This window comes from Mycoplasma sp. ATU-Cv-703 (genome assembly GCA_004011965.1).
In the GTDB taxonomy this organism is placed as follows: domain Bacteria; phylum Bacillota_I; class Bacilli_A; order Mycoplasmatales; family Metamycoplasmataceae; genus RYZV01.
On sequence record RYZV01000001.1, the window covers coordinates 432,740 to 548,082 of the forward strand.

Here is a 115,343-nt window from a genome sequence, read left to right on the forward strand (position 1 = left end):
AACTTTTTGTTAACAACAAGCAGTTGGCCCATTTTTCCTACCTACGTTTCATTGAAAACCAGATTCGCCAAGTTTATCCTTTTTGAGGGGTGCCGATTCGATTTTTATTGGAAAATAAACGTCAATCAAAGGCATAATAAAAGTTATGGCTAGCGCAAAAATTTTAGTAGTCGGTAGCGGAGCGATGGGTTGTGCTATTGCCCAAGCGCTAGTTGATAAAAGCGGCGATCCGGTTTGGATTTATGGCGTGGACAAGCAGGAGTTAACTGATTTAAAAAAAGGCTATAACCGCCGCTATTTCCCAAACCACCAGTTTCATAATTTCGTAATCACGAGCGATTTAAAAGAGGCAACTCAAAACGCTAAGTACATTTTTTTAGCCGTACCTTCGCAAGTTTTGGGAGATATTTACCAAAAACTTGCCGCTTTAATCACGGTCAAAAACAAAGTTTGTCTAATTAACTTGGCCAAAGGTTTTTACCCGGGCAGCACGGAAACTGCTCACGCTTTTTTAACTAAAAAAACTCAGCAAGACCAAATTTTCCGCGGGATTGTTTCGCTTTATGGTCCTTCTTTTGCTTTGGAAATAGTTGAGCGGAAGTTAACTTTTTTAGCGGCAATTTCAGCCAGTCCAAAACTCAGCCAAGAAGTTCAGACGCTGCTCACTAACAAGTATTTAAAAGTCTTTTTAGCCAAAGACGCGCTCGGAGTGCAGACGGGCGCAATTTACAAAAATGTGGTGGCGATTGCCAGCGGGCTAGTAACTGGTCTTGGCTACGGTCTTAATGCTCAAGCGGTTGTTTTGACCCAGGGGTACCAGGAGTTAAACGTTTTAGTAAAAGCCTTGGGAGGACAAAGTAAAACCGCTGCTGGGATTAGCGGATTAGGCGACTTAATTTTAACTGCCAGTTCGGCTCAGTCGCGCAACTTCACTTACGGCCTTAAGTTAGCCAAAGACGCCTCGGCAGTCATTGACCAAACCGTTGAAGGTCTATTAGCTTTAAAAGTCTTTTTCAAAATCGCTCGGCAGAAGAAGTTAAAACTGCCGATCACCGAGGCTCTCTGAGGAATAATTCACGAGAAGCGCGATCCGCAAACGATTTTGGAATGTTTAGAATCCAAAGCAATGATTTCCTAATAAAAGCGTAAAGACTTATAATTTGAAGGGTATTTTCACTTTGGAAAGGGTATGATGAATAAAACAGAGTTAGTTGAAAAAATCTCTGAACAACTAGATTTTCACAAATCAGATGTTGAGCAAGTAGTAAACAAATTAGTCGAAGTTATCGTTGGTAGCGTGAAGAAGGGTCGCAAAGTCCACGTCAGTGGTCTTGGTTCGTTTGAAAAAATAAGACGTTCGGCACGGACAGGTATCAATCCAGCCACCGGTAAAAAAATGCAAATTCCCGCTAAAAACGCCCCTAAGTTTAAAAGCGCTAAGAATTTCAAACAGTTAGTTGCCTAATTTTTTTGGTAAGTTAAACCCGCTAGTCTGATGAGTGTCAGGTTAGTTTTTTGACACAACTTAGCAAATCTAAGTAGCCTGGGTAACGCAAGCTTGTTTCGCAGGCTACTTTTTCTATTTGGACAAGGCTATAAACACTTTGCCTGTTTTGTCTTAAAAAAGTCATTGGGACAACAAAGAAACGTGTCTGTGTTAAAAAGGCAACCAAACAAAAACTGATTCCGCCTAATTGCTCTACTTCCAGTAGATATTTTAACTGGTGGGGTTTAATTTGGTTAACCGCCCAACTGTTTTTGATCGTACTTTTAGCTTCAAAAGCGATAAATCGACCTTGAAATAAACCGTAATAGTCAGCGCGGGAACGAGCAAAAATTAGCGCGTTTGTCACTCTTTTAAAAGGCTTGGCGCGCTCAGTTTTAAAAATTTTAGTTTCTAGCGCCAACTTGTGAATCAAGGCTACTTTCTGATCTTGGTAAAGACGGATCGTTTGATTAATGATCAGTTCCCATCAAAGACCCGAATTAAGACGTTTTTTTCATACTCACACACCCTTAATTGGGAAAGATTGCCGCTTTGGGTGATTTTTAGCGACTATGCTATACTTTTTTAAACTAATAGACTAAAGCATTTACGATGCTCGCTCGGTCGTGCCCGGTCGTCCGCCAGGTTCCGAGTTTGGAGTCGTAAAGAAGACAAAACGAGGAACTACATGCATTCAGATCAACAAGATATTCAACCTACTTCCGAAAATACTTCGCCAACTGAGCAAAGTCAAAGCGGAGAAAGTTCGGAAATTGTTTCCAACAACAAACTGCTTGAAGCAGGCACTTACTTTGGACATAAAAAAGACAAGTGAAACCCTAAAATGAAGCCTTACATTTCGGCTACCAAAAAGGGTATGCACATTATTGATACTAAGAAAACCAAAAAAGCGCTTGAGTTTGCTTACGCCTTAATTGAAAGACTGAGCAGCAAAGGCGCGAGTTTTATTTTCGTTGGAACTCGAAAACAAGCCCGCGAGACAATTAAAAATAACGCTTTACGAACTAACTCCCACTACGTAGCTGACCGCTGACTAGGCGGAACGCTAACTAACGCCAAAACAATTTTTTCACGCGTTAAGTACATGGAAGATTTAGAGCAAAAAGCGAGCCAAGATTTTTCGGGTTACACCAAAAAAGAGGGACTTAAGTACGCCAAAGAATTAGAGAAGTTAAAGCGAAACCTGATCGGAATTAGGCGGATGAAAAGTAGTCCCAACATTATGATTGTGGCCGATCCAGTGCACGATAAAATCGCGGTTCGCGAAGCTCGCAAGCTAGGCGTTAAAGTGATTGGGATAGTTGACACTAATGCCGACCCTACCTTTGTGGACGTAGCTATTCCGGCTAACGATGATTCGATCAAATCAATCACGCTCATAATTACAATTTTGGCCGATGCGATTGCTAAAGCCAAAGGAGGCCAACAACTTTACGCTTACCAAGGCGACGACGCGGTTAATCTGCCCGAAGACCGTCGTGAACGTTTGGAAGATCGTCCTGGCAAAGGGCGTTTTGGTCAGCAGCGCCGTCGCAGCGCTAATTTAAAAAATTCTTCCCGGACTAGTTTTTCAAAACCAAAAGAACAAACTGCTACCTCAAGCGAATCTCCTGCCAGTTCGCGAGCTACAAGCGAGAAAGAGAGTGATCAAGATGGAACAAATCGAGAAAATTAAACAACTAAGAGAGATGACCCACGCCGGATTCTTAGATTGCAAAAAAGCACTCGAATCCACTAAGTGAGATCTTGATAAAGCGGTTGAGTTTCTTCGCAAAGCCGGGATTAGCAAAGCCGCTAAAAAAGAGTCGGCTATCGCGGCCGAAGGAGTGATCGCCATCATTTCCGACGACGACAAAATTCTCATGTTTGAAGTAAACAGTCAAACCGATTTTGTGGCTCAAAACCCGCAATTTCTAGAAGTGGTCGATGAGATCGGGATTGCGCTGATCAAAGACGCCAATCCGACCGTGGAAACGGCGCTTAAAATTAAAAATGCCGATGGTCAAAGCGTTGAGGAAATGATCACTAGTTTGAGAGCGACTTTGGGAGAAAAAATCGCTCTTCGTCGTTTAGTCCAAATTCAAAAAGAAAGCGGCAAAAGTTACGGAGTTTATTTGCACACTAACCGTAAAATCGGAGCAATCGTCGTTACCCAAGGCGGAAATGACCAGATTGCTCGCAACGTAGCCATGCACGTCGCATCAATGAACCCCGCTTATTTAGATGCTCACAGCGTCCCAAGCAAGGACCTTGCTAATCTCCGTCATGAAATTAGTGATTCGCCTGTTTTAAAAAGTAAGCCGGATAACATCAAAGAGCAAATCGCCGAAGGAATGCTCAAGAAAAAGTTAGCCGAACTGACATTAGTAGACCAGGAATTTGTGATGGAAAAAATGCCGGTGCAAACGTACCTGAAAAATCACCAAGCTAAAGCGGAGGCTATGTACCGGATGGAAGTGGGTCAAGGCATGGCTCACAAATCTTGTGATTTTGTCTCGGAAGTTCAGCAACAAATCAAAGAACACGATAAAGTTGATTCTTCTAACAAACGTTAAGTTAAAAATCTTATGAACGCAGTCGATCTAATTGAAAAAAAACGCACTGGCCAGAAATTGACAAGTTTTGAAATTGAAAAACTCGTCAATGCTTACGTCCAGGGCGTTTTACCCGACTACCAAATGGCGGCTTTTTTGATGGCCGTTATGTTTCAAGGGTTAGATGTTCAAGAGACTAGCGCTTTGACCATGGCGATGGCTCGTTCAGGCGACATTTTAGATTTATCGTCGGTTAGTCGCCCGGTCGTTGATAAACATTCAACCGGCGGAGTAGGTGATAAAGTCAGTTTAATTATCGGTCCGGTGATGGCTAGTTTAGGAGTTAGTTTTGCTAAGATGTCGGGCCGCGGTTTAGGTTACACCGGCGGCACGGCTGACAAACTAATGTCAATTCCTGGCTACAAAATTAATTTACCAAGTTCGGAATTTATTAAGCAAGTCAAAGACATCAAAATCGCTTTGATCGGTCAAAGCGGCAACATTGTCCCGGCCGATAAAAAGATTTATGCTTTGCGAGATGTTACCGCGACAGTCGAGTCAATTGCTCTCATGACCGCTTCGGTGATGTCTAAGAAAATTGCTACGGGCGCCGACGCTATTTTGCTAGACGTTAAATGCGGTGATGGCAGTTTTATGAAAGACATCCCAGCGGCTAAAAAGTTGGCTCAATTAATGATTAAAATCGGCCAAGAACTAGGCAAAAATGTGCGCGCTGAAATTTCCAACATGAGCCGACCACTTGGTAAAGCGATCGGCAACCGGATTGAAGTTTTAGAAGCGCTTAACTATCTTAGCGGTCAAGTTATTCCTGATTTAGATGAGTTAATTAAGTCTTCGTGCCAGACGCTTTTACTCCAAGCTAGGCCTTCTCTTACCTCTGAGCAAGCCGCTCAGCAAGTAAATCAGGCCATCACTCAAGGCAAAGCACTAGAGAAATTCAAAGAGTGAATGATTCGTCAAGGAGTCGATTTTGAGCACTTACGCTCGGATAATTTTTGGAAACCCAAGTACAGCCACGAAATTTTTGCCACCAGCGAAGGAGTGCTTGACATTGTAAGCGCAGTTAAGTTTGGCACTGCCGCCATGAAATTAGGGGCCGGTCGCGAAACAAAAGATCAGGAAATTGATTACGATGCCGGCATTTATTTGCACCATAAATCAGGTGAACGCGTTAAGAAGGGCGACTTACTCTTTACGCTCTATTCGTCTAATCCGATCGAAAGTTGACAAGTTGATCTCCTGGCTGACGCTTATAAGGTTGGTCAAAGTTACCAAGCCCAGCCGATGGTTTGAGCGCGAATTTAGTTTTATCTGCTTGTTATTTATTATCTGTAAGCAAAAAGTAATTTGTTAAGATTAGGTCAGAATTAGTCGTGGTAAAAATACTCAATCATCCCCTAATCAAAATTAAACTGACTAAGATGCGTGATGCAAGCACGTCGCACTTACCCTTTCGCAAAAATTTAAGCCAACTAGCATCTCTGATGGTTTACGAAGTTTTACGCAAGTACCGAGGCAAAACCAAGTGAGTTAATACGCCAACTGGTACGCGCGCCAAAGGTTTAGATTTTGACAAAGAAATCGTGATCGTACCAATTCTCCGAGCTGGACTAGGAATGGTTAACGCGATCGAGCATTTAATTCCCCAAGCGCGAATTGGTCACATCGGTATTTACCGCGACAGTAAAAACTTTCACGCGGTAGAATATTTTTACAAAATGCCACCCGTTGCATTAGATTCGGAAGTTATTATCGTTGACCCGATGCTTGCAACGGGCAATTCCGCCGTTGACGCAATCGCCAGTCTTCGTAAAAATGGATTTCAAAAAATTTCCTTGCTTTCAATTGTCGGATGCCAAGAGGGGATTGACAATGTTTTGAAACACCATCCGAAAGTTAACATTTTTTTAGCTGCTAAGGATAGCCACTTAGACGAAAATAAATACATTATTCCTGGTTTAGGCGACGCCGGTGACCGTTTGTTTGGCACGAAATAAAAATTGAATTTTCCCGACGCTTTACCAATATAAAACGGGGATATAAAATGGAAATATACCGGATTGGTAAAGTGGTAGCTGTCGGCAATTTACACATTGTTTTAGAATCGCGTTACAGCGGAGAAATAATCTACGTTGCCGATGGCAGCAAATTTACTCGCCACAAAATTCAAAAAGTTTACATTTATCGCTGCCGTAACGATTATCAGGATACGCTTTACGGTTTTAGCGATTTTCGGGAACGAAGTTTGTTTGAAGATTTAATCGCTATTTCTGGCATTGGACCCAAAAGCGCCCTGAACCTTCTTCGCTCAGGTGTTGAGTGACTAGTTAAATGCATCGTTGAGGATAGGTTGAGCCTTTTGGTCGAGAAACCGGGCATCGGTATTAAAACCGCCCGGCAAATTATTTTGGGTCTTAGAGATAAGTACGCTAACTTTGGTCAAAAAAAGTCGGTGTTCACCGAGGTCAGCAAACTCAAAGCCGCTCTTTTGTCGCTTGGCTTTAACCAAAGTCAAATTGATAAAGCGAGCGAAAAAGTTGAGAAAAGTGATTCACTGGATAAAATGGTAGAAAGCGCGATCAAAATAATTGCCCGTGAAAAATTTGCATAGACCAACGCGTTTTGACGGTTTTGTCGGCCAGGCGGAAATTAAAACCACTCTCAAAACAATGGTTAGCGCGGCCAAGCTCCGCCAACAGGCGCTAGATCACATTCTTTTTAACGCTCACCAAGGGCAAGGCAAAACGACTTTAGCGACTATTTTGGCTCACGAAACTAAAAGGCCAATTCGTTATAGTCAGGGAGCAATGCTGCGCGAAAAGTCTGAGTTGTTGCTTCTTTTGAGCGGACTAAGCGATCAACAACTCGTTTTTATCGATGAAATTCACAGTCTTAACTCTAAACTGTCGGAAATTCTTTACATTGCCATGGAAGACAGGTTAATCGATGTAGTTCTCGGCTACGGCAGCGAGCAGAAAATTATTCGGCTAGAGTTGCCGCCTTTCACGCTGATCGGAGCTACGACAAAAATCGAGCAAATTCCCTTGCCTTTCCAAAATCGCTTCGGTTTAATTGCCCAGTTCAAACCTTATTCGCTCGATGATATGATGGAAATCATTCGTCAAAATGCCCAACAATTAAAGTTGACTTTACCGAGCAAAGTCATGCGTCTTGTCGTGGATTATGCTGATCAAAATCCGCGGATTGCAATTAACATTTTGCGTCGTTTAGCTGACTTTATCGAAGTTGAAAAACCAACTTTAATTAACCCAGCATTTGTTAAAAAAGTTCTTTCGTCAATCGGTCTCCACTTGGGAGGTGTTAACCCGATTCAAATTACCTATCTCAAAGTTTTAGCCAGCTTCCCTCACCAGACATGAATATCATTGGCGACAATCGCCAAACTAGTTAATCAGAGCCCCGTTTACGTGGTTAGTCAGTTAGAGCCTCTTTTGCTCGGACACAAACTAATTGTTAAATCAACGCGTGGTCGGCAAATTAGCGAGCTCGGCCGAAAATACTTAAGCGAACCCCACTAAAAGCTCGCTGATACTTTCCTATATAATTACTTAACATTATGAACAGGTTGAAAAAATGACTGACGCTGACGCGTTGAAAAAGAATTTTTTTGGCGACCTTAATTAGCATTTTGAGTCTTTCGGCGATTGTTTTCGGGAGCATTTTTTACTTAGTCCCGCGCATTAAACCTGGCTCAGACCTCGCTCAGCGTGCCCAGTACGTTTTGCGAGTTAACAACGAAAAAAGTTTTACCAACCGCGCCGAAAAAGAGGACTTTGCCGCTCAAGTAGCGCGTGAAATTCGCGACCGAGTTGACGGGCTAGGTACGATCGGTGTCACTACCACTCCGGAAGTTAACGACAATGGGGTTTTTGTAAGGGTGGAGTACCCTGGCATTGACGACCCGGTCAAGGCTAATTCCATCCAAGAGGTTTTAACCGCTCGCCCTCACCTTATTTTCACTGACTACTACGGCAACACGCTTTTTAACCGAAACGGAGGTTTTAACCAGGAACTTTCTGGCGATCCTTCCAAAGCTTTGATTACACCCGAAGAGATGCTCTGACGCCAAGAGAGTTACGTTGACGTAGCTATTAACGGCGCCAAACCCGTTTACGATACTAAACCAAAACTCAAAGTCGCTTGGGCTACCAAAGAAGCTAAAATCGCTTGAACTAGAGCGTCTCTTTACGTTAGCAGATTGCCCGAGGACAAAAGAGTCATTTTGGCATGAATTGACATTGATAAATACATTCAACTAGCCAAATCCAACTGACCCGAGGCTTGAAAAAAAGCCGGCGGCAACCCCTACCTATTTTCATTTGTGGACGAAGAACCGGTTGATAAAAATAAAAAACCCAACATTTTTAAACGCTACCAAATTGACGTTAAAAACCACTTGATCTCCACGATTAAAGTTGATCCTCAACGCCCGCTTTTTGGCGACATCATTTTGGAGGATGATTCTTTTAGTCCGGAACGCGTTCAGTACTTGGCTCAACAAATTAACTTCGGGGCTAATAATTACAGTCTGACGCCAATTGTGACCGTTTTTTTGCCACCTGCCAACGGTCCTAACGGATTTTTACACGCCAGCATCGCTATCGGCGTTATTTTGGCTCTCCTAGTGTTTTTCTTAGTGTTTAACTACGGAATTCTCGGTCTTATTTCAACTTTGTCTTTTGGTCTCTTCACCTTCTTGGCTTTAACGCTTTTCATAGTTTTTGGCGGGATATTTTCGGTTCTGGCGCTAGCTGGTTTAGTTTTAGTTCTAATTCTCTTTACCGACATTTGCATCTTAACTTTTGAGCGTCTCAAACGGGAACTTTACCAAGGCAGCACGCTGGACAAAGCTTTGCAAAACGCTAACAGACAAAGCCGAAAAGTTATTTTTGATAGCAAAATACCGCTGCTTTTAATTGGCGTGATTTTCTTCTACTTAAGTTCAATTTTCATGCGGGGACTTTCGCTCAGTTTGATTTTGGGCACCGTTCTCAGTTTGCTAGTAACTTTCTTAGTTAACCGCGTGCTCATCAACTTAATTTTGCGCTCCGGTCTAGTGAGCGAGAAAACAAAACTCTTTGGCTTAAGGCCAACTTGGGACGCTGGCTTTTCAAAACTAGTCAACAAAGTTAACTATCCTCGTTTTGGCCGCCGCTTTTGGTTAATTACTCTAGTTACTTTGGCGGCTTGTGCGGTGGTGTTTACGATTTTTGCCGGTTTATCGCTATCTTTCTGGGGTGGTTTTAACTTAGACACCAGTTTTGCCCGGCAAGATTTGATTCAAATCAAAGGCGCGACTGGTTCAATTGGAGCTGGCGATTTAGCGGAGTTAAAAACCATTTTGGCTCGTTTTGGCGTTGACCTGAACTCGGTGGATTATTTGACTAACGATGCTAACCCTAACTTAGTTGAACTAGTCACGATCCGCACTTTAAAAGGCGTTGACACAGAGGGTCTAAGTCAAGCGTTAACTATGGACAAATTTAAATTTTACTTCTTTGAAACAGTCACTTCTAACGCGTTTGACTACGGAAGCAGTTTTGCCATTGCAATTTCAGTCACTTTAGTCGTTTTGTTTGTTTACTTACTAATTCGTTTCAAGTGAACTATCGCGCTTTCTTTTGTGCTAATGCTTGGTTTTGACTTAATCGTTTTGACCGCGTTAGTGGCGCTTTTCCGCGTGCCGATTAACCAATATTTCCTAGGCGGATTATTTGTCGTGTTTTGTTTGACTGTCAACGAAAAAGCGGTTCTTTTTGACAAAGTGCGCGAAAAAATGCAAATTCACGTCGGGCACCTTGAGCAAAAACAAACCGTTGCCTTAGTGGCTAACGCTCTCAGAGACACTTTAAAACGCTCTTGATTGGTGCTTGGGTTTGAAATTTTAAGTTTGGTAATTCTAATGGCAGCAGTTAATGCAGTGCCGCTCAGTTACTCTTTAACTCTTTTAATTGGTCTTCTGTGGTGCCACGGATCAACCAACTTGTTAGCCGTCGGTCTTTGGTCAAGACTAGAAATTATTCGCCAGAAAGGTATTAACCGACGAATAAGAACCAAGTATTGGGATGTTAATCAGCTAGAAGAACAGCAATTTGTCGGCATTAACAATTACAATCCATAGTAGGAACAAAAGATGTTTGCAAGTCGACCAAGGGGTACCCGTGATTTTTACGGCCCCGAGCAATTAGTAAAAAAAACCGTTGAGCAAAGACTTGCTCAATTAGCCGAGCAGCACGGTTTTTCACAAATAGAAACGCCGATTTTTGAGCACGCCCAAGTTTTCACTAAATCAATTGGTTTAGGCACCGACATAGTCGGCAAAGAAATGTACCAGTTTAATGACCGTAAAAACCGTCCGATGGTACTAAGACCCGAGGCGACAGCTAGCGTTGTGCGTGCTTGGGTCGAGGAAAAACTCCACCTTAAATCCGACTACCATCGTCTTTACTACTCGGGTCCGATGTTTCGTTACGAAAATCCTCAGCGCGGTCGCTACCGTCAATTTCACCAGTTTGGCGTGGAATATTTATCACCCAAAGATCCGTGCGCCGATTTAGAAATTATTTTGCTTGCGCAAGCCATCGTAAAACGTTTTGGTTTAAAAACTAAGTTGGTGATTAATTCGCTGGGTGACGCTAAGTCACGCCAAAATTACGTCAAAACTTTGCGCGCCTATTTCCAAAAAAATCGTCTCAGTTTAAACGAGCATTCACAACGAAGGATTGACCTTAATGTTTTACGGATTTTAGACGATAAAACCGAGCGAAGGAAAAAAGTGGTGCAGATGGCGCCTCGGATCGGTGATTTTTACACTCCGGATGCTAAAAATTACTGAGATCAGTTTTGCCAGTTGCTTGACCAGTTAGACATCAAATACGAAGTTGACCCTTACCTAGTTCGTGGTCTTGACTACTATAACGACATTATTTTTGAGTATTTGCCCGCGAGCGGTTCCCAGGGTAGCCAAGACACAATAATTGCTGGCGGTCGCTACGACAACTTGCTCGCTCAAGCGGGTGGCCCCGACCAATCAAGCGTTGGTTTTAGTTTAGGCATCGAACGCTTGATGGCCTGCCTACCTGCTAGCGTTAGAGAGTCAATTAGTCCAAAGCGGGCTCTTCACGTGGTTAACTTTAGTTCTGCCGGGTGCGCTTATGGTTTAAAAATTAGCGATCAAATTCGCGCACAGGGTTATAAAGTTGAACTATGAAGCGGTCAGGCCAAACTGTCTAAAACGCTCGGTAAAATTGCCAAAAAAAATCCCCTAGCGATTATCATAATTGGTAATCAAGAAGTGGAGACAAACACGTATCTTCTCAAGGCTAGTTTTGAGCAAAAAAGTTTTAACCAAGCCCAGTTACTTGAGCAGTTAGAAATTCACTTTAAAGATTATAGGCACTCCCATGAAACAAATTAACAACGCTCAACTCTCTTTAAAAAATGTGCACCAAAATGTTGTGCTGCAAGGTTTTGTCGCTCAAAAGCGTAATTTTGGTCGGATCACTTTCGTAGATTTGCGCGACCAATCGGGGATTGTTCAGTGCGTTTTTCAAAAAGACCAGGCTGATTTTAGTAAGGAAAGCGTTTTGGAAGTTAGCGGGAAAGTTGTCGCTCGCAAGACGCCCAACCCTCGCCTTTCCACTGGGCAAATTGAAGTTGAAGTTCAAACCGTCCGCGTTCTTTCCCGAGCTAAGAATTTACCATTTGTGGTTGATACTCATTTGAGCGCCAAAGTTGACACCAAGCTTAAACACCGCTACCTTGATTTGCGTCGCTCCGAAATGCAAAGCAAACTGATGTTTCGCCACCGACTAATCAAAAATTTCCGTGACTACTTAGATGCTCAAGATTTTGTGGAAATTGAAACTCCTTACTTGGCTAAGTCTACGCCCGAGGGTGCTCGGGATTTTCTGGTGCCTTCACGTTACCGCGGCAAGTTTTTTGCCTTGCCCCAATCTCCCCAACTTTACAAGCAACTTTTGATGGCGAGCGGATTTGACCGTTATTACCAAGTGGCACGGGTTTTTCGTGATGAAGATAACCGCAAAGATCGCCAGCCGGAATTTACCCAGCTAGATTTAGAGACAACTTACGCTAGTCAAAAAAGTTTAAAACAGTTGGTTGAAAAAATGCTTGTTGAGAGTTTGGCCAAATTAGGCCTAGCGGTTAAAATTCCTTTTCCCACGCTTGATTACCGGAAAAGCATGGACCTTTACGGCACCGATCGACCCGATTGCCGGTTTGGTTTACATCTTAATGATTTAAGCGATTTTTTTCATGGTGATAAAAATTTCAAACTAGACGCTCAGGCAAGCGCTAAGTCGCTCAATTTGGAGCAGTCAATCGAGCCGTCAGTGGAAAAAATGGTCCGCGAAATCGCTCAAAAAAACCGCGCCGAAAAAATTTGATTTGTTAACGCCAAAAATGCCGAAAAACTACCCTGAATGCAAAAATTACTAACTCAGCTTGGTCCCAAGGTTCAGACCTGTTTGGTTGTGGTTGGATCGCCGGATGACACTAACCAAGCTCTAGGGGCAATCCGTAATTATTTGGCTGAGAAGTTTGAACTTTTTGATCCTAAAAAACTTTACTTTCTCTGGGTAGAAAAGTTTCCGCTCTTTGAGCGTGAACTTAACACTTCGCGTTGAACTAGTCTTCACCACCCTTTTACGATGCCAACCCAGCCCCAAAAGTTGCTTGAGTCCTCTGCCAAAGATAACCTGGGCGAACTAGAAGGTCAAACTTTTGACTTAGTTTTAAACGGCTACGAAGTGGGCGGAGGTTCGATTAGGATTCACGAATTAGAACTACAGAAAAAAGTCTTTCAACTGCTCGGCCTTAGTTCCGAAGTTGTTAGTGAAAAATTTGGCTTTTTCTTAGAAGCGTTTGAATACGGGCTTCCTCCCCACGGAGGTATCGCGCTGGGAATTGACCGTCTGGCGATGATTTTAACTGGCAGCGATTCAATTAGAGACGTGATTGCCTTTCCAAAAAACGCGACTGGGCACGCCGTGATGGAAAATGCTCCGAACGAAATTGCCGATCAACAACTAGAAGAGTACCATCTTAATTTAAAACCTGCTGTTGAGAAAAGGAGTTAAGGTTATGAAGCAAAAAGTGATTCAGGCGCTTGAAACTGCCGCTGAGCAGTTAGGTTATTTTGAAAATGTTGAGCTAACTCCTAGTCGTGGCCGGAGCGATTTTGCCACTAATTTAGCGATGAAAGTTGCTAAAAAAATTAACGCTAATCCGCTGGAAGTTGCTGAGCAAATAATTGCTAACTTGAGCGCGAGTTTTATCGCTCGCGCCGAAGTAGCCACGCCCGGTTTTATTAACCTTTACCTTAACCCCAACAGCTTGGCTTTGCAAATTCAGCAAGTCTTAGAGCAAGGAGCAAACTACGGCCGCGGGAAGCAGTCCCACTACATTAACGTGGAGTATGTTTCGGTTAACCCGACGGGATACCTTCACGTTGGTCACGCGCGTAACGCGGCGCTTGGCGCAACGCTGAGCAACGTATTAAAATTTGCCGGCAACCGAGTAGACCAGGAATATTACGTTAACAACGTCGGAGTTCAAATGAAAGTTTTGGCCGAATCGCTCTATGTGCGCTATTTACAAGCTTTGTCTAAACCTGCTGAATTACCCGAGGAGGCTTACCGGGGACCAGAAATTATTGATTTGGCTAGTCAAATAGTGAAAGATTCGGGTGCCAAGTACCTTGAATTACCGGCTCAGAAAGTTAAGCAAGAGTTTGCAAAAATTGCTGAAAATTTTATGATTGAAAAAATTAAACAGCACCTAGCATTAATTGGCGTCAAAATGGATACCTATTATTACGAGCAAGATCTTTACGATCATAAGCTAGTCATTCCTGCCCTTGAAAGCATGCCCGACACTTACCGCAAAGACGGGGCTTTATGGCTCAAAACTACCAAGTTTGGCGACGACAAGGACCGCGTTTTAATTAAAAGCGACGGCAGTTTTACTTACTTTGCTTCCGACATTGCTTACCACAGCGTCAAATTAAAACGTGGTTATGATGAGTTAATTGACGTTTGAGGTGGCGATCACATCGGTTATGTTAAGCGGGTTAAAATCAGTTTAGCTCAACTTGGCTTGCCAGCTGACAAACTTGACATCATCATTATCCAAATGGTTCGTCTGATCCAAGATGGTAAAGAACTGAAAATGTCTAAGCGCAAGGGAGTGGCTTTTACGCTTGAAGAACTTGTCAAAACAATTGGTCAAGACGCTGCGCGGTTTTACTTAATTAGTCGCGCCAACACCACCCAAGTTGACATTAACTTAGACCTAGTCACCAGCGCTAACTCTGACAACTTAGTTTACATGGTTCAATACAGTCATGCTCGAGCACGTCAACTGCTAGTTAAATCTAGTCAAAAACCACGGATTGGCGTTTATTTAGAGGGCAAAGAGAACCAGTTAGTTAACTTAATTAGCGAGTTCCCCGAATTAATTGAGACGATTGCTAAAACCCATAAAGTTCACCTTTTGCCGCAGTACTTAGTTAGTTTGGCTCGGCTGTTTAACCAGTTTTACAGCGAAACGCGCATCATCAGTTCTGAGCGTGAAAGCGAACTTTTAGCGCTAGTCAAAGCTGTCAAACAAGTTTTGGCAACCGGACTGACTTTGATTGGCGTGTCAGCTCCGGACCAGATGTAAAACTTTGGTAAAATTGGGTGAGCATGAACAAAGTGGTCATTGAAGTTCAAAACATTACTAAAATTTACAAGCAAAAAATCGCTAATGACGACATTTCCTTTGTGGTCCGCAAGGGCGAAAGAGTCGGGGTAATTGGTCAAAACGGAGCTGGCAAAACCACTTTGGTTGAACAAATTGTCGGAATCACTAAACCTAGCAAAGGCAAAATTATTTACCACTTTCCTTACAAACGTACTCCGCAGGAAAAAATGGGCATTCAATTCCAAGACTCATCTTACCCCGAAGGCCTAACTGTTAAAGATGTCATTAATTTTCAACTTGATATTTACGGTTCAACCATTTCGCGTCGGGAACTACTGAACATGCTTCACATTTTTCAAGTTGACGAGTTTTACCACAAAAAAGCGAAGGGGCTTTCAGGCGGTCAATTGCAGAAAATTAACGTTTTGCTGGCGGTGATTCACAACCCGGAAGTGGTAGTTTTAGACGAAATTTCAACTGGTTTAGACATTTCTGCTCGCGAAGAGATACTTAACTACGTAGAAAAATACCTGGTTGAAAAGAAAATGACCACGTTTTTAATTTCACACAACATGTCAGAAATTGAACGTCTGTGCCGACGTGTTATTTTGCTTGATGACGGAAAAATCCATTATGATGGACCTTTGTCAGACATTCTTAAGCAGCACGGTTCGTTAGGTGCTTACGTAGTTAAGTTTTTACAATCAAGAAAAAAAGCCAAAGAATTACTTTTAAGAAAAAAGCTCGCCTCCCTAAGTGATTCGCCCAAGAAAGGTGCTTAGTCGTGAAACCCGGCCCGATAGTTTTAGACGAAAAATTGACTAAAAACGACCATCCAAAGTTCCACTTTCTTAAACACGGACGCAGAGGCGGGAAAGTCGCGATTTTTCGTTTGCTTTTTAAGTACTACTACAAGTCTTTCTACGGACCCTTTTTAAACTTTATTTTTCCAATTTTGCTCTACACCATATTGTCGTCTTTCATGGAACCGCGTTTAGTCTTGCCGGGGATGATTTCCATGACGACTATGTCAATGGGAATCACCGGACTACCGCACTCAATTCTGGAACTGAAAACTTCGGTTATCTTAAAGAGAATTGGCGCGGCTCCCGTCAAAAAAGGCGATTTTACGAGCGCCACGATTTTGTTTTTTCTTTGCCAGTTAGTCATTTCAATGTTTGTGCTGATGGCTTTTGCTTACCTAAGACATTTGGATTGGGATTTGTTTAACGGTCTAACCGATCCCTATTCTGCGCTTGGTTTTATTTACGGCAACCTGCTGAACATTTTTCTCTCAATTGTGCTCGGTTTTCTAATCGCTTCCTTTTCGCGCACAACTAACCAAGCTAATGCGATAGGAATGTTAATCTATTTTCCGGCTGCTTTTCTATCTGGTCAATTTATCGCGATGAACGTCTTAATTACTAAACCGATCATGAATTACATTTCGTACATTTTTCCTTTTCGTTACACCACGATGATCATTTCTGTCACTTTTAGTGGTCCGGAAATTTTTACCGGCAATCCCTTTATTTACGAAGATATCAAGATGGAAAAAGTCGGCTCACTTTTAAACATCATTCAGTGGCTTTTAGACAACAAAAAGATCACTAGCACCGGATTAGCCGAACTAACTTTTGGCGATTTAGTCACGTTAGCAATTCAAAACGGTTTCCAACCGATTCCCAACGCCGATGGTCAGTACGACTTTAAAATTTGAAATTTAGGTAAAGAGGTGATTTATCAAGCTTGGGAGACGATTATGGCTTACGCTTACATTTGGCCTTTGATTGTCGGCGCGCTTTACCTATCAATTCGTCGCTTCACTTGGAGTAACCGTGGTTAAAAAAGTCTTAAAAAGAGGTTAGTTTGCTTCACCACAACAAAAAAATCAGTTTTTTTTCGGCAGTTATTTTGATTATCGCCACCACCATAGGGGCGGGAATTTTTTTCAAAAACAAAGAACTCAACGCCATGGCTCACGGCAGTTTAGTTTTAGTACTCATCACTTGACTAGTGGCGGCGTTAGCGATTATCACGCTCGGCGGCGCGCTTTTAGAAGTGACCAGCGTTAAAAAAGCGACGGGTATTTTGGGTTGGACGCGCGTTTTCACCCACCCAATTTTTCACAAAGCTGCCGTTAATTACAACAAGTATTTTTTTATTCCGGTTTCGATTTTTGCCTTAGCCCTTTACGCTGCCTCAAGTTTGAATTTCATCAATAGTCCGCTCGTTAAAAATAGTTACTTCATTTGAGCCGTCGCGTTCGGGTTCTTTTTGTGATTTATGGTCGCTAACTTTTTTTCTCTGCGACTAGGCGAATACATGCAGTGGATCACGACCGCTGTCCAAATGGTTCCGTTAGTCTTAATACCCATTTTAGCGCTCACCCAAGTTGGTAGTTCTGGGTCTGGACTAGTGGTAGACAAAGACATTGATCCGCCAGTTGGTCTTGGCGGGACAAGTCGTTGAATTGTGCTCATTGCTGGCCTGCCGGCGATTTGCTTTGCTTACGATGGTTTTTACACGGTCGGAGCGCTCAAACAAAATCTCAAAAACCCTCGGAAAGTGGGCGGAGTTTTAATGTGGGGCCTAATCGCTATTACGTTCATTTACATGTTTTTATCAGTCGCTTTTAACTTGGGTTCACGTGATGGCACCCACCAAGGCATTGACATGCCGCTCTGGTTAAGACATACTTTTGACATTTGCATTGGTGTGGGAATTTTGGGAATTGTAAACGGCTACGTGGTGGCTAGCCCCTACCAGTATCGTCAACTTAGTCAAGATAGCGATGGTTGGGACATTGTTAAGTTGTCCCGGGCAATGTTTGGTCGCTCTTACCAAAGTCTATCGGCTCGTCAGCAGTTTAAAGCGTCTTGATTTTACCTTTTAATTACGACCAGTCTTTTCTTTCTCGTTTTTGGTCTAGTTGGCATACTCGGTTACCAAGACCAGAGTAACTGACCCGCGCTAATTTACGGCGCCAGCGGTAAACTTTTTCAATTTGCCGATGTTTTGCTTAATTACTCCTCGCTTATAACGTTCATGATTTTGGCAACCATCGTCTTGGGTTGTCTAATCAACCGGAAAACAAAAACCGTTGAAGTGGAAAAACGTCGGTTTTTCGCTTTTTACGCTTTTTTTAGTTTGCTAGTTTTTTACGGCGGCGGTCTTTACATCGTGATCGCAGCGCTGGTAGATATGACCGGGTTTAACCAAGCTAGTACAATTTCGGGTCTGATTCAATTTTTAATTATTTTGTCGGTGTTAATCATGAGCACAATCCCGGCTGTAGTCAGTTTTTACCGCGGTAAAAATACTCGCGCACCGGGTTAAGTTATCAGTTCTTTAATCGCTTAATTTGCTAAACTTTAACTTATGGAACCTAAAATTATTTTCGTCGCGGGAGGTTCTGCGTCGGGTAAAACTACTCTTTCGCAACAAATCATCGACCATTTTAACAATCGCGCTATTTTGTTAGCCCAAGATTCGTTTTACCGCGGTTCCAACAACAGCAACGTTAACTTTGATTTACCCAGTTCGATGGATTTTAAGTTAATGAGAAAGACGCTGATCGCTTTAAAAAAAGGTCAAAAAGTGCAAATCCCTGTTTACGATTTTGTCTCCCACAAAGCAACGGGAAAAACTTGACTGGAGCCGAAGGAAATCGTTATTTTTGAAGGTTTGTTCACTTTTTACGATCCAGAGTTAACTAAGTTAGCCGATTTTAAAATTTTCGTTGATACGCCAGCCGATACGCGTTTAGCCCGTCGCATTATTCGTGACACCAAAGAAAGAGGTCGGAGTCTTGACAGTGTTATCCAGCGCTGAATTGCCCACGTTCAACCTTCGTACAAAAAGTTCATATCCCCAACTAAAAAAGATGCCGACGTGGTAATCCCCTGGGACAAAATTAAAGCCCGGTCCATCGAAGCACTTTTGATTACCATTAACCACATTGGCGACGATTACACTAAGTTATTTGCCAGCTAGGAGAGACAATGCCAACTATTTACGAAGTCGTTAAAGATTTATTAACCGAGCACAAAACGCTTAGTTTTCAAGAAATTTGATCCAGTTTGAAAAAAACCATGGCCGCAAAATGGTCTAAAAATCCCACCGACTTAAAAAGTGATGAGTTCGAGAAGAAAAAAATCGGCGAACTTTATTACATGCTAACTGTGGACGGCGATTTTGTTCGTCAAAACGAAAACCACTGGGGATTGACTAAACGTTTAAGTTACGAAGAAATTAAAAAAACTCGCATTCGTGTTCCCGAAAATAACGAATAACTAACTTAGGCAAGAGCTAAATGCCAATTTAGGAGGGTTGCTATAATTAAGTAAACCCACTTGGTTTCAAAGGACTTCCATGCCATTAGTTAGCGCCAAACACATTATTCAAAAAGCGGTTAAACACCACTACGCAGTTCCCCACATTAACATTAATAACTTAGAGTGAACTAAGGCCATTTTGGAAACGGCTCAAGAAATGCGTTCGCCAATTATTCTTGGCACTTCCGAGGGCGCGATTAAATACATGGGCGGATACCAAACGGTTTTTAATTTGGTCAGCGGTTTAGTGGAAGATTTGAGTATTAGTGTGCCGGTCGTTTTGCACCTTGACCATGGTTCGTATGAAGCGGCAAAGGTTGCTATTAGCATGGGCTGAACATCAGTTATGTTTGACGGGTCAAACTTATCTTTTGAAGAAAATGTTCATTTATCAAAAGAGATAATTTCCTTGGCTCAACATAAAGACATTTCAGTGGAAGTTGAAGTTGGTTCAATCGGCGGAGAGGAAGACGGAGTAATTGGAACTGGCGAGTTAGCTGATCCAGAAGAGGTGGCCAAGATGGCCAGCATTGGCGCGGACATGATTGCAGCCGGAATCAACAATATCCACGGACGTTATCCAAGCGATTGAAAGGGTTTAGATTTTAAAACGCTGGAACTGCTTAAGTCTCAAGCGGCTGGTAAGGCATTAGTTTTGCACGGCGGATCGGAAATACCTAATGACCAAATCAAAGCCGCAATTAAACTGGGCATTGCCAAAGTTAACGTCAACACCGAACTTCAAATCGCCAACGCGTTAGCGATTGAGCAGTTTGTGCAATCGGGTCAAATTAAAGTGGGGCGCAACTACGACCCTCGCAAGTTGCTCGCACCTGGCTACCAGGCAATTAAAAAAGTTGTGCGAGATAAAATTAATCTTTTTGGTTCCCAAAATAAAGCGTAAATACTGCCCCTTAGTTTTAATCTTGGCGGCTGGAACGCTAATATTTGGCGGCAGCTTTTTCAAAGTGGCAAGTTTTGAAAAAGCAAGTTTCCAAATCCAAGTCGCTCAAGTGCTTGACGGAGACACTTTTTTAGACATCCAAGGACAAAGTTACCGAATTCACGCCGTCAACACGCCCGAGTTAAGCGCTAAAAATGCTCGTCAGCGTCAACTAGCCTACGCGGCTAAAGATTACTTAGAAAATTTAATTCATGGCCAAACGCTAACAATCAAGATTGAGACTAGTGACCAGTACCAGCGGGTAGTGGTTCGCGCTTTTTTCCAAAGTTTTGATTTAGCTTTTTTACTTTTGGAAGCTGGTTATGCCAAAGTTAGGTACATTAGTTTAAACTCTAAAAGTCGTTTTTACACAAATGACCACCGTTATTTTGCTCATCTTTTGGAGCGGCAACACCGAGCTTTTTTGGCAAAAAAAGGTGTTTGAAATACTCGTAAAATGTTAAAATGAGAGAACTAAACTGAGGACGGTCTCTCGTGAAAAAAAATATCCACCCAACCAATTATCGTGAAGTCGCTTTCCGCGACACTGCTTCTGGGCACGTTTTTATCATTAAATCGACTGTTAACACTAACGAAACGATTAACCACGAAGGTCGCGATTACCCGCTTTTAACTGTTGATACATCCAGTCAGTCGCACGCTTTTTACACCGGTAACCGCCAAAGCGCCCGTTCGACTGGTCGCGTTGAACGTTTTAACCGCATGTTTCACAAAAAAAGAGTTTAGGTTTTAATTCCCAGCCGCTTATAAATGACTTTCTGTCCGTAAAGAAAAATGGCGCTTTTTAATTCTGGCCCTTCGCTAAGCTGGGTCGTCGCTAAGCGGATCGGCATGTAAAGTTCCTTGCCACGCGCTCCCGTTAGTGCGCTTGTCTTTTCAATTGCTTTACTAATTCCCGTTGGTTCAAAAGTTTGCTCGCTCAGTTGCTTTGCAAAGACCTGGGCAACTTTGGTTAACTTTTGTTTTTCAACGCTCGGGTTTTGGTACATCAAAAAATAGTTTTCAAGCGCTAGGTAAGAAGGGCAATTTTGTTTGTAAGTCTCAAGAAATAAGTTGAGCCACTTTTCGCCGTGCTTAGTTTTTAAATTAAGGTGTTTAATTAACTGGGAGTTAGAAGTGTTTTTGATGTACTGTTTAGCAAACCAGTCTAACTTTTGGGCGTCAAATTTACTGGGCGAGCGGGAAAAACGTTTAGGATCAAAATCTTTAATTAATTCTTCCTGGCTCAGTAGTTCCTTTTTACTCGGATGAGACCAACCTAGCAAAGCTAAAAAGTTGAAAATAGCGGCGGGCGGATAGCTTTCCCGGCGGTAGTCTTCGATGTACTGGTGAGTTGATAAATCGCGTTTAGAGAGTTTTTTGCCTTCTAAATTAGTGATGATGGTTAGATGGGCAAACTGGGGAGGTTTTCAACCAAACGCTTCGTAAAGTGCTAGTTGTTTGGGCGTGTTGGTAATGTGTTCTTCGCCTCTGAGCACATGGCTAATTTGCATGTCGTGATCGTCAACTGTCACGGCCAAGTTGTAAGTTGGGAAGCGGTCTTCCTTTTGAATCACAAAGTCACCAATGTCGCTGGCGTTAACGCTAATTTGCCCGCGCACTAAGTCGTTTCACTGGAAAGTTTGCTTCGGTTTTAATGCTAAGCGCACCACGTAATTGCCGTTTTGGTGTCGGCGCTCTTTTTCGGCTGGGCTAAGTTTGAGTCATTTTTGGTCGTAACGGAACGAATAAATGCCACGAGAAATTTGCCAAGCGCGTTGTTTTTCTAACTCTTCAATCGTGTCGTAAGCGTAGTAAGCGTGACCTTTTTGAATTAAAAGTTCAATAACTTCTTGGTAGCGCGCCAGTTTTTCGCTTTGTCGGTAGGGACCAAAATCAGAGTTTGGTTTTTGAGGCGATTCGTCGGCGACTATGCCCAGTCAGGCCAGGTCAGCAAGTTGGGACTCCTCAGCTTTGGCCACGTTGCGAAGTTGATCGGTGTCTTCGATCCGAACAACAAACTGACCACCGTAATGCTTGGCAAAAAGGTAGGAGAAAAGAGCGGTTCTGGCTCCTCCGATGTGGAGATTGCCAGTTGGCGAAGGCGCGTACCTAGTTCGGACCTTTTTCATAGGTTTATTTTAGCATTTATTAAAGTCCAGCTCTTAGCCGCCATGACTAGTTCTTTACACTATAATGTCTCTACCCATGCTTGACAAAGTAGTTTATGATTCCTTAGTTAAAATTCGCCAAAATTATTTGCACTTAAACCAGCAGTTAAACGACCCAGAAATAGTTAGCGACGTTAAAAAATACCGGCAAATTTCCCAAGAAATCGCCCAAATCACCGACGTTGTGCAAGTTTTTAACCAGTACTTAGCGGTTTTTGAAAATTACCAGCAAGCAAAAGAACTTTTAAATATCACCAAAGACGAGTCGATCGCGGCGCTTTCCAAGCAAGAAATAAACGAAGCTTTAAAAAAACTGACCGAGTTAAGTCAAGAGTTAAAAATTTTACTTTTGCCAAGAGATGAAAACGATGCTCGCGATGTGATTGTCGAAATTCGCGGAGCCGCCGGCGGACAAGAAGCTAACATTTTTGCCGGAGATCTTTTTGAAATTTATAAAAAGTGGGCTGCTCTCCACGGCTTGCAAGTTAAACCGATCGTAATCCAAAAATCAGAAAGCGGCGGTTTTACTTTAGTGGTTTTCAGCGTCAAAGGGACCAATGTTTACGCCCAACTCAAATACGAAACAGGTGTGCACCGCGTTCAGCGCATTCCGCTGACCGAGACCCAGGGACGAGTGCACACTTCCACGGCGACAGTTACGGTCATGCCTGAAATTGATGATTCGATCGAAATTAAAATTAATCCCCAAGATTTAAAAATTGACACTTACCGCGCTTCGGGCGCCGGAGGTCAGCACGTTAATAAAACTGATTCTGCGGTTCGAATTACCCACTTACCGACTAACATAGTCGTCCAGTCCCAAGACGGAAGATCGCAAATCGCCAACCGCGATTTAGCGCTTAGCATTTTGAAATCCAAACTTTACCAACTTGAACTAAGTAAAAAAGAAGAGCAAGAGGGCGCTTACCGTAAACTGGCTGGCACGGGTGCACGTTCGGAAAAAATTCGCACTTACAACTATCCCCAAGACCGGGTGACCGATCACCGGATCAATTTTTCCACCTCTTTAAAAGGGATTTTAAGCGGTAAGATTGATCCGATCGTGGAAGCTTTAATCGCGGCTGATCAGTCGGAAAAAATGCGTCAAGCGGGGCTTTAATGGATCAGAGTCGTTGGTTAGATTTTTTAGACTATAAACGCAGTTACTCTTTGCCAGAGCAAATTAGTCGCCGGGAAAAAAGGCTGCTAGCGCGCCAAGTTCCCTTTCAAAAAATTTTAGGTTACGTTGATTTTTCAAACTTACCAATTCGGATTGACCAGTTTGTTTTTATTCCCCGTTTTGAAACGCTAGAAGTAATTGATTTAGTCGCCGGACTGCTGAGGTCTGGACAGTCGGTTTGTGACTTAGGGTGTGGCAGTGGTCTAATTGGTTTGACTTTGAAAAAAAGTTTCCCGGATTTAAAAATAACGTTAGTTGACAAAGATCCAGTCGCGGTTAAACAAACTCGCATCAATGCTTTAAAAAACAAATTAGCGGTGCACGTAATTCGCTCAGATTGGTTTTCCAATTTAAAACCTCAACGTCAATTTGATTTAATTGTGGCTAATCCGCCTTACATCAAAGACTCTACGCATTTAGATAGCAGCGTAGTTAAACACGAACCAAGTCACGCCTTATTTGGCGGTCCAGACGGTAACGCGGCTTACCGAGCTATTTTAGAAAGTTTTGCTAGTTATTTAAAACCGGGCGGCTACTTAGTTTTTGAAATCGGCCCCGACAACGTCAGTTTTTTGCGCTCGCAAAATTTTAATTTAAAGCGCGATATTAACGGCAAGTGGCGAATTGCTTACCGACGTTTTTAGTTTTGACACTTAGGACAGTAGTAAGTGCCGCGCTGCCCGACTTTGGTTTTAGCGATTTTACTTTGGCAGCGCTGACAAGGTAAATTAACTTTGCCATGGACTTTAAGAAAATTTTGAAACTGTCCGCCCTGGTCATTAAAGGCTAGGAAAGTTTTAATCGAACTGCCGCCCAATTTAATCGCCTGTTTTAAAATTCTTCGGGCGCTGAGCAGAATTTGCGAGGTCTTAGCTAGAGTTAAATTTTTACTAGGTAAAGACGGATTAATTTGCTGGTCTCACAAAACTTCGTTGACGTAAATATTGCCTAGTCCGACCATCACGCTTTGGTCAAGCAAAACAGTTTTGATGGCGATGGCAGTTTTTTGCAGTTTTTGGTAGAGCTCGGCTGGTTTAATTTCAAACGGATCAGGGCCGAGATTACTAATTGGCGGTCGGCTTGCTCAGTCTTTTTGAGTGCGAATTTGGAAAGTTCCAAACTGACGCGAATCGTTATAAATTAGGTGACGGTTTTGATCCAAATGAAAAACCAGGTGGTCTTGCGGACCAAGATTGGGCGAACCTTGCGTTAGCCGGTAGCGGCCTTCGAGTCGGAGATGAGAAAGGATCACGCTTTGCTGATCAAGGTGAAAAACGATGAACTTGCCCCGGTTAGTGATTTGGTTAATGCGTTGACCTTGCACTTTGGCTTTGAATATCTCAGGAGTAACTTCTTTGACAAATTTATTTTTCCGAACCGTTAAATTTTCTATTTTGGCGCCGGAAAGATTTTTTTCTAAATAATTTACAACTGTGATTACTTCGGGAAGTTCGGGCATACTTAGCATTTTAAACGATTGGTTCCAAACGTCAAAGAGCAAGTTTATAATGAAATTATTGTGCTAGATCATTCGTCGCTTTTTCTGGCCTCCACCGACACGGTCGTCGGTCTTGGCGGTCCAATTAGTCAAGCTAACCATCAACTAATCTGTCAACTCAAAAAACGTTCACCGGAAAAACCGCTCGTAGTTATGGTTGGTTCGTACCAGCAAGCTCGTCAATTCCCGGAGTGAAGCGTCCAAGCAGAGAAGTTTGCCCGCAAAATTTGACCTGGTCCCTACACTTTAGTTTTAAGCGATAACTTAGCTCTGCGCATGCCAGCACACTTGCAGCTTTTAAATCTCATCAAAAAGATCGGTCCGGTTTACATGACTTCGGCTAACTTAGCGGGTCAACCGCCGTTAAATTTTGAACAGGCTCGCGCCGCTTTTCCTAGCGTTAGAAAACATTATTACTTTGGAAAAGGCTCGGGTCGGCCTTCAACGGTGATTAGACTGAGCGACAAGAAGGTGCTTCGTGAATAAAAATCAAAAAATTGTCTTAGCTTCTGACCACGCCGGTTACAAACTCAAAAAAGCAGTTCAAGATTACTTTGCTAACCACGGCTACCAGGTGGTTGATCTTGGGCCCGAAAACGACGATAAACCAGTCTCTTACGCTCGTCAAGGGCAAGCCTTGGCCCGTTTTGTCCAAAAAAATCCCGCTTATCTGGGAGTTGGTGTTTGCGGAACTGGCATCGGCATTTCACTCGCTGTTAACCGCTTTGCCGGTATCCGCGGAGCAAGACTTGTTAGCTTGGAAGATGCGGTGCTGGCTAAAAAGCACAATAATGCGAATGTTTTGCTTTTCGGAGGCCGCCAAACTAAACCTAAAAAAGCGATCAAAATGATTTTGGCTTTTGAAAACGAGCATTTTGAAGGCGGTCGTCACCAAAGTCGGATTGCCGATTTAGACCGCGCAAACACCCGACCAAATTCACCTAGTAAACGTAGCAAAAAGTAAGAAAGTTTGGCTAATCCAGTCAGTGAGCCACTACCATAGTATAATTAGCGCACTAACAAAGCAATTTGACGTAGGCCGGCGTGGAAATATTACCTAGTGAAAACCCCAATAACCAAGACTTGGTTAATCCAAGCGGTTCTTTTGCCATTTCAATTGAAAATTTAACTAAAAAATTTAAACATTTTACAGCCGTTAAAGAAGTTAGCATCCAAGTTTCTCGCGGAGCTATTCACGGTTTTATTGGTCCTAACGGCGCTGGTAAAACAACCACGATTAAGTGTTTAATTAGTGCGATGATCCCGACCAAGGGACGACTTTTAATTCAAGGTTTGAAAGCCGACCAAGTTGAGGCTAAAAAATTAGTCGGTTACATTCCCGAATCGGCTCGTTTTCCGAAACGAATTTCAACCTTAGATTACCTTTATTCGATGGCTTTAATTAGCGGATTAACTAAAAAAGAGGCCCACAAAATTGCGGAGGACATTTTAAAGACGATCGGTCTTTGGGAATTTCGGCGTCGCGACCCCAACTCTTATTCCTCTGGCATGAAAAAGAAAGTGTTGCTAGCGCAATCGCTTTTAAACAATCCAAGTGTTTTAATTTTGGATGAACCGGCGGCTAACCTTGACCCGACTGCTCGAGCTGAACTTTTTGATGACCTAAGAAAACTGGCTCAGCAAGGTAAAACAATTTTTATTTCTTCCCACGTTTTAGCCGAACTGCAGCAATTAATTAACGAAGTGACCATTCTTAACCAAGGTCAAGTGGTTTACAATTCCAGACTTAGCGACAAGCCTACCAACACTTACTTGGTGGGCAGCGATAACCAAAGCAAACTTTTAACTTTGCTTAAAAAACACAAAGTGTCGGCTGTCAAACAGCACGACAAGATTTTAGTTAAAGTTAAAAATAGGGCCGAACTGGCTAAAATCAACTACTGGGCTGGCGCGGAAAAGATCGTTGTTTTTTCAATCGCGCCCGAAAGTGCCGACCTTCAGTCAATTTACGATAAGTACGTTCGAAACGAAACGCCATCGCATTTCTCAGCGGTCAATAAAGGAGCTAGATAATGCCAATTTATCGTTTCACGATTCGGCGGATGATGAGAGCTCCCTCGACTTGGATTTACTTAGCCGTTAGTCTGGCGGTTTTCATTTTTGCTTTTGTGATGCTCAACACACTCGTAGTCGAGCAATCGCGCCGGGAAGTTAATCAACTCCAGTACCAAATTTCCGACGCTTCAATTTTGGCGATAAGTTGACGCCAGGTCGTTGTTTTTCTCTTGCCGTCCATCGCGATGATCGGTTTTATTGCCGTCAAAGTTAACCAAATTTTTCGAAATGATATTGACGAAGGCACTTTGTTAATTTTGATTTCTAAACCAATTAGCCGCAACCGAATTTGGTTAGAAAAATGACTAGCCTTTATGAGCGTTTTGTACGTGGCTATTCCGCTCATGATTTTGCTGCCACACCTAGTTTTTTTAATTAATGGTCCGGAAATTTTCTGGCGGTACTTTGTTTGGGCGCTTTACCTAGTTTTGATTAGTCTTCTGATCATTTTGGTTATTTCTTCCATTGCACTTTGCATTTCTTTAGCTGTTGGCGCCGGCGGAACCGTGGCGTTAGTTTTTCTCTTTGTGCTTGCTTTTGCGCTCGGGCCGGTTTTTGATTCTTTTGTCACTTTGCCAGACGGAGCTTACCTGTTAAGTTATTTTGCCCAGGGACATCTCAAGCTCAAAAATAAATTACCCGCTGAGCAAAGCGAGCACTACGAGTGGATGGTTGGGCAAACCAAAGACAAGTTCGAGTGACAAAAAACCGAAGCGCAATTTCAAACTACCTTGGAGGATATTTACCACCTTTACGTTGATGGAGAGCAAGATTACAGCGTTAGTGGGCAATACTACGAACCCGAAGCCGAACAAGCGATTTTCACTCAAATTGCTGAGCATAAAAGAGCCGACCAATACCCCGACCTTAGTTCAGAACAAATTGACCTAATCACCCACGCTTACTACCTAAGCGAAGCGCTTCGCACGAGCAAGGGTCAAGGTTACTTGGCTCTTTTTACTAGCACAGCCACATTTAAAGACGCGGTTCAGACTGACGTTGTTCCGCTTTACACGGTCGGATCTTTAGTTAATGGTCAAATTTTTGGAGGCTTAGACGAAAAACAGCACGCCGCTTACGAAGAGCAAGTTTTCAAAAAAAGAATTTTAAAATATCTTAACGTCTTAGACCATCTATCGTTTTTGTGAAGAAATGTTTTGGAGTTTGCTGATTTTGAATCTTTTGTGAGTGAGACTAGCGTTGCCGTTTCAATGGACAACCCTGCGATTGTAGGCGATCTTTATTTTGATAATGACACTCAAACTTGGCGAATTGATTTGGACAAGTTGGCGTCGGCACCTAAGTTAGTTAACTACTGGGCTGTTTTAGGGTTTTACTCCTTAGTTGCGATCGGACTGTTGGTTTTGAGTTGACAAGTCTTTAAAAAACGCGATTTTGCTTAGTTATCAAAACGCATTTGTTGGCGTAAACTTTGGTAATCGGGGATGTAGTCAGCGACTAGCTTTCAAAACTCATTTTGGTGGTGAGGGTGAAAGTGGTGAGCTAACTCGTGAACGATGACATAATCAATCACCCTCTGGTCAAAGTGGGTTAAACGACTTGAAAACGATATTCTTCGCTTTTGCAAATTGTTGCTGGCTCAAGTAGCGCGTTTATCACTGACTCTAAATTCATAAGGACCGGTGGCCATTTTTTTAATCCAGTGGGACAATCGAGTGAGCAGATGTTTTTCCAAGGAAGTTTTTAAGTATGTCTTAATCGCACTTATGATTTGGGAGTTTGACCCTTGACTAGTTTGGATGTAGACTTTAGAGCCGCTGATTTTGAGAGCGTTTTTTGGATAACCAGTTAAAGAGTCAAAACGGTACATTTGGCCGTGCAAAATAAGTGTTTGCTCGTTTAAATTAACTTTGGTATTTTTTAACTGCTTAGTCTTTGCGCTAACAAAGCGGGGTAGTTTTTCACTCACAAATTGGCGCGCTAATTCCAAATCCATCTTTTCAGGAACGCTAACTACGAGTTTTCCGTTAGTTAGTTGGAAATACATGCGACGGTTGTTGGTTCGTTTAATTTCCACGTAGTGCCAAGTTTTGGCGTGGTAAAGCGAAAAACCTTTCATAGTTGCAATTATAAGTTGAGCAGTTAAGTCTTTGGTTGATTTTTAAAAGACCAGTCGTTGAATTCAGGCGGCGGGTCAACCTCAAAAAACATTTTTTTACCGCTGCGCGGATGAAGAAAAATTAATTGGTAAGCGTGGAGTCTTTGACCAAAATTATCGATTAATTTTCCGTACTTAGGATCTCCGACCACGGGGTGGCCAATGTGGGCTAGGTGAACGCGAATTTGGTGAGTTCTTCCCGACTCTAGTTCGCAACGAACCAGCGTTTTATCGGGGTAACTTTGGAGCACGTAGACGTGAGTTAAAGCCGGTTTAGACTTTTCACTTTGGACACGCATTCTCTGGCGGCGGTAAACATCACGCCCGATCGGCAAGTTAATGTGAATGACGCGTTTTTCGATTTTTCCCACGACCCAAGCTAAGTAAATTCGTTTAATTTGGCGCTCTTTTAAAGCCTTAGCTAGCTGGGCGTGAATTTCATCGTTTTTGGCAAAGAGAATTAGTCCCGAAGTATCTTTATCAAGGCGATGGACAGTACCGGGCCGGTCTTGACCACCCAGGTGAGAAAGTTTTTGGTAACGACCAACTAAAGCGTTGACAAGCGTGCCGCTTAAATTACCCGGCGCCGGATGAACGACTAGACCGCTCGGCTTATTGACAACGATAATGTCATCATCTTCGTAAACAACATCAATCGGTAAATCTTCGGCCTTAACTTTGCTTTCTTTAGGTTTAGGCGTGCTAATTTCAATCAGTTGACCTGGTTGGAGCACAAAGTTTGCTTTGCGAACTAAGTTGCCGTTCACACTGACTCTTTGCTGGTCGATCAATTTGCGGATTTGAGTGCGACTAAAGGAGAGGTTTTCGGCTAAGTGTTTGTCAATGCGCTCGTTTTTTTGCGCCGTTAATTTAGTCGCCTTTTCCATAGCGAGATTATAACAATAAGCCGATCGTTCGGCTTAGAGCATAATTCGGTAAGTTCGGGCGAATTTGAAAAGTTTTTTAGCGACAATCCGGAAAGAAATTTCAACCCAAGATTTTTGCGTACTCATTAAAGTTACTATGAATGGATAAGAATCTTTTCAGCCTAAACGGCGAGCTATTTTGGCGTAGTAAGGATGGTGGTCGTAAATCACTATGTTAGTTGCGTGCGATAACATCACGCCTTGCCAGACTAAGTATTTGGAGAGTGACTTGCTCACTTCTGTTTCGTCAAAAAGAATTACTTCGGACGAATTCAGCACGGTAATTTGGTAAACCCCTTCTTGACCTTCCTGGTCAAAGTAGGTTTTTTCGAAAATGCGGGCTTTTTCAAGTTCAGTTTTTTCCAGCTTTACACCGAGCATTTCAATCCACGTTTCCCGGTAAGGAAGTTGCTGGTAACTGAGCATTTTTACTTGAGCAGTTGGGCAATCGTACTCTTGACTAATTGGAATAAAGTTGGCGCCGATTCGAACCGAAGCGACAAAGTAGCCTTTACCCTTGACGGGAACTAGGTACGAGCTGTAGACAAGGCTTTGCAAAATGTTGCGGATGGTAATGCGTGAACAATTAAATTTAATTGCCAAAGCATTTTCAGACGGAATTTTTTCGCCTGGCTTCCACTCACCATAGTTAATTTTGAGGAGAATATATTTTTGGACAAATATTCTCGTGCTCAACTTTTTGTTCATCGAAGATTTGAAAGAATTTTTCTATTTTCGTAGGAACAAATCGCTTTGGCAAGATCCTAGCCGATCCAAGTTGTTCACTTAAAAATGCGATTCGCTCAGCTACTACTCTGATTTTGGATTTCAAACCGTTGATTTTTCACTTGGCCTAACAAGTTAATCACGTGTATAGGTTGGTTAGGTGGTTAAAAACTTGCTATTTATGAACTAAGGAGAACGACTAATCGCTTTTTATTCCAATTTTGACCAAAAAAAAGACCCCTTTGGGGCCGCTTTTAGGTTGCTGATAAGACTTTTAACGGTAACTTAAAATCGTTATGGCTTTATTTTCCACAACTAAAAGTTTATCGCCTTTCTTAGCTCCGTAAATTTTCGCTACGTCAAGCGCTTTTTGCTTGTTAGCTTTGATCGCTTCAAATTGACTAGTGTCGGGCGACATGAAAACCGAGGAAGTAATTCCGAACATCGTAGTTTGCTGGGCGTTGTTAGTGACTCCCAAAATGTTGGTGTTAGGCCTAAATTTAGCTACCTCTTGGAGCAGTTGTCCAGTTCGCGAGAGCACGACAGTAAATTTAAAGTCGCCGTTAATCGTTTTGCGCGCCACTGACCGAGCGATTTTAGCTCTTGCTCCACGCGAAATTTTTTCAATCGCTTCCAACTGGACTTGGTAGTAGAGTTTGTTATAAAACTCTTTTTCGGCGCGAGCATTAATCGTTGACATAACTTTAACGGCTTCAATCGGGTATTGACCAGCTGCTGATTCACCCGAAAGCATCGTTGCATCAGCGCCCAACTCAGTCGCAATGTAAACATCTGTTACTTCGGCTCGGGTTGGATGGGGATTTTTTTCCATTGAATCTAACATTTGCGTGGCGACCACAACCGGTTTACCAGCTTCGCGGCATTTACGGATCATCATTTTTTGCACGACAGGTACTTCAAAGTAAGGTATCTCAAGCCCTAAATCACCTCGAGCTACCATAATCCCGTCGGCCGCAGCGAGAATTTTATCGAAGTTATTAATTGCGTACTGCGATTCAATTTTGGCGATGATTTTAATTTGGGTCGCTTGCTGCTGTTTTAAAATTTCGCGAATTTGCTGGATGTCGTCGGGAGAATTGACAAAAGATGCGGCGATAAAATCAACTTTTTGCGCGCAACCAAATTTGATGTCTTCCACATCTTTTTCAGTTAAAAAAGGCATCAAAAAAGGTTTGCCGGGCAAATTAATTCGTTTGTTAGGTTTGAGACGGTGGTGATTGATCGCCCGGGTTTTAATAGTTTGCGGTTTGACGCTCGTTACTTCCAGCTGCAATTTACCATCGTCCACGAGAATTAGGTCGCCAGGTTCTAAGTTTTGACTAATGTCAGCCGAGACGGTAATTTGACCGACCTTAGCTTTGAGTTTTTGGTACGAGGCTGGATCGGTTAAAACCACCACTACTTGGTTGGCGATAATTTTTTGAACGCTGTGCTGAAACTTGCCTACTCTTACTTCCGGCCCTTTGGTGTCAAGCATAATTGAAATAGGCAAACCTTTTTCTTTCATCACTGCTCGAGTGTTATTAATTCTTTCCAACTGTTCTTGGTAAGTGCCGTGGGAAAAATTAAGTCTTACGGTGGTCATGCCTGCGTCAAAGAGTTGACTAATAACCTCTTTTTTGTGGGATGAAGGTCCGATCGTAGTTATGATTTTCGTTCGTTTGGTAATTTGCACTTTTACTCCATTTAGGCTTGGTTAAGACGGTTGTACTTTTGGGCTTTGCTAGCGCGGTCTTGCCGAGAGCGACCAAGTGCTTCCATAATTGGCATTGCGCTTGTGCGGCTATTGACAATCCCAACGGCTAGTCCCGACTGGTTTTGGCTGAGCAACTCAATTGCTTTTAGACCCATTCTTGAGGCGTTAATTCTTTCAATCGCGCCCGGAACGCCTCCGCGTTGGATGTGGGAAAAAGACATCGCTCGCGTCGCTCGCCCGCTGATTTTTTCAACTTCGCGCTCAAGTTTGACAAGGTTTTCAAAAATCATTTCGCTCACCACAATGATGACTGATTTTTTGCCTTTAGCGAATTGTTTTTTAGCGAGCACGCCTATCTCTTTGGCGCTGAGTAAGTTTTCGTTGGTAACGATAATTTCCGCTCCGGTGGCTAATCCCGAGTAGAGAGCTAAATCTCCGCAGCCGTGCCCCATCACTTCCACGATAGCGATGCGACGGTGTGATTCCATCGTGTCGCGCACCCGGTCAATGTTTTCCACGATCGTTTGAAGCGCAGTTGGGTAACCGATCGTAAAGTCAGAGGAGTTAATGTCGTTGTCAATTGTGCCTGGCAAAGCAATTGTTTTAACGCCCATTTCGTGCAGCGCTTGAGCACCGCGGTAAGATCCATCTCCGCCGATTACGACTAGCGCTTCAATGCCGCGTTTACTTAGTTCTTTGAGCGCTTTTTTGCGAACTGCTAAATTAGTAAACTCGGGAAAACGAGCCGAACCAATTAATGTTCCGCCGCGGTTAATGTACGCGTCAACGTCATACTCAGAGGCCAAAGCAAACTGGCCTTGGCAAAGTCCTTTGTAACCTTCAAAAACTAGTCAAGCCTCAATTTTATGCATCCGACTTGCCCTAACCAAAGACCGGATGGCGTTATTCATGCCCGGTGCATCGCCTCCCGAAGTTAAAATTGCAACTTTTTTGACCATTGATTTTCGGCTCTCTTCTGAGCAGCCTTTACCTATAATAATTCTATATGAAAAAGTACGGCCGAGTTTTTATGATTGTAACTGATTCGTTAGGGATCGGCGCCGACCGACGTGCCCATAAATGGGGTGACCAAGGTTCAAACACTTTTCAGTGCGCTGCCAACACCCAAAAACTGGTTTTGCCAAACTGGGTTAGTTTAGGAATTGGTCAATTAGTTAACTTGCCTGGTCAAGCTAAATCTGCGCCTCCCCGAGCTTACGTGGCTAAAGTTGAGGAAATTTCTAACGCCAAAGACACATTAGCGGGTCATTGGGAAATGATGGGGATTGAAACGAAAAGACCTTTTCCCGTTTTTACTCAGACTGGTTTTCCGCCCGATTTAATCGCCGCTTTAGAATCGGCTTGGCAACGAAAAATTGTCGGTAACAAAGCTGCGTCAGGTACAACGATTATTGATGAGCTCGCTGACCAAGAAATTAACCACCAAAAAGTAATCGTTTACACATCGGCTGATTCGGTTTTACAAATTTGTGGTCACGAAGAGACGATGGGTCTCAAAAAACTTTACCAAATGGCCAAGATTGCTCGGCAAATTTGCTCTTCCCGTCCCGAGTGAAATGTGGGACGTATTATTGCTAGGCCTTACGTTGGAGAGCCCGGTCACTACCGCAGAACTGCTAACCGCCACGACTACGCGCTTAAACCGCCTAGTCCTACTTTGCTAGACCGCCTACAAAAAGCGGGAGTCAAAGTGATTGGCGTGGGCAAAATTAGCGATATTTTTGACGGACAAGGAATTAGTCAATCTTTCCGGAGCAAGTCCGACGCAGATGGAATGGACATTACCATTCAGCTCACAAAAACGGCAGGGCCTAACAGTTTCATTTTTGTCAACTTGGTTGACTTTGACTCCAAGTACGGTCACCGCCGCGATGCGCTTGGCTACGCCGAAAACCTGAATCTTTTTGACCAAAAGCTCGGTCAGTTAATTGCTCATCTTCAAGCCGATGATTTATTAATCATTACTTCAGACCACGGCACCGATCCTTGTTTTCAAGGCAGCGACCACACAAGCGAATTTTTGCCGCTGACTGTTTACGCTCATAACTTTAGCTCCCAACCCAGAGTTTTAGAGCCGTTTGTTAGTTTAGCAAGCGTGGGCAATTTAGTTGCCAAAAATTTTCAAGTTGAACTAAGCTCAATCGGGCAAGACAGGAGTCACGAAATTACCTAGTTCTAGATTTTTAACTAACTGGCTCAGTCAAGCACTAATTAGCTCAGGTTTATCTTTAATCGGATTGTGGTAGGCACCTGGAACGACAAGCGCCTCTTTTTGAAGTTTCTCTTTGACGTAACTCACAAAGCAAGCTTTTTCAACCACGTAATCCCATTCGCCGATTAGGAAAAAAGCTGGTTTTTTCAGCGACTGACGGTAGTGCTGGTCTAATTCTTTTGCTAGGTAATCTTGGTTAAGCAAGTTGTTTTCAATGATGTGTTGATACCGCGCCCGGTGAATGAAAATTTCTTCCATCTCAGGATGAGTGCTGATGTACTTAGCTAACTCTTGTCCTTGCTCAACTGCGGATCCGGCAAAAGTTTTTGATAATTGGCGGTAACTTTGGGAATTAATTACGCCAGGCTGGACAGTTGCTAAGTAGATTAGCGCTTCAACTTTCTCGTGCTGTGAGAGCGCACTAATGGTCAAGCCGGCTAACGAGTGACCGAGTAAAATCACTTTTTTAAAGGGGCAAACAAAGTCCAAAAAAGTTTTTAGGTAAGCTTTAAAAAGCTGAATTGTTAACTGAGTTGATGCGTAAGGTAGGTGGGGACTGCCGGGCAAATCCAAAGCGACTAAGTTAAAATCGCGAGCCAAGTTTTCTAACGGCAGACCAAGGTCGCTGGACGAATGATAACCGTGAACCAATAAAACCGTTTTTTGAGCTTGGTTATCAAGCACTCGGTAGGAAAAATCAAAGCCTTGGGAATGTGTAACAACTAGTTTCACCTAACTTTACCTCTTTAAAAAAATGGTGCCCATAACTAGACTCGAACTAGCACGGTATTATAACCTGGGGATTTTAAGTCCCCTGCGTCTACCATTTCCGCCATATGGGCTTCGGGAAAAAGCCACTTAATTATAAACAGACTTACTTACGAAGCGCTCAAATAAATGGCCGCTTTTTTTAATGTTAATTTGACCAAGCGTCTCCCAGTCGCTGACCCACTTTTGGTCCCACTTTTTTAGCCCCAAGTAACTTAAGAGTTTACTCATAGCAGTTGGCATCGCGACTTTGAGCATTAAACCGCTCGTATAGATGCCGTGGCAGATAAGACTGATGACTTTGGCAAAACGGTGCGCGTCGCTAATTTGCCAAGGCGCTTGGGCGTCGATGTAAGCGTTTAGTTTTTTGTTTAGAAGGTGGACTTGACTAAGCGCGCGAGCAACGTGGCACGCGGCAAAGTGACTTTCGTACTCAGCGTAAGTATCTTTAATGGTTTGGGTTAACTTTTTCTCGTCGCTAGTTCACTCGCTGTCCTTGGTCAGTTCAATTTTTCCGCCGCATTTTTTAAGCGCCAAAGCCAAAGTGCGACTGACTAAATTACCAAAAGCGTTAACCAGTTCGCTGTTATAAACTTCGACCAAGTGACCTTCATCAAAGACATGGTCATTTTCTACGTCAAACTTGGTTGTCAAGTAGTACTTAACCACTTCGGGGCTGAATTTTTCTAAAAGCTTGTAGGGCGAAACCACGTTGCCTTTTGACTTGGACATTTTGCCCGTTTTGGTGGTAATTCAACCGTGGGCTAAAATTTGCGTGGGTAAAGGTAGGTCGAGACACTTAAGCAAAATTGGTCAGTAAATGGCGTGAAAACGACTAATTTCTTTGCCTATCACGTGGATAATTTTTCCCTCTGAACGCCAGAATTTTGGGAAGTTAGTGGCGCTTTTATCAAGATAACCTAGACTAGTCAAATAACCTAAAAGAGCATCGACTCAAACGTAAATTGTTTCCGAGCTTTTTGGAGCGGTTGGCACTCCCCAACTTAAATTTTGCCGAGTGATTGATAAATCGTGCAAACCGGGCTGGACGAAGTTGTTGTTCAGCTCGCGGTAAACCTTAGGCGGGAAAATTAGCCTTTGCTGTTCCGGGAAAGTTTTTTCCCACCAGTTTTGGTAATGGCTCACTTTCAAAAAGTGACTAGGCTCTTGTAGTTCAACTAACTCGTGACCCGACTGCGGATGGTAGTATTTGCCGTCTTTAGTTTTGGCCTGGCTAGGCAAAAAGTATTCTTCGTCAGCGACCGAATAAAGACCGCGGTAACTGGCGGGGTAAACGTTTTTTTGGGCGATAAGTTTGGCAAAAACCTTTTGGACTTTAGTTACGTGCTCAACGTTAGTTGTGCGGACAAAAAAGTCGTAATCAATCGCCAAATCCTGCCAAAGTTTTTTAAAATTCTGACTCATTTTATCTACGTAAGTTTGGGGACTAACTTGGTTTTGCTCGGCGCTTTGGGCGATTTTTTGGCCGTGTTCGTCAGCGCCAGTCACAAAAAAAGTCTCGTAGCCCCGATCCTTAAAATAATTACGAATGACCCAGGCCAAACTCGCGCTGTAAGCGTGACCAATGTGAAGTTCACCCGAGGGGTAAAAAAGTGGAGTGCTAACGTAAAGAGTTGGTTTTTTAGCCACGGTTATCTTTCTGATTGGCTGGGATCGGAGTGTAAAGCGCGACGACTTCCCGCCGGTAAGAGTTGTCGTTTAGATCGTCGTGATGGAGGTAAAGATTAGGTAAAAAGTGAGTTCCTCAGTTTGCTTGGTAGCGTCCTTCCACGAGTACTAAGTTAGATTTTTGGAAAGTGCGCGGATGAATGAACTGAACTCTTTTAACTTCAAAACCGTTTTGGCGCATTAAATGGCAAACGTCAACAAAACGCTCGGTGGCAATCACGAGCGCCAAGTAAGCGTTTTTTTTCAGCAAGGCACTGGCACCGCGGATAATTTCTTCCAAAGTAATTTTGACTTCGTGAGTGGCAATCAGTTTGCTGGGCGAAGTTTTACCCAAATTGGTTGTGCCTTTTTTGTAAAAGGGTGGGTTGACCACGACTGAGTCGTAGAGCTGTTCTGGGTCTGCTTTGTAAGTTTGGAAGTAATCGTTAAAGTCGCCTTCAATTAAAGTGATTTGGGACTGCTTTTGGTTGAGTTCAACGTTTTGCCGGGCAATTTCGATCGCCTCGGGCTGAATTTCTATAGCGTCAACGTGAATTTTGGCACTGCGTGAAACTAGAAATATCGCTAGCGCGGCGTTATTAGTGCCGATTTCCAAAACTTTTTTAGTGCTGGCGCTCAGCGTGGCAAAGTTACCGAGCAAAATCGTGTCAACCGAGTAATTAAACATTTGTTTGTCTTGGTAAACAAAGAGCGATTGGTCGTAGCCGAGCGAGTTTTTAACGATCTTTTTCATGGACAAACCAATCATAGACTAGATAGTTTCTATTTGGTACTTTTCCCGGATGTGACGCGCTTCGCTGGAAATGACTCCGCCTTGGACTTCGGCAATGTGACCTTTACCAAGCAATGCCATGGCTAGTCGGGGTAAGTTAAAACGAATTTCCAAAACTTTGTAACTTTGGCGAACAAGACTTTCGTAAAAAGGGTTAGTTAAAAACTGCTCTTGCCCAGATAGAGTTAACTGGTCTTTTAATTGCTGACCGTTACTAGTCAAAGCGATCGTGGCCACTTTAATGGTTAGTGCATTAACCCTGTCACGCAAAATGATTTCGTAGTGGTTGCGTAAATCGTATAAATTGGGCGGTACATTTTGGTGAATGTGGCCGGAGAACATCCTTAAACCTGAGGCTTCTAATATGTAAGCGTCGCTTTCTAGCACAAACTCAATTTCGCGATTATCAAAAGACTCATTAGGCAGTTCGTTTTCCATCATTTGACTAGTGACAAAATTAGCGCTCGGCGGGTAAATATTTTTGATTTGCCAACGTTTTCAAACTTCTTTGGCCAGTTCAAAAATGATTTGGTAAATTTGTTGGGCCTGGGCGCGCGCTAGTTTTACTTCGTCTTCATCAGCGCCAATTTTTGTTTGAAAAATAATCTCGTGCCGAGTGATGGTGTCGCTCGGAGTTTCGGGTACATCGCGCCAAATGCTCTGCGATTCGGTTCAAAGCCCTTCGCCCACTCCCAGGTCAAGTCTTTCGATCATGGCTCTAATTCAGTTTGTCGGGGTGAGCAGTAAAGTACAGACGCGGTACTCGTCAATCGCGTCAAACGAAATAGGTCGGGTTAGACTTGGTAGTCGCACTTCTAAAAGCGAGTCTTGCTCTAGGAAAGGAGGCGCACTCACGTAGGTGAAGCGGTAAATTTTTTTGATTTGCCAAATAACTTGCTCACGCAACCAGGCCAAGGCGGCAATTGTGTTTTTGAGACTAATTTCTGGGGTGTAAGTTGTGTTGAATTTCATAGTTATTTTTTTTGACCAAGCACCTTTTGGATAGTTTCACTTTTTAAGTTTTTGAGCAGGTAACTTCCGACTACGATTTGATTAAGACCGGTTTTAACTAGTCTTGGACCAATCTGGTCATTAACTCCTCCGTCCACTTGAATTTTGCACTTGTGTCCGCTGGCTTGGATTAGTTTTTGAACTTGAGCGATTTTTTCGTAAGTCTCAGGAATAAACGATTGTCCGCCTTGACCAGCTTGGACCGACATAATCACCACGTGGTTTAAATATCCTAGGTAAGGTCTTAAAGACACAACAGGAGTGCGAGGGTTAATCGCTATGCCCAGTCGAATGTGCTTGTTTTTGACTAAAATCTTGACGGCTTTTCGGGCTGACACAGCTTCGATGTGAAAACTAATTTGGTCAGCGTAAGGAGCGATTTTTTGAATTTGTCGCTCAGGACGCCGGGTCATTAAGTGCACGTCCACAAAGTGTTTAGGACTAGCATTAACAAGTCTACTAAGCTCGTCAACGGGCAAAGTTTTTTGGGCTACGAACTTACCATCCATCACGTCGTAGTGGATCGCTTTGACTCCTAGTTTGAGCGCTCGTTTGATCGTCCAAAGACGATCGGGCGCATCAAGAATTGAAAGGTGTAAGTTAGTTTTGGAAGGCATTTTTTAAATTTGGTTCAGTAATTTAAGGTAGTTTTCGTACCTTGACAAACTAATTATTCCATTTTTAACAGCCTTTTTAACGGCGCAGTCTTGTTCGTGTTGGTGAAGGCAACTACGTCCGAACGAGCATTTAGAACTAAGAGCATGAAAATCGTGGTAAGCGTGGGCAAGTTGAGTTTTTGACAGGCCAAGTTCAATCGTTTCAAAACCAGGCGTGTCAACTAGTTTGCCGCCTAAGAAATCAACCATCTCAATTACGCGCGTCGTTTGCTTGCCGCGTCGCGTGCGAGTGGAAATTTCGCCCGTCGGTAAGTCCAGTTTGGCAAGTTTATTAATTAGTGTTGATTTGCCTACTCCGCTTCGCCCAATCGCTACATTGATTTGCCCGGCAAACTTAGCTCGGAGCGGCAAAATGGTTTTGAGGTCAAGAGTGTTAACCGGAAAAACTTGGTAGCCCTCCCGAGCGTAAAAAAGTCACGGACTTGGATCGGCTAAATCTGTTTTGGTAAAAACTAGCACCGGGTTAATGCCCTTTGCTTCCACAATTGCTAAGTTTTTATCAAGCCAGAAAGTTGAAAAGACCGGGTCAAAAACCGATGTTACTAACAAAACTTGGTCCACGTTAGCCACCTCGGGTCGGGTCAGTTGGTTTTTGCGAGGGTAAATTTGGGTGATGAGTTGTTCGGGCTTAAACTCAACGTAATCACCAACCCAAGGACTTTGCTGCTCGTGGCGGAGTTTACCCGATCCGCGCACTCGGTAAATTTGACCTGACTCGGTCTCAAGGTCATAAAATCCAGCGATTACTTTTCGAACTAGTCCGCGCATCAAGCCCCTATTTAACCACGATTAAGACGATCACAATCGCTATGAGAAGGGCGATGACCGTCAGTCCGACCACTAGTCAAAAAGCCGAGGAATTAATTTTTTCAATTCACGTTTTGCGTAACTTATCGCCTAGTTGGTAAACTGGTTCATAAAGTCTTTTATCGCTCAGGCAAGTGTCAAGATCTTCGTAAAGATTGTAAGCTGTTGAATAACGATGGTGCGGTTTTTTAGCGGTTGCTCGAATGACGATGTTAGCCACGGCCTGGGGAATGTTTTTAAAAATTTTGTTGACGTGAGGAACAGTTGAAGTTTGGTGTTTGCGAGCGGTGTCAATCCCCGTCTTTTCTTTAAATGGTACGTCTCCAATCAGCATTTCGTAGAGCAAAATGCCTAGGGCGTAAATGTCGGTTTGGGCGTTGGCTTCTTCTTTTTCAAGCAGTTCTGGTGCTAAGTATTGAACCGAACCGATGATGTTGTCAGTTTGGGTAACCCGGTCAGTTTCATCGTGAAGAGCGATGCCAAGGTCGATGATTTTAACTTGCCCGTGGTCGGTAATCATGATGTTAGAAGCTTTGATATCGCGGTGAATAATTCCAACTTGGTGCATTTCGTGAAGTCCGAGCGCAATTTGCTTGGCAAATTCCACCGCTTCATCAACCGTTAAATTACCGCGCCTTCCAATGTACTCTTTTAAAATGCTTCCGTCAATGTATTCCATCGCGATGTACTGGACTTGGTCGTTTCAGGCGTAATCAAAAGCCGCCACGACGTAAGGCGAACGGATCGCTTTAATCGCTTGAATTTCAGAGCGAAAACGACGTTGGTTGCGGTGAGAATCTTTGTTATCTGGTCGAAGCAGTTTAATCGCTACGATCCGACCGGTGGTTTTTTCAATCGCGCGGTAAATTTTAGCCATTCCGCCTTGACCCACTTCGCCACTAAAAACGTATTTTTTCTTTAAAGCTTCTAACATTGATTTTCCTCGTTTAAACAAACAATGATACCGGTTAAGTTATCAGAAGATTTGCCCATGATCGCTTTTTTGACCATTTCGTTTAGTTTCTCATCCAGCGAAGATTTTTTAGCCAAAATCATTTCAAACTTAGGTTTGGGTAAGTAGTCGTGAATGCCGTCGGTTGTCAAGATGACGTAAGTGGCTTTTTTGCTGAGCGGAATGTGGAACCATTCAACGTGAGTTTTTTTCGTCGGTCCAAGCGCGTTAGTGAGCGCCATCGCTCCCAAAGTCATCGCGGCTTGTTCCTCGGTGTATTTGTAATGCTCAATGTAATAATTCCGGATGTTGTGGTCCTTGGTAATTTGACTCAGCAGACCGTCGTAAAGGTAAACGCGCGAATCACCCACGTTGTAAACAAATAGCTCTTGCCCGATTTTGATTGCTCCTGCGACAGTCGTTCCCATGTCAAAAAGTTTTGCGTCGCGCTTAGCAAACTTAATCATCGCTTTGCGAGCTTTGTTAATCGCTTCTTCAAACCATTTAACTAGCGAATCGGCGTTAACTTTGCGCGGGAAGTTGTAAGTAAATTCTTTGTCAAACACATCAATCGTAATGGCAGCCGCCGTTTCTCCGCCTTCGTGCCCGCCCATACCGTCGCAAATGATTGCAAAAGTAACGCTATGGTTTTGAAAAACGGCTCCCCGGTCTTGGTTTTGGCGCCTTACTACGCCGATATCAGTTTTAATCGCTCACTTTGGCATTACTTGGCCTGCACTATCTTTTTAATTTTAGCGACAACTTTGTCTAAATCGTCGTTAACGATCACATGTTCAAAAAGTTTGCTATCGGCAATTTCCTTGTTGTAGCGAACAAGTCGTTCTTTGAGTTGCACTTCGCTTTCAGTTGCTCGTTCGCGAATTCTTCTCTCTAACTCAGCCACCGAAGGCGGCATGATGAAAATCGTCACTAATCGGTAATTGTGAGTTTGGCTGTTAATAATTTGTTTAGCGCCTTCCACGTCAATTTCCAAAAAGGGCACGTAACCCAGTTTACTAATCCGCTCAAGTTCACTTTTCAATGTCCCGTATTTATGAAAAAAGTGCTGATTTCATTCAAAAAACTCGTTTTTTTTGACTTTTTCGTTAAATTCCTTTTCGCTTAAAAAATAGTAGTGGCGTCCCTGGGTTTCGCCTAAACGAGGAGGTCGAGTCGTAGCCGAGCAAGAAAACATCAGTTTTAAATCTGGGTCAGCAAAAAGTTTGGCTTCAATCGTCGCCTTGCCAACTCCGGAAGGACCAGCAAAGATAATTAATTTCCTGTCCATATCACCACATTATATATTTTGTAATTGTTAGGTCGCTAATTCAAGTTTTTAAGCGCTAAAGGTTGTAAGTCAAAAAAAGCAAATTAGTTTTTTGGTAGCGCTTAACTTTTCATTTCACCAGTTGCTTAGGAACGTTTACCAGGTCAAGCTCGTTAGTTTGGACTACGATCAGACCTTGGGAGTTAAGTAAGTTGTTTTTGATAATCGCTTTTAAAATTTCGTTTAGCAGGTCAACTTTTTGATAGGGCGGATCTAAAAAAATCAGGTCAAAGCGTACTCCCGAAACAAGACTTACGTAGTTTAGAGCGTCGCGAAGGTAAAAGTCAAAGTTTCGGACTCCAATTTTTTCCGCGTTTTCTTGGAGCACTTGAAAGGCGCGCGCATCTTTTTCAAGCGCAATCGCTTTGCTAGCTCCGCGCGAGAGCGCTTCGATCGCCAGCGAACCCGAGCCGGCAAAAGCGTCTAACACAACGCTGCCTGGCAACCACTCGCTTATGATGGAAAAAAGTGCCTCTTTGACCGCGTCGCGCATCGGCCGAGTCGTTTTCTGATCGGGCAAGCGCAACCGCTGACCGCGGTATTTGCCGGCGATGACTCTCAGCATAACCCCATCATAACACCGTGATAGAATAGGTGTGTGAAAATCATCCTTCTCCCTAACAAAAAACTGCGATCGGTTTCAGCCAAAGTTAAATTGCCGCTCAGCGAGGCCGACCAAAAGTTAGCTGAGCAAATGATTCACTACGTTGATAGTTCGCAAAAAAAAGATAGTTCACTTCGCGAAGGCATCGGGATTGCGGCTGTTCAAATGGGCCATTTGAAAAGAATGTTTTACGTCAATGTGCCGCCTGGCGAATTTCACCGCGGACTGCGGGAGTTTTTAATTAACCCCGAAATAACCGCCTATTCGCCCAGTTACGCCGCGCTTGAACAAGGTGAGGGATGTTTGTCAGTTGACCCTGAGCGCGATGACCAGGCCGGGTTAGTTCACCGCCGTTTTAAAGTCGTAATTCAAGGCTACTCCTACTTAAATCAAAAAAAAGTCACTCACCATTTAACCGGCGTTTTGGCAATCGTGTTCCAACACGAAATGGATCATTTGGATGGCAAACTTTACTTAGATCGGATCGACTACCGCCAGCGTTTTAAGCCCCGGGAAAACGAAGTTATCTTTTAGCTGGTTAGCCCAAATTGGCCCGTCGGTCAAAAAAAGGATTTTGCTATAATAACCACAAGTAAAACGTTAAACACTTGAGCGGACTAATTAATTCTGGTCCAGCGACAGGAGAGGCAAGATGTATTCAACCAAGTTTTTTGCTTTGGGCGGTATGCAAGAAATCGGCAAGGCAATGTTAGTCGTGGAGTACCGCGATGAGATCGCAATTATGGACGCCGGCATTCGTTTCACTAACAGCATGGAAACGGGTGTTTCGGGCATTATCCCCGATTACACTTATCTCAAAGAGAACGCTTCTAAAATTGTCGGTCTTTTCATTACCCACGGACACGAAGACCACATTGGCGGCGTGCCCTACTTACTTCAGCAAGTTGACTTAAAAAGAATTTACGGCTCAGGCGTGGCAATTGCTTTTATGCGTAAGCGGCTTGATAACATGAAAATTAAAACTAAGGTCGAATTCATTGAGTACGAGCGCGACTCCGTTTACCGTTTTAAACACATGGAAGTTGATGTTTGGACGGCGCAACACTCGATTCCCGAGGCTTACGGCGTGCGGGTAAAAACGCCCGACGGAGCCATAATGGACACGGGTGATTTTCGCTTTGACTACTCTCCGATCGGTAACTTAACCGATTTTACTAAGTTGCGGCAAATGGGTGACGAAGGTCTTGATATTTTGATTTCTGATTCTACCAACTCAATGCTGCCCGAGCATTCTCCAACCGAGCAAAACATTATGCGGGACTTGGAGCGTAACATTGCAAGCGCCCGCGGCAAAGTGATTTTCACCACTTTTGCCTCCAACATGAACAGGGTCAAAGTTGGCATTGACTTAGCTGTTAAACACAAGCGAAAAGTTTGCGTTTTTGGTAGATCGATGATTAACGGGATGGAAATTGCTAAACGTTTTAAATTCATTGACGTTCCCGAGGAAGTTTTCGTGGACAAAAAAGAAATTGACAAAATCCCTGACGAAAAACTGTTCATTTTGTCAACCGGTTCACAAGGTGAAGAAATGGCTGCGCTTTGGCAAATGGCTTCCGGACGCCACCAGTATGTCAAACTCAAAAATAAAGACGTGGTAATTTTTTCCTCTTCACCCATTCCTGGCAACCGGGTTAAGGTTGAACTTTTAATTAATCAACTTTACAAAGTCGGTGCTGAAGCGCGTGAAAACCGTGTGGATGGACTTTTGCACATTTCGGGCCACGCCTATAAAGACGAACACAAAACTATTTTTAACGTCACAAGACCAAAGTATTTCATCCCTTACCACGGGTTTTACCGTCAGTCGGCCGTCCATGGTCAAACTGCTTACGAGTGCGGCGTTCCGCGCGAAAACATTTTTTTAATTGAAAACGGCCAAGTGGTTGAACTGAAAAAGGGTGTGGTTCGTCTCACAAAACTGCGAATTCCCCACGGCCCCATTTACATCGATTCAACCATTGCTAAAGCTGAAACTTTGGAAATTATTGATGTGCGTGAAAAGTTGGCCCAAAACGGTTTTGTCAACATTATTGCCATGGTTGACCGCGCTAAACGAGAAATCATTGGTAAAACAAGAGTCATTTCTCGCGGAGCTCTTTACGTGCAAGAGTCGCGCGAAGAAATTACCACGATCCAACGTTTAGCCCACGGCGCAATTCTTTACACGATTAAAAACAACCCGAATTGAACCCGCAAAAACGTGGTGGATTTAGTTGTTTCAAGAATTGGTCCCTTTTTCTACAAACATAAACGCCGGAATCCGATGGTGGTCGTTTCGCTTTTAGAAAAAAAAGTCAGCGATCCACGTCGCCAACAAAAAGCGACTTCCAACCAAACTGCTCACCATCAAAAAGATCACCGACGGCACCACAACTACCGCCGACCGCACGTTAAAAGAGCAGTTAATCCAGGATCTGGTTAGCCAAACGTCGAGCCGAGTTACCGACAATTAAAGTTAGGCCACCTGAGTTGGCAAAAACTCCCGATACGCCGGGTAATTTTTTAATTTTTTCGGTTTGCACCAAACGTCTTTCTTTCACAAAAATTTTCACCTTGGTGTGGGTGAACTCAGCACCGACTAGATTTTCTAGTCCGCCCAATAGTCTTCTTAACTCATCCACGTCTACGCTGATTTTTTCGCTAGTGGAAAGTTTTTGGTTGACTGGTTGATGAGCAGCACGCCAATAGACCACGGCCGGAAAAATGCCGAGCGTAATAATTGAGAGAAAAATAAAAATAACTTTGTCTTTGGTGCTCATGGATGTTTTTCTTAATTATAAAACTGTTTTAAGTTTGGTAAGAAAAACCGCTTACCTTCTAGGGTAAGCGGCTGGACAAGCAAGACTTATTTTTTGGGTTGTCCGTCTTTGGTATCATCGGTTTTTGGTTTTTCAGGCTCGTCCACTTCAATCGGATCAGTGTCTTTTTTCTTACTTGCGCTAGCAGCTTGGGCAAAGGCTTGAGCCATCTGATTGATTTCGTCAAGTTTTTTCTTGAGTTTATCAATTTCGTTTTTCTCAAGCATTTCTTTAAGTTCTTTAATTTCAGCGGTAGTTTTTTCTTTTTGTTTAGCGTCAATTTTGTCGCCGCTTTCTTTGAGTCCTTTTTCCAACTGGTTTATGAGCGATTCGGCTGAGACGCGCGTTTCAATTTCTTCTTTGCGTTTAGCGTCAGCTTCGCGGTTTTCTTCCGCTTCTTTTACCATTTTGTTAATTTCTTCTTCGCTGAGAGAAGTGTTGTTTTCAATCGTAATTGACTGCTCTTTGTTAGTTTTTTTGTCTTTGGCAGTTACTTTTAAAATTCCGTTAGCGTCAATGGAAAAAGCGACTTCAATTTGCGGCATTCCCTTAGGAGCCGGTTCAATTCCGGCTAAGTTGAATTGACCAAGCGATTTATTATCTATCGCCATCGATCTTTCTCCTTGCACAACGTGGATCGTTACTTCGGGTTGGTTGTCAGCCGCGGTTGAAAAGATTTGACTTTTGGACACAGGGATGGTTGTGTTACGGGTGATTAAAGGCGTTGCCACACCGCCCATCGTTTCAATTCCCAAAGTCAGCGGCGTAACATCTAAAAGCAAAATATCGTCAATTTCACCCGCTAAAACTCCGCCTTGGACAGCTGCGCCCAGCGCGACTACTTCGTCGGGGTTAATCGAGATGTTTGGCTTTTTGCCCGTTACTTTCGCCACCATCGCCTGAACGGCTGGGATGCGAGTTGACCCTCCCACGAGCAGAACCTCGTCTAGGTCGCTCGCTTTTAACTTAGCTTCTTTGAGCGCGTCTTCAATCGGTTGACGAGTTTTTTCAACTAGATGCTCAGTTAATTTTTCAAATTTTGAACGAGTTAGTTCAGCCTCAACGTTAAGAGGTCCTTCATCTAGCATGGCTAGGAAAGGTAAAGTAATCGTGGTGCTGGACTGACCTGAGAGTTCAATTTTAGCTTTTTCAGCCGCGTCTTTAAGACGTTGCATCGCCATTTTGTCTTGCGACGGATCGTGTTTGTGCTCTTTTTTAATTTTTTCAACTAGCCATTTAACGATTTCGTTATCCCAGTCGTCTCCTCCGAGACGGTTATCTCCGGAAGTGGAAAGAACTTCGAAAGTTCCGTCGGCCAAATCTAGAACCGACACGTCAAAAGTTCCTCCACCTAAGTCATAAACAAGCAACTTTTGCTCCTTGTTTTTTCTTTCCAAACCGTAAGCAAGCGCCGCTGCGGTTGGTTCGTTAATAATTCGTTCCACTTTGAGACCGGCAATTTTTCCGGCGTTTTTAGTCGCCTCACGTTCGGCGTTGTTAAAGTGGGCGGGAACGGTGATAACAGCCTTTTCCACTTTAGAGCCGAGTTTTTTTTCGGCGTAATCTTTCAAATAACCAAGAATCATCGCCGAAATTTCTTCGGGCTTATATTCGCGGTTATTGGCCTTAATGGTTTGTTCAGTTCCCATTAAACGTTTGACAGAAGCGACCGTGTTAGGGTTAGTTTCAATTTGACGTTTAGCCACTTCGCCAACGATGATTTCTCCGTTTTTAAAAGAGACTACCGAGGGCGTTGTGCGTTTGCCGTTTGGGTTTTCAATTACGCGTGGTTCTTTTGCATCAACAATCGCTACAACCGAGTTAGTCGTACCAAGGTCAATGCCAATAATTCTTTCTTTTGCCATACTTCTTTCGTCCTTCCATTAATACTCTTAGTTAATGTTTTCAACGCTTAGTATAACACACTTTTTAGCACTCTCATACAAATAGTGCTAATTTTTTAAAATTGACTTTTTAAGTCAAACGCGAGCGATCTTTTGACTTAACGTTTGGTGAGACAAACCCAGTTAAGGTCTAAAATTAAAACGTGAAAAATTTTGCTTCCCATCGGATCAGTTTTAAAAAATTAGCCCAGTTAAAACTAACTAAGCACCAACGCGCTGGGAAGTTATTTTTAATTGAAGGTCCGCACTTAGTTGACGAGGCTCGCCAAGCTGGTTTGCTTGTTCAGGCTTACAGCGTTGACGGGCGTCCGGGGACGACTTTGGCGAGTTTAAAAACGCTCCAAAGACTAAGCACGACTAAAAGCGCAGCGCCAGTCGTGGGCCTTTGCGTTAAACCAACCGAGCGACGTCTTGGCCAGCGCGTGTTAGTTTTACACCAGCTCCAAGATCCAGGCAACGTCGGAACGCTAATTCGCAGCGCCTTGGCCTTTGGCTTTGATTCGGTCATCGTGATCGGTTTAAGCGTGTTTAATCCTAAGGTGCTCCGAGCTAGCCAAGGAGCCATCTTTCACATTAATGTAGTTGAAAAAAAGACTTGGCCAACTGGTCTTTGCGCTTCACACACTTGCTGAGCCGCCGTTAGTCAAGGACAAGGTGCTCGAGATATTTATCAAGTTAAACCGCGATCTCCCTGAGCGCTCATCTTGGGTAACGAAGGCAGCGGCCTACCGACTCAAATTACTAATTTAGCCCAAGGCAAAATTTGGGTACCAGTCAATTTTGAATCACTCAACGTAGCTAGTGCCGGAGCGATTATTATGAGTCATTTTAATCGGGGTGGATTTGGTGAAAAGGGTTAAGCTCGTGCCGAGCGCTGTATTTTTTAGTTCTAACCCGGCGTAAATTTTCCACAAACTTACCGTCTTGGTCGGCTAAGAATAGTTCCAAAAATTCTGCTACACCGCCCTCTTTGTGACTTTTGCTCGTAATTCAAGTCGCAAAACTTTTAATGTCGTCCGAAGCGTTAGCCATTGCGACCGAAATTTCAGTCGTTAAAAACATCGGAATGTCGTTGTAACCGTCTCCGATCGAAATCGTTTGGTAAACGGGCACTTTGTAATATCGTGAGATGAGCGACACGGCTTTGGATTTAGTGGCACCTAATCTTGTCATGTCAATCACCGGCGTTAGTCCGTCGCCTTTTGACCAAGATGAGAATTCAACCAGGTCGCCAAAACGGCGTTTTAAATAGTCAAGCAGTTTTCGAATGTCAACGTTTTGGTTAGTGTCAACAATCACACCCGTTGGCTTGAGCGGCAGTTTGTGAAAATCTAAACCAACGTGAAACTTGGGCGCACTTGAAAAGCCAAACACGTTTTCTAAGTGAGGATCACGTTTTTGCAGTTGAACTCAGCCTGGCCCTTCAAAAGCAACGTTTCGGGTCGCTTTTTGCAACTCTTCGTCACCGAGTATGTACATCACATCGTTAAGGTTTAAGTTGGTGATGTAAGGTTGGAAGTTGTAATCTGAAGGGTTGTGAATGTGAGCGCCGTTGTAGTTAGAAACCACGGTGTCGAGCTTAAGTTTTCTGTAAATTTCGGCCGTTGAACGCCAAGGACGCCCCGTGGTTATGCAAACGATGTGACCGCGCTTAATCATTTGTTCAACCGCTTTAACGTCGGATGGGTTAAGATGACCAGTCGTGGAATCTTGTAAAAAAGTACCGTCTAAGTCAATGAAAATTAGCCAGCGCTTTTCGGTGTTAGTCGCTTGACTGACCTTAGTGGGTTTATTTTTCATTCTTTCCCCATTTTAGCACAAGCCAATCTAGGCGAGTTGGGAGCGGCTAACTTAGGAAAAATTGGGTTTAAAATTACATAAAAGTGAGTATAATTGCGGAGAACATTGACCGAGTGATTAACGGCTAGTCGGTTAACTCTTGGTTTTGACGACACAGAAAAAGGAACAGCGGAAAATGTTTGCAGTTATTCAAACCGGAACTCAGCAAATTTTGGTTAAAGTTGACCAAACGATTTTTATCGAGAAAATTCCGGGTCAGCCGGGCGACAAAGTCACCTTTGACCAAGTTTTAGCTTTGCCAGAGCAAGTAAAACCGGACGAGTTAAAAAACATCAAGGTCCAAGGCGTGATTGAAAAACAGTCTAAACAGTCCAAAATCGTAGTTTACCGTCACAACGCCAAGTCAACTCACAAGCGCAAACTCGGCCACCGTCAACCTTACACGCGTGTCAAAATTACCGCGATTGAGGGTCTTAAATCGCCTAAGGAGTCAACTGATGTCAAAAGTTAAAGCGGGCGGAAGTTCCAAAAATAACCGGGAGTCGCACAGTAAAAGACTGGGCGCAAAACTTTCTGATGGTCAGTTTGCTCACGCCGGCGCGATTATTTACCGCCAGCGCGGCACTAAAATTCACCCTGGACTGAACGTGGGCCGAGGAGGCGACGACACACTTTTTGCCAAAACTAACGGCGTGGTTAAGTTTGAAGTTCGTCGCAACCGCAAGTGAGCCGTGGTTATTCCGAGCGAAACCAATTAATTTATAATTAGTTTAAATTGTGCTTTAGTTAGTGAACTAGCGCTGTTAAACTAGGTCACTAGTAGGAAACTATGTTGGGATGAGATCTAGTTGCCACGTTAATTTTAATGCTGATCGGTTATTTGATCGGTTCGGTTAACTTTGCGATTATTTTCGCGCGTCTTTTTAAAAGGGAAGACATTCGCAAAAAAGGGTCGGGCAACGCCGGGGCGACTAATATCCGGCGTAATTACGGTCTTAGCGCCGGGCGTCTAACGGGCGTTTTTGACGTTTTTAAAATTTTGTTAGCGCTTTCAATCGCCTGGATTTTAAAAGTCCGGGCACCTTTTTTTGCCGGTGCTTTTGTGCCAGTTGTCGGGATCGCCACCATTTTAGGCCACGTTTTTCCGGTTTACTTCCGCTTTAAAGGCGGCAAGGGCGTGGCTTGTCTTTTCGGTTTCTTGTCTTTTTACCAGTGGTGACTGGCGCCGTTTGGTTTACTCATTTTTGTTTTGATCATTAAAAAAACCCGCGTTGTTTCGCTTGGTTCAATTATTGCACCTGGAATTTGAATCTTAATCGGCTCAATTTGTTATTTTGCCTTTGACTGAGCTAATTTTAAAGTTGTCTGGGACATGCCCATCGCTCACCTTTCACTTTGGTGACAAAACGCGCTTTGTTTTTTAGCGGCTCATTTACTAGTGGTAGCGATGCATTACCAAAACATTCAGCGGATTATCCGCGGACAAGAAAGAAAGTTGCCGCCGCGTAAAAAAGTCTAGACAAATATTTCGTCCATTTGGCGGGCTTGGATGTTTTGGAGTTTGTACCAAGCAAACGCCAGTCCGACAAAAGACAAAATTGTCACTAAGGCCAACGTAATCGAGATGAGTAGCGAGTAAGCGACTGGCAACTTTAAGTTGAAAACATTGAGAAAGTTAAGGAAAGCATAAACGGCCACGTTGCCTTGGGTTGCCGCGTAAAGTCCGATCGTAAAGGCCATGTAAAAAAGCGGTATTACCATCGTTACGGTTAGACTTTTACGCCACTCAAGTTTTAAGTTTGGGGTTGCTCCCGGAGTGACAGCGAACCACCAAATTCCGACCAAAACCACGATTAAATGCTCATGGATCAGTGTGAAATCAAAGTAGGCTGATTGTCCCCATTTCACCATCGGAGCAATGAAAAGGAAAAAGACGATTCCCGTTACGCTCAAATAAACCATCACCGCGGTTTTTCAGTAGGAATTGATTTTGACGTGTCCGATCCAACTGAGCGCCAAAGTTACCACGAAAATAAAGTTGGTGATAATTGTAAAGTAGACAAACTGACTACCAAAAGCTCCAAAAATATCCCGCACATTGAGCGACTGCAAGGCGTCTATTTCGTCAGATGTTAAGTCAAGACTGACATGAGGTCAGTGAGTTACGCTTCGAAATGTTTCAATGATTCTAATTGCTACCAGCGCCAAGGCTACTAGCGCATGGATTGTCCTAGTGATGTGTTTGTTAAATCTGTACATGCATTTATTATATGGCAAGGCCTGGTTTCTCGGGAGCGTCAAATCGTTTTGTTATAATTTAAACTAGGTTCTAAATGCGTCATTTTCCGCTGATGTGGGTCTTTCGTCGGAAAGTTCACTACCACGATAAAAAGGTTGTTTTAAGTGAACTCTTACTTTCGGGACTGCTCTTGGTGGCCCTAGTTATCACATTTGACGTTTTACTAATCATTGATAAAAACTACATCTTTAACTACACCAGCCCCACGCAACGCCACCTTTCGCTCGTCGGTTTAGTCTTGGCGATTCTAATTATTAGCGTTGAAGCATGAGACATTTTAATTGCTCTCGCCTGACTAATTAAACTGCGCACAACGCTTTACAGTCGTGTTGTCCTAATCATTTTGATTTTGGCCACTTCACTATCGATGGTTTTTTGGTCGCTTGTAATCGTGACGGGCCAGTACGAACGTTTCATTCTCTTTAAGAATTTGTCGCTGCTAATGCTTGGCGCTTCGGTGGCGCTGACCTCTTACATGCTTTGGCGAATTCTCCACGATGTCTACGTTTAACTTTGTTATACTTACTGAGCAAATTAAATTTGCTTAACATTTTTAACTAGCGAGTGGAAGGACTTTAATCAGTCCGCTTGACCACACAGAGAAAGGAAACCTCGTGGCTAGAGTCAAAGAAGTCGTCCGAGTGGCAAAACTTCAGTTTAACGCCGGACAAGCTAAACCAGGACCAGAGCTTGCTGGTCTGGGCATCGTTATGCCCGAATTTACCAAGCAGTTTAACGACGCAACGCGAGCTAGAGGCGATGAACCTGTACCGGTTGAAATCACCGTCTACCGCGATAAGTCGTTTGACTTTAAACTTTTTACCGCGCCTGCTTCTTACAAAATTATGCAAAGCGCCAAAATTGAAAAAGGTTCACCCAACTCCAAAACTCAAAAAGTTGGGACGATTTTGAAAGAGCAACTTCGGCAAATTGCCGAGTACAAATTGCCTGATCTTAACACTAACGACTTGGAAGCAGCGATGCGAATTATCGCCGGAACAGCTCGCAACATGGGCGTTTTAATTGAGGGCGTTGACAACATTGAGGCCGAATTAGAAGCCGCTAAGGAAGCGGCCAAAGAGGCTGATTGAGCAGCTAAGAAAGAGGCTCAACTTGAAGAAGATCTGCAGCAAGCAACTCAGTCTAAGGATCAGCCAATTGAAGTAAGCGCGATTAAGCAGCAAGACAAGGAGACTGACGAAGAAACTGACCAAAGCAAGGAGGAGAAATAAACATGGCACGCAAATCAAAAAAACTCATCTTAGCCTGATCAAAAGTAGACCGCAAAAAACACTATCCTCTTGCCGAGGCGATTAAGTTGGCCCAGGAAACTTCCTACTCTAAGTTTGACGGATCAATTGATTTAGCTTTTAATCTCAATCTTGATGTTCGTCAAGCCGATCAACAGTTGCGCGGATCGGTCGCTTTGCCTAACCCAACTGGTAAAAATGTGCGCGTTTTAGTGATTAGCGACGACACTAACGTCCAGGAGCTCGCTCGTCTTAACGGAGCTGATGAGGTCGCTAACCAGAATGACGCCAAAGCGATTTTGTCCAAAGAAAAATTTGATTTTGACATCATTGTCACCGACCCCAAAACAATGCCGTTTTTAGCTAAGTACGGGAAAGTGTTAGGACCCCGGGGACTAATGCCTAACCCCAAAACCGGCACCGTCACTCCGAACGTAGACCGGGCTGTCGGGGAAGTTAAAAAGGGTAAAGCTAATTACCGAACCGATAAAACTGGCATTGTTCACACATCAATTGGGAAAGTTTCGCTTGATTCCCAACATTTAATTCAAAATGCAGAAACAGTCGTCGCTGCCATTAAGCGCGTTCGTCCTGCGGCAGTTAAAGGCGCTTACATCAAAAATTTAACCGTCTCAGCTTCGATGGGACCCGCGATTAAAGTCGAATTAGTTTAGAGGGTAGTTTAATAATTTTTGACGCAAATTGTGTTAAAATTGTGGTAGAAAATTTGCCAGGGGGAAACTAGGTTGATGAGACAGCAACAGTTGATGGGGATCGGTAATTTTAACAATGTTCCTCGTCCCAAGGATTTGTGAAAGAACGAAAAAAATCGTTACCGACACTGGATTATTTTGTTCGGAATCGGTTTTTTGGTAATTTTAGCGATCCATTTAACTGGCACAATTTTGAACATTTTAGACCGTGATTCCATCGTCAACAATTTAGAGCAACTTTTTCGCGAAAGTTATCCTCACCAAGCTGACAATGTTTACTCAGAGCTAGCTAACCGCAAATTCACGATTGATTATTTGACATTGCCAATCGTTTTGATTTCCGTCATTTTAGTCGGTCTCACGCTTTACTTAATTACCGTCACGCGCTCTTACCGCCGTCACTCTTTTTCTTACATTTCCACTTTGTCAATTTACATAATTGGCGGCGGGGCTTTGATGGCCTTTGTCCAAGTGATCATGATGCTTTTGCGAATTCGATCTGTTTTTGACACGGCAGGCTCAATTTTCCAGTTTGTTAACTTCTTTGTCGTGATCGGAGTCTGGTGCACTTGCGCGGTCAAAGTTAACGCCATTCGTAAACAATTCAGTTTTTCCGAGTATGTGGAACGTCTACGTCATGACGAGCGCTTTATTCAGTGGCAGCAGCAAATGGAACAAGCGGTTCGCGAAGGACGAGGAATTAATCCCTTAGCTCCTTTTGCGCCCTCAGTTGACCAGCCTGTAACCACTAATCTCAAAGAGCCAACTGCTCCAGCGCCCAAGGCAACCAAACCAGCAGTTAATCAAACCGAGGAACCCAAAAACTTACGGGCTTCCCGTCTCAAAACTCTCAAGGTTGATGAGCTACGCGAAATTGCTAAAAAGCTTTCCATTTTCGGCTCCGAAACAATGAACAAAGAAGAACTTGTGAGTCACATTTTGCGCGTGACATCGGGTCGCTAGAAAATCGTCCCAAAACCGGTTAGTTAAACCGGTTAGGCAATTTTTTGATACACGGGGTTAGTTGTTGTATAATCAGCAGTACTCATTTGACTTGATCGGAAAAAAGAAAGGAATTTAATGCCGACAATTAACCAATTAGTTACTTTTGGTCGCGAGCGAAAAAAGAAGAAAGGCAAAGCGCCTACGCTCGGTTACGGCTATAACTCGTTGCAAAAAAGAGTGACCCGCAACCCGTCACCTTTTAAACGCGGAGTTTGCACTAGGGTCGGGACTATGACGCCCAAAAAGCCCAACTCGGCGCTGCGTAAGTACGCCCGTGTCAAACTTTCCAACGGAATCGAAGTAACGGCTTACATTCCTGGTGAGGGTCACAACTTGCAGGAGCACTCGGTCGTTTTAATTAGAGGCGGAAGAGTTAAGGATTTGCCCGGAGTTCGTTACACGATTGTGCGAGGAACCCAAGACACAGCCGGAGTTAACAAACGAAAACAAGGTCGCTCACGCTACGGCACTAAAAAACCGAAAGATAAGAAGTAGGGAGGAGAAATATGTCACGAAAAAACCGCGCTCCAGTCCGATCAGTCTTACCAGACTTAGTTTTTAATTCAAAAGTGATTACAAAGTTAATCAACACGATTATGAAAAAAGGTAAGAAAGTTTTGGCGCAGAAAGTTCTTTACCGCTCGTTTGATTTAGTCAAGGAAAAAACCAACCAAGACCCGATGGAAGTCTTTAAAAAGGCAATTGAAAACATCACTCCTCAACTTGAAGTGCGCACTCGCCGAATTGGTGGAGCTAACTACCAAGTGCCAGTTGAAGTAACCGAACGTCGGAAAATGGCTTTATCGCTGCGCTGGCTAGTTAAGTACGCCGTTTTGCGCTCGGAAAAAACGATTGAAGTCAAACTTGCTAACGAAATTATTGACGCTTCCAAAGGAGTCGGAGGAGCCGTCAAGAAAAAAGACGAAAGCCACCGCATGGCCGAAGCTAACCGCGCTTTTGCCCACTACCGCTGGTAAAAATAGGAAACTGACATGGCTAGAAAATATCCCATTCAAGATTATCGCAACATTGGTATCATGGCTCACATTGACGCCGGTAAAACAACCACAACCGAACGGATTCTTTTCCACACCGGTAAAATTCACAAAATTGGTGAGACCCACACGGGTGAATCACAAATGGACTGAATGGAACAGGAACAAGAACGTGGTATCACGATTACTTCGGCGGCTACGACAGCCTTTTGAAAAGACAAACGCGTTAACATCATCGACACCCCTGGTCACGTGGACTTCACCGTTGAAGTCGAACGTTCTTTGCGGGTACTCGACGGAGCCATCGCTGTTTTAGATGCTCAGTCTGGTGTTGAACCCCAAACTGAAACTGTTTGACGTCAAGCCACCGACTACCGGGTGCCGCGACTAGTTTTTGTTAATAAGATGGACAAAACTGGTGCCGATTTCCTTTTGGCGGTTGACTCGGTCAAAAAACGTCTCAACGGCAACGCGGTTCCGATCCAACTTAACATGGGCGTGGAAAATGACTTTAAAGGTGTGATTGACTTAGTGGCGATGCGCGCTTATGAGTTTAGCGGCGACGCTGAAGAAAAGGGTTACGATAATCCGCTTGAAATTCCGGCCGACCTTCTTTCGCAAGCCGAAGAATTGCGGCAAAAATTAATCGAAGCGGTCGCCGATTTTGACGAAAGTTTGCTCGTCAAAGTTTTAGAAGGTCAAAAAATCGAGGAGAAAGAACTTAAGTCCGCGATTCGAGCAGCAACTTTAACGGGCGATTTTTACCCGGTAGTTTGTGGCAGTGCCTTTAAAAACAAAGGGATTAAACCGCTTTTAGACGCCGTAATTGATTACTTGCCTTCACCAGTTGACATTCCTCCGGCCAAAGGTCATGACGAACAGGGCAACGAAGTGATTTGCAAAGCGAGCGATGATGAGAATTTCGTGGCGCTTGCCTTTAAAATCATGTCTGACCCTTACGTTGGTTCGCTGACTTTCTTCCGTGTTTACTCAGGAGTGCTAAAAAAAGGTACTTACATTTTTAACACTACTAAAGACGAGAAAGAACGAATGGGTCGCATCTTGCAAATGCACGCCAACAACCGCGAGGAAATTGACGAGGTTTACGCGGGCGACATTGCGGCCGCGGTTGGTCTAAAGTCAACTACCACGGGTGACACGCTCGTGTCTGACAAAGGACCGAAAGTAATTTTGGAGAAAATGAATTTTCCCGAACCAGTTATTTCGCTCGCCTTAGAGCCAACTTCCAAAGCTGCGACGGAAAAACTTTCCCTTGGTCTACAAAAACTAGCTAACGAGGATCCGACTTTTAAAACTTACACCGACCATGAAACTGGTCAAACTATTATCGCCGGCATGGGTGAACTCCACTTGGAAATTATCGTTGACCGACTAAAAAGAGAGCACGGGGTTGAAGCTAACGTTGGTAAACCGCAAGTTTCTTACCGGGAAACGATTACTAAAACTGCTGACGTGGAAGGTAAACACATTAAACAGTCGGGTGGTCGCGGACAATACGGTCACGTTTGGTTTAAGTTTGAACCAAATCCTGACGGCGGTTTTGTTTTTGTTGACAAAATTGTGGGCGGTAAAATTCCTAAGGAATACATTAAAGCGATTGAAGCTGGACTAAAAGCCAAGATGGAAAGTGGTGTTTTAGCTGGCTATCCTCTAATTGACTTAAAGGCGACTCTTTTTGACGGATCTTACCACGAGGTTGACTCTTCTGAAATGGCTTACAAAATCGCCGCTTCAAAAGCTCTGACAAACGGTAAAGACGCGATTGGTTTAGTTTTATTAGAACCGATCATGGATGTTTCAGTCGTTGTGCCCGAAGCTTACTTTGGGGACGTGATGGGCGACATTTCCCGTCGTCGCGGTCAAGTGCGCGAAAACGAACTTCGTTCAGATGGTGTGCAAATCATTAAAGCGCACGTGCCGCTCGCAGAAATGTTTGGTTATGCGACCGATTTACGCTCAATGACAGCCGGTCGGGGAACTTACCAAATGTACTTTGACCATTACGAAAAAGTGCCGGCTAACATTTCCCAAGAAATCGTTAAAAAAAGAAATTTCGAACATAAGTCAGCTAGTTAGATTTAGGTTCTGTGCGTGGTATAATCGTTTCAAAAAGGATAACCTATGAAACTATTTAGTCAAATCAAAACTCATCCGACGACCGAAGTTGCTCTGTTAACCCGCGTTTTCACTTGGGTCGCCGTTTCGTTTGGTCTTATTTGCTTAGTCGCGGTCAGCGCGGCGTTAGTTGTTGACGCGACTGGCGTTTTGAAAGATCTTGGTCGCTACAACTTTGAGGTTTACTCAATGTTCCGGGCAACTTCGTCCGCTATGAGAAGGCTATTTTACCTCATGATCTCTTCCAACGTTTTGATCATGGTTTCGTTTATTCTCTCGTTAATTTGGCTTTTTAACTGGCAACGCGCTTCCCAGAAAATGATCTACTCGGTTTACTTTCTTTACATTTTGAGTACGGGGTTAGGTTTTGGAGTCTTTTTTGCTTTGTTAAGAGCAATTGAACTGGTCGCTATTTTTGGTGTCAGCACCTTAATTTTTGGTGCGATGGCTTTAGTTGGTTGGTACGCTAAAGATTTGAGCAAACTAAGACCTTTCATCATAACCGCCGCCGTTCTCTACTTTGTTTTCGCGATGGTTGAAGTTGTGCTTTACATGATGGGAATTTTTTCGGACACAATTTACCTAATTGTAACTTTGCTCTTAACCTTCTTTGTCCTAGCTAACTCGGCTTACCAAATTTGGGTTTTGCGTCGCACATCGGAGTTTTACCGCGACACGCTAGCTTACCAAAGCGACTTTGCTTTTCGTTTTATCGCATTCATGAGTTTTCAAATTTTAGTTTCCTACGTCACGCTTTTAATGACGGTTTTGCGTTGGTATTTGTACATACGAAACTAGCGTTTGTTGGTGTCAAGGTAATTTTTAATTCAGTCCACTTCAAAAGGAATTTCTGGTTGAGCGTAAGCTCAAAGCAGCGTTAAGTAGTGGCAAAACCGCTGGTAGCGTTTGAGAATTAAAGGCTCAACCACGCGATCAGCGTTTTTTTCGTAAGCGGTTAAAAAAACTTCGCTTTGCGCTGGACTTAACCGGGCTGATTCGATTCAAAAAGCTAAGTCAAAGTAAAAGTCTCCAAGCGTGGCGTATTCCCAGTCGACTAACCAAAGTTTACCCTTAGCATCTCGAAGCACATTCTCGGGTCAAACGTCGTTATGCGAGGGGTAGACATTTTTCATTTTGGCTAGGAGACTGATCATTTCACGGTAGTAGTTTTCAATTTGCGGTACCCGCAAATTTTTGTTGTGGATAATTTTGAGGTAAGTGTGAAGTCGACGTCGCAAGTTGTTAGGCGGAAATTTCAGTTGGCTCTGGTGAATTTGGGCCAGCATCTTTGCGACTTTGGTAAGTTCTAAATCGCTTGGATCGTGTAAATGCTCAGTTTTACCCAAGTACTGCCAAACGCTTTTTTCGGAATCATCTTGCTTTAAACGCGGCACGAAAGCAAACTGCTGAGTCAGCGAGTAGTCAATTCGGTGGTTAAACTGGTTGGTGTTTTTCAAAACAACGAAGTTATTTTTCTCAACGTACTTATCGTTAGTGTGACCAACTGCGATTTTTATTTTTGCCATGGCAGTTTCCATTATAAAAAAATCCCTGGCCTAGGTTCAATTTTAGTTGGCGTTATAATGTTAATCACAAGCAAACAAAGGATCTGATGAAAATCGCAATTTTTGACGCTCGTCCTTATGATGAAAAAACCTTTACCCGCGTGAACCGGCAATTTCGCCATAAACTAACTTTTTTTGATGTAACTTTATCGCCTAAAACGGTCAATCTAGCCGCTGGTCACCAAGCTGTCTGCGGCTTTGTTAACACGGTTGGTTCAGCCGCGGTTTTACGCAAACTCAGCGCGCTAGGTGTTAAAGTTTGGCTTCAACGTTCAATGGGTTACGAACAAATTGATTTAGCCGAAGCTCAAAAACTGGGCATTGCCGTCTTTAGAGTCGCCAATTACTCGGCTGAATCGGTGGCTGAACACGCCTTAACTTTGATGCTGGCCGTTAATCGCAAACTGCCGATTGTCAAAGCGCGCAACTCAAAGTGAAATTTTTCGCTGGTCGGACTGCAAGCTTTAATGGTTAAAAATTCGGTTGTCGGGATTGTTGGAGCTGGCAAAATCGGACTTAGTTTGATTAGAATTTTAAACGCCATGGGAGCGCGCACGCTCGTTTTTGACCAGTACGCTCGCAAGAGTTTTCCCGAGCACGCGAGCGACTACGGTTTTACTTACGTTTCTTTGAATCGCCTTCTCACTCAATCCGACTTTATCTCGCTCCACGCTCCTTTAACCGAAACAACCTACCACATGTTTGACAAGGAAGTTTTTAAAAAAGTCAAACCCGGCCTTATTTTAGTTAATTGCGCTCGGGGTGAGTTAGTCAAAACTAAGGACTTAGTTTGAGCGCTTAAAAAAGGGATTGTGGCCGGCGCTGGACTAGATGTGCTTGAGCGCGAACGCGAGAGATTTTTTTACGATTTGCAAACTCGTTCTAAAAGGCTGGCCAAGGAAGACCCGGATTGAAATTACTTACTCCAAGCCGAGAACGTGATTGTTAGCGCTCACCAAGCTTATTTTACTAGCGCAGCTCTAGATCAAATCGCGGCCATTACTTTGCAAAACGCGAGCGCGGCTGAAAAAGGCGAACTAACCCAGGCCTTGGTTTTAAAATCAGACGGCACGGTTATTAATGGCTAAATTTCAAACTCAGCGCGCCATTTTAGCTGGTTCTTTTGACCCGTGGCACGAAGGGCACCAGTCGGTGCTAGAAGCCGGGCTGGAAATTTTTACCCAAGTAATTGTTTTAGTCGCTAACAACCCGGCTAAAAAGCAAACTCCAATGTCGCTGCGCTTGGCGCAAGTTCAAAAAAAAGTCCGTCATCCACGTGCGGTGGTCAAATCGCTGACTCAAGGCTACGTGGCTGACTTTGCTCGCCAGGCCGGAATCAACTTTTTAATTCGCGGTGTCCGCGGCGATGCTGACTGAAATTATGAGCGTGAACTATCCTTAGCTAACCAAAAAATTAACCCCGATTTAAAGACGATTTTTTTCTTAGCTAAACCAGAACAAGCTAGTCTGTCTAGTTCGGCTTTGCGACCAAACATCGATTAGGCTTTTAGTACAATGATTAGTAAGATGGAAGTAAAGTATGACCACCGCTTAGTCGAAAAAGGTCGAGCTCTGAAATGGGTTAGACAAGGTTATTTTTCAACCCATCAGCCTAGTTTAAAAAAGTTCAGTTTAATTTTGCCCCCTCCGAACGTGACGGGCGAACTTCACCTGGGCCACGCCTGAAACGCTTACATCCAAGACACGCTAGTTCGCTTCAAGAAACTCGAAGGTTATGATGTTTTATGGCTGCCCGCGGTTGATCACGCCGGCATTGCCACCCAAGTCAGAGTCGAGCAGCACCTTTTTAAAGTGCAAAAAACCACCCGTCATGAACTGGGTCGCGCGAAGTTTATCAAAGAGGTGTGGAAGTGAAAAAATCTCTACGCTCAAAAAATTGTTGACCAGTGGCAAAAACTTGGTTTAGCGCTTGATTATAACCACCAAAAATTTACCATGGATGAGGACCTTGTCCAAGCGGTAAACCAAGCTTTTATCACTCTTTACCAGCGCAAATTGATTTACCGCGGAATTCGCGCGATTAATTGGGACCCCAAACTTCAAACGGTCATTTCTAACATTGAAGTAGAAAACCGTCCCGTCGCCAGCAAAATGTACTACTTTGAGTACGTTTTAGTTGACGGCATCAAAAAATTGCTAGTAGCGACTACGCGCCCGGAAACAATGTTTTCCGACGTGGCCTTGGCCGTTAACCCCAGCGACAAACGCTATGCTTCTTTGGTCGGTCAAAAAGCGCTCAGCCCGCTAACAGGCGCAGTTTTGCCCATCATTGCCAGCACGCACGTAGAGCATCGCCGTGGCTCGGGCGTGATGAAAGTGTCGGCTCACGCGGCGGTTGACGTTGAAATTATCCAGGCCAACCGACTACCTTTAATTGAATCAATCGACCGCCAAGGCAAAATGAATTCTAACGCCCAAGATTTAGTTGGCTTAGACCGTTTTCAAGCTCGCAAGGTCGTGGTTGATCGTTTGAAAAAATCGGGCGCTTTAGTTAAAGAGGAAGACACCACTAGTTACGTCGGATTTTCTCAACGCTCAAACGAGGTGATTGAAATTCTTGTCCAACCGCAGTGGTTCATTAAAATCGCTCCGCTTGCTCGCCGAGTTTTAGAAAATTTAGACTCAGCTCAGGGCAGTCAGTTTTTCCCTCCACGTTTTAAAGGGGTGCTCAAAACGTGGGTTAAAAACGCGCACGACTGGACGATAAGTCGCCAACTTTGGTGAGGTCACCGGATTCCCGCCTGGTACTTAGGTGATAAAGTAAAAGTTCAAAGCGATTCGCCTGGTCCTGGTTGACGCCAAGACGAAGATGTGCTTGACACCTGATTTTCTTCGGCGCTTGGTCCGTTTAGTTTTCTTGGTTGACCGCGTAAAAAAACGCTTTTGCAAGACTACTACCCGCTCTCAATTTTGGTAACTGGTTATGACATTATCTTTTTCTGAGTTGCTCGGATGTATTTTTTCGGGCTTGAGTTTACGGGTCAAACGCCTTTTCAAGCGGTGTTACTCAACGGATTAATTCGTGACGAAGAAGGTCAAAAAATGTCCAAATCACGCGACAACGGCATTGATCCGACAAAGGTGGTTGACAAGTACGGATCCGACGCTTTGCGCTGGTTTTTGCTGACAAACTCAACGCCTGGGCAGGACATTCGTTTTTCGTACCAAAAAATTGCCGCCGCTTGGAACTTGCTCAACAAACTTTGAAACGTAAGTCGCTACATAATGCATGTAATGCCGCATACGTCAGTCCAAAAGCCGTCAGACACTGATTTATGAATCGAAAAACGTCTGGCTCTTTTAGCCAAGACATTGACCAAAAAGTTAGACCAGTACCAACTCACTTTGGCTGGGCAGGCGATTAGTCAATTCATTCAGGAAGATTTGTCGTCCTGGTACGTGGAGTTTAGTAAAACAGAACCTAATTACCACTTTGCTAGTCAAATACTAAGTCAACTTTTAGTGCTCGTTCACCCGTTTTTACCGTTTTTGAGCGATTACTTATTTGAAAAGTTGACCGGAGAAGAACTCTTAGAAAAATCTTGGCCAACTTTCAAAACTAGTCGCGACGTTTCTTACATTGACCGCGTCATCAGTTTGACCAGAGCGCTGAGAGAGTTTCGCGCACTTCACCAAATTAGTCACCGTCAAAAAATTTTTTACGACTCCGAAACTAAACTAAAAGACTCCGAAGAGAAGATGCTTAACCACTTAGTTAACGGAGAGAGAAAGACTAACCGCGATGTTTTGCTTTTGGCGGGCAGCGAAAAGATTTACGCGATTTTACCGGCCGAGCAAATTGAGCGTCAGAAGAAACGTCAGACCCAGCAACTGACTCATTTAGCGAGTGAAATTAAACGCGCCGAAGACTTATTAGCTAACGTTAACTTCCAATCCAAGGCTCCGCGGGAAAAAGTCAAGCTAGAAAAAACCAAACTGGCTCAGTTAAAAGATCAGCTCAAAAAACTTAAAAGTAATTTGTTGAATTAATGGTTAGTTTTTCTCAGAAAAGTTTGTCAACTAACTGAATAAATGTGATACCATTCTATTTGGGTCGCAAGACCCAAAGCATAAGTACACAACTCATTTTCAATTTCAGATAAGATTTTTATATCTCTTTTTTATTTTCATTTAGGTAACTTCATTTGTTTCGCCCTCTAACCCAGAGGGTTTTTTCTTACCCAATTGATAGTCTCTATAATTGTCTTAATTATGCAAACGCTTGATGGCCGCCAGTTAGCCCAAAAATTAACTACCGAGTTAATTCAAAGAGTAAAACGCTTACCTTTTGCACCGCGTTTGGCGATTGTGCAAGTCGGCCATGACCCAACTTCTGAGCGGTACGTGCGAGCGAAAATAACTAAGGCTCAAGAGATTGGCATCAAGACTTTACACGTTCAAGTTAACTCAGAGATTAGCGAAAAAAAGTTGCTAGATTTGGTTAGAAAAAACTCACTCAGTGCCGAGGGATTAATTGTCCAATTGCCTTTGCCTAGCAAGGTTAACTCTAGACGCGTGCTTGACGCGGTGCCGCCTTGAAAAGATGTTGACGGGCTTTCTAGTTTAAATAAAAAGGTTATTCCGGCTACGCCGCGGGCTATCTTGGCACTTTTAGATTATTACGGCATCAAAATAGCTAACCGAACCGTGGTGGTTGTCGGTCAGTCGCTTTTAGTCGGAAGCCCTGTTAGCGACCTTTGCGAAAAAAAGGGTGCCCGCGTTATTCGGCTTGATAAAAACACGGGTATCGCCCAAGCCAAACTAGCTGACATTTTGATCGTGGCTACGGGCGTAGCATCTTTAATCAAAGCCGAGCACATTAAAAAGGGTGCGGTCATCATTGACGTGGGAATTAATGAGGTCGGAGTTTTACCTAGTTTTAAAAAAGTGGTGGGCGACGTTGACAAAAAATCGGTTAAACACAAAGCAGGCGCTCTTTCGCCGGTGCCTTACGGCGTGGGGCCAGTGACGATTTTAATGCTTTTAACTAACTTGGTTGAGCTAGTTGAGCAAGCCCAAAAGTCCGTTAGCACTAAAGTGCTATAATTTTTTTGCTATGACTTCGCGCCAAATTGAAATTTTAAAAGCGATTGTGGAAGAGTACATTCAAACCGGCCAACCTGTTGCTTCTGCTCATTTTACTAGTCAACCTCGTTCGCGTCGTTGGCGTTTTGGAGCGCTCTCATCAGCGACGATTCGAGGCGAAATGTTTGCTCTTGAAAAAGACGGTTATCTCCAAAAAGCGCACGCTTCTTCGGGACGCATTCCGACTACCAAAGGCTACCAACACTACGCTCAAAACGTTGCGACTGAGAGTAATGATGTTTTGCTCAGCAAACTCCAAGATGTGTTTGCCCGCCGACGTATTTCGATCGATTTAGCGCTTGACCAAGCGGCCAAAGCGATTAGTCAAGTGGTCGGCATGACACTAGTCACTAGCACCCATCCCGAAGACGAATTAATGAAATCAATTTGACTAACGCCGATCGACCACAATTTAGCCACGATTGTCGTAGTCACTTCAACGGGTCGGGTTGAATCTAAAATTTTGGAGTTTTCCGAAAATCTGAGTTTAAACGATGTGCGGATTGCCGTGCGACTTTTTAAAGAGCGTTTAGCTGACACGCCCTTAAAACAGCTTTCAAGCAAAGTTGCTGCGCTGGCACCGCTTTTAGCTAAGAGTGTCAAACATTACGAGGAGTTAATCGCCACTTTTGTCGGCAAGATTTTTGATTTTCACCACCACATTTCTAACAAAGTTTACGGCAATTGAAACTTAGTTAAGTCAACCGAAATTAAACGCGAGGATTTAGCTAAACTACTTGACATGATTGAAAATAAATCGATTTGGTCTTCGATTGAAGGCAAACTAAGCGACGAGGAAAATTTAAAAATTGCCGTTCGTCCTGACAACATCTCAATCATCTCTAAAAAAATTCATCTCAATAACACCACTAAAGAAATTTCAATCGTGGGATCAAACCGTCTCAACTACCAGGAAGCGCGCACCGCGATCAAACTCCTGGAACGGTTTTTAAAGGAGGAGTAAGGTGCAAGAATTTTTAACGGTAATTTTAGTCGTGTTTTTGATTGTATTGGTGGTCGGAATTGGTCTTAGTCTTTACCTTTACCGCCTGCGCGAGCGCTCTCGCTCGGTGGGCGACATTGGCGCAACGCGCGAGCACCAATTGCAAAGTTTTAACACGCGAATTGAGGAGTTGCGTTTTCAACTAACGCTTTTAATGAGCGGAGTGGAGAACACAAAACTAGATGAAGACGAAATTGTCAAACTGATTAGCCCAGCTCACTCGGACCATCAGCGCGAGACATTTCCGCTCCGGGAAATGTTAGAAGCAGTTTTAGGTGGTGATAAGACTTACTACGTTTGGCAGTACGCCGACGCTGAAAATTCTTTTGACGCGATGCTCTACGGAGTCAGAGATCAAAAGAATAACATTATCATTGACAGCAAAGCGCCGCTTGACCTTTACCACAAAGCGTTTGTTTTGCCTAACAAAGAAAAACGTCACGAACAGTTAAAAGTTTTCATTGACAAACTGCAAACTTACTTAAGGTCGGTCAAGTCTTTTTTAGATGTTGACCACGTCGCGCCTTTTATGCTCGTGTATTTGCCCAGCGAATCGGTTTTCAACTATTTAAAAAGACGTCAACCCGAACTAATTAGTGCCGCTCGCGAACAAGGCGTTCACCTAGTCGGACCCATCCAACTTTTTCTCGCTTTGCTTCTGTTTAAAAAAATGAAAACTAAGGTCCAAGGTGATAAACTTTATGATGAGATTGCTCAACTAAAACAAGATTTTGCCAATTTTGCTAGTCGCTGAGATAAACTAAACCGGCGTTTACGCCAGTTTAGTCAGGAGTTTGACCAAGTCAAAAGTAGTTTTTAATTTGGAGATTAACGATGAAAAAACCGCCCAAGTCCCAGAAAGAGCCGCATAAATCACCGACTCGTCCCAAACCAAAACGTCAAGCCGGTTCCAAAGCCGCAGCTAATAATTCTGCTAAAAAGGTTAGTGAACTGCAAAAAGAGATTAAAACTTTGCGCGCCAGTCTAACTAATTTAGAAAGTCAAAACTTGGTGCTAAAGCTTGAAAACCAAAAAAACATCGCCGATTTTCAAACCAAGGCCAAAGGTTTCCAAACCAAGGCTCAAGCCGAACTTGAAAAGGCTAAGCAGCATTTGCTCAGACAAGTTAAAGAAGAAAAAGAGCAGTTGCGCCGCTACGGATCGCAGCCGCTAGTTGAAAAAATTATCGGACCTATCGTCCACATTGAACAAGCTCTCCAAACCGGCTCTGAGCAAAAAGACCCAGCTGTCCGAGCTTACTTAACCGGTTTTAAAATGCTGTTTGACCAACTTTGCGAAGGCCTTAGCGAAGGCGGACTAATTAAAATTGTGCCTCGCGTGGGTGAGGAGTTTGACCCCGAAATTCACCACGCTCTTTCCACCGAGAAAAAATCTGGTCGTGCCAATAAAATCGTGAGCGTCAAACAAGTGGGTTACAAACTTCACGACCGGGTAATCAAGCCGGCTGTAGTCGTAGTCGGCAGTTAGTTGTCTATAATTATTGCATGGCTCAGCCCCGTTATTTTGACAGCCACGCCCATTTAGTCAAGCCCTATTTTAACCAGCAGCAAGTTGAGGCTGCACTCGCTTTAGCACGCGAAGCGGGCGTTGATCGCATCGTTGTGCCTAGCACCAACTTAGAGGATTGACAAGAAGTTCGTCAACTCGCTAAAACTCACCCCAAACTAGGTTTGGCTTTTGGTATTCATCCCGACAGCGCTCAAGCGGACTACGACAAGAGCATCTTTAAACAAATTCAAAAAACGCCGATCATCGCACTTGGTGAGATTGGCATTGATCTTTACCGCGAGGCTAATCCGCCGCTGGAAGTTCAACGTCACGTTTTTGAGCTCTTTTGCGATTATGGTCTGAAACACAATTTACCGCTGCTTGTTCACATGCGCTCTGCCGAGCAAGCTGTGTACGACGTGCTTAGTCAAAAGAAGTACCAAAAACTTCGCTTTGTAATTCACAGTTACACGGGCGATCTTGATTGAGCGCTTAAGTTCATTGAGCTAGGCGGACTAATTTCCTTCTCGGGAATCGTAACTTTTAAAAACGCCGAAAACGTCCAGTCAGTTGCCCGCCAACTTCCGCTTGACAAAATAATTTGCGAGACCGACACTCCGTACTTAACACCCACTCCTTACCGCGGTCAAACTAACCAACCTGCTTACGTAAAACACGTCGCCGAATTTATCGCCCGGATTCGTCCTGAGAAAGACGAGAAAGTGATTGAGGCTCTCTATGAAAACGCCCGCCGGTTCTTCCGCAAAAAAGCCGCTTAGTCCGTCTGAGATAGTTGATATTTGGAACCAAATTGCCTTTAGACCAACGCGTGGTAAGGGTCAAAATTTTTTGGTTGACCTAATCGTTTTAGACCGGATTAGCCAACTTGTTAGCAACCAAAAATGAGCGACAATCGTGGAAATAGGCGCTGGTCTAGGCGCTTTAACGCCGTTTTTAATTCACCAAGCCGCAAAAGTAGTCAGTTATGAAATTGATTCTCGTCTAGCCCAGTTTTTAAAAAAACGGCTTAGTTTTGAAAACTGAACTTTGGTGGAAGACGATTTTTTAAAAAGCGATCTTAGTCAGTTCCAAAAGCCCCTGCTAGTCGTTGGCAACATTCCTTACTCTTTAACCGCGCCGATTCTTTTTCACCTTTTCCGTTTTAGCGACTCGCTTAGTCAAGCCATTTTGATGGTCCAAAAGGAAGTCGGTTTGCGCCTGGCCGCTCAGCCGGGTCAATCTAATTACGGCAAACTGACATTGAGCGCCAACTTGTTTTGCCAAGTTAAACTTGACCAGAGTGTTTTGCCAAGCAGTTTTAAACCGCGTCCCAAAGTGGACTCGATTTTGGTTGTTTTGACTTTTAAGCCCGGAGTGAGTTGGCAAAAAAACGCTTCCGAACTTGAGTTTATTAGCCGCGCTTTTGCCTATCCGCGCAAAACGCTAGTCAACAATTTAAAAAATTTTTATCCGCTTGAGAAGATTCACTCAGTTTTAGACAAGCGCGGTTTTAAGCAGACAGTTAGAGCCGAAGAACTTAGTGGTGAAGCGCTAAGATCGTTATATAATCTACTCAACCACTAACATGAACGGAAAAAAAGTCGTTTTATTTGCGATGCCTAACTCCCAAAAACTGGGGCAAAAAATTTCTCGTGAATTAGGAATTAAGTTAACCAAAATTGATGTGACCACTTTTGCTGACGGCGAGACAATTTTAAAGTCGACCGAGACAATTCGCAACAAAGACGTTTTTGTGATTGGTGCAACCGCGCCGCCCGTTAACGAAAACATCGTCCAACTTTTAATTTTTCTTGACTCGCTTAAAAGAGCTTCGTCTGCTTCAATCACAGTCGTGCTTTCTTACTACGGATACGCTCGCCAAGACCGTAAATCGCAAGGTCGCGAACCGATCGGGGCTAAACTTGTTGCCGATTTAATTGCGACTGCCGGAGCGACCAAAGTGATTGCCGTTGACTTACACAATCCTTCAATCCAAGGTTTTTTTGATTTACCCGTTGATGATTTACGCGGTCAGTACATTTTGGCCAAGCAACTTAAAAAACTCGCGCCAAACTTGATGATTGTTTCTCCCGACCACGGCGGAGCCGTTAAAGCCCGTCTTTTGGCCGACATTCTCGGCGGACCAAGCGAAATTGCCATCATTGACAAAAGTCGCTCTGGACCTAACCAGTCCACGATTCAAGGCGTTTTGGGAAACGTTGAAGGCCAAGACTTGGTAATTATTGATGACATGATTGACACGGGCGGAACGATTGTCAAAGCGGCTAAACATTTAAAAATGGCCGGAGCTAAAAAAATTATCGTGGCCGCTACCCACGGCATTTTTTCGCGCGGTTTTGACATCTTTAACGAATCGGATGAAATTGATCAAATCGTGGTGACCGATTCGATTGAGCAAGTGGGCGCAATTAAGTCAGCTAAGTTAACGGTCGTTTCGTTAGCTGAGTTTATTGCTAAAGCGATTGAGGCTACTTACTCTAGTACTTCAATCACCAAAATTTACCACCAAATGAAAGAGCGAATTCACAGTTAAGATGAAAGTTTACGTTTATCCACCTGCCATTACAATTGGACAGTTTCTCAAGAAGATGCGCTATGTTTCAACGGGCGGTCAAGTGAAACATTTTTTAGCTCACAACGTCATCAAAATTAACCAAAAGAGTCCGGTCGGAAGAAACACCAAAGTTCCCGTCGGTGCCACCGTTTGGGTTAATGATGATCTTTACATGGTTTTAGCTGACCCGAGCGCCTCAGAGACAGCTAGTTAAATTAGTTTTTCTTGACTTGCGCCGATTAGCGTTAAAACACCACCAACAATTCAGTAAAAAAGAATCGCAATAATGCAATGAGTTAAGGTAACAGTTTTTTTGCCTTGGATGCGTTGCATACAACCAATTATCATCGGAATCCCCCACAGCATGCCGATGATGGTGAAACACCAAATGCAGGCGAAAATAATCGTTAAAATTTGGCCGGTCAAAATTAAAGCGTTTTCGTTTCTTTTGTCAGGCGTTTGAATTAAGCTGGTGTGGGGGTCGTACTTCATTGGAATTATTTGCTCCTTGCTAGGCGTTTAGCGGTGATTGCTTGGTATTTTAATTATAGGGATACTTTAATCCAACACCGACTTAATTTTGTCAACCACGATTGAAAACTGCTTTTCGTAAGTCAAAATGTGACGGGCGTGGGGCACTCAAATTAGAGTTAAATTGGGTTTTTTTTGGGCAAATATGCGGCGGACTTTTGGTAAGTTGGCTACCACATCATCCCCAGGCTGAAAGTAGTAGACCGGCTTTTGGGGCACTTTTTTGGCCATGTAACGTCAAGCGCGTTTGTTAGCGGCTCAAGTGGCGAGCGTTTCACGGATTTGGCGGTTTTTGTTCCGGTCAGCTAGACGTGCTAACCGGTGTAAAGCCCGGTTATTAGAAAAAAGCTCGTAGTTAATTTGGGTTTGGTAAGCAAAGTTAATGTTGGTTAGGTAGGAAATGCTAGTTAAAAACTGCACTTTAAATTGTTCCCAGCGCGAGGCTTTGAAAACATTAACGAGTTTACTGGGGATTGATTGAGCAAAGACCCCTTCAATTAATTCGGGGTATTTGTAAGCAAAAAGCACGCTGTAAGAACCACCCATCGATTCACCAAGCAGCCAAACTCGGTAACCCAAAGCACGAAAATGGTTGACGACAAAACGGTAATCTTTCAGGTGTTTGGCGATTGAACGAGAAGCTTTGAGTTGAGAGTTGGCGTGTCCTCTTTGTTCAATGGCAACAATCTTGTAATTTTTAAAAGCGTCAAAAAGCGGGCGCGCAAACGAAGCCGATCCATCTAGACCGTGTAAGTAAATGATTAGTTTTTTGCTTTCGCTCCGGTTAGTCAAAAATTGGATGTGACTTTTTTGGTATTTAAGACTCCGGCAAATAATTTCAGATGCCATTAGTTTCTCATCAATTATACCAACTACTTAGGACTAACTGAGCACCCCGATGCTTAAAAGCATCCTAGTCTAGGGATTGGGTTTGAGTTTGTCTAGTTAAAGTTGTTATAATTTTTACCATGAAAATAGAAGCTAAAATTTCAAGTGTAGTTAATCCAGAGCTCTTTGTTTGCCGCGTGGTTTTTGGCGAAATTGACCAGAGCACCTACTTTACCAAAGTTGGGCAAAGTAATTTGTGTTTTAAAAGCAAAACCGCTGACCTATTTTTAGGCCCGGTTCAAAAAGTGGACTATTGAAAAATTGCTGAGCACCTGGGGCAGTTTTTTTCCCGCTGACCAGCTCACCAGCCGCTGCAAGTTGATCTAGGTTCGTTCCAGGCTGCCAAACTAACAGAAAGTGAACTTTACCGGCTAATAGTTTGGAGTTTAGCCCAGGCCAAGCACCCGGCTTATAAACTGAGCGTTAAGCCCAAAAAAGTTCCTGACGTTTTCAGTTTAACTTTGGTCGACAGCCAAGGACCAAGCAGCGAGAAAAATGCCCAGTTAGAAAATTTACTGACCGTTGCTAGGGCAGCTAACTTAGCCCGCGATTTACAAGACACTCCGCCCAACCTTTTAAACAGCGAGCAGTTTGCCGACAAAATCAGAACTGAACTAGCTAATGTAGCCGAACTAAAACTAGAAATACTTGACCAAAAAGCGATTCAAGCGTTGGGTATGAACCTACTTTTAGCAGTTAACGCCGGCAGTCCGGTCGAGCCGCGCGTAGTTGTGATTGAGTACTTAGGAGCACCCGAAAGTCAGGAAAAAATCGCGCTGGTCGGTAAGGGGATTACTTTTGACAGCGGAGGTTACTCGCTCAAACCAAGCAACTTTCAGAGCGGAATGAAATTTGATATGTCCGGAGCCGCGGCAGTTTGCGCGACGATGAAAGCGCTCGCTGAACTTAAACCAGCGGTTAACGTAGTGGCAGTTGCTTGTTTAACTGATAACCGAATTGGTAAAACGGCCACTTTAGTCGAATCGGTTGTCAAGTCTTTAGACGGTAAATTCGTGGAAATTGAGGACACCGATGCCGAAGGTCGGTTAGTTTTAGCCGACGGAATTTCTTACGCGATTAAACACAAAAATGTGAGCGAGATTATTGATGTAGCGACTTTAACTGGCGCTGCTAGTCGCGCGCTTGGACCTTGGTTTACCGGCGTGATGGCTAACGACGCGAGTTTAATGGACCGATTCGGACAAGCCAGTCAAATTTCCAAAGAGCGAATTTGGCCACTACCCGTTATCCGCGAACACCGCGAAATTATGCGTAAATCGCAAACTGCTGACTTAAGTAATTTTCCGGGCGAAGTTAAAGCCGGGATGTCAACCGCGGCCGCTTTTCTCTTTGAGTTTAACCAGGGAAAACCACACCTTCACCTTGACATTGCCGGAACTGCTTACGCTAAAAAACGCGGTCAAGGAGTGATGGTCAAAACGCTTTTAACTTACTTAACTAACCGGACTTCTTTTTCCGACCACTCGGTTTGGCTCGGTACTTCCGGGTTGTTAGCCGAAAATAAGTCTTAACGGGAAAAAGCATGCGAATGTACCAGGGGATCCATTTAAAACGGACTCCTCGGGTGTTAATTTTAGCTTTCCGCTCAGGAACACTTTGAGCGCGTCTTCTCAGTTCCCAAAGATACATTAAAGCGTAGGCCGACACTTCGCGGTCGGTGTCCATTTTGTCAATTTCTTCGATGTTATCAAGCCAAAGATCAACGCGCTTTTGATCCCACTTAGCTTGGGTGGAGTTGCCCGGTCGGTCGACTCACCAAACTACCAGCGGCTCGCCAAGGTAGTAAATCCGCTTGGCTTTAGAGATTAAGTAATTGAAAAGAATTGTGTCTTGGTAAGAAACTTTTTCGCGCAACTTAGGAAGCTGGTAAAAAAGTTCGCGCCGATAAAACTTTCCGTGGGGAGTCGAAAGCGGCGATCGAGCTTGGGCAGCGCTGATGTACTTACTCTTAAACAAAATAACGGGCAGGGCACGCTGCTTTCCGTTCATTAGCCTAATTAGTTTTGTGATTAAAACATCAATTGTCGGATCGCGAACTAGTTGTTGGTTAACAAGTTCTAGAGCACGAGGAACAAACCAATCGTCAGAGTCTAAAATAGTCACGTACTGGTTCTTAACCAGTTTTTTTTGTAAAACGTAGTTAATCACCGATCCCCAGTTGCCGTTTGGTTTGCGGAAGTAACGTCAGTTAGCGTGTTTATCTAAAAAAGGTTCAACCGCGGTTTTTAAACCGTCAGTTGAACCGTCATCAATAATTAGGACTTCAAAATTTTGGTAAGTTTGTTGCTCTAACGAGCGCAAGGTTTTGCTAATGAATGGGACTGCGTTATAAGCAGGAACAATAACCGTGAACGACATCGCTCCTAACATTATATCTGCTTTTAACAACTGAGCCGACGTGGTTAGACAAGTTGGGCTTTACGTCGGGTGATTTTATTCCGCGCGGGTGGCAGCAATAAAAGCAAAAAGGGCATTAGCGAAAACCAAGCGGCAAAAACAAGCCACTTTCTTTTCTCTAAGTAGCAACTATAAATTATCGCCAGTCTAATCTGGGCTAGACCTAGTCGTTGACGAAAATCATGGCCAATCGATTGACCGTATTTCTTAATTAGTTCAAGCGTTTTGCTGCCAACCAAGTCGGGTCACTGATCGTAAAAATCTCAACCTTGGTCAAAAAGGTAAATTTGGTAAAGTCCGTGTTTGGTCTTACTCCATTCGTAATCAACTCCGGTGAAAATGCTGCTCAGACAGAAAATAAAACCAATCAGCGGCAAAATTCCGACCGAACCGATGATTATTCAAACCGCCCGGTCGGAGTAAAAAATTCCCAATACGATTAGACCACTGATAACAAGAGTAAAAAAAGTCATCAGCATTCAAGCGCTCCAGGCCGCCATCTTAATTAAGTGTCGGAGAGACTGAAAGTCGCTAATGATCGCACGACTGTGCTTTTTTCATTGTTTGACTGGTAAGTTGCTAACTGAGGAGCGGTATTGACTAATTCGCATGTTGAAAAAATTATACCAATTAAGCCCCAAGTAAGGTCACCCAGAACGAGAGGTTAATGCTAGTGTTATAATCAAAATAAGTCTGAATGAGAGTCAAAACGGGGAGATTTTAGTACGATGCGAGTTAGTAAAAAGTTTTTTTGCGCCTTGATCGGCGGTTGTGCGCTAACTTTTAGCGTTTCGGGAGTCTTAGCTTGCGGAGCCGCAGGTCGAGTTCAAACGTTCAGTAAAATTGGTTTAGTTACCGACACGGGTTCGCTTTATGACTTTTCTTTTAACCAACAAGCTTGGGAAGCGATCCAGGCCTTAGATCCAAAGGCCACTCAGGCTGACAGCGTAGTGATGCCTTCGTCGCTCGATTCCAGTGCGCTTGAGCAAGGTTACAAAACGCTTTTCAAAGACAGAGGCAAGGAAATTGCCGTTGCTAACGGTTTTTACCACGCCGAAGCGATCCAACGTTTTAACCGTAACAATAATTCCGGGGAAGGCGTTTTCATTTTGAACGACGCGGAACTGCCAGCTGTTAACAATGTTGCTTCAATTGTTTATGACACTCGAACCGCTTCATTTCTGGCTGGTTACTTAGTTAGTCTTTACCTTGAGGCTCGCAGCGATATTTACCCGATGCCCAAAGTTGGTACTTGGGGAGCTAAAAACATTTCCAATGTAACTGACTTTATGATCGGCTTTATTTACGGCGTTAATTACTACAACATTAACCGTCCGTCGGGCAAACAATCAATCGCTTTTGGGCGGTTTGCTAATCGCGATTCGTACACTAACTCTGGTTTTGAAAAAGGCGGCGGTACTAAACAAGCCGATGAACTTTTAGCCGAAGGAGTCAGCGTGCTTTTTCCTGTGGCCGGAATTCAAACGTCTGACGCAATTAGCAGAATTGAAAATTTGGGCGAAAGTTCCCGCAACACACTCAAGGTGGTCGGAGTCGATAGCGACATGGTGCTAAGATACCCCGACAAACCCCAGTACTTTTTGACCTCAGTGATCAAAAATACCAAAGCGGCGATTATGGGCATGCACCGAGTTTTAGCGGGCAGCCCCGAAGCTGACCCTGACATTTTTAAGGGCTTAGGCGCTACGACAGTCGGAAATTTATCCAACCAACTAACTGGAGTAGCTAATAACAGCGGTTCGGCAGCTTGGAGAGAAGTAAGTAATTCAGGAGCAATTTACCAAAAGGCAGTTGGGCCGGAAATAGTTGATATCGCCATTAAAACTGTGGTTGAAAAAACTTGAGACGAAGCGCTCATTTTGCTAGAGTCAATGAACCGCAACGAAATCCGTTTCTAGCATTTTTAGTTGGTCAAACTACGTTATTTAAACTTAGCAAGGAAAGTTTCTTTCCATAGTTTTGCCTTGAAGTGCGATGCTATAATGCTCTATGAAAATGATGAAAGGAAATTCTGATGCGTAATACTAAGAAGTTAATGTTGGCTAGCCTGCTCGGTTTGGGCAGTTTGCCAGCTCTGAGTTTGGTCGCTTGCGGCGGAGGTGTGGCAGCCGGAGCAACTAACATCGGTCTTGTAACCGACGCGGGTTCAATCAACGATAAGTCGTTTAACCAACAAGCTTGGGAAGGGGTCAAAGCAGTTGATCCAACCGTCTCTGAAGCGAAAAACGTGGTGCGTCCTTCAGCAACTAGTCCAGCTGCAATTGTTTCTGGTTACAAAACACTTTTAACTAACGGGATTAAAAACATTGTCGCGCCTGGCTTTTACCACCGCGATGCAATTCAGCTTTTTAACCAGGAACAAGGCGCTGCGAAAGATGACGTTAGGTTTATGCTACTTGACACGGAACTAGAAAATCGTGCGTCAAACACAGCTGAACTTACTTACGATACCCTTTCGGCTTCATTTCTGGCTGGTTACTTAACTAGTCTTTGGTTTGAAACTCAAGTCGAGCAATACCCCGAGCCCAAAGTTGGTATGTGAGGTGGCGGTCCTTTTCAAGGCGTAACTGATTTTATGATCGGTCTAGTTTACGGAATTAAGTACTACAACGAAACACGCGCAGTTGGTAAAAAAGCGGTTTCTTTCGCGACTTTCAACAACAAAGATAATTACACTGATACCGGTTTTGAACCAGGTAAAGGTCGGGCAAGAGCCGACGCGTTAATCGCCAGCGGAGCTAAAGTTATTTTTCCAGTCGCCGGACCTCAAATTCAAGATGTTTTCGCATCCGCAGAAGCAGCTGGTAAAAACGACATTCGCGTAATCGGAGTCGACACAGACATGGCTAATCGTTACGACAAGCAAAAAGACTGGTTCATTACTTCGGTTCTTAAAAACATTAAGGACTCGGTGAGTGGACTTTACAAAGTTATTACCAATTCGCCTGACGCTGACAAAGAAACTTTCAAAGGTCTTGGTCAAATTACCCGCGGTAACTTTGCTAACAAACTAACCCAATTAGCTGATAACACCACGCTAGGTGCCTGGTCAAAAGTGAGCGATCCGGGCAGTTTTTACAAAAAAGTGGTTGAGGACAAAGCGCTAATCACAAAAGCGGAAGACTTAACCAAAGGCAAAACTTGGGACGACGCTTACAACGAATTAATTAAACTTGACAACAACGACATTAGAGCGTAAATACCACTAACAAGAGCACTTTCTAAACTAGCCGCGAGGCTAGTTTTTTTGCTACGATTAGAGCTTTTAAACGTTAAGTGCTCGCTTGCCAAAAGGGTCCATTTGAAAAAAACTCGCTTGCCAAAAGGCCTTAGTATAATGGTATTATCAAACTGATTAATTAGACATTAGTAGGAGCAGAGCAAAAATTATCGCAAGGAGTTTTTGGATGAAAGTAGAAGCGGTCAAAACTTGGGAAGATTTAAAAAAACTTAAACACGCTTTTTACGGACCGACGGGACCAGTCGTTAAACTCAAGCAACAACTTAAAAAAGCTTCGCCGTCCGAAAAACCTACGCTGGGTAAAAAACTGCAAACTTTAGTGGCTGCCCAGGAGCAAAAATTTGCTGCGGTCGTCAAAAACCTGGAACTTGAAGCGGTTGAAAAAAGAATTAAAACCGAAACCGTGGACATTAGTACTCCCATTGGCCCTGCCGGTAGTTTGCACCCGCTAACTTTAATTGCTAACCGCGCTCGTCAGTGACTACTTAGTCAAGGATACTTTGAGACAAGCGGATCGGTAGTTGAAAATGACGAATTTAATTTTGAACGACTTAGCGTTCCTAAAGACCATCCTTCGCGCGAAATGCACGACACGCTTTACATTGACAAAGTTTTACTGCTGCGCACGCACAATACCAGTTTATCGGCCCGCGAAATGGCCGAGCGACCTAACCAAAATTTTGCCCAGTTTTCGATCGGCAGCGTCTACCGCAACGACGTGGACGATGCAACGCACTCACACCAATTTTTGCAACTAGATTTAGTTAATGTGGGTCCTTACGGACTTCCTGAGTTAATTTGAACTTTAGAAAATTTAGTTAACTTCATTTTGGAAGGGAAGTACGAAATTCGTCTCCGCCCTTCGTACTTTCCTTTCACGAGTCCGTCGCTGGAAATGGACATTAAAATCGCCGGACGCTGAACGGAAGTTTTGGGGGCTGGATTAATTGCTCGGAGCGTTTTTGACAAAGCCGGCTACCAAAGCAACCAAAATGGTTTTGCGGCCGGAATTGGTCTTGACCGTCTGGCGATGGTAAAGTACCAAATTCCTGACATCCGCGAATTTTACAAGAATGATCTCCGCTTTTTAAGTCAGTTTAGAGGAGCCGAAAAATGCTTTTCTCATTAAAGGAGTTAAGGCGTTTAGCTAACTTACCAATTGAAATGGGCGACCAACTGGTTGTTGATGCGCTAGTTCAACTCGGTTTTGAGGTTGAATCGCAAACCGCGTTTCCTTACGTTGAGAAAGTTAAGTTTGGGCGTGTTCACGCGGTTGAACCCAATCCCCAGGCCGACCGTCTTTCGGTTTGCCAAGTGGTTTTTAACGACCTAACTCGCACGATTCAAACAAGTGCGACTAACGTGAGAGTCGGAGCGGTAGTGGCTGCTTTTGTGAGCGGATCAAAGCTGGGCGAAACAGTCTTTTCACCCCGCAAGATGCAAGGCGTTGTTTCCGAAGGGATGCTAATTTCGCTGAGCGAAGTCGGTTATCCAAGCGCGCTGTTGGGCGAGCTGGGCGAAGGAATCACACTTTTTGAAACTGACACCGACCTTAATTTAAATCCCATCGACTTTTTAGGTTTAAACGACACTTTACTCGACATTACCGTTTTACCAAATCGCCCTAACAGTCGCTGTTACCAAGCGATCGCCCGCGAGTTAGCCGCTTTTTTTCACCGTCAAGTGACGCGCGAACATTGAAATAAGTTTCGTCCGTTTGGCAATTTAAAAGCTAGCGCTCTGGCTGGCAACGACTACGTTTTGGTCGGTGCCAAAGCTGATTTTCAAATCACTTGAGCCGAAAAACTGCTTATCGTTAAAAGCGGGTTTGCTTTAGGCGACAAAATCACCAACTTAATTAACTTAACTCTTTTAATGAGCGGCTTACCCATTAGCGTTTACGACCAGGACAAAATTGGAACCTCGCTCAGTTTGGTCAAGGTGTCAGACGAAAACATTGCTTGGGCTGACCACCGCTACAACTTAAGAAACAACTTGGTTGTTCGCGACAAAAGTCAAATTATTGGTTTAACTGGTCTTGGCCCCATCGATTTTTTCCGTGCTAGCGAACTTTCCAAACAACTGGTGATTGAAGTGGCAGTTTTTAACCGCGCCGATGTGTTAGCAAACTTAAAGTTAACCGCCGCCAGCGGCTCTAGTTCCCAGGGTCAAATTCACGCCCGATCGCTTGGAATTGGCGCGCTTTTAAGAGCGCTCAGTTTTTTAAAAACGCGCTTAGGTGACCTAACTAGTCTAACCGGTTTTAAACTTCCGCCCCGGCGTTTACTTGAGTTAGATAACCAAGTTCTCAGTCAAATTGCGGGCGAAGACATTAGTCAAACCGACAAGTTTGTGGCAGTCATGCTCAGTCTTGAAACAATCGGTTTTGAAATTGACCGCGGCAAAATAGCTCTTCCCTACGATCGCCAAGACGTGATTAGTCAATCGGACTTAGCGAGCGAAATTTTGCGTTTTTACGGGCTAGGTTTTTTAAAACCGCGACCACCCGCGCCGAGTCGAGGTGAGGTCGTCTGACCAAAACAATTAATTTGAAAACTAGTCGGTTTCGGTTTGAGTCAGATCTATTCTTACTTGCTAGTGGATTGGGAAGATAACCAGTTTGATTTTTTTAAGCTTGGTAAACCGATCAAACTTTTAGATTACCCTTCAAAACTTTACAGCAGCATTCGCAACTCGCTAGTGAGCAGTTTTTTGCCGATCGTAGATTACCACTTAAAACGGAAAATAAGTCCGCTGGGTTTTTTTGAAATTGGTCAAATCCACTTAAACACCAAAGTTTTAGGTCTTTGCCAAACTGAGACGGACTTTCAATCTTTTAAAACAAAAGTGGCCGCTCTATGTCCGCCCGGGGTCAGTTTTGTCCGCAGCACTTACGTCCATTTACACCCAGGTCAAAGCGCTGAGATTTTGCTTAACAAACAAAAGATTGGTTACCTTGGCCAACTTCACCCGGCTTTTTACGATCAACCTGTTTACTTTGCCGAAATTAACTTAACCCACTTAACCAAACTCCAAGAGACCAAAACGCTCACCTTTAGCGCTTACCAAAACGATCCGCTCAAAGTTCGCGACCTGACGCTTAGTTTTAAGCCCGGGGAGAGCGCCGAAAAAACGCTCACCCAAATTAGTGCCATTCCGGGAATTTGGCAAATTCAAGAAATTGGTCGCTACCTTAAAAAAGATGGTCAAGTTAATGTGACTTACCGGGTGAGCGGACATGCGAAGGCGATCGGAATCTTTGAAAGTAAGTTTTACCGCACGTAGACCCGCCCGGTTTAGTCTATATTTAAGTTGGTGTTTATGAAAAAAAATCTCAACGTTTTGTTCATCGGAGACATTTTTGGTCGGCCAGCGGTCGAAGCGTTAGCAACTTGCCTGGCTAAGTTAGTTAAACTTCACCGGGTTGATTTTGTGATTGCACAAAGCGAAAATGTATCCGATCGCAAGGGACTAGTTAAGGCCGATTATGAACGTCTAAAAGAAATCGGCGTCCAAGCTTTTACGCTTGGCAATCACGTTTGAGCCAAAGACGGCATTAAACAAATTATTGCTAACTCTGACGTGATTCGCCCTTTCAACGTCCACAGCGATTACCCGGGTGAGGGAACGCGCGTTTTTAAAATTGCTTCCCAAACTTTGCGGGTCACTTCCATGCTCGGAGTGACTTTTAACGAATTAACTGACAATTGGAAACAAAGTCAGGCCGACAATTTTTTTGACGCCTTTGATTTGATTGAGAAAGACTATCCGCGCACGGATTACCACCTAATTGATTTTCACGGGGAAACAACGAGCGAAAAAAATGTTTTTGGTCTTTACGTGGATGGTAAGGCGAGCGCTCTAGTTGGCACGCACACCCACGTCCAAACTAACGACGCCCGCATTTTGCCGCGCGGCCTAGCTTACATTACTGACGCTGGTATGACTGGTCCGAGCAACTCAGCGATCGGTGCCGAGTTTAAAAGTGTCTACCGTAAAATGCGCTTTGACGCTCGGAGCAAGTTTATCGTTTCGCAAAACCGCGTCCAGTTTAACGGCGTTTTAATTCGTTTTTCTCCGCACGGGCACAAAATTAAGAGTTTAAACTTTCTAGTTTAATTTAAGATTGTTATACTTCTATCAGTTACTTGGTATTCAAGCACATGGATAAACATAACCAACCTCGCAAAAACGCCTGAGGAACGATCAGGCGTGTTTTTGGTCGCGGTGTTCAGGCGACTTTAAACAGCGTGGAATGAATTGGTAATAAGTTTCCTAAACCGATTTACCTTTTCCTATTTTTAGTCATTATTATCGTTTTTGTTTCAATGATTTTAAGTCTCGCCGTGCCAAACGGAGTTGTTTTAGAAGGTCTTAACCAAGACCAACCGGTTCACTTTTTTAACTTGATTGGCCGAGACGGAATTATTTGGTGACTGAAAAACTTCATTCCCAACTTTATGGCTCTTTCCACAACGGGAATTGTCATCATCACCACCGTCTTTGTTAATGTGGCCGAAAAAGCTGGTTTTGTGGATTTAGTGATGCGGAAAATTGCGACTGCCGTTTCGCGCAAAATTCTCACGCCGATGATGATTATGATTGGTTGCTTAACTAACTTAGCAGCTGACGCAGGTTACTTAATTTTGATTCCTCTAGCTGGACTGCTTTACTACCGGGCTGGTCGCCACCCACTAGCGGGGATTGCGGCTGTTTTTGCTGGCGTGTCGGGCGGGTTTGTCACCACGCTTTTGCCAGGAACGATTGACGTGATTATGACTTCACTGACTAACGATATTTTGGCTCAGCAAGGTTATGAACATTTGAGCATCAACCCGATGTCAATTTACTACTTCACGCTCACACTGTTTTTCCTTTACATTATTGTCGGTTGAGCTTTGACTGATTTAGTGATTGAAAAAAGACTCCACCAACGTTATAAATTTGAGCGTCCAGCTCACATCGTGGTTGGTGAAAAAACTAAACTGACCCATCTTCAACGCCGGGGATTAATCGCGGCCCTAATTTTTATCGCGCTTTACGTAATTGTTTTTGTGCTGTTTATTACCGTGCCCGGAGCACCTTTTAGCGGTTTTATTTACGAGATTCAAAACATTCCCGCCGGTTTTAAAATTCAAGATTACCAGCCGCTCAACCACCTAGCTCTAATCATCGGCTTTCTTTTTCTGGGGATTGGAATAGTTTACGGCTTTTTTGCCCAAACTTTTAAATCGCCTCAAGATGTAATTGATAGTTTAGTGGAAGGTTTTAAAAAAGTCGTTCCGGCTCTAATTCTTTTCATGGTCATGGCTCAGTTTATCGCGGCACTGAGTCAATCTAACATCGGAATTGTATCGGGGTATTACTTGGGGATCGGTCTAGTCAAAATTTCTAATCCGCTCGTCGTGTTGGCGCTTTTTGTAATCGTAGTGGCATTTTTTAACTTGATGATGGCCGGCTTAACTTCTAAGTGGGGCATCTTAGGTCCGATCTTTCTATTAGCTCTTGCCAAGGCGGGCATTGATCCGAGCGTGACCACGGCTGCTTACCGGGTTGGCGATAGCGCGACTAATTTAATTGCTCCTTTGATGGCTTACTTTCCGCTCATTTTAATGTGAACCAAAGATTGGGTAGTTAAGGAACAGCGCGCACGGTTTGAGATGGGCTCGCTTATGTCAATCATGTTTCCGTACGCGGTGTGCTTTTTAATTGTCGGTTTAACGACTCTCCTAGTTTGGGTAGCGATCGGTACACCGCTTGGAGTCGGCAGTCATGTTTACCTCAAACCTTCGGAAGAAGACCTAGCTTTTTTGGCGCCTTTCCAATCGGATTGACGGCTCGTTAATTCACCAACCGAAATTTTTAAATTGAGAATTTAAAGCCGCTACTGGACGGGATATTTTGGTTTTTTTGAACCTAAATGCTACAATATAGGTGCTATTCTAATTTCGAGGAATAGCGATCCAATACCAAGATCATTCGAGATCTCTATAGAGGTTTTAAAACAGAAAGGTTTGTTTAAAACAATTAGTATGAATAAAAAATTATTCTTGAGTTTCGGAGCGCTAATTGGGATTACAGCACCACTTGCAGCTGTGGTAGCTTGCGGTCCTAAAGCGAAAACCGATGACGAGTTGGTGAAAGAGTACACTGGTAAAATCCAGACTTCTTACACCACCACAAAGAAAGATGTCCTTGTAGATACTTTAAACCTTAAAGTAAACGATGAGACAAAAGCCGAAGTACTAGGAATTGCAGATTTTCCTAAGCCTGATGAGGCTACAGTTGTAACAATGACTGTTGCTCAATTGGACGCAGCTGCAGGTACTGTAAAAGTTAAAGTTGATGTTAAAAGAGGTAGCGCTACGGATTCAAAAGAAGTTAATGTTACTGGCTTCAAAAAACCAGACGCACCTTCTGATGACCAAAAAGCTGTTGACGAATATCTAGCTGGAATTCAAGCTTCTTACACAACTAGCAAAACTACCACAGCGGCATCTGCATCAGGTATCTCAACTTCAACAACTTGAAACACTATTGCGGACGCAAATACCGCTTTGGGTATAACAATTCCAACAACACTTCCAGAAGGAATTACAGTCACATTTAAAGTAACTGCTGTGGAAACGCCAACGGGAGCACAAGGGAGCGTTAAATTCGATCTTACTGCAACCAAAGGAAGCACCAGCAAAGCAAAATCAGTCACAGTTACTGGTTGAGCAGCTGAGGCCTAAGCAGATATCTCTTTTTAAGTTAAACAACAAAAAACAAGCAATTAAATCTTAAGATTTTGCATAAGACTAACCGTGAGGTTAGTCTTTTTTATCGTTTATAATCAGAACAGTTTACAGAGCAGGAGGTTGGCAGATGAAAATTGACTTGCACTTGCATTCGCCCGCTTCCTCGTCCAACGGCGATTCGATTGGATGAAAATCGCTCCACCACGCGCTGCAAAAGTTAAAACTGCATCGCGTTAAAGTCGCGTCTTTTACCGACCACAACACTTTTGACGCCCAGTTTTACTTACAAGCTCGTCAACTAGCCAAAACCGCTGACATTCATCTTTTACCTGGAATCGAGGTGGATGTGCTGCGCTCCAACGATCGCCGGGCCAACTTACTAATAATTTTTGACGGCGATCTAAGCTCAGCAGAACTACAGAAGATTGAGCAAATTGCTCGGCAAAACCTTCTTTTTAAACAAGGTATCAGCATTAATAAGGTCAACGAGTTATTTAGCGATTTTGAAACGCTCAGAATTCCCCACGTGGGCAAAAACGACTTTTTTTGCCCCGAAGATTTAAAACTACTTCGCTACGACGCTGTGGAAGTTAGTAGTTTTGACCACCCCAACTACCGCAAGTATTGCAAAACCGATGCGCAAAAAGCGGTCGTCGCTTTTTCCGATACCCACGTTTGGAAAAAATACCCTCAACACGGAAAAAAACTGATTACTTGGGTGCCTATTAATGAAAAGTCTTTGACAGCTTTAAAAACCGCCTTGGCCCAGCCAAGTGTTTACGCGCGAGAAGGAGAACCATGTTAAAGAAAATAGTTTTTGGAGATTTAGAAGATCTTAGTCAGTCAAAAAAATGAGTTGAAGTGGAGTTTGGCAAACGGTCCAATGTAATTGTTGGGCCCAAGGGCGGCGGCAAGTCGACGCTTTTTGATTTAGTAGCCGGACTAAAGAAAAACGTTATTTACCAAAATGTAATTGACGCTTTAGAAAGTTTTGGTCTGGAATTTTTAAAAGCCGAAAAATTTAACGGCGAAATTATTTCGGTTCACAGTTTGTCGCTGCGGACCGCTAAGACGCGTTTGCAAGATTATGCGCAGCGACACGACGTAATTTACCAGCAGGATCCGATCAAGGAAAATTTGCACAACTCCAAAGAAATCACTAAGAAGAAAGAACGCTTTGCCCACGAAGTGGTCGCCCGTGCTGAATCGGTCCAGAAACTAATAGATAAGATATCAAATTTCCACCACGGCATGGAAAAGTTAAAAAGCCTTGATGGAAAACAAATTAATTGAGCTAACCTTTTTTCCTTGAAAGGCCAACAAAAAAACGGCGATGATTTAATTATCAAATTAAATTACGATTCTCATCCGCAAATTATTGAACTAAAACGTCAAAGGCAAATGTTGGAAAAATCTGGTCAGGAAAGCCAAGATTACCAGCGCCACACGCTTTGGCAACTCAAAAATAATTTGGACAAACTTGACCAGTTGTCTTCCGAAAGTCGCGAGCAATTGCGTAAGCAGTTAGTGAAGTTAGACGAGCAAATTGGCGTTTTAAACAAGTTTTTCACCCAACAAATTAGTTGGCTTGATCGGATCAAAAAGTTTTTACTTTGGTTTGAAAACGCTTACCAAAAAGTGGTTGAAAAAATGAAGGCCAAATCGTTCGAGAAGGCCGGAATCAAACAGTTTCAAATTAAAGCTGAGACCCATTTTCGTGATTACGCAAAACTCATTCGTTACCAAAAGAGACTATTTCACGATTTGCTCGTCAATCCGATTCAACTCAGTTTTGACGAATCACAAGAAGGCACGTATTTCTTGGCTTTTGAGATCAAAAAGAGTGTCGAACTTCAGCAAGTTCAAATTTACGATTTGATTTCCCAAGTTCTCTATAAGCCAGCTTCAAATAACGACATCGGAGACTGAATTAAGAAGGTGCTAGAAAAAGGGCTCAAAGATTTTGAGCCGGGTAAAATTCGTAAAAAACTAGCTCAAATCGTCAAAGAAGAAGTTAACGTTTTAGCCAACGGCAAAAATTACGAAACAATGTCGCTCGGAGAAAAATCAATTTACGGGATTGAGTACAAACTCCGTGAATCAGCTGGTGAAACGCTTTTCTTAGACCAACCCGAGGACAACTTAGATAATGAGACGATCGCTGAGCGCGTGCTGAACCTAATAAACGATCACAAAGAGCAAATTTTTATGGTTACTCACAACGCCAATTTAGGGATTTTGTCCCGGCCTGACAAAGTTATTATCGCTAATTTGCACGGCCAAGACGCTTTGCCTTACCAAGAAGGCCACTGGATCAGCGTTGACCAGCCAGTTGCTAATGGAACGCTTTACTTAGAAGGTGGTACGCAGTTTTTAGAAAAAAGGTACCAGATTGTGAAAGGAAAAAGATATGACAATTAAAATTAAACAAGCTTTGGCATCCCAAGAGGGAGATTTTTCTCCGATTGAAGTCAGTTTTGCTTCCGAGAAGTTAATTATTTCACCCGATTCAGACCAGTGAAACAACCAAGGAATTAACAGTTTTTTGACTAAATTGGCTGCTAACACTCCGTCTGAGGGCAAAATCGAAGTCGAGTATGACGAGCAAAACCGCGGCGAAATCTATCTTTACGTGGTCCAACTCTTTAAAACTTTTCAAGACCAATATAACTCGGAGTCCTTAACGGAAAAGTAGTTTTAGTGTTAAACTGACTTTCTGATGAGTCGGTTAGTTTTTTTGACCCAAGGATTAAATTGGAAGTGCACTTTTCCGAGTGGTTTAATTTACCGCGTTTTCCAAATCGGTCGGAAAATTTTGTTAGTTAAACTCACTTTTGGTGCCGAGTTTGTCAGTGCCAAAGCGCTTGCGACCAAGGGAGGTCAACTTAGTCAGCGCGATCAAAATGCGCTAACTAGTCAAATTAAGCGTTGGTTAGGTTTTGGTGATCCCTACCTTAACGAGTTTCACCGCTTAGCCGTCCAAGACGATTGGTTAAAACCAATCTTAGCTGCTCACCGCGCCTGCCCTTTGGTCGGGCAAAGCGATTTCTACCGCGCCCTAGTTTGAACAATTATCGGTCAACAAATTAGCATGGCGGCGGCTCGAACAATTTTTGAGCGTTTCATTAGCACTTACGGCGACAAATTAGTTTACCAAGGTCAAACTTACCACGCTTTTCCCGGTCCAAAATTAGTCGCTACTTTAAAGGTTGAAAGTTTAACAGCCGTCAAAATTTCCAGACCCAAAGCAAAGTCAATTTTAAAAATTAGTCAAATGATGGTGACTCGTCAGTTTGACTACCGAGCTTTAGAAAAGGTCAGCGACTTAGAGCAGTTAGTTAGTTGCTTAGTCGCTCTACCTGGTATAGGCCCTTGGTCGGCCCACTACTTAGCGATGCTTTATTTTCGCCATCCCGACGCTTTTCCAGCTCAAGATGCTGGTCTAATCAAAGCAATTAAGTTGCTGAGCAGGCAGCAATTGGTTGACGAACAAGTTTGAAAAAAGAAGTTAGAAAAGTGGCAGGGATTTCGTGCTTACGCGGTTTATTTTTTGTGAAAATACTTAGTTTAGCGTTTTGACAAGAAATTTTTAACGACAAGTCGTTAAGAGCGTTTTTTAAAATTCCGGGCTCGCGAGCCGAGTTTTTTGACCATATAATTAAAAGGTGAAAAAAGCATCTGATCCGACCGAAAACCGTTTGTTTAACCGACCTATTTGCATAGTTTACTTTTTCTTAAGGTCAAAAAACGACAAGTTTAGTGATCGTTATTCACCAAGGAGTTGCCCGTGGAGTTAAAACCGCTTTTCCAGACTTCAACCATTAAAATTGTCACTTCGCCAGCCACAAGCGTTAAAAAAAGTTTAGGGCGCCGCGCCAAAGTCAGTGAAGATCCGCTCGGAGTCATTCCAACGGGCATTTTTCGGGTAATACGTTCAGAAATTTTGCGTCAAAAATTAACACTCATCTTTTTATCGGGACTTCTCTTGGCGCTCGGAATTTGGATCACTTTGTTTGCGCTAGTTTACAAAACGAGTTGAATTAGTTACGTTTTGCCCAGCAGCCTTTTGCTTTTTAGCGTTTATAAGTTTTTGATTACGTTAGTTGAAATGGGATGTATGAGCCGGGCAGTAACACGCTACCGGGAAGACCTACGTTTAGATTTAACTTCGACGCCGCCTTTTTTGGCGACTTTGTACTTAAATCTTTTCAAAAAACAAATCGCCCACAACTGATTAACGTTTGTGATGATTTTCTACGGCGGAATTTTAACGCTTTTGCTCTGGTGACTAAAAGATTTCCAGTGGTGATTTTTTGACTTTAAAAATTGGATCCAAGCTCTTTTTGCTAACCCTACGCTGATGAGTTGAATTTTTACGATCGCTTTAATTACTTTGGCAGTTTTGCACATTTTAATGAGCATTCACCGCCGTAAAAAAATTCTCGAGATTGATGCTTACTTTGGGGCTAAGTTGGCACCAGCGAGCGAAATTGAAACTTTAAAAACAAACCACAACAAATTTTACCGTCGACTGTTTTTGGTCTCATTGCTCGTCATGCTAATTATTCCCGTTATAATCAAAATGGTTGTCTTTACGATCTTGCGTCGCCGTCGCAAGTAGTTTTCAACAAGTTGCCAGGAGGACTTTATGCCAGTCGGAGCTTGAATCGGAATTTTAGTCGTTAGCATTATCATCGCCCTTTTAACCGGCGCAGCCGTCGGTTTTTTCCTAACCAAAAAAATGTTTGAAAAACAACTCCGGGAAAATCCGCCGATCACCGAGAAACAAATTCGTGCCATGTACATGCAAATGGGTCGCAAACCTTCTGAGGCTCAAATTAAAGCGACGATGCGCTCGGTTAAACGAGCAAAATAATTACGCTTCGCCAGTTTTTTAGTTTATAATTTGCCTAGGTCGCCATAGCGCTAGGGTCCACCTGATCCCATCCCGAACTCAGCAGTTAAGCCTAGCAGCGCCGAAAATACCTCCGGGGAAGATAGGACGCGACTCTTTTTTTTCGCGATTTTTGCGCTTTACTGGGCGAATTGGCCCCTCAAACGCACCGCGTTATAATCGCTTAACGGCGCTTTTTCAACACTCGTTTGTCACAATGTTCGCTTATAATCTCTATGAAAAACCAACTACCAAGGGGAGGGTCCTCAATTGGCAAATGCGATCGAAATGAAGCATATATCAATGGTCTTTGGCAATTTCGTTGCTAACGATAAAATTGATTTAACGGTCGCCAAAAACTCGGTGCACGCTATCATTGGCGAAAACGGAGCCGGCAAAACGACTTTGATGTCAATTCTTTTCGGACTTTACCAACCCACGAGCGGAACGATTAAAATCAACGGTAAGTTGGCCGCGATTAGGTCACCCCTTGACGCCAATAGGCTCGGAATCGGAATGGTTCACCAACATTTCAAATTAGTCGACACTTTCACTGTCTTTGAAAATGTCACGCTTAACTCCGAAAACACCACGCTAGGTTTTATTACCCAGTCTGAGCAGAAAAAAAGACTGCAAGCTATCGTTGATCGTTACGGGTTGGAACTAGATTTAAAACGTAAGATTTCCCAAGCGAGCGTCGTTGAACAGCAAAGAACCGAAATTTTGAAAATTCTTGCCCGCGATGCTGACATTTTAATTTTGGACGAACCGACTGCTGTTTTAACACCTCAGCAAATTGACGACTTTTTAGCCGCCGTTTTAAATTTAAAAGCCCAAGGCAAAACGATCGTCATCATTTCTCACAAACTAGACGAACTTCGCAAAGTGGCAGACCGAGCAACAATTATTCGGCGCGGAAAAGTGGTTAAGCAGGCAGACATGTCCAAGTTGACCGACAGTCAAATTGTTCGCGCCATGGTTGGGGCTCAGCCGATGCCAAAGCGAGCGCGCAAAGCCAGCCGCCCCGGTCCAGCGCTTTTAAAAATTGAAAACTTGGAAGTTAAAAAGTTAGGCAGCAAGGCGCTAGGACTACGCGATTTTTCGCTGAGCGTTCGCGCCGGTGAAATCGTGGCTATTTGCGGAATTGAAGGAAACGGTCAACAAGAACTTGTTAACGCGATTGCCGGTCTTCAAAAAGTTGAAAAAGGCAGCATTGAGTTTTTGCAACCAGTTTTGCCAAGTGCGGATCGCCAAAGCATTTTCAAAACTAAAAAATTAACCGCGCCAACTTCAGAAGTTGCTCTTCAAAGCGTTAACGTGGCTCACAGGTCGGTTAAGAAACGTTACGACGTGGGATTAGCTCACATTCCCTCAGACCGCCATAAATGAGGTCTGGTGTTAGACATGAACGTTTTTGAAAACGCGGTCATCCAAGATTTTAGATTAGCAAGTTTTAGTCGCGCCGGTTTTTTCCGCTACGCCAATGTGCGTAACTACACCAAAAAGATCGTTGAAAAATTTGACGTTCGAACGCCCCATGGCATTAGTTCCATCGTCCGTTTTATGTCCGGAGGTAATCAGCAAAAATTAATTGTTGGCCGGGAACTTTCCCGTTCGAGAGCAAGTATTTTGCTCGTTAGTCAACCAACGCGCGGTCTTGACATTGGCGCGATTAACAAAATTCACCAGTACATTTTAGAGGCCCGGCAAGCCGATAAAGCGGTTTTGCTAGTTAGTTATGAACTCGACGAAATTTTGGCCTTGGCTGACCAAGTCGTGGTAGTTAACCACGGCACCAAAGTGGATCAGCTGCCCATTAGCCAAGTGAGTCGTCAAAAGTTAGGTCAACTGATGACTAGCAAAGCGCTTGAGAAAGGAACCGCTTAGGATGAAGACTAAGAGCGAGCAAACATCAAAACGCTGACCTTGGCATTTACAGTTAATTCGCCTCATCAACAGCGATGGTTCACGCAGCGCTTGGTCCAAAGTAAGAGCTTCGCTAATTGCGATTTTGATCGGGCTAGCGATCGGTCTTTTACCAATTCTGCTCGCAGGCGGTGACCCTTGGGTTGGCTATTACAGAATGTTTACCGCGCCTTTTCACGCGATTAATTTCAACAAAACTATGGTGACGATTTCAATTTTCATTTTGCTTGGCACGGGAATCGGCATTTCCTTCAAAACTGGTCTTTTTAACATTGGAGCCACGGGGCAGTTTTTGATGAGCGGAGCGATTTGCGTTTTAGTTGGCATTCACCTTGATTTACCTAAGGCAGCCGCTTTACCGCTTTTAATTTTGCTTTCAAGCGGCGTGGGAATGGTTTGCGCCCTTGTTCCAGCCGCTTTAAAAGCTTTTTTCAACGTTCACGAAGTCGTTTCCACGATTTTGTTAAACTGGGTTTTCTTTTTCATCGTTAAATGGATTGTGGCTTTACCTCAGTATCAAGATGTATCGGGTTCTACAATTGCGATTCATCCGTCAATGGGATTTACCACCCGACGCGATTCATGGGATTTTCTAATTATTCTAGGTTTGGCTATTTTGTTAAGTTTGATGGTGTTTTTGGTGTTTCGTTACACGACTTTTGGCTACCAATTGCGCGCTAACGGGCTAAGCCCAACCGCGGCTCGTTACGCTGGTATCAATGCCAAGATGATGATTATTTGGGCGATGGTGCTTTCAGGTGCCTTAGCGGGCCTAGCCGGTTTTCTTAACTACTGCACCTTAGAGGGCCGGATTCCGCGGATGGGACACGTTTTGCCTACGATTGCTTTTGAAGCTATCACAGTTACTTTGTTAGCTTTTTCTTCGCCGCTTGGTTCAATTTTAGCCGGCTTATTTTACGGAACTCTTTACAGCGGCCAAGCCTTTGTGACCCAAGCTGGTGGTAACGTGGTCCGCGAAACGGCTCAGCTTAGTCTGGCAATTATCATTTTTACCGCCGCTTTAGCCAGTTCTTTCACGCGTTTTAACATTGGTCAAATCTTAGTTAGGCAAATTAGACTAGGTAGATCCGATTGAGTTAAGCGTCAAAGGCAAATTTACTACCAGAAGCGAGCTCAAATTAAGAGCATCTACCACACTCGGGCACAACTTCTTCGGGATCAAATCCGTCTTAACAAGCAAAAACTCGTCGCTTTGCAGCGGCAATGGAGTGCCGAAGTAGTTCAAGTTGAGAGTTTGTTTAAAAAGGATCAAATTGATTTAGCGACCAAAAACGCTCGTTTAAACCAAATCAACCAACTTTACCAAAGCAAGACCGAGCATTTAATCGGGTCTAACAGCGACCAACTTCGGCGTGAATACCGAATTGAAATTAAAGATCTCAAAGGTCAACACCGCTTTGAAGTTTTGACCCGTCTTGATAAATACGAAACGCTTTGTCAACAACTTGTTTGACAGTACCGCCACGCTTTAGCCCACGCTGATGACCTTGAGGAAAGAGTCAAAATTAAGCAGCGCTTTTTTGAAGAGAAAACCAAACTTTACGATTGATGGATCGGAGCGGTGAACTAAATGGTTAGCGTGATTGTAATCGGAGCGCTTGTCTCAATTATTATTATTTTTGCCCTAGCTGCGGTTGGCGGCATGGTCAGCGAGAAGGCAGGCGTAATTAACTTGTCAATCGAGGGATTTATGACGATTGGCGCGATTAGTTACGCAGTCTTTGCCAATTTGCCGAGCGTGAAAAACATTTTAGCTTACCAGTGGTTGCTCTTCCCGTTGGCCGGTCTTTTTGGCAGCGTTTTTGCGATTATTTACGCGCTGGCGACAGTCAAACTTAAAGCTAACCAAACTATCGCCGGTATCGCGCTTAATGCACTGGCTGTGGCTATCTCGTTTTTTATAATCAAACTTAAAAAAACTAGCGAGATCGAAATGCAACCTTACCTTTGAACGCTAGGCGAGAATAACCAAAGTTTTGTTTGAATTTTTAACATCGCAGTCTTTTTAGGTTTACCGATGATTGGTCTAGTCATTGTCGTGCTCAACTACACTAAGTTTGGCAAACTAATTAAGGCGGTCGGGGAAAACCCCGACGCCGCGGCTACTTTGGGTGTCAGAGTTGAGTGAATTCAAATTAAAGCGGTGGTTTTTTCGGCTTTCTTTAGCGCCTTAGCCGGCGCGATTTACGCCCAAAACATATCCGGGTATTTTCACGGCACAACTCAGGGTGCCGGATTTTTAGCGGTTGCGCTGGTGATTTTTGGTCAGTGAAAACCGTCGTTGATTCTGCTAGGATCAATTATTTTTGGTTCCATTTATGCCATAATTAACAATGCAACGCTGATTCCGGTGCTTAACACCATTGAGGGAACCGATTTACTGCACACGATTCCTTACCTACTGTCAACGTTAGTCTTAATTTTCAGCTCACGTCATTCCAGAGCTCCCCGATCACTCGGGATTCCTTACTCAATTCAAGGCAGGTAATTTATGACTCCGCACATCCAAGCTAAGAAAAATGACATTGCTCCGGTAGTTTTAATGCCAGGTGATCCGCTTCGCGCCAAGTACATTGCCGAACATTTTCTCCAAGATGTTCGTCTAGTTAACACTTTGCGCAACATGCTCATGTACACCGGACGTTACAAAAAGAAAATGATTTCAATTTGCGCTTCGGGCATGGGTCAAGCTTCAATCGGAATTTATGCCTATGAGTTGTTTAATTTTTACGATGTCCAAAAAATTATTCGGATTGGTTCGGCTGGTTCGTACCAAAAAAACCTCCGTCTTTTTGAAGTTGTTTTGGCGACTAGTGCCTACAGCGAATCAACGAGTTACGGATTGAACATTTTGGGCGTGGAAGAGCAAATTTTTTACCCTTCGGAACTTCTGAACGAAAAAATTCGCCAAGCCGCTCTCAAAGTGGGCATTAACTTGGTTGAAGGTCCGATCCACACTTCCGACGTTTTCTACTCGGTAATTCCGCTCCAAGAAAGAATTGCCCAGACGCAAGCGATTTGCGTTGAGATGGAAGCAGCGATGCTCTTTGCCATCGCACGTAAGTTTTCCCGTCAGGCGGCTTGCCTTTTGACAATTAGCGACAACTTAATTACTAACGAGGAAACTTCGCCCGAAAACCGTGAGCAAGCTTTCCAAGACATGATGCGTTTAGGGCTTGAGTTAGCCGAATAAAGTGCGAATTAAAAGTTGGATGAATGCTCTGTTTAGCTTGGTTTTTGTCGCCGGACCAGCGCTTTTAATGTTTTATTTTTGGCTTCCTGAGTGAAACGACAATAAGTATCAGATTCCGATCGGGTACTTGTATTTAGCCGCATTTGGTTTAGTGATTTTCACTTTTTTAGCGACGTTTTTGTTTGTTTACTTAGGTTTAATTAGTTTTGATGCGCTTCGTTTTAGTTTGCCCTTGGCATTAGCATTTGCCGTCATTTTAGTCTCAAGTTTTTGACCAACTTGGGTCCGGGCTTTCGCGGTAATTTTGACGGTTATGTTCGCCTGACCAATCAACGGTTTAATTAGTCGGTTCAACTTTAAAAGATAAGCAAACTTGTATAATCAAGTTATTAATGAAGTTAAGTTCGTGGCTACCGAAACGGAGATTTGCCCACCATGTTTTACGCCTAATTATTCCGATCGCTCTTGGTCAAATGTTAGTCACTTCGGTCTCGTTTGTCGATCAGTTTATGGTCGGTTGGATTGAGGACGTTGAACAGCCGCTCACGACCGTTTTAATTACGACGGAAATTTTTCATGTGGCGATGAGTATCAACTTGGGAATTGGTCTAGTTGGTGACATTTTTGGCGCCCAGTTTTTCGGAGCTAAGATGTTTCGTAAGTTTAAAGCGGCTAACAAAATTAAAACGCTTACCAATTTTTGGGCCGCTCTTATAACGGTGGTTTTTCTCAACATTTTTGCCGAAAGACTGCTCGGTTTATTCATTGACCACCCCTACACTTTACGCGTGGCTGCCCGTTATCTCCGGCTTTTGACGATTGGCCATGTCATGTACGCGGTTACGATGAGTTTCATTGGCGCGCTTAACACGATTGGCAAACCGCGCTACCAACTTTATTCTTCGCTCGTGCCGCTCACGGTCAACATTTTCTTTAACGTGGTTTTTCTTTATTGGATGAAACTTGACCTTTCAGGCGCTGCCCTTTCAACTATTTTGGCTCGTTTTTTAGAACTAATGCTCGTCTTTATTTTTGTTTGGAAAAACCGGAAGTTTGTTTGGTTTGGTTGAAATTGGTGAAGATTTGATTTTCAGTTAGTTAAATCAATGGCCAGGCGCGGCCTCATTATTACTAGTCAAGTCGCGCTTGCACTCGGACTAGTGGCTAAAACAGCGGTTTGAACTAACAATTACCCGGATATTAGCGAAGCGGTCGGGATCGGTTATGCCATTAACGGACTTTTGTGGGCAACTTTCCCTGGTTTTAGCACCGCCTCAAAAGTTTTAATCGGACGGCGAATGGCGAACAATCAATTTGACCAAGCTTACGACGAATCGCGGAAAATGTTGCTAATCGTTTTTGTTTTTGGACTAATCTTGGGCCTAACCACTTTACCGCTCGCTTTTTTCTTGCCTAGGGCGGTTGGCCTGAGTTCGGCCAATGAAATTAGCGCTGCCCAGACGATGATTATCGTGGAAGCATTTTTGATCGTTTTTATTATTTGCGGAGTCTACATTTTTTCGCTGCTAGAGGCGGGCGGATTTTCATTTGCTTCAACTTTTTTAAACAGTTACTACGTGATTGCCGTTGTTTTTCCCTTCGCTAGCCTATTAGCCCATTTCACTAATATTTCGTTTGAGCGACTTTACCTATTAACCCAACTACTCCATTCGCTAGGTGTTTTTAGTGTTTCGCTACCTTTCTTTTTCCGCCGGCGTTGACTACGCAACATTACCATTAGTCACCGCTAAGGTTTGCTCTTACTAATTACGCGCAAAAATTCTTGGAAGAGCGGATGGGGATGCAGCGGATTAGCTTCAAACTCGGGGTGAGCTTGGACGCCTATGTAAAAAGGGTGACTTTTGACTTCGCACACTTCGGCTAGACCGGTTTGTTCATCAAAACCTGAGAAGAGAAAATCACCTTGATTGAGTTGCTCAACGTACTGCGGACTAGCTTCGTAGCGGTGCCGGTGGCGTTCGTAAGCGTGAGTTGAACCATAAATTTGGCTCACGCGCGATCCACGGACTAGTTTGGTTTTTGAACGACCCAGTCTTAAGGTCCCGCCCAGTCGGTGGTGTTTTTTATCTTGAATTAAATCAATCACAAAAGTTCCTTGGCGCGAAATTTCTCGGCTGGTCGGATTGGGAATTTGGAGTTCTTGAGCCTGAACAATCACCATCGCTTGGAAACCGTAGCAAATGCCGAGCGTTGGCAACTTGCGTAGTCGCGTAAAGCGGGCGACGGCAACTTTGCCAATAAAACCGCGTTTACCAAAGCCGGGCAAAATAATCACACCGCTAACACCTTCTAAACGCTGGGCGATCGTTTTTTCGTCAAGCAGCGAGCTTGAGGCTAGTCAAACAAGCTCCACTTCGCAGTGGGCATAGTTAGCCGAAATGTTAATCGCTTCGACGATTGATTTATAAGCGTCTTCTAGTTCGACGTACTTACCAACCATTGCGATGCGAACTTTCTTGTGTTTTGGTGCGTTAATTAGTTTGACGTATTTTTTTCAGTCCGCTAAATCGGGTCGTGGACAAGGTAGGCCAAAGTGTTGCAAAATAAATTTGGCTAAGTTAAGTTTTTCAAAGTAAAGTGGCAGTTTATAAATGTTATCCACATCAGGCACGGGCACGCAATGGTCGCGCTTAACAAAAGTTAGTGCGGCTGTTTTTTCGGCGATTGAAGCTGGAATAGCCGAGTTAGCTCGCAAAAGAATCATGTTAGGCGACAAACCGCTAGCGTGAAGTTCGCGCACCGAGTGTTGAGTCGGCTTAGTTTTAAATTCTTCCGAGGCTTTTAAATAAGGAATAAACGAGCAGTGAATTAAAAAAGTTTGCCCCTGGTAGCGATGGGAAAACTCCCACAGCGCTTGTAAAAAAGGTTGCGATTCGATGTCTCCGACCGTTCCGCCCACCTCGGTAATGATAAAGTCGGCTTTAGAGTTAAGCGCAACTTGTTCAATTTTGTGGATGATTTTATCGGTCACGTGGGGAATCGCCTGGATTGTTTTGCCGTGGTAAACTCCGAGCCTTTCTTCTTCAAGCAACTCTTGCATTAGCTTGCCCTGTGTGTAGTTAGAATCTTTGGTAAAAGTTTCGCCGATAAACCGCTCGTAATGGCCAAGGTCTAAATCGGTTTCACCACCGTCAACAGTTACAAAAACCTCACCGTGTTGGTAAGGACTCATCGTGCCGGGGTCGACATTGTAGTAGGGGTCAAATTTTTGCACAAAAACTCGGTAATTGCGGGCTTTAAGCAAACGTCCCAGCGCCGCGGCTGAGACACCCTTTCCTAAACCAGATACAACTCCTCCCGTGACAAATAAGAACTTGGTACGTTTTAAAGGCATGGCACTCCTTGCAAAATAGCTACAAAATCATTTTACTGGACACACCGGCTGACCTAACCACGATTTTTCTCGTAGAATGTAATGGAAAGAGGGTGAACGTTGCGAGCATTTTTTGGCTTCCGCCAAACTCGAAACCGAACTTTGGTCCAGAAGATTGCTTTGAGCGGCATTATGCTCGGTCTAGTTTTACTGGCTCAGTTTTGCGAACGTTTCATGCCGATTTTTGCCTACATGAAAATTAATTTTTCGCTCGTTTTCATCTTGCCGGTCTTTTACTTTGCCGGTTGGTATTTTGGTTTGCTTTTGCTCGTATTAAGAGGCATCTTGGGAACGCTGATCGATTCTTTCACGCTTGCGACTTTAATTGGTCACGCAATTTTGCTGTTTGTGGAGACATTGCTCGTGCTGCTGATGTACCTTTACTCGTTTGTTTTTAGAAATGTGGTTAACCACAACTTAAAAATGCTTTTCATCATTTTGGCGACTTTGGTCAGCATTTGTTTTCTAGCCAGCTATTTGAACGCGACTTTGTTTTTACCCATTTACCTTTTTTACTACGGCATCACTTCTTCGCCCACGCTCGCGGCGGCCATTAGCGTTTTTGATCAGATTAGCCCCTTTTACTTTGGCATCCCTAACTACTGGGCGGGAACTTTGGTTGCTTACTGAGTTGGCAATTTTTGTAAGTTTGGGCTAGTTTTTACGCTTTACTTTCCGCTGGCTAAAATTTTGCGCGGTTATTACGCTGGATAAAATCGTTTAGCACTCTGGACACTAGTCTGCTAATTTTGGTATAATTAATTCAAAAGACGCCTAAGCAGTTAAAATTAAAGTTAAAAGAGGTGCCCATTGAAATATCCTGTTATAACAACTCGCGGAGTAATCGTTTTTCCCGGTTACACGAGTTCGTTAGATGTTGGTCGCAAGTCTTCGCTCAACGCGATTGACATCGCTATTTCCAAGTTTAACAACCAGTTAGTTTTGGTGTCCCAACGCGACATTCTCAAAAACGAAGTTGGCGGCAAAGCCGACCTTTTTAGCGTGGGGACTTTGGTGTCGATCAAAGTTGAACGCGAACACCAAACTAACGCCAAAACTTTAGCCGTGACTGGTCTAAAAAGAGTGCGGATCAAAGAGATTAGTTTGAACGAAGGTTTTTTGGTGGAAGCCGAAATTAGCGTTCTCAAAGACCGCCAAAGCAAAACGGGTGATGAAGGTTCGTTGGTAACTAAAATTTCCCGTAAACTTGACGCGGTAGTCGGGAGCATGGTTAACATTCCTAAGCACGTTCTCTCTTCGTTAGCCTCGGGCATTTCGGCTGGCGAGTTAGCCGACGTGATCGCCCATTACTTACCAATTGCACTGCCGAAAAAACAAGAAATTTTGGAAGCTACCTTAGTTTCTAAAAGGCTGAAATTAATTTTGCAGCACTTAGAAGAAGAGTCGCGAATTAACCAAATTGACAAAGACATTGATAAGTCGGTTCGGAAAACGCTTGATGGCCAACAGAAAGAGTTTCTTCTGCGCGAACGTATGAAAGCGATTAAGGAAGAGCTCGGAGAAATTTCTTCCAAAGACACCGAAATTGAAGATTGGAAGAAAACGCTTGAGGACAAAAAATACCCCGGAGAAGTTCGGGCTAAAGCTTTGGAAGAAATTAAAAAGTACGAGTCGACTCCGCCCATTTCGGCCGAAGCTAACGTCATTAAGAGTTACATTGAACTAATTATTAAACTGCCTTGGAAAACTTTCACAGTTGATAACGAAGACATTCAAAAAACTAAGCATGTGCTTGATAAATACCACTACGGTCTCAAAAAGGTTAAGGAACGGATTTTAGAGTACTTGGCGGTTAAAATTAACACCAAAAATTCTCACGCCCCAATTATTACTTTGCTTGGTCCTCCCGGAGTTGGAAAAACTTCCTTGGCGCGCTCGATTGGCGAAGCAATCGGTCGCGAAGTGATTAAAGTTTCGCTCGGAGGACTGCGCGATGAAGCCGAGATTCGCGGTCACCGCCGCACATACGTCGGAGCGATGCCGGGCAAAATAATTCAAGCGGTTAAAAAAGCCCAAACTTCTAACCCCGTTATTTTGCTTGATGAGATCGATAAAATGTCTTCCGACTACAAAGGCGACCCCACTTCGGCGATGTTGGAGGTGCTTGATCCTGAGCAAAACCGCAAATTTCAAGACCACTACTTAGAACTGGAGTACGACCTTTCCCAAGTCATGTTTATCGCGACTGCTAACTACTTAGAAAACATCCCGGCTCCTTTAATTGACCGGGTGGAAATCATTCGTCTGAACCAGTACAGTTCAGAAGAAAAACTGGAGATTGCTAAACAGCACATCATTCCCCGTACGATTATGGAAAATGGACTCACCAAAAAACAGTTCAACATTTCTGACCGCACGATTGAGTATGTGATTGATAAATACACCCAGGAAGCTGGTGTCAGAGAACTTCAGCGGATCATGAGTAAGTTGGCTCGGAAAGTGGTCGTTAAAAAGTTGGAGGGCAAAGTTCAGGAAGAATTTCACGTCAATCAGCAAGTGGTAACTGAGTTTCTCGGTCAAGAGACGGTTTACAAAGAAAAACTGAAAGGACGCGCCGAGGTTGGTCTAGTCAACGGCATGTATTACTCGGCCGTCGGTGGCGGTTTGTTGCCGATTGAGGTGACCACATACCCAACTAAAAACGGCGAAATTAAGTTGACAGGTTCGATTCGCGACGTCATGAAAGAGTCACTTAACATCGCGATTGGTTACATCAGAGCTAACTCAAAACGGTTTGGCATTAATTTTGACTTTGAAAAAAACACCATTCAAGTTCACGTTCCCGAGGGAGCAATGCCTAAAGATGGACCTTCGGCCGGAATCGCTTTTGCGACCGCCGTTATTTCCGCTTTGCTCAACAAACCGATTGACAAAGACATCGCCCTAACTGGTGAGATTACTTTGCGCGGAAAAATTCTGCCGATCGGAGGACTAAAAGAGAAATCGCTCGGCGCGGTTGAAGCGGGCGTGAAACGAATTTTCATCCCTCGTTTTAACCAAAAGGACACCGAAGATTTAGCCAAAAAAGTTCGCCAGTATGCCCAAATTATTCCGGTTGAAAATTACAACGAAGTTTTTGAGCACATCTTTTCTTCTTAGTCTTAAATCAGTTTCCCCAAAGTTAATTAACGCGCTGGTTGAGCGCGTTTTTTTGACCAACTTTTCAGCGTTAAATAGGGGGCAAAACTGGGCAAAAAGTTTTTTTCCAACCTTGGTTTAAAGTCTATATAATAATTAAGCAACTAACGGCCTTGAGGTATTAGGTTGTTGATACGCCCAAAATAGTTGTCCTAGGCGGATCAAGAGTTAATACGGAGCCGGTTCTGTTCAAGAACAAAAGGAGACAACATGTCGCAAGTGAAGATTAAAATTCGTGCCTACGAAGCAGCGCTAGTTGACCAAGCGGCCCGAAAAATCACCACCGTTGCCGAGCAAGAAAACGCCAAAGTGTCTGGCCCAGTGCCAATGCCAACTCGGAAAGAAATTTTTACTGTTATTCGTCCGACGCACATTTACAAAAAGTCGCGTGAACAGTTTGAAATTCGTACTCACAAACGTTTGATCGTTTTAAGTAGTGTGAGCGAAAAATTATTGACCACGCTCAAACGACTGGAAGTTCCCTCTGGCGTGGAAATCCAAGTTGATTTTAAGTAGTAGTTGAAACAAGTCCGCCTTTGGAAGCGGACCGATGGGAGAAACATGAAAGGTATATTAGGCAGAAAAGTTGGAATGAGCCAAGTTTTCAGTCAACACGGACAAGCCATCCCCGTTAGCGTTATTGAAGTCCAACCTAACGTGGTTAGCGCGGTCTTAGAAACCGAAAAACACGGCTACCAAGCTCTCCAGCTTGGCGCTTTTGATCGAAAAAAATCGACTCATAAAAAACCGCTAGTTGGTCACTTTGCTAAAGCTAACACGGTACCCAAAAAGTTTGTTCGGGAAATTCGCGACATGGAAGGTTACCAGTTAGGCGACCAAGTAGATTCCAGCATTTTCCAGGCTGGAGAACTTGTTGACGTAACTGGCATTAGTAAAGGCAAAGGTTTTGCCGGCGCAATTAAACGTCATAACCAACGGATTGGTCCTAAGTCTCACGGAGGCGGCGGAGGTTCTAAACCCGTCCGCCAAACTGGTTCGCTCGGTGACATTAGCGGCAACAAAGTTATTAAGGGTATGAACATGCCGGGTCACATGGGTCACCAGCAAGTGACAGTTCAAAACTTAGAAGTAATTAGCAGCGACCCTGAAAATGATCTTCTTTTAGTTAAGGGGTCAATTCCAGGCCCAACCAAAGGTTACGTTTTGGTTCGCCAAGCAGTTAAGGGTCTTAAAAACCGGGCAGGCGTAGAACTAGTTAACGTTCAAGAAACTATTTTGAAAAACAAGTTGCTTGAGGAAGCCAAAAAAGTTGGGGCCGAGATTAACACCGACATGAGCGTTAAACAAATGCGGGAAGCGATTGCCGCGGCTGAAAAAGTTCGTGAGCAAGAAGAGGCTCTTTCCCATGTTAGTCCGGCCGAGAAAAAACTGCGCGACGAAATTAAAAATTTGACTAACGAAATTGACCAAATTAAAGAACTTAGTGCCAAACAACAAAGCGAGAAAGACCACGAAGGAGTTAAAAGCAGCCAAACTAAACTGGCAGCTTTGGAAAAACTGTTGCAAGAAGCTCAGGCTAAATTGGCTAAGATTGCCGAGCCAATTGTTAGCCCAGCCGAGCCGCAAGCAAAAAGCGGTCCTGAAAAAGAAAAAGAAAAACCTCAGGACGATCAAACTAACGACGAAAGTCAACCCGATCAAAAAACTCCCGTCCGTCGCGATGCTCAAACGCAAGAGCCAAAAACTGATCCAGCTCAGTCTGAACAGACCGCGCCAAGCGATAAACCCGCCAGCAACTTAGCTTCAGACGCCGAGGCTGTTCAAACGCCGAGTCAAGACCAGGAGGACGATAGTTCCCAAGCGCCAACTGAGTCTGAAGGTCAAGACGAAACTGAATCAGACAAGCCAACGGATGATCTAGCTAAAGAGCCTAAAGGTGGTGAGTAATGAATTCTAAACAAGTTAAAAAAGATCACCCAGCGCAGAGCAAACCAAGCTCTGCTAGTTCAAAGCCAGTTGAGACTAAAAAGACCCAACCAACTCAGGTCAAAACGGCTCAACCACTAACTAGCGCGCATAAAGATAAATCTTTGAAAAGTCATCACTCGCCAAAGGAAGTTTCAGTTGCTCCTAAACACGCTTTTGACACGCATCACAAAACGGCGAAAAAATCGGTCTCAACGCCAGAAAAACACCCAACTGAACCGACCGCAAAAGTTTCTTCCTCAACTCCCGCAGCCAAAGAAAGCGCTCCCAAGCCACAAACTAAATCAACGCCGACTACCTCTGGATCTAAAATTCAACCAGCCAGCGGTTTAAAACCAGCCATTTTCGCGGTGAAAGTTAATCGGCAAGCGATTTTTGACGTGGTGCTTTCGGAAAGGGCTAGCCAGCGACAAGGCACTCACAAAGTGAAAAACCGTGCTGAGGTTCGCGGTGGCGGAGCTAAGCCATGGCGTCAAAAAGGAACCGGACGAGCCCGAGCTGGTTCTAATCGTTCGCCAATTTGAGTGGGCGGCGGAGTTGTCTTTGGACCGACTCCTAACGTCAACTACCAACTCAAAGTCAACAAACAAGTGCGCAAACTCGCTTTTCTCTCGGCCTTGACTCTTAAGGCTAAACAAAAAGCGGTCTTTGTTCACGATTTTAAAATCGCTCAGCCGTCAACCAAAAACTTCTTAAAACAACTTGCCAACTTAGCGCTAGACGACAAAATGCGCAAACTACTTTTTGTGGGTGAAAACGAAAAATTGGCTTTATCGCTGCGCAACTTACCTGATTGCCAAATCGTCAAACCTAATTCGGTTCACGTCAGTCAAATCATCGGATCCGACGCGGTCATTTTTTCACCCGATGCTTTAACTAGTTTGGAAAGGATGGCTAGCTAATGCATGTCTCAGAAGTAATTAAGTCGCCGGTTTTGACCGAAAAAACTTACCGCCAAATGGCTCAGCAAATTTACACTTTCGCCGTTGACCCTCGCACTAACAAGTCCGAAGTCAAGCGCGCCGTGGAATTTATCTTTAACGTCAAAGTTAAAAAAGTCAACATCATTAAAGTTGACCGTAAGCCTAAGAAAATGGGTCGTTTTGCCGGCTTTAAACCAGGTTACAAAAAAGCGATTGTTACGCTCAAAGAAGGCTCTATCGCGATTTTCCCTGAGGATAAAGATGCCCAGCCAACTGCTCCAACTGCCGCGGTTGACGAAAACATTAAATCCCAGTCAGGCGAGCCAACTAAACAGGCTAGCGACGTTGAAGCGCGGGCAGCCGCTAAAATAGCCCAGAAAAAACAGCCGCAGAAAGCAGACGAGCCAGCTGAGTCCAAGACTAAGCAGGCCGAGGAATTAAAGCCTGCTAAACCGGCTCAAAAACCAGAACAGGCTGACAAGGAAACAAAAAAACCTGACTCAGGAGGTCAAGATGGCGCTTAAGAAATACAGCGCGGTGACTAATGGCCGCCGCAACATGACAAGTTTAGATTTCCGCGCCAACTTGACTGCTTCACGCCCGGAAAAATCTTTGCTTGGTAAACAAAAACAAACCGGCGGTCGTAATAACAGCGGGAAAATCACCGTTCGCCACCACGGCGGTCAAGTCAAGCGTAAGTACCGCTTCATTGACTTTAAACGTAACAAAGATAACATCCCGGCCCGAGTTAAAACGATCGAGTACGATCCCAATCGCTCAGCCAACATTTCGTTAGTCGTTTACCAAGACGGTGAAAAACGTTATATCTTAACACCCCGTGATTTAAAAGTGGGTCAAACGATTGTCTCGGGACCCGACGCTGACATTAAAATTGGTAACGCTTTACCTTTGAAAAGCATCCCTGAGGGAGCTTTTGTTCACAACGTGGAACTTTACCCGGGTGGCGGAGGTCAAATTGCCCGCTCAGCCGGTTTAGACGCTCAAATTCTTGGTAAAGATGAAAACGGAAAATACGTGACTTTAAAACTGCGTTCTGGCGAAGTGAGACGAATTTTAGCAAGTTGCCGGGCAACAATCGGAACAGTCGGCAACGAAGAGCATTCGCTGGTTGACCAAGGTAAAGCGGGTCGCAACCGTCACCGCGGAATTCGCCCAACCGTGCGCGGTTCAGCTATGAACCCGAACGATCACCCTCACGGTGGTGGTGAAGGACGTCAACCGATTGGGCGCAAAAGTCCGATGACTCCGTGAGGTAAAAAAGCACTCGGTGTCAAAACTCGTAAAACTCGCAAAGCTTCCGATAAACTAATTATTCGTCAACGAAAGGGGCGTAAATAATGGCACGTTCACTCCGGAAAGGTCCGTTTGCTGACCACCACTTACTTAAGAAAGTAGCGGCAATTCTTGAAAGTAAAGCGCCGAAACGACCGATTAAAACTTGGTCGCGTCGGAGCACGATTTTCCCCGATTTTATTGGCCTGACTTTCCAAGTTCACAACGGTCGTAAATTCATTGATGTTTACGTTACCGAAGATATGGTCGGCCACAAGTTGGGCGAGTTTTCACCGACGCGCACATTTAGTGGTCACGGCGCAGACAAAGGTAAGAAATAATGACTAAAGTAGCTCGAGCTCACGTGAAAATTGAACGTATTTCCGCCCGCAAGGCACGTCTGGTGGCCGATACTTTCCGGCGTCAGTCAATCGGTGAAGCGTTGACCACTTTGCAAAACGTTCGGAAAAAAGCGGCCCCAATTTTTATTAAACTGCTCAACTCAGCCGTGGCTAACGCCGTTAACAACCACGGACTAAACGCCGACAAACTTTTTGTGCGCAAAGTTTTAGTTGACGAAGGGCCAACTTTGAAAAGATTCCAACCCCGAGGACGCGGTCGGGCTTTCAAAATTTTTAAACGCACATCAAGACTAACGATTGAAATCGAGGAGAGGTAAGCGATGGGACAAAAAGTAAATCCAAATGGTTTTCGCTTTGGCATCACTAAACCCCATAACGTCAAGTGGTTTGCCAACAAAAAAGACTACGTAAAAAACTTAGTTGAGGATCAGCGCATTCACCGCTTTTTTGACCGCCAAGTGAGAACTTACAAAATTGGTCAAGTGGAAATTTTGCGAACTCAAACCAACCAAATTATCGTTCGTATTCACACGGCTACGCCGGCGATCGTAATTGGTTCAAACGGAGACAACCTCAAAAAGATTCACACCGACTTAGTTAAGTACCTCAAAAATCGCGCGCTTAAAATTAGTCTTGACGTACAGGAAATTGAAAGACCCGAGTTAAGTGCTCGTTTAGTGGCTGAGGACATCGCGACTAAACTTGAAAACCGAAGTTCGTTTAGAGCGGTGCAAAAGTTTGCCATTCGCCAAGCTTTGCGTAACGGCGCTCTGGGAATTAAAACCTCAGTAGCCGGTCGACTAAACGGCGTAGACATGGCAAGAACTGAGGGCTACGCCGAAGGCGAAATGAAACTTCACACTCTTCGCCAAGACGTTGACTATGCCACCGCTAACGCCAACACCACTTACGGGACGATCGGCGTGAAAGTTTGGATTTCCAAACGCGCACCGTGGTTAGGAGGTGCTCGCAATGTTGCAACCCAAGAGAACTAAGTACCGCAAGCCGCACAACATTTACCCGGATAAGAAAAACGCTACCAAGGGTAACAAGGTTGAATTTGGTGAATTTGGTCTGCAAGCTCAAACCGCTGCTTGAGTTACTTCGCGTCAAATCGAGGCCGCTCGAATCGCGATTACCCGCCGGATGGGCCGGGAAGGACAAGTAATTATCCGCATTTTTCCGCATTTGTCTAAAACCGCTAAACCAATCGGTGTTCGGATGGGTAAAGGAAAAGGAAGCCCGGAAAAATGGGTCGCAGTTGTGCGGAAGTACACGGTTATGTTTGAGGTGCTGGGAGTTGACCCCGAAATAGCTTTGGCGGCTCTCAGATTAGGCGGGCACAAGTTGCCGGTTAAGTGGAAAATTTTGACGCGTCCAACTAGTGCGGGAGAGGAGTAGATCATGGAAGTTAAAGAGTTACAAAGCAAATCAGTTTCCGAACTGCGCAGTTTAATTAACGATCTTAAAGCCGAACTATTTACTTTACGCTTTAAAAACGCCACTGGTCAACTGGACCAACCGCACAAAATTAAGTTAGTTAAACGCGACATCGCTCGCGTGTTCACGATTATCGCCCAACGTCAAGACAAGCCAGAACAAACACAAACCAAGGCCGCTCCGGTCAAGAAAAAGGCCGCCAAAAAAAGAGCGACTAAAGTTAAAAAACCTTCCAAAGTCAAAAAACCTTCCAAGTCAGCCGCAACTAAGTCAGCTAAACCAAAATCAGTTAAGAAAAAGCCCGCTCGTAAAAGTAAACCAGCCGAGTCTAAATCGGGAGCAAAGGAGTAAAGCATGAACAGAAACACCCGTCGTAAACAACTAGTTGGAACGGTTGTCTCCACCAAAAACAGCAAAACGTTAGCTGTGGCGGTTGACACATACCAAATGCATCCGATTTATGGGAAACGTTTTAAAGTGACTAAGAAGTTTGCGGTTCACGACGAAAACGAAAGCGCCAAACTGGGCGACCAAGTTCAAATCGCTGAAACTCGTCCCTACTCTAAAACTAAAACTTTTCGCTTAGTCAAAATTTTGCAGCCAAGGGTAGGTGATCAGTAATGGTTCAAGAACTCAGTCGTGCTAAAGTGGCCGATAACACCGGCGCTAAGGAAGTTGGCATCATTCGCAACATCGGCGGATCGGTTAAAAAAACTTCTAACATTGGCGATGTGGTCGTTTGCTCGGTTAAAAAAGCGATTCCTAACGGCATGGTCAAGGAAGGGCAAGTCGTCAGAGGCGTGTTAGTTCGCACTAAGTGCGGACTACGTCGCAAAGACGGCACCCACATTAAATTTGATGATAACGCGGTCGTAATTATCAAACCCGACAAAACTCCGCGTGGAACGCGTGTCTTTGGTCCAATTGCACGAGAACTGCGCGATCGAGGCTACGGCAAAATTATTTCGCTGGCCCCCGAGGTAATTTAGGAGAGTTATGAGAAAACTAAGAAAAAATGACCAGGTAATAGTTTTGAGTGGCAAACACAAGGGGACCCGCGGCACAATTATTTCGTTGGATTGAAAAAAAGGACGCGCCAAAGTTGAGAAAGTTAACGTAGTCAAGAAACACGCTAAACCTTCCCAAACTAACGCCGAAGGCGGAATTATTGAGTTTGAAGCTCCGATTGACATTTCCAACATCGCTCTAGTTACTAAGGGCAAAGATGGTCAGTCAACTCGAGTGGGGTTTGAAATTCACAACCAAAAAAAGGTGCGCATTAGTAAACGGACCGGAAAGGAAATTTAGATGAACAATCTTCGTCAGCAGTACCACGAAAAAGTTAAACCGGATTTGCAAGCCCAGTTTAACTACAGTTCGCCGATGCAAATTCCCCGTTTATCCAAACTGGTTCTAAACATGGGCGTTGGTCACGAAATTGCTAACTCTAAAGCCGTTGATGAAGTGGTTGAGCAATTAACTTTAATTAGCGGCCAAAAACCGGTCTTAACTTTAGCTAAAAAATCACTCGCTTCTTGAAAACTTAGGGAAGGTATGCCAGTCGGGGCTAAAGTAACTTTGCGGGGCGATAAAATGTGAAACTTTTTACAGAAAATGATTGACATTGTCATTCCGCGGATTCGCGACTTCCGTGGTCTTAGCCCCCAGTCGTTTGACTCGCAAGGCAACTACGCTTTTGGAGTTAGCGAACAAATTATTTTCCCGGAAATTGATTTCGATAAAGTTCGCAAAATAAAAGGTTTAGACGTAATTATCGTCACAACCGCATCCGATCAAAAGGAAGCACTAGCGCTTTTAACTTTGCTCGGATTGCCTTTCAAGAAAGGTCGCTCCTAAGGAGGATGTATGGCACGAAAATCATTAATTGCTCGAAATAACCAACGAATTAAGCAAGTTGAAATCAATTACAACTTGCGGGCAGAACTTCGGGCGCTAGCTAAAAAAGGCGATAAAGACGCTCAACTAAGACTGAACAAAATGAGCCCTAACTCTTCCTACATCCGGATCCGTAATCGCGATGCTTTTGACGGAAGGCCACGGGGTTACATGCGTCGTTTTGGCGTTTCCCGGATTAAATTTCGCACCCTAGCTCACGAAGGCAAAGTGCCGGGCGTGAAGAAAGCGAGCTGATAGTATGTACGGAATCATAACTGACCCAATCGGTGACATGTTAATTCGAATTAAAAATGCCAACCAACGCAAACACAAAACCGTCGCGATTCCCTACTCCAAAATCAAACACCAAATCGTCACCATTTTACGCGACGAAGGTTTTATTACCGACTATGAATCACGTGGCGAAGGTGTCAGCAAGGAACTGGTCGTGGGACTTAAATACCGCGGTGACCAGCGGGTAATCGTGGGCGTAAAACGGATTTCTAAACCAGGGTTGCGCGTTTACGCTGGCTACCACAAATTACCGCGCGTTTTGTCTGGCTACGGAACGGCGATCGTTTCAACCTCGCGGGGAATTGTAACCGATCGTCAAGCGCGAGAATGGAAAGTGGGCGGAGAAATTATCGCCTACGTTTGGTAGGAGGAAAATATGTCTAGAGTAGGAAACCGCATCTTAACTATTCCCGATCAAACCGAAGTATTGATTCGCGGAACCACAGTTGAAGTCAAAGGCAAATTAGGCGCGCTAACGTTAGATCATTCGCCGCTAATTGCCGTTAGCGTCAACCAAAATCTGCTCGTCACTAGCCGCGCCAACGAAGAAAAGTCAACCAAACAACTGCACGGAACAACTAACTCGCTAATTAAAAGCATGCTTGACGGTGTTAACCTTGGTTTTCGGAAAGAGATTGAAATTAAGGGTGTTGGATACCGTGCTAGCTTGCAAGGTTCGAAGTTAACGCTTAGCGTTGGTTACTCGCATCCGATCGTGCTTGACATTTTTCCTGATGTTAAAATTGAAGTTCCCAAGCCAAGCATTGTAATTGTGAGCGGAATTGATAAACAAAGAGTCGGGCAGATGGCGGCTATCATTCGCCAAGTGCGCCGTCCCAACCCGTACTCAGGTAAGGGAATCATGTACAAAGACGAAAAAATTCGTCGTAAAGAAGGCAAGACTGCCAGCAAGTAGAGGTGTTTATGAAAACAACTAGTCGTAACTATTATCGCAAGCGGAAACACTTAAAAATCCGCCAAAAAATCCACGGCAGTGCCGAAGCGCCGCGTCTGAGCATTTTTAAATCTTTGCGCCACATTGAGGGACAACTAATTAACGATGATAAACGCCAAACGCTTGCCTACGCATCTACTCGCCAACTGAAACTCAAACACGGGGCAAACTTAGAAGGCGCTACCAAGGTTGGTCAAATTCTAGGTGAAAAAGTTGTTCAGCTCGGAGTTAAAAAAGTGGTATTTGACCGTTCAGGGTACATTTACCACGGTAAAGTCAAAGCTTTTGCCGATGCTGTCCGAGATAAAGGAGTAAAATTCTAACTATGTCAGAAACTAAGCCGCTTAAGCCAAAAACACCTTTATCTAGCGAGTCCAAAGATTTCCGGATTCCGACCGCTGGTCGCCGGCGTCCAACTCACGCTCAGCCCGCCGCTAAATCAGCGAGCAGTGACCGTCAACGCGGTCCGCAACGTCGTTTTCGTTCCCGCATGAAAGACGACTCACTTGAATTTAGCGAAAAAGTCGTTGATATTTCCCGCGTCACCACCGTGGTTAAAGGTGGACGGCGTTTTAGTTTCTCAGCCGTCGTAGTCGTCGGAGATAAAAAAGGCAGCGTCGGATGGGGTCATGGCAAAGCTAACGAAGTACCCGACGCGATTAAAAAAGCAATTAAAGACGCTCGCAAAAGACAAGTTAAAGTTCCGATCATTGACAAACGAACGGTCCCCCACGTTCAAAGCGCCAAGTTTTTAGCTTCCAGGGTGATGGTTAAGCCGGCACCGCGCGGAAAAGGTATTGTCGCTTCGGGCGCAGTTCGCGCCGTGGTAGAGTTAGCTGGCTACAAAGACATTTACACGAAGAGTCTTGGTTCGCGTTCCAAAACTAACGCGATTAAAGCGACGATCAAAGCTCTTTCTGAACTTCGCACAGTCGAACAAATCGCCGAAATGCGCGGTCTTAACGTTAGCCATTTCAAACATAAAAAACAGGGAGGTGAAAAACATGCAACTGCACACACTCCAACCTAAAGAAGGCGCACGCCAACGAAAAATTCGCGTAGCCCGAGGTCACGCGGGTCGGCGTGGTAAACAAGCTGGCCGTGGTCAATCGGGTCAAAACAAGCGTGGTTCAACCAGGCCAGGTTTTGAGGGTGGTCAAAACCCGTGGTTTCGTCGCCTACCTAAACGCGGATTTAAAAATGTTAACCACGTGGAATACCAAATTGTTTCGCTCACTAACCTGAACAAGAAATTTTCGGTCGGGGCTGAGGTTGATCGTTCAGCTCTTAAAAAAGCTGGTCTAATTGCTTCAACCACTTTACCGGTCAAAGTTTTAGCCAACGGCAAACTGACTCACAAATTAAATTTAAAAGTTAATGCGATCTCCAAAACTGCTCGCCAAGCGGTCGAAAAAGCTGGCGGCAAGGTTGAGGTGCTTTAGGGCATGAAACTAGCGCTGCAAAAAGTCGGACGTTTTTTCGCGAACGGGTTTTTTAGTTTTCGCAGTTACTTTAAAAACAAAACTTTACTCAAGCGAATTCTTTACACGATTTTGTTAATTTCAATTTTCCGAATCGCGGCTACGATTACGATTCCGATCGTCAAAGTTAACCAAGACTTAGTTGAGAATTCAAACTCGCTGATTGGTATGCTTAATTTAATTGGCGGCGGCGCACTTTCGAACTTTTCGATTGTGGCGCTCGGTATTTCACCTTACATTACGGCTTCGATCATTATGACGTTGCTCCAGTCGGAGGCTTTTCCGGCTATTTACCGACTAGCCCACTCGGGACCGGTCGGCAAACGCAAAATCGCTTTTACGACCCGGATTTTAACCATTTGCTTTGCTATTGTCCAGGCCATGACAGTTATTCAACAGTTTCGCATTAGTCAGCACGTTGAGCTTTTGTCGCCGGCTGACAACGTATGGTACCAGTACCTAGTGATTCCTTTGATTCTTTTGGCGGGCTCCTTGTTTTCGCTTTTCTTGGGCGAGCAAATTACTTCCCGCGGAGCCGGTAACGGAATTTCGCTGATTATCTTCTCAGGTATCGCGGCCGACTTACCCGCTAAAATCCAACTTGCCTACAGCTACTTTGTTTCAACTAGTCAAGGCGGCTCTTTTGTTGGTGGCATGAATTTCATCGTCCACTTTAGCATTTTTGCCGGTTTAATTTTCATCGTTACTTTCTTTCACAAAGCTGAACGTCACATCCCAACCCAACAAACGGGCAGCGGTTTGACGCGCGATGTCAAACAAATGTCGCACTTACCGATGAAAGTTAATCCAGCGGGTGTTATGCCTGTCATCTTCGCGATGACAATCCTACTTTTGCCGCTAACAATCACTGGTTTTTTGCACCACCAAGATCCAGCTCGTCAGTGAATAGAAAATCATCTCCGTTTAACTGATCCGCTGGGACTGGGCATTTTCATTTTGATTATTTTTGTGTTTTCAATTGTGATGAGCTTAATCACTTTTAACCCTTACACGGTGACAGAGAACTTTAAAAAGAGCGGAACTTTCATTCCAGGCATTCGTCCTGGTCAAGAAACCGAAAAGTATTTAACGGGAATCGTGATGCGACTAAGCGTTTTTTCCGGTTTTTATTTGTCCATTATTTCCTCGGTTCCTTTCATTGAACAAATGCTTGGCATTCCCCAACCTTTTACAATTAGTGGTACTTCGCTAATCATTTTAGTTTCGGTTGCGATTGAAACGCTTGAGCACGTTCGAGCTCGTGACACGACCCAAACTATTTCCCGTGCTCGTGAGCAAGTGCTTAAAACCATCGACAGTGAGGATGGAAAATCGGGTGGTCTACTTTGATAGGTAATTTTATTTTTCTTGGACCCCCTGGGGTTGGGAAAGGGACTTTATCTAAACAGTTGGCTGCTCACTACAATTTAAAACACATTTCCTCGGGTGAAATTTTTCGCGAGGCTGTCAAAAGCGGTTCCAAGTTAGGACAAGCAATTAAGAATACGTTAGACAAAGGTGCTTACGTAGATGACAACTTGACTAACCAAGTCATTTACCAAGCGATTAAGTCTAGTCACAGCCGTGGTCAAGGTGTGATTTTAGACGGCTATCCTCGCACGCTTAACCAAGCGCATTTTCTAGAAAATGAGGGAATCAAGGTTGATCACGTGATTTGGTTAGATGCACCGATTGACGTAATTATTGAACGTCTAATTAAACGTGGTCGTGCTGACGACCACCCCGAGACAATTAGGCAGCGAATTGCAGTTTACCGCCAGCAAACTCAGCCCTTAGTTGATTATTACGAAGCTCATAAAACGGTACTTAAACTTGACACAAGCGGGAGCGAAGACGAGAATTTTGCGTCTTTGATCGCGAGGCTTGAGCGTGATTAGCATTAAGTCATCTCAAGAGATTGAGTTTATGCGCCGTTCGGGTGCAATTCTGGCCAAAGTTAAACGCGTTTTACGTGAAAAAATTAAGCCGGGCGTGAGCACCGAGCAGCTGGACAAACTGGCCAGCCAAATGATTACTAAACTAGGCGGTCAGCCGAGTTTTCTTGGATACCAAGGCTACCCTAAAACGATTTGCGCGTCCGTCAACGAGCAAATGATCCACGGTTTACCTACTTCTCGCCCTTTAGTTAGGGGAGAACTACTGAAAATTGACGTGGGCGTGAAATACCGAGGTTACCACACCGACAGCGCTTTTAGCGTTGAGGTTGGTCAAAGTAGTCCAGCGGCTCAAAAATTAATTGCCGTTGCTCAGGCGGCTTTTTGACGCGGAGTAGATGCGATTAAACCAGGTGCTCGGGTTGGTGACGTGGAACACGCGATCGGCTCTTACGTGCGCGGGCAAGGGCTAACTGTGCCAACTGATTACAGCGGTCACGGCATCGGAACTCAGCTTCACGAAGATCCTTCTATTTTTAACGACGGTCTAGCGGGACGCGGTCCGCTCCTACGCGATGGCATGACGATTTGCATTGAACCGATGATTTTGCAATCTAGCTCAGACGTCAAAGTTTTAGATGATGGTTGGACGGTCGTGGCGAGCGACGGAAAGTTAACGGCTCATTACGAAGAGACTATTTTAATTGAGAATGGCCGAGCGGTTATTTTGACACAAGAAGGGGGTGATGGAGATGGCTAAAGACGCAATTCGTGTTAAGGGCGTGGTCAAAGCGGCTCATTCAATGAGTGAGTACGAAGTGGAGCTTGAAAACGGAATAACGGTTCACGGGACAATTTCCGGAAAAATGCGCGTTCACCACATTCGGATTTTACCGGGAGATAAAGTTGAAATTGAACTATCGCCCTACGATTTAACCCGTGGTCGGATTACTTACCGACATTAGAAAAAAATCTAGTTTTTTATGATTAATGACTAGTTTTTATGATAGAATAAAACAGTTATTTAGGCATTTTTCCGCGCTTGAAACACGCTTGAAGATAGGAGTTGTTTCGTGAAAGTTCGTACGTCAGTTAAACCAATTTGTCAAAACTGCCGCGTTATTAACCGCCATAAGTCAGTGCGGATTATTTGCGTTAACCCTAAACACAAACAGCGCCAAGGGTAAAGGAGTCAAGAAGTACACTTATGGCTAGAATTGCTAACGTTGAAATACCAAACGATAAGAGAGTTGTCATTTCGCTGACCTATATTTACGGGATCGGCAAGTCGCTTTCAAAGCAAATTTTAAGTAAAACTCAAATTAGCGAAGATATTCGCGTCAAAGATTTAAGCGAAGACCAGCTCCAATCAATTCGCCAGGAAATCAAAAGCTATTTGATTGAGGGTGAACTACGCCGTGAAGTAGGCGCTAACGTTAAAAGACTCAAAGACATTAAAAATTACCGCGGTATCCGCCACCGGAAAGGACTGCCAGTTCGTGGTCAAGTGACTCAGAAGAACGCGCGAACTCGCAAAGGACCACGTAAAACTGTGGCCGGTAAGAAGGGCTAGTTAATGGCAACTAAAACTGCAAGCAAAACTAAAAAAACTAAGAAAAAACGCGCCACGATTGTTACTGGCATCGCCCACATTCACGCGACGCACAACAACACGATCATTAGTTTTAGCGATCCCAAGGGCGCTATCTTTGCTTGGTCATCGTCGGGGGCAATTGGTTACAAAGGCACTAAAAAGTCTACCCCTTACGCCGCTTCTTTAGCGGCTAATTCGGCGAGCGAAAAAGCCAAAGAGTTTGGTCTTAAAGAAGTGATAGTTAAGATTAAAGGCACCGGACCTGGTAAAGATGCGGCTCGGAAACAAATCGAAGTTTCTGGTATTAAGGTGATGAGCGTCAAAGACGTCACTCCGATTCCCCACAACGGAACTAGACCGCCTAAACGAGTTATCAAAAGACTCAGTGCGAGAAAGTAGGTTGAGATGAAAAAATTCGCCATTTTAAATTACAACGAAGTAGCCAAACGGAAAGTCAATAATTATGAGACAGCTTTTACAATTGAACCGCTTGAGCGCGGTTTTGCCAATACGATTGGTAACGCTGTTCGCAGAGTCTTGCTCTCCTCCATCACGGGCGTAGCGCCCTTTGCGGTCAAAATTCAAAATGTTCAACACGAGTTTGAAACTTTGCCTGGCGTGGAAGAAGACGTAGTCAAATTGATTTTGAACTTAAAAAAAGCCCGCTTTGTTTACAACCGCGAGTTGATTAGCGAAGGCGATGTTGTTCGGGTGACGCTTAAGAGCGACAAAGGTCAAATTACCGCTGGTGATTTACAAACACCTTCGGGATTAGACGTAGTTAACCCCAATTTACCGATTGCCAAAGTCACCAAAGCGGGAGCATTGAAAT

The 115,343-nt window shown here is 43.9% G+C and carries 129 protein-coding genes, 1 tRNA gene, 1 rRNA gene and 2 pseudogenes (2 of these 133 running past the window's edge); 104 read left to right on the top strand and 29 right to left on the bottom strand.

The features are described 5' to 3' along the window. The 3 genes in view from der to CSE00_RS01930 are tightly spaced (at most 51 nt apart) and all read left to right on the top strand, a layout consistent with a single transcriptional unit that may run on beyond the window. Positions 1-137 carry the 3' portion of a ribosome biogenesis GTPase Der gene (gene der / locus CSE00_RS01920; RefSeq protein WP_127942896.1) on the top strand. 1,162 nt of this gene lie to the left of the window's left edge, so the window shows 137 of its 1,299 coding nt (coding positions 1,163-1,299); the start codon falls outside the window, past its left edge; it ends in the stop codon at positions 135-137. A gap of 8 nt (positions 138-145) precedes the next feature. Continuing rightward, on the top strand, positions 146-1,138 hold the full coding sequence (locus CSE00_RS01925) for an NAD(P)H-dependent glycerol-3-phosphate dehydrogenase (RefSeq protein ID WP_127942897.1): 993 nt from the start codon (positions 146-148) through the stop codon (positions 1,136-1,138). Positions 1,139-1,189: 51 nt separating this feature from the next. Next, positions 1,190-1,465 carry an HU family DNA-binding protein gene (locus CSE00_RS01930; protein WP_201736476.1) on the top strand — a complete coding sequence of 92 codons (276 nt, stop codon included), beginning with the start codon at positions 1,190-1,192 and terminating at the stop codon, positions 1,463-1,465. Positions 1,466-1,487: 22 nt separating this feature from the next. On the opposite strand, the gene CSE00_RS01935 is transcribed toward CSE00_RS01930, so the two are convergent. Continuing rightward, on the bottom strand, positions 1,488-2,012 hold the full coding sequence (locus CSE00_RS01935; RefSeq protein WP_161565538.1) for a Holliday junction resolvase RecU: 525 nt from the start codon (positions 2,010-2,012) through the stop codon (positions 1,488-1,490). A gap of 162 nt (positions 2,013-2,174) precedes the next feature. Here CSE00_RS01935 and rpsB point away from each other — a divergent pair, with 162 nt between their 5' ends. The 18 genes from rpsB to CSE00_RS02025 all read left to right on the top strand — a co-directional run bounded on the left by rpsB (position 2,175) and on the right by CSE00_RS02025 (position 20,817). Beyond that, a complete protein-coding gene (gene rpsB / locus CSE00_RS01940; protein ID WP_127942899.1) occupies positions 2,175-3,182 on the top strand; it encodes a 30S ribosomal protein S2 in 1,008 nt (335 codons plus the stop codon). Continuing rightward, on the top strand, positions 3,160-4,062 hold the full coding sequence (tsf, locus tag CSE00_RS01945; RefSeq protein ID WP_127942900.1) for a translation elongation factor Ts: 903 nt from the start codon (positions 3,160-3,162) through the stop codon (positions 4,060-4,062). Before rpsB ends, tsf begins: the two co-directional genes overlap by 23 nt. A 12-nt stretch (positions 4,063-4,074) precedes the next feature. Further along, positions 4,075-5,367, top strand: coding sequence for a thymidine phosphorylase (locus tag CSE00_RS01950; protein WP_127942901.1), 1,293 nt, complete (start codon positions 4,075-4,077; stop codon positions 5,365-5,367). Positions 5,368-5,435: 68 nt separating this feature from the next. Then, positions 5,436-6,059: a uracil phosphoribosyltransferase gene (gene upp / locus CSE00_RS01955; protein ID WP_127942902.1), complete on the top strand. Its 624-nt coding sequence runs from the start codon at positions 5,436-5,438 to the stop codon at positions 6,057-6,059. 47 nt (positions 6,060-6,106) lie between these two features. Next, positions 6,107-6,673 carry a Holliday junction branch migration protein RuvA gene (gene ruvA / locus CSE00_RS01960; RefSeq protein ID WP_127942903.1) on the top strand — a complete coding sequence of 189 codons (567 nt, stop codon included), beginning with the start codon at positions 6,107-6,109 and terminating at the stop codon, positions 6,671-6,673. Further along, on the top strand, positions 6,657-7,601 hold the full coding sequence (gene ruvB, locus CSE00_RS01965; RefSeq protein ID WP_161565539.1) for a Holliday junction branch migration DNA helicase RuvB: 945 nt from the start codon (positions 6,657-6,659) through the stop codon (positions 7,599-7,601). The genes ruvA and ruvB overlap by 17 nt, the downstream gene beginning before the upstream one ends. Before the next feature lie 38 nt (positions 7,602-7,639). Beyond that, positions 7,640-10,204, top strand: a complete 2,565-nt coding sequence (locus CSE00_RS01970) for a hypothetical protein (RefSeq protein WP_127942905.1) — start codon at positions 7,640-7,642, stop codon at positions 10,202-10,204. Positions 10,205-10,216: 12 nt separating this feature from the next. After that, positions 10,217-11,500 carry a histidine--tRNA ligase gene (gene hisS, locus CSE00_RS01975; RefSeq protein WP_127942906.1) on the top strand — a complete coding sequence of 428 codons (1,284 nt, stop codon included), beginning with the start codon at positions 10,217-10,219 and terminating at the stop codon, positions 11,498-11,500. After that, positions 11,487-13,184 carry an aspartate--tRNA ligase gene (aspS, locus tag CSE00_RS01980; RefSeq protein WP_127942907.1) on the top strand — a complete coding sequence of 566 codons (1,698 nt, stop codon included), beginning with the start codon at positions 11,487-11,489 and terminating at the stop codon, positions 13,182-13,184. Before hisS ends, aspS begins: the two co-directional genes overlap by 14 nt. 4 nt (positions 13,185-13,188) lie before the next feature. Further along, complete coding sequence (argS, locus tag CSE00_RS01985) at positions 13,189-14,769, top strand: arginine--tRNA ligase (RefSeq protein WP_127942908.1); 1,581 nt, start codon at positions 13,189-13,191, stop codon at positions 14,767-14,769. 23 nt (positions 14,770-14,792) lie between these two features. Continuing rightward, a complete protein-coding gene (locus CSE00_RS01990; RefSeq protein WP_127942909.1) occupies positions 14,793-15,572 on the top strand; it encodes an ABC transporter ATP-binding protein in 780 nt (259 codons plus the stop codon). Positions 15,573-15,574: 2 nt separating this feature from the next. Then, positions 15,575-16,636 carry an ABC transporter permease gene (locus CSE00_RS01995; RefSeq protein ID WP_161565540.1) on the top strand — a complete coding sequence of 354 codons (1,062 nt, stop codon included), beginning with the start codon at positions 15,575-15,577 and terminating at the stop codon, positions 16,634-16,636. 23 nt (positions 16,637-16,659) lie between these two features. After that, positions 16,660-18,129, top strand: coding sequence for an APC family permease (locus CSE00_RS02000; protein ID WP_127942911.1), 1,470 nt, complete (start codon positions 16,660-16,662; stop codon positions 18,127-18,129). 42 nt (positions 18,130-18,171) lie between these two features. Next, complete coding sequence (gene udk, locus CSE00_RS02005; protein ID WP_127942912.1) at positions 18,172-18,786, top strand: uridine kinase; 615 nt, start codon at positions 18,172-18,174, stop codon at positions 18,784-18,786. An 8-nt stretch (positions 18,787-18,794) separates the two neighbouring features. Beyond that, positions 18,795-19,085, top strand: a complete 291-nt coding sequence (locus tag CSE00_RS02010) for a hypothetical protein (protein WP_127942913.1) — start codon at positions 18,795-18,797, stop codon at positions 19,083-19,085. A gap of 79 nt (positions 19,086-19,164) precedes the next feature. Then, positions 19,165-20,031, top strand: coding sequence for a class II fructose-1,6-bisphosphate aldolase (fba, locus tag CSE00_RS02015; protein WP_127942914.1), 867 nt, complete (start codon positions 19,165-19,167; stop codon positions 20,029-20,031). Then, positions 20,009-20,548, top strand: a complete 540-nt coding sequence (locus tag CSE00_RS02020) for a thermonuclease family protein (protein WP_161565541.1) — start codon at positions 20,009-20,011, stop codon at positions 20,546-20,548. Before fba ends, CSE00_RS02020 begins: the two co-directional genes overlap by 23 nt. Positions 20,549-20,565: 17 nt before the next feature. Then, positions 20,566-20,817, top strand: coding sequence for a type B 50S ribosomal protein L31 (locus CSE00_RS02025; RefSeq protein WP_127942916.1), 252 nt, complete (start codon positions 20,566-20,568; stop codon positions 20,815-20,817). Here the strand turns inward: CSE00_RS02025 and gltX are convergent. After that, positions 20,814-22,202, bottom strand: a complete 1,389-nt coding sequence (gene gltX, locus CSE00_RS02030; protein ID WP_127942917.1) for a glutamate--tRNA ligase — start codon at positions 22,200-22,202, stop codon at positions 20,814-20,816. The two genes, CSE00_RS02025 and gltX, sit on opposite strands and share 4 nt — an antisense overlap. A 76-nt stretch (positions 22,203-22,278) precedes the next feature. On the opposite strand from gltX, the gene prfA reads away from it, so the two are divergent. Next, the gene (gene prfA, locus CSE00_RS02035; protein WP_127942918.1) at positions 22,279-23,361 is read left to right on the top strand and encodes a peptide chain release factor 1; all 1,083 of its coding nucleotides are present in this window, start codon (positions 22,279-22,281) and stop codon (positions 23,359-23,361) included. After that, positions 23,361-24,065 carry a peptide chain release factor N(5)-glutamine methyltransferase gene (prmC, locus tag CSE00_RS02040; RefSeq protein WP_127942919.1) on the top strand — a complete coding sequence of 235 codons (705 nt, stop codon included), beginning with the start codon at positions 23,361-23,363 and terminating at the stop codon, positions 24,063-24,065. The genes prfA and prmC overlap by 1 nt, the downstream gene beginning before the upstream one ends. Here the strand turns inward: prmC and mutM are convergent. Beyond that, the gene (gene mutM / locus CSE00_RS02045; RefSeq protein ID WP_161565542.1) at positions 24,062-24,880 is read right to left on the bottom strand and encodes a bifunctional DNA-formamidopyrimidine glycosylase/DNA-(apurinic or apyrimidinic site) lyase; all 819 of its coding nucleotides are present in this window, start codon (positions 24,878-24,880) and stop codon (positions 24,062-24,064) included. The genes prmC and mutM overlap by 4 nt on opposite strands. A gap of 18 nt (positions 24,881-24,898) precedes the next feature. Between mutM and CSE00_RS02050 the strand changes: the two genes are divergently transcribed. The 4 genes from CSE00_RS02050 (at position 24,899) to CSE00_RS02065 (ending at position 28,398) form a co-directional block, all read left to right on the top strand. Next, entirely contained in the window at positions 24,899-25,405 is a 507-nt protein-coding gene (locus tag CSE00_RS02050; protein ID WP_127942921.1) for an L-threonylcarbamoyladenylate synthase, read from the top strand. Then, complete coding sequence (locus tag CSE00_RS02055; protein WP_127942922.1) at positions 25,398-25,883, top strand: RpiB/LacA/LacB family sugar-phosphate isomerase; 486 nt, start codon at positions 25,398-25,400, stop codon at positions 25,881-25,883. The genes CSE00_RS02050 and CSE00_RS02055 overlap by 8 nt, the downstream gene beginning before the upstream one ends. Before the next feature lie 80 nt (positions 25,884-25,963). Beyond that, positions 25,964-26,953, top strand: a complete 990-nt coding sequence (locus tag CSE00_RS02060; protein WP_127942923.1) for an ABC transporter ATP-binding protein — start codon at positions 25,964-25,966, stop codon at positions 26,951-26,953. Next, entirely contained in the window at positions 26,953-28,398 is a 1,446-nt protein-coding gene (locus CSE00_RS02065; protein ID WP_127942924.1) for an ABC transporter permease subunit, read from the top strand. The genes CSE00_RS02060 and CSE00_RS02065 overlap by 1 nt, the downstream gene beginning before the upstream one ends. On the opposite strand, the gene CSE00_RS02070 is transcribed toward CSE00_RS02065, so the two are convergent. The 5 genes from CSE00_RS02070 to pfkA form a co-directional block, all read right to left on the bottom strand. After that, on the bottom strand, positions 28,395-29,075 hold the full coding sequence (locus CSE00_RS02070; RefSeq protein ID WP_127942925.1) for a YgjP-like metallopeptidase domain-containing protein: 681 nt from the start codon (positions 29,073-29,075) through the stop codon (positions 28,395-28,397). The two genes, CSE00_RS02065 and CSE00_RS02070, sit on opposite strands and share 4 nt — an antisense overlap. A 23-nt stretch (positions 29,076-29,098) precedes the next feature. Next, positions 29,099-30,001, bottom strand: coding sequence for an RluA family pseudouridine synthase (locus CSE00_RS02075; protein WP_127942926.1), 903 nt, complete (start codon positions 29,999-30,001; stop codon positions 29,099-29,101). Positions 30,002-30,034: 33 nt separating this feature from the next. Beyond that, positions 30,035-30,748 carry a GntR family transcriptional regulator gene (locus CSE00_RS02080; RefSeq protein ID WP_127942927.1) on the bottom strand — a complete coding sequence of 238 codons (714 nt, stop codon included), beginning with the start codon at positions 30,746-30,748 and terminating at the stop codon, positions 30,035-30,037. Between the two features lie 292 nt (positions 30,749-31,040). After that, the gene (gene pyk, locus CSE00_RS02085) at positions 31,041-32,462 is read right to left on the bottom strand and encodes a pyruvate kinase (RefSeq protein ID WP_127942928.1); all 1,422 of its coding nucleotides are present in this window, start codon (positions 32,460-32,462) and stop codon (positions 31,041-31,043) included. A gap of 11 nt (positions 32,463-32,473) precedes the next feature. Continuing rightward, a complete protein-coding gene (pfkA, locus tag CSE00_RS02090) occupies positions 32,474-33,442 on the bottom strand; it encodes a 6-phosphofructokinase (RefSeq protein WP_127942929.1) in 969 nt (322 codons plus the stop codon). Positions 33,443-33,489: 47 nt separating this feature from the next. Here pfkA and CSE00_RS02095 point away from each other — a divergent pair, with 47 nt between their 5' ends. Beyond that, positions 33,490-34,677 (top strand): phosphopentomutase, encoded by a 1,188-nt coding sequence (locus tag CSE00_RS02095; RefSeq protein ID WP_127942930.1) that lies wholly within the window; start codon positions 33,490-33,492, stop codon positions 34,675-34,677. Here CSE00_RS02095 and CSE00_RS02100 read toward each other — a convergent pair. The 11 genes from CSE00_RS02100 to rsmD all read right to left on the bottom strand — a co-directional run bounded on the left by CSE00_RS02100 (position 34,636) and on the right by rsmD (position 43,284). Further along, the gene (locus CSE00_RS02100; RefSeq protein ID WP_127942931.1) at positions 34,636-35,448 is read right to left on the bottom strand and encodes an alpha/beta fold hydrolase; all 813 of its coding nucleotides are present in this window, start codon (positions 35,446-35,448) and stop codon (positions 34,636-34,638) included. The two genes, CSE00_RS02095 and CSE00_RS02100, sit on opposite strands and share 42 nt — an antisense overlap. 23 nt (positions 35,449-35,471) lie before the next feature. Beyond that, positions 35,472-35,558: transfer RNA gene (locus CSE00_RS02105), tRNA-Leu, on the bottom strand. A gap of 16 nt (positions 35,559-35,574) precedes the next feature. Beyond that, on the bottom strand, positions 35,575-37,134 hold the full coding sequence (metG, locus tag CSE00_RS02110) for a methionine--tRNA ligase (RefSeq protein WP_127942932.1): 1,560 nt from the start codon (positions 37,132-37,134) through the stop codon (positions 35,575-35,577). Beyond that, on the bottom strand, positions 37,127-37,906 hold the full coding sequence (locus CSE00_RS02115) for a tRNA1(Val) (adenine(37)-N6)-methyltransferase (RefSeq protein ID WP_127942933.1): 780 nt from the start codon (positions 37,904-37,906) through the stop codon (positions 37,127-37,129). The genes metG and CSE00_RS02115 overlap by 8 nt, the downstream gene beginning before the upstream one ends. A gap of 18 nt (positions 37,907-37,924) precedes the next feature. After that, the gene (locus tag CSE00_RS02120) at positions 37,925-38,917 is read right to left on the bottom strand and encodes a hypothetical protein (protein WP_127942934.1); all 993 of its coding nucleotides are present in this window, start codon (positions 38,915-38,917) and stop codon (positions 37,925-37,927) included. 2 nt (positions 38,918-38,919) lie between these two features. Next, the gene (locus CSE00_RS02125; protein ID WP_127942935.1) at positions 38,920-39,573 is read right to left on the bottom strand and encodes a ribulose-phosphate 3-epimerase; all 654 of its coding nucleotides are present in this window, start codon (positions 39,571-39,573) and stop codon (positions 38,920-38,922) included. Positions 39,574-39,576: 3 nt separating this feature from the next. Further along, positions 39,577-40,401 carry a ribosome small subunit-dependent GTPase A gene (rsgA, locus tag CSE00_RS02130; RefSeq protein WP_127942936.1) on the bottom strand — a complete coding sequence of 275 codons (825 nt, stop codon included), beginning with the start codon at positions 40,399-40,401 and terminating at the stop codon, positions 39,577-39,579. 7 nt (positions 40,402-40,408) lie between these two features. Next, positions 40,409-41,374: a serine/threonine-protein kinase gene (locus CSE00_RS02135; protein ID WP_127942937.1), complete on the bottom strand. Its 966-nt coding sequence runs from the start codon at positions 41,372-41,374 to the stop codon at positions 40,409-40,411. Then, positions 41,368-42,117, bottom strand: a complete 750-nt coding sequence (locus CSE00_RS02140) for a protein phosphatase 2C domain-containing protein (RefSeq protein ID WP_127942938.1) — start codon at positions 42,115-42,117, stop codon at positions 41,368-41,370. The genes CSE00_RS02135 and CSE00_RS02140 overlap by 7 nt, the downstream gene beginning before the upstream one ends. Beyond that, positions 42,117-42,680, bottom strand: a complete 564-nt coding sequence (gene gmk, locus CSE00_RS02145; RefSeq protein ID WP_127942939.1) for a guanylate kinase — start codon at positions 42,678-42,680, stop codon at positions 42,117-42,119. The genes CSE00_RS02140 and gmk overlap by 1 nt, the downstream gene beginning before the upstream one ends. Positions 42,681-42,735: 55 nt before the next feature. Beyond that, entirely contained in the window at positions 42,736-43,284 is a 549-nt protein-coding gene (gene rsmD / locus CSE00_RS02150) for a 16S rRNA (guanine(966)-N(2))-methyltransferase RsmD (RefSeq protein WP_127942940.1), read from the bottom strand. 33 nt (positions 43,285-43,317) lie between these two features. Here rsmD and def point away from each other — a divergent pair, with 33 nt between their 5' ends. Next, positions 43,318-43,857 (top strand): peptide deformylase, encoded by a 540-nt coding sequence (gene def, locus CSE00_RS02155; protein WP_127942941.1) that lies wholly within the window; start codon positions 43,318-43,320, stop codon positions 43,855-43,857. A gap of 118 nt (positions 43,858-43,975) precedes the next feature. Further along, complete coding sequence (locus CSE00_RS02160; RefSeq protein ID WP_127942942.1) at positions 43,976-45,769, top strand: ribonuclease J; 1,794 nt, start codon at positions 43,976-43,978, stop codon at positions 45,767-45,769. On the opposite strand, the gene CSE00_RS02165 is transcribed toward CSE00_RS02160, so the two are convergent. After that, the gene (locus CSE00_RS02165; protein WP_127942943.1) at positions 45,750-46,106 is read right to left on the bottom strand and encodes a hypothetical protein; all 357 of its coding nucleotides are present in this window, start codon (positions 46,104-46,106) and stop codon (positions 45,750-45,752) included. The genes CSE00_RS02160 and CSE00_RS02165 overlap by 20 nt on opposite strands. An 86-nt stretch (positions 46,107-46,192) precedes the next feature. Continuing rightward, positions 46,193-48,010 (bottom strand): molecular chaperone DnaK, encoded by a 1,818-nt coding sequence (gene dnaK / locus CSE00_RS02170; protein WP_127942944.1) that lies wholly within the window; start codon positions 48,008-48,010, stop codon positions 46,193-46,195. 182 nt (positions 48,011-48,192) lie between these two features. On the opposite strand from dnaK, the gene CSE00_RS02175 reads away from it, so the two are divergent. Beyond that, on the top strand, positions 48,193-48,909 hold the full coding sequence (locus tag CSE00_RS02175; protein WP_127942945.1) for an RNA methyltransferase: 717 nt from the start codon (positions 48,193-48,195) through the stop codon (positions 48,907-48,909). Here the strand turns inward: CSE00_RS02175 and CSE00_RS02180 are convergent. Further along, positions 48,878-49,849, bottom strand: a complete 972-nt coding sequence (locus CSE00_RS02180; protein ID WP_127942946.1) for an HAD family hydrolase — start codon at positions 49,847-49,849, stop codon at positions 48,878-48,880. The two genes, CSE00_RS02175 and CSE00_RS02180, sit on opposite strands and share 32 nt — an antisense overlap. A gap of 175 nt (positions 49,850-50,024) precedes the next feature. Between CSE00_RS02180 and rplU the strand changes: the two genes are divergently transcribed. The 3 genes from rplU to plsY all read left to right on the top strand — a co-directional run bounded on the left by rplU (position 50,025) and on the right by plsY (position 51,368). Beyond that, positions 50,025-50,360: a 50S ribosomal protein L21 gene (gene rplU / locus CSE00_RS02185; protein WP_127942947.1), complete on the top strand. Its 336-nt coding sequence runs from the start codon at positions 50,025-50,027 to the stop codon at positions 50,358-50,360. Next, on the top strand, positions 50,347-50,607 hold the full coding sequence (rpmA, locus tag CSE00_RS02190) for a 50S ribosomal protein L27 (RefSeq protein WP_127942948.1): 261 nt from the start codon (positions 50,347-50,349) through the stop codon (positions 50,605-50,607). Before rplU ends, rpmA begins: the two co-directional genes overlap by 14 nt. Positions 50,608-50,678: 71 nt before the next feature. Further along, positions 50,679-51,368, top strand: coding sequence for a glycerol-3-phosphate 1-O-acyltransferase PlsY (plsY, locus tag CSE00_RS02195; protein WP_127942949.1), 690 nt, complete (start codon positions 50,679-50,681; stop codon positions 51,366-51,368). On the opposite strand, the gene CSE00_RS02200 is transcribed toward plsY, so the two are convergent. Continuing rightward, positions 51,365-52,108 (bottom strand): hypothetical protein, encoded by a 744-nt coding sequence (locus CSE00_RS02200; RefSeq protein ID WP_127942950.1) that lies wholly within the window; start codon positions 52,106-52,108, stop codon positions 51,365-51,367. The two genes, plsY and CSE00_RS02200, sit on opposite strands and share 4 nt — an antisense overlap. 74 nt (positions 52,109-52,182) lie before the next feature. On the opposite strand from CSE00_RS02200, the gene CSE00_RS02205 reads away from it, so the two are divergent. The 8 genes from CSE00_RS02205 (at position 52,183) to CSE00_RS02240 (ending at position 59,045) form a co-directional block, all read left to right on the top strand. Beyond that, positions 52,183-52,659, top strand: coding sequence for a hypothetical protein (locus tag CSE00_RS02205; protein WP_127942951.1), 477 nt, complete (start codon positions 52,183-52,185; stop codon positions 52,657-52,659). 103 nt (positions 52,660-52,762) lie between these two features. Further along, positions 52,763-53,380: a 50S ribosomal protein L11 gene (gene rplK, locus CSE00_RS02210; RefSeq protein WP_127942952.1), complete on the top strand. Its 618-nt coding sequence runs from the start codon at positions 52,763-52,765 to the stop codon at positions 53,378-53,380. Positions 53,381-53,382: 2 nt separating this feature from the next. Continuing rightward, positions 53,383-54,072, top strand: a complete 690-nt coding sequence (gene rplA / locus CSE00_RS02215; protein ID WP_127942953.1) for a 50S ribosomal protein L1 — start codon at positions 53,383-53,385, stop codon at positions 54,070-54,072. A gap of 75 nt (positions 54,073-54,147) precedes the next feature. Then, a complete protein-coding gene (locus tag CSE00_RS02220; protein ID WP_127942954.1) occupies positions 54,148-55,074 on the top strand; it encodes a Rho termination factor N-terminal domain-containing protein in 927 nt (308 codons plus the stop codon). A gap of 117 nt (positions 55,075-55,191) precedes the next feature. Then, positions 55,192-55,611, top strand: coding sequence for a 30S ribosomal protein S12 (rpsL, locus tag CSE00_RS02225; RefSeq protein ID WP_127942955.1), 420 nt, complete (start codon positions 55,192-55,194; stop codon positions 55,609-55,611). 11 nt (positions 55,612-55,622) lie between these two features. Then, positions 55,623-56,093 carry a 30S ribosomal protein S7 gene (gene rpsG / locus CSE00_RS02230; protein WP_127942956.1) on the top strand — a complete coding sequence of 157 codons (471 nt, stop codon included), beginning with the start codon at positions 55,623-55,625 and terminating at the stop codon, positions 56,091-56,093. Positions 56,094-56,108: 15 nt separating this feature from the next. Next, the gene (gene fusA, locus CSE00_RS02235) at positions 56,109-58,208 is read left to right on the top strand and encodes an elongation factor G (protein WP_127942957.1); all 2,100 of its coding nucleotides are present in this window, start codon (positions 56,109-56,111) and stop codon (positions 58,206-58,208) included. A gap of 45 nt (positions 58,209-58,253) precedes the next feature. Further along, positions 58,254-59,045, top strand: coding sequence for a hypothetical protein (locus CSE00_RS02240; protein ID WP_127942958.1), 792 nt, complete (start codon positions 58,254-58,256; stop codon positions 59,043-59,045). Here the strand turns inward: CSE00_RS02240 and CSE00_RS02245 are convergent. After that, a complete protein-coding gene (locus tag CSE00_RS02245; RefSeq protein ID WP_161565543.1) occupies positions 59,042-59,773 on the bottom strand; it encodes a phosphotransferase in 732 nt (243 codons plus the stop codon). The genes CSE00_RS02240 and CSE00_RS02245 overlap by 4 nt on opposite strands. Positions 59,774-59,859: 86 nt before the next feature. On the opposite strand from CSE00_RS02245, the gene CSE00_RS02250 reads away from it, so the two are divergent. The 11 genes from CSE00_RS02250 to CSE00_RS02300 all read left to right on the top strand — a co-directional run bounded on the left by CSE00_RS02250 (position 59,860) and on the right by CSE00_RS02300 (position 70,219). Further along, positions 59,860-60,900: an NAD(P)-dependent oxidoreductase gene (locus CSE00_RS02250; protein WP_127942960.1), complete on the top strand. Its 1,041-nt coding sequence runs from the start codon at positions 59,860-59,862 to the stop codon at positions 60,898-60,900. Further along, positions 60,893-61,315, top strand: a complete 423-nt coding sequence (coaD, locus tag CSE00_RS02255) for a pantetheine-phosphate adenylyltransferase (protein WP_127942961.1) — start codon at positions 60,893-60,895, stop codon at positions 61,313-61,315. The genes CSE00_RS02250 and coaD overlap by 8 nt, the downstream gene beginning before the upstream one ends. 24 nt (positions 61,316-61,339) lie before the next feature. Beyond that, positions 61,340-63,823: a valine--tRNA ligase gene (locus CSE00_RS02260; protein WP_161565544.1), complete on the top strand. Its 2,484-nt coding sequence runs from the start codon at positions 61,340-61,342 to the stop codon at positions 63,821-63,823. A gap of 222 nt (positions 63,824-64,045) precedes the next feature. After that, entirely contained in the window at positions 64,046-64,879 is an 834-nt protein-coding gene (locus tag CSE00_RS02265; protein WP_127942963.1) for a bifunctional 5,10-methylenetetrahydrofolate dehydrogenase/5,10-methenyltetrahydrofolate cyclohydrolase, read from the top strand. A 10-nt stretch (positions 64,880-64,889) separates the two neighbouring features. After that, on the top strand, positions 64,890-65,882 hold the full coding sequence (gene hrcA / locus CSE00_RS02270) for a heat-inducible transcriptional repressor HrcA (RefSeq protein ID WP_127942964.1): 993 nt from the start codon (positions 64,890-64,892) through the stop codon (positions 65,880-65,882). Between the two features lies 1 nt (position 65,883). Beyond that, on the top strand, positions 65,884-66,741 hold the full coding sequence (rmuC, locus tag CSE00_RS02275; RefSeq protein ID WP_127942965.1) for a DNA recombination protein RmuC: 858 nt from the start codon (positions 65,884-65,886) through the stop codon (positions 66,739-66,741). 14 nt (positions 66,742-66,755) lie between these two features. Further along, positions 66,756-67,409: a nucleotide exchange factor GrpE gene (gene grpE / locus CSE00_RS02280; protein WP_127942966.1), complete on the top strand. Its 654-nt coding sequence runs from the start codon at positions 66,756-66,758 to the stop codon at positions 67,407-67,409. 17 nt (positions 67,410-67,426) lie between these two features. Continuing rightward, positions 67,427-68,209: a TatD family hydrolase gene (locus CSE00_RS02285; RefSeq protein WP_127942967.1), complete on the top strand. Its 783-nt coding sequence runs from the start codon at positions 67,427-67,429 to the stop codon at positions 68,207-68,209. Further along, positions 68,169-69,014 (top strand): 16S rRNA (adenine(1518)-N(6)/adenine(1519)-N(6))-dimethyltransferase RsmA, encoded by an 846-nt coding sequence (rsmA, locus tag CSE00_RS02290; protein ID WP_127942968.1) that lies wholly within the window; start codon positions 68,169-68,171, stop codon positions 69,012-69,014. The genes CSE00_RS02285 and rsmA overlap by 41 nt, the downstream gene beginning before the upstream one ends. Position 69,015: 1 nt before the next feature. Then, complete coding sequence (locus CSE00_RS02295; RefSeq protein WP_127942969.1) at positions 69,016-69,984, top strand: ribose-phosphate pyrophosphokinase; 969 nt, start codon at positions 69,016-69,018, stop codon at positions 69,982-69,984. Between the two features lies 1 nt (position 69,985). Then, positions 69,986-70,219, top strand: coding sequence for an RNA-binding S4 domain-containing protein (locus CSE00_RS02300; protein WP_127942970.1), 234 nt, complete (start codon positions 69,986-69,988; stop codon positions 70,217-70,219). Here CSE00_RS02300 and CSE00_RS02305 read toward each other — a convergent pair. Beyond that, complete coding sequence (locus tag CSE00_RS02305; protein ID WP_127942971.1) at positions 70,216-70,497, bottom strand: hypothetical protein; 282 nt, start codon at positions 70,495-70,497, stop codon at positions 70,216-70,218. The two genes, CSE00_RS02300 and CSE00_RS02305, sit on opposite strands and share 4 nt — an antisense overlap. A 66-nt stretch (positions 70,498-70,563) precedes the next feature. Continuing rightward, complete coding sequence (locus CSE00_RS02310; RefSeq protein ID WP_127942972.1) at positions 70,564-71,385, bottom strand: alpha/beta fold hydrolase; 822 nt, start codon at positions 71,383-71,385, stop codon at positions 70,564-70,566. Positions 71,386-71,504: 119 nt separating this feature from the next. Between CSE00_RS02310 and CSE00_RS02315 the strand changes: the two genes are divergently transcribed. Then, positions 71,505-72,956, top strand: a complete 1,452-nt coding sequence (locus tag CSE00_RS02315; RefSeq protein WP_127942973.1) for a M17 family metallopeptidase — start codon at positions 71,505-71,507, stop codon at positions 72,954-72,956. On the opposite strand, the gene CSE00_RS02320 is transcribed toward CSE00_RS02315, so the two are convergent. Together CSE00_RS02320 and CSE00_RS02325 are read right to left on the bottom strand one after the other, a co-directional pair. Next, positions 72,883-73,803, bottom strand: coding sequence for a glycosyltransferase family 2 protein (locus CSE00_RS02320; protein WP_161565545.1), 921 nt, complete (start codon positions 73,801-73,803; stop codon positions 72,883-72,885). The genes CSE00_RS02315 and CSE00_RS02320 overlap by 74 nt on opposite strands. Positions 73,804-73,847: 44 nt before the next feature. After that, positions 73,848-74,453: a hypothetical protein gene (locus CSE00_RS02325; protein ID WP_127942975.1), complete on the bottom strand. Its 606-nt coding sequence runs from the start codon at positions 74,451-74,453 to the stop codon at positions 73,848-73,850. 117 nt (positions 74,454-74,570) lie between these two features. On the opposite strand from CSE00_RS02325, the gene CSE00_RS02330 reads away from it, so the two are divergent. From CSE00_RS02330 to CSE00_RS02425, 20 genes are all read left to right on the top strand, one after another. Then, positions 74,571-75,761 carry a BMP family ABC transporter substrate-binding protein gene (locus CSE00_RS02330; RefSeq protein ID WP_127942976.1) on the top strand — a complete coding sequence of 397 codons (1,191 nt, stop codon included), beginning with the start codon at positions 74,571-74,573 and terminating at the stop codon, positions 75,759-75,761. 116 nt (positions 75,762-75,877) lie between these two features. Then, complete coding sequence (locus CSE00_RS02335; RefSeq protein WP_127942977.1) at positions 75,878-77,062, top strand: BMP family ABC transporter substrate-binding protein; 1,185 nt, start codon at positions 75,878-75,880, stop codon at positions 77,060-77,062. A 208-nt stretch (positions 77,063-77,270) separates the two neighbouring features. Further along, positions 77,271-78,233 carry a phenylalanine--tRNA ligase subunit alpha gene (pheS, locus tag CSE00_RS02340; protein WP_127942978.1) on the top strand — a complete coding sequence of 321 codons (963 nt, stop codon included), beginning with the start codon at positions 77,271-77,273 and terminating at the stop codon, positions 78,231-78,233. Next, complete coding sequence (locus tag CSE00_RS02345) at positions 78,218-80,389, top strand: phenylalanine--tRNA ligase subunit beta (RefSeq protein ID WP_127942979.1); 2,172 nt, start codon at positions 78,218-78,220, stop codon at positions 80,387-80,389. The genes pheS and CSE00_RS02345 overlap by 16 nt, the downstream gene beginning before the upstream one ends. A 36-nt stretch (positions 80,390-80,425) precedes the next feature. Further along, positions 80,426-81,223 carry a TIGR00282 family metallophosphoesterase gene (locus tag CSE00_RS02350; protein ID WP_127942980.1) on the top strand — a complete coding sequence of 266 codons (798 nt, stop codon included), beginning with the start codon at positions 80,426-80,428 and terminating at the stop codon, positions 81,221-81,223. A gap of 44 nt (positions 81,224-81,267) precedes the next feature. Further along, positions 81,268-82,983, top strand: a complete 1,716-nt coding sequence (locus tag CSE00_RS02355) for an AbgT family transporter (RefSeq protein ID WP_127942981.1) — start codon at positions 81,268-81,270, stop codon at positions 82,981-82,983. Positions 82,984-83,136: 153 nt separating this feature from the next. Then, positions 83,137-83,838, top strand: a complete 702-nt coding sequence (locus tag CSE00_RS02360) for a lipoprotein 17-related variable surface protein (protein ID WP_161565546.1) — start codon at positions 83,137-83,139, stop codon at positions 83,836-83,838. 133 nt (positions 83,839-83,971) lie between these two features. Beyond that, on the top strand, positions 83,972-84,649 hold the full coding sequence (locus CSE00_RS02365; RefSeq protein ID WP_127942983.1) for a hypothetical protein: 678 nt from the start codon (positions 83,972-83,974) through the stop codon (positions 84,647-84,649). Continuing rightward, positions 84,643-86,265, top strand: coding sequence for a hypothetical protein (locus CSE00_RS02370; protein WP_127942984.1), 1,623 nt, complete (start codon positions 84,643-84,645; stop codon positions 86,263-86,265). Before CSE00_RS02365 ends, CSE00_RS02370 begins: the two co-directional genes overlap by 7 nt. Beyond that, a complete protein-coding gene (locus CSE00_RS02375) occupies positions 86,255-86,539 on the top strand; it encodes a hypothetical protein (RefSeq protein ID WP_127942985.1) in 285 nt (94 codons plus the stop codon). The genes CSE00_RS02370 and CSE00_RS02375 overlap by 11 nt, the downstream gene beginning before the upstream one ends. A 24-nt stretch (positions 86,540-86,563) precedes the next feature. Further along, on the top strand, positions 86,564-87,415 hold the full coding sequence (locus CSE00_RS02380; RefSeq protein WP_127942986.1) for a DNA-3-methyladenine glycosylase: 852 nt from the start codon (positions 86,564-86,566) through the stop codon (positions 87,413-87,415). Between the two features lie 216 nt (positions 87,416-87,631). Continuing rightward, the gene (locus CSE00_RS02385) at positions 87,632-88,465 is read left to right on the top strand and encodes an MSC_0882 family membrane protein (RefSeq protein WP_127942987.1); all 834 of its coding nucleotides are present in this window, start codon (positions 87,632-87,634) and stop codon (positions 88,463-88,465) included. Between the two features lie 27 nt (positions 88,466-88,492). Further along, the gene (locus CSE00_RS02390; protein WP_127942988.1) at positions 88,493-88,720 is read left to right on the top strand and encodes a YneF family protein; all 228 of its coding nucleotides are present in this window, start codon (positions 88,493-88,495) and stop codon (positions 88,718-88,720) included. A 34-nt stretch (positions 88,721-88,754) separates the two neighbouring features. Continuing rightward, positions 88,755-88,858 (top strand): 5S ribosomal RNA (rrf, locus tag CSE00_RS02395). Positions 88,859-89,026: 168 nt separating this feature from the next. After that, positions 89,027-90,625 (top strand): ABC transporter ATP-binding protein, encoded by a 1,599-nt coding sequence (locus CSE00_RS02400; protein WP_127942989.1) that lies wholly within the window; start codon positions 89,027-89,029, stop codon positions 90,623-90,625. 1 nt (position 90,626) lies between these two features. Continuing rightward, positions 90,627-92,255, top strand: coding sequence for an ABC transporter permease (locus CSE00_RS02405; RefSeq protein WP_127942990.1), 1,629 nt, complete (start codon positions 90,627-90,629; stop codon positions 92,253-92,255). Next, on the top strand, positions 92,256-93,173 hold the full coding sequence (locus tag CSE00_RS02410) for an ABC transporter permease (protein ID WP_127942991.1): 918 nt from the start codon (positions 92,256-92,258) through the stop codon (positions 93,171-93,173). 3 nt (positions 93,174-93,176) lie between these two features. Further along, entirely contained in the window at positions 93,177-93,878 is a 702-nt protein-coding gene (gene deoD / locus CSE00_RS02415; protein ID WP_127942992.1) for a purine-nucleoside phosphorylase, read from the top strand. Positions 93,879-93,897: 19 nt separating this feature from the next. Then, the gene (locus CSE00_RS02420; protein ID WP_127942993.1) at positions 93,898-94,245 is read left to right on the top strand and encodes a hypothetical protein; all 348 of its coding nucleotides are present in this window, start codon (positions 93,898-93,900) and stop codon (positions 94,243-94,245) included. 25 nt (positions 94,246-94,270) lie between these two features. Further along, a complete protein-coding gene (locus CSE00_RS02425; RefSeq protein WP_127942994.1) occupies positions 94,271-95,629 on the top strand; it encodes an MATE family efflux transporter in 1,359 nt (452 codons plus the stop codon). Here the strand turns inward: CSE00_RS02425 and CSE00_RS02430 are convergent. Continuing rightward, a complete protein-coding gene (locus CSE00_RS02430; protein ID WP_127942995.1) occupies positions 95,626-97,233 on the bottom strand; it encodes a CTP synthase in 1,608 nt (535 codons plus the stop codon). The two genes, CSE00_RS02425 and CSE00_RS02430, sit on opposite strands and share 4 nt — an antisense overlap. 81 nt (positions 97,234-97,314) lie before the next feature. Between CSE00_RS02430 and CSE00_RS02435 the strand changes: the two genes are divergently transcribed. From CSE00_RS02435 to CSE00_RS02580, 30 genes and pseudogenes are all read left to right on the top strand, one after another. Then, entirely contained in the window at positions 97,315-97,986 is a 672-nt protein-coding gene (locus CSE00_RS02435; protein WP_127942996.1) for an MPN527 family putative ECF transporter permease subunit, read from the top strand. A 96-nt stretch (positions 97,987-98,082) separates the two neighbouring features. Continuing rightward, positions 98,083-100,392 carry an endopeptidase La gene (gene lon, locus CSE00_RS02440; RefSeq protein WP_127942997.1) on the top strand — a complete coding sequence of 770 codons (2,310 nt, stop codon included), beginning with the start codon at positions 98,083-98,085 and terminating at the stop codon, positions 100,390-100,392. A 249-nt stretch (positions 100,393-100,641) separates the two neighbouring features. Further along, positions 100,642-100,947 (top strand): 30S ribosomal protein S10, encoded by a 306-nt coding sequence (gene rpsJ, locus CSE00_RS02445; RefSeq protein ID WP_127942998.1) that lies wholly within the window; start codon positions 100,642-100,644, stop codon positions 100,945-100,947. A gap of 45 nt (positions 100,948-100,992) precedes the next feature. Continuing rightward, positions 100,993-101,715: pseudogene (gene rplC / locus CSE00_RS03040) on the top strand (50S ribosomal protein L3); the annotation flags it as partial. Positions 101,716-102,338: 623 nt separating this feature from the next. Next, complete coding sequence (rplD, locus tag CSE00_RS03055) at positions 102,339-103,280, top strand: 50S ribosomal protein L4 (RefSeq protein WP_127943000.1); 942 nt, start codon at positions 102,339-102,341, stop codon at positions 103,278-103,280. Continuing rightward, positions 103,280-103,825, top strand: coding sequence for a 50S ribosomal protein L23 (gene rplW / locus CSE00_RS02460; protein WP_127943001.1), 546 nt, complete (start codon positions 103,280-103,282; stop codon positions 103,823-103,825). The genes rplD and rplW overlap by 1 nt, the downstream gene beginning before the upstream one ends. Beyond that, complete coding sequence (rplB, locus tag CSE00_RS02465; RefSeq protein WP_127943002.1) at positions 103,815-104,660, top strand: 50S ribosomal protein L2; 846 nt, start codon at positions 103,815-103,817, stop codon at positions 104,658-104,660. Before rplW ends, rplB begins: the two co-directional genes overlap by 11 nt. Next, positions 104,660-104,935 carry a 30S ribosomal protein S19 gene (rpsS, locus tag CSE00_RS02470; protein WP_127943003.1) on the top strand — a complete coding sequence of 92 codons (276 nt, stop codon included), beginning with the start codon at positions 104,660-104,662 and terminating at the stop codon, positions 104,933-104,935. The genes rplB and rpsS overlap by 1 nt, the downstream gene beginning before the upstream one ends. Continuing rightward, entirely contained in the window at positions 104,932-105,273 is a 342-nt protein-coding gene (gene rplV, locus CSE00_RS02475) for a 50S ribosomal protein L22 (protein ID WP_127943004.1), read from the top strand. The genes rpsS and rplV overlap by 4 nt, the downstream gene beginning before the upstream one ends. Before the next feature lie 3 nt (positions 105,274-105,276). Further along, entirely contained in the window at positions 105,277-105,951 is a 675-nt protein-coding gene (gene rpsC / locus CSE00_RS02480; protein ID WP_127943005.1) for a 30S ribosomal protein S3, read from the top strand. After that, complete coding sequence (rplP, locus tag CSE00_RS02485) at positions 105,929-106,357, top strand: 50S ribosomal protein L16 (protein WP_127943006.1); 429 nt, start codon at positions 105,929-105,931, stop codon at positions 106,355-106,357. The genes rpsC and rplP overlap by 23 nt, the downstream gene beginning before the upstream one ends. 3 nt (positions 106,358-106,360) lie before the next feature. Continuing rightward, positions 106,361-106,747, top strand: coding sequence for a 50S ribosomal protein L29 (gene rpmC, locus CSE00_RS02490; RefSeq protein WP_127943007.1), 387 nt, complete (start codon positions 106,361-106,363; stop codon positions 106,745-106,747). Positions 106,748-106,750: 3 nt separating this feature from the next. After that, the gene (gene rpsQ / locus CSE00_RS02495; protein ID WP_127943008.1) at positions 106,751-107,017 is read left to right on the top strand and encodes a 30S ribosomal protein S17; all 267 of its coding nucleotides are present in this window, start codon (positions 106,751-106,753) and stop codon (positions 107,015-107,017) included. Beyond that, positions 107,017-107,385: a 50S ribosomal protein L14 gene (gene rplN, locus CSE00_RS02500; protein ID WP_127943009.1), complete on the top strand. Its 369-nt coding sequence runs from the start codon at positions 107,017-107,019 to the stop codon at positions 107,383-107,385. Before rpsQ ends, rplN begins: the two co-directional genes overlap by 1 nt. A gap of 7 nt (positions 107,386-107,392) precedes the next feature. Then, on the top strand, positions 107,393-107,704 hold the full coding sequence (rplX, locus tag CSE00_RS02505; protein WP_127943010.1) for a 50S ribosomal protein L24: 312 nt from the start codon (positions 107,393-107,395) through the stop codon (positions 107,702-107,704). Further along, a complete protein-coding gene (gene rplE / locus CSE00_RS02510; RefSeq protein ID WP_127943011.1) occupies positions 107,705-108,253 on the top strand; it encodes a 50S ribosomal protein L5 in 549 nt (182 codons plus the stop codon). 9 nt (positions 108,254-108,262) lie between these two features. Next, a complete protein-coding gene (rpsN, locus tag CSE00_RS02515; protein ID WP_127943012.1) occupies positions 108,263-108,550 on the top strand; it encodes a 30S ribosomal protein S14 in 288 nt (95 codons plus the stop codon). Position 108,551: 1 nt separating this feature from the next. Beyond that, positions 108,552-108,953, top strand: coding sequence for a 30S ribosomal protein S8 (gene rpsH, locus CSE00_RS02520; protein WP_127943013.1), 402 nt, complete (start codon positions 108,552-108,554; stop codon positions 108,951-108,953). Between the two features lie 9 nt (positions 108,954-108,962). Next, positions 108,963-109,502, top strand: coding sequence for a 50S ribosomal protein L6 (rplF, locus tag CSE00_RS02525; RefSeq protein WP_127943014.1), 540 nt, complete (start codon positions 108,963-108,965; stop codon positions 109,500-109,502). 8 nt (positions 109,503-109,510) lie between these two features. Then, the gene (gene rplR, locus CSE00_RS02530; RefSeq protein WP_127943015.1) at positions 109,511-109,864 is read left to right on the top strand and encodes a 50S ribosomal protein L18; all 354 of its coding nucleotides are present in this window, start codon (positions 109,511-109,513) and stop codon (positions 109,862-109,864) included. A gap of 185 nt (positions 109,865-110,049) precedes the next feature. Further along, a pseudogene (gene rpsE / locus CSE00_RS02535) lies at positions 110,050-110,571 on the top strand (30S ribosomal protein S5); the annotation flags it as partial. Next, complete coding sequence (gene rplO / locus CSE00_RS02540) at positions 110,546-110,983, top strand: 50S ribosomal protein L15 (protein ID WP_127943017.1); 438 nt, start codon at positions 110,546-110,548, stop codon at positions 110,981-110,983. The pseudogene rpsE and the gene rplO, both read left to right, overlap by 26 nt. Positions 110,984-110,986: 3 nt before the next feature. Next, entirely contained in the window at positions 110,987-112,375 is a 1,389-nt protein-coding gene (secY, locus tag CSE00_RS02545; RefSeq protein WP_127943018.1) for a preprotein translocase subunit SecY, read from the top strand. Continuing rightward, positions 112,369-112,920: a nucleoside monophosphate kinase gene (locus CSE00_RS02550; protein WP_161565547.1), complete on the top strand. Its 552-nt coding sequence runs from the start codon at positions 112,369-112,371 to the stop codon at positions 112,918-112,920. The genes secY and CSE00_RS02550 overlap by 7 nt, the downstream gene beginning before the upstream one ends. Then, on the top strand, positions 112,913-113,677 hold the full coding sequence (gene map, locus CSE00_RS02555) for a type I methionyl aminopeptidase (protein ID WP_201736502.1): 765 nt from the start codon (positions 112,913-112,915) through the stop codon (positions 113,675-113,677). Before CSE00_RS02550 ends, map begins: the two co-directional genes overlap by 8 nt. After that, positions 113,670-113,882, top strand: a complete 213-nt coding sequence (gene infA / locus CSE00_RS02560) for a translation initiation factor IF-1 (protein WP_127943020.1) — start codon at positions 113,670-113,672, stop codon at positions 113,880-113,882. Before map ends, infA begins: the two co-directional genes overlap by 8 nt. 108 nt (positions 113,883-113,990) lie before the next feature. Continuing rightward, positions 113,991-114,104: a 50S ribosomal protein L36 gene (rpmJ, locus tag CSE00_RS02565; protein WP_127943021.1), complete on the top strand. Its 114-nt coding sequence runs from the start codon at positions 113,991-113,993 to the stop codon at positions 114,102-114,104. 20 nt (positions 114,105-114,124) lie between these two features. Then, positions 114,125-114,490: a 30S ribosomal protein S13 gene (rpsM, locus tag CSE00_RS02570; protein ID WP_127943022.1), complete on the top strand. Its 366-nt coding sequence runs from the start codon at positions 114,125-114,127 to the stop codon at positions 114,488-114,490. A gap of 3 nt (positions 114,491-114,493) precedes the next feature. Beyond that, positions 114,494-114,910, top strand: a complete 417-nt coding sequence (gene rpsK / locus CSE00_RS02575; RefSeq protein ID WP_127943023.1) for a 30S ribosomal protein S11 — start codon at positions 114,494-114,496, stop codon at positions 114,908-114,910. A 6-nt stretch (positions 114,911-114,916) separates the two neighbouring features. Beyond that, positions 114,917-115,343, top strand: partial view of a DNA-directed RNA polymerase subunit alpha gene (locus CSE00_RS02580; protein ID WP_127943024.1) — the beginning only. 566 nt of this gene lie beyond the right edge of the window; only the first 427 of its 993 coding nucleotides appear in the window; the start codon lies at positions 114,917-114,919; its stop codon lies off the right edge, out of view.